At 41.8% G+C, this 87,665-nt stretch carries 72 protein-coding genes, 1 tRNA gene and 4 pseudogenes; 35 read left to right on the top strand and 42 right to left on the bottom strand.

Going from position 1 to position 87,665, the window contains the following annotated elements:
* Positions 1-514: 514 nt before the first annotated feature.
* Positions 515-4,654 carry a PAS domain S-box protein gene (locus RMY64_RS22335; RefSeq protein ID WP_322701129.1) on the bottom strand — a complete coding sequence of 1,380 codons (4,140 nt, stop codon included), beginning with the start codon at positions 4,652-4,654 and terminating at the stop codon, positions 515-517.
* Position 4,655: 1 nt separating this feature from the next.
* A complete protein-coding gene (locus RMY64_RS22330) occupies positions 4,656-4,910 on the bottom strand; it encodes a helix-turn-helix transcriptional regulator (protein ID WP_322675281.1) in 255 nt (84 codons plus the stop codon).
* A gap of 620 nt (positions 4,911-5,530) precedes the next feature.
* On the opposite strand from RMY64_RS22330, the gene RMY64_RS22325 reads away from it, so the two are divergent.
* Complete coding sequence (locus tag RMY64_RS22325; protein WP_322701128.1) at positions 5,531-6,562, top strand: 1-acyl-sn-glycerol-3-phosphate acyltransferase; 1,032 nt, start codon at positions 5,531-5,533, stop codon at positions 6,560-6,562.
* A gap of 288 nt (positions 6,563-6,850) precedes the next feature.
* On the opposite strand, the gene rppA is transcribed toward RMY64_RS22325, so the two are convergent.
* Positions 6,851-7,555, bottom strand: a complete 705-nt coding sequence (gene rppA / locus RMY64_RS22320) for a two-component system response regulator RppA (RefSeq protein ID WP_322701132.1) — start codon at positions 7,553-7,555, stop codon at positions 6,851-6,853.
* A 76-nt stretch (positions 7,556-7,631) separates the two neighbouring features.
* Between rppA and hisG the strand changes: the two genes are divergently transcribed.
* The 3 genes from hisG to RMY64_RS22305 all read left to right on the top strand — a co-directional run bounded on the left by hisG (position 7,632) and on the right by RMY64_RS22305 (position 11,279).
* Positions 7,632-8,276: an ATP phosphoribosyltransferase gene (gene hisG / locus RMY64_RS22315; protein WP_322675283.1), complete on the top strand. Its 645-nt coding sequence runs from the start codon at positions 7,632-7,634 to the stop codon at positions 8,274-8,276.
* 517 nt (positions 8,277-8,793) lie between these two features.
* Positions 8,794-10,248 carry a HAMP domain-containing sensor histidine kinase gene (locus RMY64_RS22310; RefSeq protein ID WP_322701127.1) on the top strand — a complete coding sequence of 485 codons (1,455 nt, stop codon included), beginning with the start codon at positions 8,794-8,796 and terminating at the stop codon, positions 10,246-10,248.
* Positions 10,249-10,583: 335 nt separating this feature from the next.
* Complete coding sequence (locus tag RMY64_RS22305; protein WP_322675285.1) at positions 10,584-11,279, top strand: hypothetical protein; 696 nt, start codon at positions 10,584-10,586, stop codon at positions 11,277-11,279.
* Between the two features lie 97 nt (positions 11,280-11,376).
* Here the strand turns inward: RMY64_RS22305 and RMY64_RS22300 are convergent, their stop codons facing one another.
* Entirely contained in the window at positions 11,377-12,456 is a 1,080-nt protein-coding gene (locus tag RMY64_RS22300; protein WP_322701126.1) for a tetratricopeptide repeat protein, read from the bottom strand.
* Between the two features lie 89 nt (positions 12,457-12,545).
* Positions 12,546-13,184 (bottom strand): sigma-70 family RNA polymerase sigma factor, encoded by a 639-nt coding sequence (locus tag RMY64_RS22295; RefSeq protein ID WP_322701125.1) that lies wholly within the window; start codon positions 13,182-13,184, stop codon positions 12,546-12,548.
* 196 nt (positions 13,185-13,380) lie between these two features.
* Between RMY64_RS22295 and RMY64_RS22290 the strand changes: the two genes are divergently transcribed.
* Both RMY64_RS22290 and RMY64_RS22285 read left to right on the top strand, forming a co-directional pair.
* On the top strand, positions 13,381-13,977 hold the full coding sequence (locus RMY64_RS22290; protein ID WP_322666999.1) for a glyoxalase-like domain protein: 597 nt from the start codon (positions 13,381-13,383) through the stop codon (positions 13,975-13,977).
* A 148-nt stretch (positions 13,978-14,125) separates the two neighbouring features.
* Complete coding sequence (locus RMY64_RS22285) at positions 14,126-14,692, top strand: Uma2 family endonuclease (RefSeq protein ID WP_322701124.1); 567 nt, start codon at positions 14,126-14,128, stop codon at positions 14,690-14,692.
* A gap of 18 nt (positions 14,693-14,710) precedes the next feature.
* On the opposite strand, the gene RMY64_RS22280 is transcribed toward RMY64_RS22285, so the two are convergent.
* The 5 genes from RMY64_RS22280 to pstS all read right to left on the bottom strand — a co-directional run bounded on the left by RMY64_RS22280 (position 14,711) and on the right by pstS (position 19,161).
* Positions 14,711-14,992, bottom strand: coding sequence for a hypothetical protein (locus RMY64_RS22280; RefSeq protein WP_094351110.1), 282 nt, complete (start codon positions 14,990-14,992; stop codon positions 14,711-14,713).
* A 125-nt stretch (positions 14,993-15,117) separates the two neighbouring features.
* The gene (gene pstB, locus RMY64_RS22275; protein ID WP_322675290.1) at positions 15,118-15,924 is read right to left on the bottom strand and encodes a phosphate ABC transporter ATP-binding protein PstB; all 807 of its coding nucleotides are present in this window, start codon (positions 15,922-15,924) and stop codon (positions 15,118-15,120) included.
* A gap of 54 nt (positions 15,925-15,978) precedes the next feature.
* On the bottom strand, positions 15,979-16,860 hold the full coding sequence (gene pstA, locus RMY64_RS22270; protein WP_322675291.1) for a phosphate ABC transporter permease PstA: 882 nt from the start codon (positions 16,858-16,860) through the stop codon (positions 15,979-15,981).
* 19 nt (positions 16,861-16,879) lie between these two features.
* Positions 16,880-17,830, bottom strand: a complete 951-nt coding sequence (gene pstC / locus RMY64_RS22265; RefSeq protein WP_322675292.1) for a phosphate ABC transporter permease subunit PstC — start codon at positions 17,828-17,830, stop codon at positions 16,880-16,882.
* 149 nt (positions 17,831-17,979) lie between these two features.
* Positions 17,980-19,161, bottom strand: a complete 1,182-nt coding sequence (pstS, locus tag RMY64_RS22260) for a phosphate ABC transporter substrate-binding protein PstS (RefSeq protein WP_322683958.1) — start codon at positions 19,159-19,161, stop codon at positions 17,980-17,982.
* Between the two features lie 719 nt (positions 19,162-19,880).
* Between pstS and RMY64_RS22255 the strand changes: the two genes are divergently transcribed.
* The 4 genes from RMY64_RS22255 (at position 19,881) to RMY64_RS22240 (ending at position 24,705) form a co-directional block, all read left to right on the top strand.
* Entirely contained in the window at positions 19,881-20,468 is a 588-nt protein-coding gene (locus RMY64_RS22255) for a biotin transporter BioY (RefSeq protein WP_322675294.1), read from the top strand.
* A gap of 94 nt (positions 20,469-20,562) precedes the next feature.
* Entirely contained in the window at positions 20,563-21,039 is a 477-nt protein-coding gene (gene lspA, locus RMY64_RS22250; protein WP_322675295.1) for a signal peptidase II, read from the top strand.
* A gap of 219 nt (positions 21,040-21,258) precedes the next feature.
* Positions 21,259-22,035 (top strand): hypothetical protein, encoded by a 777-nt coding sequence (locus RMY64_RS22245; protein WP_322701123.1) that lies wholly within the window; start codon positions 21,259-21,261, stop codon positions 22,033-22,035.
* Between the two features lie 399 nt (positions 22,036-22,434).
* Positions 22,435-24,705, top strand: a complete 2,271-nt coding sequence (locus RMY64_RS22240; protein WP_322701122.1) for a transglycosylase domain-containing protein — start codon at positions 22,435-22,437, stop codon at positions 24,703-24,705.
* A gap of 35 nt (positions 24,706-24,740) precedes the next feature.
* On the opposite strand, the gene RMY64_RS22235 is transcribed toward RMY64_RS22240, so the two are convergent.
* Positions 24,741-26,171 (bottom strand): DUF4335 domain-containing protein, encoded by a 1,431-nt coding sequence (locus tag RMY64_RS22235; protein ID WP_322701121.1) that lies wholly within the window; start codon positions 26,169-26,171, stop codon positions 24,741-24,743.
* Entirely contained in the window at positions 26,168-26,794 is a 627-nt protein-coding gene (locus RMY64_RS22230; protein ID WP_322675299.1) for a DUF3038 domain-containing protein, read from the bottom strand. Before RMY64_RS22230 ends, RMY64_RS22235 begins: the two co-directional genes overlap by 4 nt.
* A 604-nt stretch (positions 26,795-27,398) precedes the next feature.
* Between RMY64_RS22230 and RMY64_RS22225 the strand changes: the two genes are divergently transcribed.
* Both RMY64_RS22225 and RMY64_RS22220 read left to right on the top strand, forming a co-directional pair.
* Positions 27,399-27,917 carry an adenine phosphoribosyltransferase gene (locus RMY64_RS22225; protein ID WP_322691342.1) on the top strand — a complete coding sequence of 173 codons (519 nt, stop codon included), beginning with the start codon at positions 27,399-27,401 and terminating at the stop codon, positions 27,915-27,917.
* 106 nt (positions 27,918-28,023) lie between these two features.
* Complete coding sequence (locus RMY64_RS22220) at positions 28,024-29,070, top strand: ABC transporter permease (RefSeq protein WP_322675301.1); 1,047 nt, start codon at positions 28,024-28,026, stop codon at positions 29,068-29,070.
* A 258-nt stretch (positions 29,071-29,328) separates the two neighbouring features.
* On the opposite strand, the gene RMY64_RS22215 is transcribed toward RMY64_RS22220, so the two are convergent.
* The 3 genes from RMY64_RS22215 to RMY64_RS22205 all read right to left on the bottom strand — a co-directional run bounded on the left by RMY64_RS22215 (position 29,329) and on the right by RMY64_RS22205 (position 34,263).
* Positions 29,329-29,399 (bottom strand) — tRNA-Gly (locus tag RMY64_RS22215).
* Positions 29,400-29,449: 50 nt separating this feature from the next.
* Positions 29,450-30,664, bottom strand: a complete 1,215-nt coding sequence (locus RMY64_RS22210) for a hypothetical protein (protein ID WP_322675302.1) — start codon at positions 30,662-30,664, stop codon at positions 29,450-29,452.
* A 68-nt stretch (positions 30,665-30,732) separates the two neighbouring features.
* Positions 30,733-34,263: a response regulator gene (locus RMY64_RS22205; protein ID WP_322701120.1), complete on the bottom strand. Its 3,531-nt coding sequence runs from the start codon at positions 34,261-34,263 to the stop codon at positions 30,733-30,735.
* 1,345 nt (positions 34,264-35,608) lie between these two features.
* Between RMY64_RS22205 and RMY64_RS22200 the strand changes: the two genes are divergently transcribed.
* Both RMY64_RS22200 and RMY64_RS22195 read left to right on the top strand, forming a co-directional pair.
* Positions 35,609-36,247 (top strand): GNAT family N-acetyltransferase, encoded by a 639-nt coding sequence (locus tag RMY64_RS22200; RefSeq protein WP_322701119.1) that lies wholly within the window; start codon positions 35,609-35,611, stop codon positions 36,245-36,247.
* Between the two features lie 894 nt (positions 36,248-37,141).
* Positions 37,142-37,696 (top strand): hypothetical protein, encoded by a 555-nt coding sequence (locus RMY64_RS22195; RefSeq protein WP_322683964.1) that lies wholly within the window; start codon positions 37,142-37,144, stop codon positions 37,694-37,696.
* Positions 37,697-37,704: 8 nt separating this feature from the next.
* Here RMY64_RS22195 and RMY64_RS22190 read toward each other — a convergent pair whose 3' ends face one another.
* The 4 genes from RMY64_RS22190 to RMY64_RS22175 all read right to left on the bottom strand — a co-directional run bounded on the left by RMY64_RS22190 (position 37,705) and on the right by RMY64_RS22175 (position 42,891).
* Positions 37,705-38,853 carry a histidinol-phosphate transaminase gene (locus RMY64_RS22190; protein WP_322701131.1) on the bottom strand — a complete coding sequence of 383 codons (1,149 nt, stop codon included), beginning with the start codon at positions 38,851-38,853 and terminating at the stop codon, positions 37,705-37,707.
* Positions 38,854-38,958: 105 nt separating this feature from the next.
* Positions 38,959-39,594, bottom strand: a complete 636-nt coding sequence (locus tag RMY64_RS22185) for a YqiA/YcfP family alpha/beta fold hydrolase (RefSeq protein ID WP_322701118.1) — start codon at positions 39,592-39,594, stop codon at positions 38,959-38,961.
* A 94-nt stretch (positions 39,595-39,688) separates the two neighbouring features.
* On the bottom strand, positions 39,689-41,065 hold the full coding sequence (gene gor / locus RMY64_RS22180; protein ID WP_322701117.1) for a glutathione-disulfide reductase: 1,377 nt from the start codon (positions 41,063-41,065) through the stop codon (positions 39,689-39,691).
* A gap of 332 nt (positions 41,066-41,397) precedes the next feature.
* The gene (locus RMY64_RS22175; protein WP_322701116.1) at positions 41,398-42,891 is read right to left on the bottom strand and encodes a FecR domain-containing protein; all 1,494 of its coding nucleotides are present in this window, start codon (positions 42,889-42,891) and stop codon (positions 41,398-41,400) included.
* Positions 42,892-43,567: 676 nt separating this feature from the next.
* On the opposite strand from RMY64_RS22175, the gene RMY64_RS22170 reads away from it, so the two are divergent.
* Positions 43,568-44,899: a hypothetical protein gene (locus tag RMY64_RS22170; RefSeq protein WP_416211848.1), complete on the top strand. Its 1,332-nt coding sequence runs from the start codon at positions 43,568-43,570 to the stop codon at positions 44,897-44,899.
* A 104-nt stretch (positions 44,900-45,003) separates the two neighbouring features.
* On the opposite strand, the gene RMY64_RS22165 is transcribed toward RMY64_RS22170, so the two are convergent.
* Positions 45,004-45,825, bottom strand: coding sequence for a sulfurtransferase (locus tag RMY64_RS22165; RefSeq protein WP_322701115.1), 822 nt, complete (start codon positions 45,823-45,825; stop codon positions 45,004-45,006).
* A 397-nt stretch (positions 45,826-46,222) separates the two neighbouring features.
* Positions 46,223-46,639 carry a hypothetical protein gene (locus tag RMY64_RS22160; protein WP_322701114.1) on the bottom strand — a complete coding sequence of 139 codons (417 nt, stop codon included), beginning with the start codon at positions 46,637-46,639 and terminating at the stop codon, positions 46,223-46,225.
* Positions 46,640-46,838: 199 nt separating this feature from the next.
* On the opposite strand from RMY64_RS22160, the gene RMY64_RS22155 reads away from it, so the two are divergent.
* The 4 genes from RMY64_RS22155 to RMY64_RS22140 all read left to right on the top strand — a co-directional run bounded on the left by RMY64_RS22155 (position 46,839) and on the right by RMY64_RS22140 (position 51,627).
* A complete protein-coding gene (locus tag RMY64_RS22155) occupies positions 46,839-47,762 on the top strand; it encodes a tRNA (5-methylaminomethyl-2-thiouridine)(34)-methyltransferase MnmD (protein WP_322701113.1) in 924 nt (307 codons plus the stop codon).
* Between the two features lie 498 nt (positions 47,763-48,260).
* Positions 48,261-49,505, top strand: coding sequence for a two-component system response regulator (locus RMY64_RS22150; RefSeq protein WP_322683970.1), 1,245 nt, complete (start codon positions 48,261-48,263; stop codon positions 49,503-49,505).
* A gap of 204 nt (positions 49,506-49,709) precedes the next feature.
* On the top strand, positions 49,710-51,089 hold the full coding sequence (gene glmU, locus RMY64_RS22145) for a bifunctional UDP-N-acetylglucosamine diphosphorylase/glucosamine-1-phosphate N-acetyltransferase GlmU (RefSeq protein WP_322701112.1): 1,380 nt from the start codon (positions 49,710-49,712) through the stop codon (positions 51,087-51,089).
* 115 nt (positions 51,090-51,204) lie between these two features.
* Complete coding sequence (locus tag RMY64_RS22140; RefSeq protein ID WP_322683972.1) at positions 51,205-51,627, top strand: DUF29 family protein; 423 nt, start codon at positions 51,205-51,207, stop codon at positions 51,625-51,627.
* On the opposite strand, the gene RMY64_RS22135 is transcribed toward RMY64_RS22140, so the two are convergent.
* Together RMY64_RS22135 and RMY64_RS22130 are read right to left on the bottom strand one after the other, a co-directional pair.
* On the bottom strand, positions 51,618-52,571 hold the full coding sequence (locus RMY64_RS22135; protein WP_322691372.1) for an isoaspartyl peptidase/L-asparaginase: 954 nt from the start codon (positions 52,569-52,571) through the stop codon (positions 51,618-51,620). The two genes, RMY64_RS22140 and RMY64_RS22135, sit on opposite strands and share 10 nt — an antisense overlap.
* Positions 52,571-52,765, bottom strand: coding sequence for a DUF2256 domain-containing protein (locus tag RMY64_RS22130; protein WP_289799005.1), 195 nt, complete (start codon positions 52,763-52,765; stop codon positions 52,571-52,573). Before RMY64_RS22130 ends, RMY64_RS22135 begins: the two co-directional genes overlap by 1 nt.
* A 1,022-nt stretch (positions 52,766-53,787) precedes the next feature.
* On the opposite strand from RMY64_RS22130, the gene RMY64_RS22125 reads away from it, so the two are divergent.
* Complete coding sequence (locus tag RMY64_RS22125; protein ID WP_322675266.1) at positions 53,788-53,994, top strand: hypothetical protein; 207 nt, start codon at positions 53,788-53,790, stop codon at positions 53,992-53,994.
* A 107-nt stretch (positions 53,995-54,101) separates the two neighbouring features.
* Positions 54,102-54,350: a hypothetical protein gene (locus tag RMY64_RS22120; protein WP_322701111.1), complete on the top strand. Its 249-nt coding sequence runs from the start codon at positions 54,102-54,104 to the stop codon at positions 54,348-54,350.
* Positions 54,351-54,881: 531 nt separating this feature from the next.
* Here RMY64_RS22120 and RMY64_RS22115 read toward each other — a convergent pair.
* From RMY64_RS22115 to surE, 8 genes and pseudogenes are all read right to left on the bottom strand, one after another.
* Complete coding sequence (locus tag RMY64_RS22115; protein WP_322701110.1) at positions 54,882-55,022, bottom strand: hypothetical protein; 141 nt, start codon at positions 55,020-55,022, stop codon at positions 54,882-54,884.
* A 143-nt stretch (positions 55,023-55,165) separates the two neighbouring features.
* Positions 55,166-57,958: a preprotein translocase subunit SecA gene (gene secA / locus RMY64_RS22110; protein ID WP_322701109.1), complete on the bottom strand. Its 2,793-nt coding sequence runs from the start codon at positions 57,956-57,958 to the stop codon at positions 55,166-55,168.
* A 321-nt stretch (positions 57,959-58,279) separates the two neighbouring features.
* Positions 58,280-58,867, bottom strand: a complete 588-nt coding sequence (locus tag RMY64_RS22105) for a cytochrome C (RefSeq protein ID WP_322701108.1) — start codon at positions 58,865-58,867, stop codon at positions 58,280-58,282.
* A 185-nt stretch (positions 58,868-59,052) separates the two neighbouring features.
* A pseudogene (locus RMY64_RS22100) lies at positions 59,053-59,361 on the bottom strand (type II toxin-antitoxin system RelE/ParE family toxin).
* 259 nt (positions 59,362-59,620) lie between these two features.
* Positions 59,621-60,529, bottom strand: a complete 909-nt coding sequence (locus tag RMY64_RS22095) for a MoxR family ATPase (RefSeq protein WP_322675261.1) — start codon at positions 60,527-60,529, stop codon at positions 59,621-59,623.
* Positions 60,530-60,764: 235 nt separating this feature from the next.
* Complete coding sequence (locus RMY64_RS22090; protein WP_322691375.1) at positions 60,765-61,841, bottom strand: bifunctional riboflavin kinase/FAD synthetase; 1,077 nt, start codon at positions 61,839-61,841, stop codon at positions 60,765-60,767.
* Positions 61,842-61,973: 132 nt separating this feature from the next.
* Positions 61,974-62,870 (bottom strand): MBL fold metallo-hydrolase, encoded by an 897-nt coding sequence (locus RMY64_RS22085; RefSeq protein WP_322675259.1) that lies wholly within the window; start codon positions 62,868-62,870, stop codon positions 61,974-61,976.
* Positions 62,871-63,146: 276 nt separating this feature from the next.
* Positions 63,147-63,953, bottom strand: coding sequence for a 5'/3'-nucleotidase SurE (surE, locus tag RMY64_RS22080; protein ID WP_322675278.1), 807 nt, complete (start codon positions 63,951-63,953; stop codon positions 63,147-63,149).
* A gap of 371 nt (positions 63,954-64,324) precedes the next feature.
* Between surE and pheS the strand changes: the two genes are divergently transcribed.
* The 6 genes and pseudogenes from pheS to RMY64_RS22050 all read left to right on the top strand — a co-directional run bounded on the left by pheS (position 64,325) and on the right by RMY64_RS22050 (position 68,060).
* A complete protein-coding gene (gene pheS, locus RMY64_RS22075; protein WP_229490194.1) occupies positions 64,325-65,317 on the top strand; it encodes a phenylalanine--tRNA ligase subunit alpha in 993 nt (330 codons plus the stop codon).
* 44 nt (positions 65,318-65,361) lie between these two features.
* Positions 65,362-65,577 carry a hypothetical protein gene (locus RMY64_RS22070; RefSeq protein WP_322701107.1) on the top strand — a complete coding sequence of 72 codons (216 nt, stop codon included), beginning with the start codon at positions 65,362-65,364 and terminating at the stop codon, positions 65,575-65,577.
* On the top strand, positions 65,574-65,858 hold the full coding sequence (locus tag RMY64_RS22065) for a type II toxin-antitoxin system YafQ family toxin (protein ID WP_190730806.1): 285 nt from the start codon (positions 65,574-65,576) through the stop codon (positions 65,856-65,858). Before RMY64_RS22070 ends, RMY64_RS22065 begins: the two co-directional genes overlap by 4 nt.
* A gap of 63 nt (positions 65,859-65,921) precedes the next feature.
* Positions 65,922-66,523: pseudogene (locus tag RMY64_RS22060) on the top strand (Uma2 family endonuclease).
* Between the two features lie 99 nt (positions 66,524-66,622).
* Positions 66,623-67,624 (top strand): hypothetical protein, encoded by a 1,002-nt coding sequence (locus RMY64_RS22055; RefSeq protein ID WP_322701106.1) that lies wholly within the window; start codon positions 66,623-66,625, stop codon positions 67,622-67,624.
* A gap of 130 nt (positions 67,625-67,754) precedes the next feature.
* A complete protein-coding gene (locus RMY64_RS22050) occupies positions 67,755-68,060 on the top strand; it encodes a DUF433 domain-containing protein (protein WP_322701105.1) in 306 nt (101 codons plus the stop codon).
* A gap of 119 nt (positions 68,061-68,179) precedes the next feature.
* On the opposite strand, the gene RMY64_RS22045 is transcribed toward RMY64_RS22050, so the two are convergent.
* Together RMY64_RS22045 and RMY64_RS22040 are read right to left on the bottom strand one after the other, a co-directional pair.
* On the bottom strand, positions 68,180-69,622 hold the full coding sequence (locus RMY64_RS22045; RefSeq protein ID WP_322701104.1) for an ATP-dependent DNA helicase RecQ: 1,443 nt from the start codon (positions 69,620-69,622) through the stop codon (positions 68,180-68,182).
* Positions 69,623-69,761: 139 nt separating this feature from the next.
* Complete coding sequence (locus tag RMY64_RS22040; RefSeq protein WP_322701103.1) at positions 69,762-70,415, bottom strand: metallophosphoesterase; 654 nt, start codon at positions 70,413-70,415, stop codon at positions 69,762-69,764.
* A 14-nt stretch (positions 70,416-70,429) separates the two neighbouring features.
* Between RMY64_RS22040 and RMY64_RS22035 the strand changes: the two are divergent.
* A pseudogene (locus tag RMY64_RS22035) lies at positions 70,430-71,306 on the top strand (IS630 family transposase).
* Between the two features lie 15 nt (positions 71,307-71,321).
* Here RMY64_RS22035 and RMY64_RS22030 read toward each other — a convergent pair.
* The 6 genes and pseudogenes from RMY64_RS22030 to RMY64_RS22005 form a co-directional block, all read right to left on the bottom strand.
* The gene (locus RMY64_RS22030; protein ID WP_322685983.1) at positions 71,322-71,480 is read right to left on the bottom strand and encodes a hypothetical protein; all 159 of its coding nucleotides are present in this window, start codon (positions 71,478-71,480) and stop codon (positions 71,322-71,324) included.
* Between the two features lie 106 nt (positions 71,481-71,586).
* A pseudogene (locus RMY64_RS22025) lies at positions 71,587-71,754 on the bottom strand (IS630 transposase-related protein); the annotation flags it as partial.
* Positions 71,755-71,873: 119 nt separating this feature from the next.
* Entirely contained in the window at positions 71,874-73,115 is a 1,242-nt protein-coding gene (gene coaBC / locus RMY64_RS22020) for a bifunctional phosphopantothenoylcysteine decarboxylase/phosphopantothenate--cysteine ligase CoaBC (protein ID WP_322685984.1), read from the bottom strand.
* A 101-nt stretch (positions 73,116-73,216) separates the two neighbouring features.
* On the bottom strand, positions 73,217-73,429 hold the full coding sequence (locus tag RMY64_RS22015; RefSeq protein WP_094351471.1) for a DUF2555 domain-containing protein: 213 nt from the start codon (positions 73,427-73,429) through the stop codon (positions 73,217-73,219).
* A 155-nt stretch (positions 73,430-73,584) separates the two neighbouring features.
* Entirely contained in the window at positions 73,585-74,190 is a 606-nt protein-coding gene (locus RMY64_RS22010) for an alpha/beta hydrolase (protein WP_416211849.1), read from the bottom strand.
* Between the two features lie 211 nt (positions 74,191-74,401).
* Positions 74,402-74,980: a Uma2 family endonuclease gene (locus RMY64_RS22005; protein ID WP_322701102.1), complete on the bottom strand. Its 579-nt coding sequence runs from the start codon at positions 74,978-74,980 to the stop codon at positions 74,402-74,404.
* Positions 74,981-75,207: 227 nt separating this feature from the next.
* Between RMY64_RS22005 and purH the strand changes: the two genes are divergently transcribed.
* The gene (purH, locus tag RMY64_RS22000; protein WP_322701101.1) at positions 75,208-76,728 is read left to right on the top strand and encodes a bifunctional phosphoribosylaminoimidazolecarboxamide formyltransferase/IMP cyclohydrolase; all 1,521 of its coding nucleotides are present in this window, start codon (positions 75,208-75,210) and stop codon (positions 76,726-76,728) included.
* A 392-nt stretch (positions 76,729-77,120) separates the two neighbouring features.
* Here the strand turns inward: purH and RMY64_RS21995 are convergent, their stop codons facing one another.
* The 3 genes from RMY64_RS21995 to RMY64_RS21985 all read right to left on the bottom strand — a co-directional run bounded on the left by RMY64_RS21995 (position 77,121) and on the right by RMY64_RS21985 (position 78,619).
* Entirely contained in the window at positions 77,121-77,621 is a 501-nt protein-coding gene (locus RMY64_RS21995) for a PIN domain-containing protein (protein WP_322685988.1), read from the bottom strand.
* A gap of 5 nt (positions 77,622-77,626) precedes the next feature.
* A complete protein-coding gene (locus RMY64_RS21990) occupies positions 77,627-77,926 on the bottom strand; it encodes a hypothetical protein (RefSeq protein WP_322675481.1) in 300 nt (99 codons plus the stop codon).
* Positions 77,927-78,106: 180 nt separating this feature from the next.
* Positions 78,107-78,619 (bottom strand): DNA topology modulation protein, encoded by a 513-nt coding sequence (locus RMY64_RS21985; protein WP_322701100.1) that lies wholly within the window; start codon positions 78,617-78,619, stop codon positions 78,107-78,109.
* A gap of 129 nt (positions 78,620-78,748) precedes the next feature.
* Here RMY64_RS21985 and gatB point away from each other — a divergent pair, with 129 nt between their 5' ends.
* The 6 genes from gatB to RMY64_RS21955 form a co-directional block, all read left to right on the top strand.
* Positions 78,749-80,224: an Asp-tRNA(Asn)/Glu-tRNA(Gln) amidotransferase subunit GatB gene (gene gatB / locus RMY64_RS21980; protein WP_322701099.1), complete on the top strand. Its 1,476-nt coding sequence runs from the start codon at positions 78,749-78,751 to the stop codon at positions 80,222-80,224.
* A gap of 676 nt (positions 80,225-80,900) precedes the next feature.
* On the top strand, positions 80,901-82,142 hold the full coding sequence (gene argJ / locus RMY64_RS21975; RefSeq protein ID WP_322675482.1) for a bifunctional ornithine acetyltransferase/N-acetylglutamate synthase: 1,242 nt from the start codon (positions 80,901-80,903) through the stop codon (positions 82,140-82,142).
* A gap of 774 nt (positions 82,143-82,916) precedes the next feature.
* Positions 82,917-84,299, top strand: a complete 1,383-nt coding sequence (locus RMY64_RS21970) for a CmpA/NrtA family ABC transporter substrate-binding protein (RefSeq protein ID WP_322701098.1) — start codon at positions 82,917-82,919, stop codon at positions 84,297-84,299.
* Between the two features lie 106 nt (positions 84,300-84,405).
* Positions 84,406-85,245, top strand: a complete 840-nt coding sequence (gene ntrB / locus RMY64_RS21965; protein WP_322675476.1) for a nitrate ABC transporter permease — start codon at positions 84,406-84,408, stop codon at positions 85,243-85,245.
* A gap of 122 nt (positions 85,246-85,367) precedes the next feature.
* Positions 85,368-87,374, top strand: coding sequence for a nitrate ABC transporter ATP-binding protein (locus RMY64_RS21960; RefSeq protein ID WP_322701130.1), 2,007 nt, complete (start codon positions 85,368-85,370; stop codon positions 87,372-87,374).
* An 84-nt stretch (positions 87,375-87,458) separates the two neighbouring features.
* Positions 87,459-87,665, top strand: a 207-nt coding sequence (locus RMY64_RS21955; RefSeq protein WP_322701097.1) for a hypothetical protein, incomplete at its 3' end; no start/stop codon positions are given.

Here is an 87,665-nt window from a genome sequence, read left to right as displayed (position 1 = left end):
GTTGCCCTACGCAAAAATAGCTCGATGCCAGGAACCATAATTTAATAAAAACCCCTAAGCTCAGATCAGAGCTTGGGGGTTTTTATTTCTCCCAGAAATGCCACATTAGATAGGTTAATTTAATGTGAGTTCGATGCATAAAAAACGGCAAAAAGCTTGCTAGATATAAAATATGAGAAATTGGGCAAGTGCATTGTGAGAGGTTAAGGTCAAATACCATTTGTCAACAAGCAATAGTACTTAAAATATTGCTAAAAATCGGCTCGGAAAGATAATTTTTGAGCAGACGATGCCTTACGGCGGGCTACGCCTACGCCTCATCTTGATACGCATGATTCATTCTTGCCCAATAAGTTTAGTACAAGAGTTAATTTAATTTCTTCGTTTTTCCTCAATTTTCAGCATAATTTCTAATTGAAAAAAGTAAGCTTATCTTAAACTCTCACGATGGGGCAGGTGTAATGTTGCTTTCTGGTTTGAAAGCTTATAAATACAAAATTATGAAGTCTCTCAATTAACAATTTCTACAACTATAAATTAGGTTAGCGATCGCACGAAGTAATTTAGCTGGCTCCACTGGTTTGGTGATATGCTGCCCAAATCCGGCGGCAATTGCCTGTTGATAATCAACCTCACCAGCATAAGCTGTAAGGGCGATCGCGGGAATTTTTCCTCCAAGTTCTGGTGACATAGCTCTAATCTGACGAATCAGCATATAGCCGTCTACTTCTGGCATTCCAATGTCGCTTAACAGCAAATTTGGCTGGAACTGAGGCATAATTCGTAGTGCTTCCATCGCAGATGCCGCCTGGATTACTACCGCGCCAGATTGCTCCAAAATGAAAGCAATTAACTCTCGTGTATCCCGCTCATCATCCACAAGCAGAACTTTCAACCCCTTGAAATCGGGCAAATTATCAGCTTGAGAGGCTATTTGATGGCTATTTAGATCGATCTGGATGAGCGGTAGCATGACTGTAAAGGTTGCTCCCTGTTCTTCACCCAAACTTTCTGCCTTAACTGTGCCACCGTGTAGCTCAATAATGTGACGAACAATAGCTAATCCTAAGCCCAGTCCGCCGAATTTTCTAGTAGTTGCGCCATCAGCTTGTCGAAAGTAGTCAAAAACGAATGGTAAAAAGTCAGGGCTAATTCCCTTACCTGTATCACTGACTCGCAATTGAACTTGAGAACCAACAGACTCTAAACTGATTTCTATTTCTCCACCTTGGGGTGTAAACTTAATAGCATTGGAAACTAGATTCCAGATAACTTGCTGCAAGCGATTAGAATCACCTGTAACTAAAAATTTAGAATTTGAAGTTTGGCATTTTAAAGTGTTAGGTTGCTGATTAAAATCGATAGAGTTTAAATTTCTTTGAGAATTTTCTAATCCAAAATCCTTCGATGGTTCCTGAGTCTTGTCCTTCGCGTAGCGTCCCGCAGGTAAGGACTGAGTGCTTGCGTCGAAGTCTAAAATTGTAAATTGCAAATCGATCGATTTGGCTTCAGCGGCTAGACGTACAGTTTCCATTGCTGCGGCGATCGCAGTTTCTAAATTCACATGAGCAATATTCAGACTCAGCTTACCTTGGAGAATGCGAGAGACATCCAGTAAATCTTCGATTAATTGGGTTTGCAGCTTGGCATTGCGCTCAATGGTTTCGAGAGCGCGAGTAGTGGTTTCTTCATCATACTTTTTCGTTTGTAGTAATTTCGACCATCCCAAAATCGGGTTTAGCGGCGTGCGAAGTTCGTGGGAAAGCACTGCCAAAAACTCATCTTTGATTCGATTAGCTTGGATTAATTCTTCTTTCCGTCGCTGTAACGAAGCCATTAACTGAGCGCGTTCCAGAGCAACCGCCACCTGATCGGAAGTTGCTTGTAATAAAGCTATTTCCCCAGAAGTTAAATTGGTACGGGTGCGACTGGCAAAGCAGAGGACACCAAGCAGCTTTCCTTGAGCAATTAACGGTTGACCTGCATAGGCTGTAATTCCTAAAGCATGGAGGATGTTGGCATGGGGATGGGTAGAGTGCGGCACATTATTGACGACGATTTGACGGCGTTCTTGCACCACTAGTCCGCATATCCCTTGATTAAATTCCAGGTATTCAATTGCTTGAAATACTTCATCAGTAATGCCGTTCCAAGCTACTAACCGAAGTTTCTGCTTATTTTCGTGTGTATCGATTAAATAGTGAAAGTAACAGTGCAAATCCATTTGCGCCGAGAGTTTGTTAAACAAGCTGTTCATTAGATCCAAAGGGCGCTCGGTTGAAAGCAAATCACTGGTCGTTTCCGAAAGCAGTTTAAGTCTTTCACTGCGTTCTTGTAAGGCTTGTTCTGCAAGCTGACGTTCGCGAAGGGCGCGTTCGCGTTCGGTAATGTCAATTGCAACCCCTCCTACCAAACGTTGACCAGAGGCATCGGCAATGGGAAACTTATAAACAAAAAATTCGCCAAGGGTGCCATCTGTGCGTGGGGCAGACTCAATCGTTTGAACAACCTGATTCCTTTCGGCAACTATTCTAATGTTATCGAGGAGGGGTTGAGCAATTTGGACTGGGTATAGGTCAAAAATGTTTTTATCGATCGCCTTATTTGTTGCTACATTGAACGTGCTTAAATAAGTTGGACTGAGATAAAGTACGCGTCCGTATGCATTCGTAATCCATGCGGCGGCAGGAATATTATCCATAAAAGCTTGAAATTGCTCTTGGCTCTGACTCAGTGCTTTTTTAGCTTGTTTGAGATCGCTAATATCCAGAATGAATGCGATTGATTTATGCCGAGATTCTCCTAAAAGGGAGTAGCCAACTACAACTGGGACGCTGGAACCATCTTTGCGAATAAATTCCTTCTCATAAGGAGTACAGGTTCCCTTCGCTATTGCTTCGGCAATAGCCAATTCGTCTAAATATTGATACTCAGGTGGCGTGATATCAGTCCAGCTTAATCTACCTGCTTGGATATCCTCTTGGGTATAGCCGACAATTCGCAAAAACTCGTCATTGGCTTCAGTGATGCTACCATTCACATCACCGAAGAGAATGCCAACTATATTTGCTTTCACAAAACTCCTGAGCCGTTCCTCACTTGCTTGGATTGCTGCTTCTACCTGTTTGCGTTTGCTGATATCTGTAGTGCTACCAACTAAACGTACTGGCTTTCCATTAGCATCCCGTTGCACTACTATTCCTCGATCTAATACATAGATATACTGATTGTTTTTGTTACGAATTCGGTATTCGGCAGCATAGCGATCGCTATTTCCCAAAGCAAGTATCGCCTCTTGTACGCTTGGCAAATCTTCTGGATGAACAAGCTCACACCACCAATTACCAGTTGCTTCAGCTTCTGCGAGGGAATAGCCCAAAATTCGAGTTAACCCATCAGTTCTTTCAACGCTATCTTGTTCTATATTCCAGTCATAAATCAGACAGTTGACCGCAGATGCGGCTAACTCAAACCGCTCGTTCGCTAATCTCAGACGCTCCTCTTTCTGTCGCAAAGTTCGTTCTACTTGTTTGCGTTCAGTGATGTCTCGGAAGAAAATGTCAAGACCATCTTCACTGGGATAGGCGTGAATCTCTAGCCACAAGTCATATTTGGATGGTAAGTAGTAGTGATACTCGAAATGGACGGGAATTTGCTTTGCCATCGCCCGTCGGTAATTTAGCTCTAAATTTGTGCCTAACGATATCGGCCACTCCTCCCAGTGCGACTTACCAATAACCTCTGTCCGGGGTCTACCGTTAATTCGCTCTGCTTGGGCATTTTGGTAGATGATTCGCCAATCTCGGTCTAGAGTAATAAATGCATCACTCATGTTTTCTAGAGTGCGTGTGTTCCGCTGATTGGCTTGTTGTAAAGCCGCTTCTACTTGTTTGCGTTCGCGTAGCGCAGCTTGCTGTTCGCTCAAATCAACAACAAAGGCAATGACCGTTTCTTGAGTGTCTCCCAGCATTACAGAACCGAGCAGAACCGGAATGCGATCGCCATCTTTACGAATGTATTCTTTCTCAAAAGGCTTACATATTCCAGTAGTTCTCACTTCTTCCATCGAACGTTCGCTCAAAAGAAGATACTCCGGTGGGGTAATCTCGCGCCAGTTTATTTGGTTAGCAGAGAAATCTTCTCGCGTATAGCCGATCATCTTCAGAAAAGCATCATTGGCTTCGACGATGAAACCGTTGTTTATATTAGTTACGATTACCCCAATGATGTTGGATTCTGCCAATCGGCTAAACCGCATTTCGCTATTTTGCAACAATTTGAGGCTTGTCTCTGCTTTGCGTCTAGCAGTTCGCAACTCTGAAGAGAGCGCAGTAATTAAGAAGGATACTAGTGAGAATGTGGTTAATCGTACCAGGACTTTCAGGCTGAGAAAATCGAAGGAGTAGACTGGCTCGATCAAAAAATAGAGCGCAGTTGTCACAGATAAAGCGATCGCTAGCACTCCTAGTCTCATACCACCATACCAGGCGCTAACTGCCACAACAGCATAAAATAATGTAAATACGCTCGGATCGAAAACTGGCAGTAACACTTTTGTCAACAGCATTGCCGTCATGACTGCCAGAATCATCACACTAAAAGCTATGAACCGAGAACGCATCATCAAAATTTTTTCAGGTACTTTCACCATCATCTTAAGAGTCCTCCCGTTGCTCCAATTTTGGGAGATACTCATTCGCTAATCTTTTGTCTGCTTTGCCCATCTTCTCTAACATTTCTTCAATCAGCTTTAGTGCCATCTGTGAAGGCACTGTAGCTCCGTTCTCCCAACGATTGATTGTTCGTAGGGAAACTCCTAACTTAGCTGCAAACTTTTCTTGAGAGAGATCGAGTTGCTGCCGAAGTTGACGGATAAAATCTGAAATTTTGAGTGGCTTTTCTAGTTCCATAGTAGGAAGAGTAAGACAGATGTCTCGCCATTCGTCTCCAACTTGAGGAAGAATTTAAATAATCATTAGTCGTTATCAATTTCATCTTTTGGCGAAACATCAAAATTCAGTTATCGTCTTCACGGCTTAGTGTTTAGTGTAGAAGGTATATATAAAATAAACATTAAGTTTTGCTTGATATGGGATAGCAAGATAGTATTATCTAAGGCAATTTGACTCAATAATTATTAGCGATCGCACACAGCCAAACAATTGCTAGTGCGCCACACTTTCATGATTCATATTTAAATTAATTTGTTATATATAAAGTTAATTTTGTACTTGATAAAAGCTTTTTTATCTCGCTAGTTTAGTAACTACAGCAGCTGACAACTTCTCTACGAACGCGAACAGCATGTCGCAGACAGAGGCTACACCAAGGTGAGTACAGATAATTGTATGGTAAAACATGTTGTTATCTCTACTTTTGTACTGCATTCAACCGAACTAAGTTGTCAATCTAAAATAGATTCTAAAATATGTAGTTAGTTTTACTTCTATGGTCAGATGCCAGTCAAAAAATTATAAAGTTACGATCCACTATTGATAAAACTTTTGCCTAATCCTCATCTTTAACTGTTTTGATTAATCAACACTCCGAAAACTTATTAAACAGTCAACAGGAAAATTCACCAGATGAAGGCTATATATTTAACTGGTTTGATTGGTTTTGTCTTTGGTATCCTCCAGGGTGGTTAATTTTATTCAACCGCCATTGGCAGCACTATCACACAGATCCAGATGGTTGGAATTGGCTAGAATATGGATTATTTTTAATTCCTGGCGGATTTTATCTAGCATTGCTGAGTCGCTGGTTGCGTCTGGGTTTTCGTTCGCCTCGAAAAGAAGTTGGTGAATTCGATCCTAAATATCAACAAGCTTTTCGTCAAGAACTTTTGGTTCCTATAGTTAAATACTATTTTCAGGGAGAGTTGCAACAAGTTGAAAACTTGCCGCCAACAGGGCCATTGATTGTGGCGATGAATCATGCCGGGATGTGTTTTCCTTGGGACTTTTTAACCTTGGGTTATTTATTAAGTGAAGCCAAAGGATGGGTAGTACAACCCATAGCAAATCCAGTATTATTTGAGCATCCTTGGATGATTTGGTGGCTACCAACTCAATGGTCGCAGGTTTTAGGTGGTGTGCGAGCCGAATTAGATGATTTTGAGGGGGCGCTTGCTCAAGGTAAAATTCTTTTATATGCACCCGAAGGTGTTCGCGGGCCTTTGAAAGGTTGGAGAAGACGCTATCAACTAGAAAAGTTTGATGTGAGCTTTATTCAGTTGAGCGATCGCTATCATATTCCCATTCTGCCAGTAGTTTGCATCGGCAGTGAATCTCTGCATCCTTGGGCCGTTAATTTCACCAAGTTACAACGACTAGTCAAACTACCATTCTTACCTTTGTCGCCTTTAATGTTTGCCTTACTTCTGTTTCCCTCAATGGGAGTTTGGGCAATGAGAACTCGTTTGCGTTACTTTATTAGCCCTTTGCAACCAGTAGAATTGGACAACCACTCAAAGAAATGGCGTGCAGCAGCTTATCAACAAGCGCAACAATTAAGAGACAAACTGCAACTTCAAATTAATCATTTTTTGGGCATATCTTAAGCATATTGTTATAGTAGGACAATAAACGAAACGAAACTAAGAAACTTAGCAATTAATTTCTTAGCAAGGATTGCCACAATCCCTGTATAGCAAAGAATTTGAAAGCCAGTATTGTGCAACTTGGTTTCTGTCCCAAACGTCTTGACTTTTTTGTTACGAATGCTTATCTGTTAGTAACGACAACTTATGTATTCTTACCAATACAACCTGTTTTGTTACCAACACTTATTCGTTAGTAACGACAGCTTGTCCGTTTGTTACTAAGATAACCTGTTTCGTTGCCAATGCTTATCCGTTAGTAACTGACTCCATTGAAGAAGCACCAAAACGATAGCCTTTGCCGTAGACTGTGTGAATCAGCGCAGTTTCTTTACCTACCTCAATCTTACGGCGCAGCAAACGAATTAATGCCGCGATCACATTACTACTAGGTTCTTCTTCTTGCCACAAATTTTGCATAATCTGGCCATGAGTTAAAAGTTGTCCAGTGTGTTCCATAAAGTATTGCAACAACTGGCTTTCCTTTTGCGATAGCTCAATTATTCGTCCTTGGCGATAGGCTACTTGATTTTCACAATCGAGTTCTAAATCAGCGACAGTAAGTCTTCCGGTGGTAGTCTCATAAGTTTGAGTACCGGAACGACGCAACAAAGCACGGACTCTTGCTAATAACTCTCGCAGTTCAAAAGGTTTAACCAAATAATCATCCGCACCAGCATCTAAACCTTGTACGCGGTCATCAAGAGTATCTTTAGCCGTCAGGAACAATACGGGAGTGGTTTTGCTTTGGCGGCGCAATTCCTGACAAATCTCTAACCCCGTTTTTCCTGGCAGCATCCAATCTAAAATAAGTAGGTCATAACTGCCTGCCCGTGCAAGTTCGCTGCCAGATGTCCCATCATAAACTGCATCTACGGCATAACCTTCACGAGTTAACAAGCGGCTCAAAGGTTGAGTTAGTTCAACTTCATCATCAACTAATAAAATTCTCATGCTGCTTGTGGTAAGCATATAGAGATATTCTCAATATTATTCAACTACCAAGACGCTAAGGATACCAATAACAAAAATGCTGACTGTTGCATTGCCAAAAGGGGAACTACTTAAAAATAGCATCCGCTTGCTACAAGCTGTCGGATTAGATTTTAGTGCTTTTTTAGATTCAGGAACTCGCCAACTTCAAATTCCTGATACTAAGGGAGTGGCAAAAGCTTTACTGGTGCGGGCGCAAGATGTGCCCGTTTATGTGGAATATGGTCAAGCACAACTAGGGGTTGTTGGTTATGATGTGCTGCGGGAGAAGCAGCCGCAAGTTGCTCACTTGGTAGATTTGCAGTTTGGTCATTGTCGGATGTCAGTGGCGGTAAAAGAATCAAGTGCTTACCGATCGCCTTTAGATTTACCACCGCATGGTAGAGTTGCTTCAAAATATGTCAATTGCGCTCGTGAATATTTCCATAGTCTGGATTTACCTGTGGAAATAGTGCCATTGTATGGTTCAGTAGAGCTAGGCCCGATTACTGGAATGTCAGAAGCGATCGTAGATTTGGTTTCTACAGGGCGGACTTTACGCGAAAATGGTTTGATTGAAATTGCTAGTCTGTATGAAAGCACGGCGCGATTGATTGCTCATCCTCTGAGTTACCGTCTGAATACAGGTAATCTGAGTGATGTGATTGACAAGCTGCGCGAGGCCGTTTTGGTAGAGGTTTAATAAGCTAAAAATCTTTTAATTTGCATCTTCCAAAAAAATAAATCTCTTGTGAGGTGGGCATCTTGCCCGCCCTAGTTGTGCAAATTAAAGCAAGGGCAGCTTATCATTTGTAATTGGTAATAACGCTTCTTTAGATGCTCGTTCTTAACATTTTTGGGTAAAGACGCGATTCATTGCGTCTCTACAAATGGTCTATTTGTCGTATTCTTTTTTAAAATTGGTATAACTTCTGGCTAGAGACTAGGTTTTAAAAGCCCTTATCTTTTGTTGCATAAAACGCGTAGAAACTCATCACATACAAAGATTAAATTTTTTATTTAACCCCTCAGCTAATGTAATCAAAGTTATATTGATATTATTTTTGCAGACAAAGTAATATTTTTTTGAGCGTTAAAATTGGATGCGATCGCCAAGAATTTAACCAGTATTCTTTTGAAAGAATGTTGATAATTAAAAGTAATTTAAAATTATTAAGACGTAATCTGATGATATTCAGTCAAAAAAAGTAGGTGAAAAGATGTTTCAAGCTACTCGCCGCCGTCTTGCAATTTGGTACACTGCGGTCACTGCTGTATTACTGCTACTGTTTGCCAGTGGCGTTTATTTATACTTTCGTACTACACTGATTGAGCGGATTGATGACACCCTTAACCATGTAGTGGAAATAGTAGAGCGTTGTCTCACAAGCAGTGGTTGTGCATCTACACTAATATTTGAGCCAATTAATACTGATGCAGATAAATTTCGCATTAATGTAGAAGCCAGTTTTGGTAATAATACCGATGCTGTAGAAGATGACCACATTGACCTAGAATGGTTTAGTCCAACTGGTAAATTACTTTGGTCAACGCTATCTGAACCCCTAAATATTCCCATTCGTGTCAATCGCACTGGTGAAACTGTACGCGTAGTCAAAGCAGAGAGTGAAAATTCAAAATTCAAAATTCCTAACTCCCCACTCTTATTACGACAAGTAACCCAACGCGTAGAAGTGAAACGACAAGTATTAGGATATCTGCGCGTTAGTCATCCTTGGTTTGAAGTTACTAAACCTAGTCGCCAGTTAATTTTTGATTTGGCATTAGGTATTGGGTTAATGTTGCTTTCTGTAGGTGCAAGTGGTTGGTTTCTTTCGGGTAAAGCGATGGAACCGGTGGGTGAATCTTATCAACGTCTTAAACAATTCACTGCTGATGCTTCCCACGAACTGAGAAGCCCGATCACTTTGATTCAAACTAATGTGCAAGTTGCGCTTGCTGACTTGGATTTAGCAGAGACAGAAACGACTACTTCTTTACAATATCGACAACAGTTAAAAGTGGTGGAACGGTTAACGCAGCGTTTGGGTAAGTTAGTCAATGACTTACTCTTCCTAGCACGACAGGATAGTGGTATTAGCAAAGATACTTTTTCACCTTGTCCGTTGGACGCTTTGCTAATAGAGGTGGTTGAAGAACAACAATTGTTAATCCCTGAGAAAGAAATCGCCCTTTCTCTAGACTTAGTTGACCCTCCTATCTCTGAAACTAGCCCCGAATTACTGGAAAATTGGTTTACTCTTGTAGGTAATTGGGATCAATTGGTGCGACTATTCACAAATTTAATTGCTAACGCTTTGCATTACACTCCAACAGGTGGACGAGTGAAAGTGGAATTGGCGCGGATAGAAGGAATAAATCGTGTTTCTGGACTACGTAACACCAGTGCCCAGTTGCAAGTTAAGGTGAGTGATACCGGAGTTGGAATTCCAGCCGAAGCGCTACCACGCTTATTTGACCGCTTTTATCGAGTAGATCCGGCACGTACTCATAGGACGGGGAATACAGCTACAGCCAGCGCTACAGGTTCAGGATTGGGATTAGCGATCGCTCAAGCTATTGTCGAACATCATCACGGTTATATTCAAGTTGAAAGTACCCAAGGCATTGGCACTACCTTTACTATCACTTTGCCAATAACTTTTGAGTATTAATTTGCTAATAAATTTTTATTTCTTGTGATAGATGTAAAATTTTAATTTATTCAAATTGACCTTAGTTATTAGCGCGAAAATTTATTTTTTAGCAGTATATTGAATTAGATTATTACACAAAGTGCTTAATGACAATGATTAAGACTTGAAATCTTGAGAATGAAATATTTTCATTTTTTTTAGATAATTTTCGTATCCTTAGCTAGATGCGATAAATCGAGTAGTTTGTTAAAAACTTAAATATACTCAACGACCGATAAAACCTAATTTAATTTCCGGTTGGAGAAATTCTTTGTAACAAAAATTGAACTTTTTTTTAGGAGTTAAGAACAAATATGAAGTCTCAAAATTTCCGCAAGTCTGGCAAGTTATTTGGCGCTCTTTGTGGGGGGTTGCTAATTAGTCTGCCAGCAATTCCTCAAGCATTAGCACAAGAATCTACTGTTAAGGTTAACCCAAGTCCTAGCATTTTTAGCGAACCACCCTACAACCGCTCTCAAGCTCCCGGATCGCCGGAATCAGGTGTCACACCACCTCGCCCAGTTCCTCCGGCTGAGGGGCAAGTGTCTCCCGTACCACCACGCCCAATTCCTCCGGCTGAAGGGCAAGTGTCTCCCGTACCACCACGCCCAATTCCTGGCGATCGAACTCAACAGCCTTCACCACCTGCGGTTTCCAATGACCAACAACCACTGGTAGAACCACGCCAAACCCCCAGTGCGACGATCGCACTCACTAATGGTATGGTTAATATCAGGTTGGTGAATAATACTGCGGCTAAGATAACTTTCCAAGTGATTGGTGATACGGCACCGCGATCGCTAGAAGGTAAGTCAGATGTAACCCTGCAAGCTTTAAAAGCACCAGTAACAGTAACATTTGAACGACAAGATGGCGGACAGTTAATAGTGACTCCACAAGGTTCTTCAGAGCCAGGAAGCTTGGAAGTTACATTTAAGGAAGCCACTAATGCAACACAGGGCAGAAGTGCTATGAGAATTGAACGAAACGGTTCAGTGTTCTTGAATTAGTAAGGCTAAGGCGTGGATTAACTTATACAAAACTGTAGGGGCAATTCATGAATTACCCCTACTTTGAATAATGCAAAAGATTTTCGGTGTCTTACTGCTACTTTCGCTGAAGCATTTTAGTTAATTGATCCCGCAATTGCACTTCTTGCCTGCTATCTTGCAATGTCTGCGCCAGTATAATTGCCCTTTCGTAAAAATTGCGGGCAGTTAGGTAGTTACCTTGTTGCTTATATAACTGGGCATAAGATTCAAAAGATTTTAATTCTTCGCGTAAATTTTGCAATTCTTTCGCGAGTCCTAAACGCTGCTCTAGTAAGTCAAAGGCGCGTTCGTAACGTCCTACAGCAGTGTGAGCCGTAACTAAACCGTCAATTGCCCGTAATTGATTAGGGCGATCGCGGTTGGTTTTAGCTGTCCGCATTGCTTCACCATAAGTAGCAATGGTATCTTGATAATTTCCAGATGCTAAATAAGCATCTCCTAAATTATTCAAGGTATTTGCTTCACCGATGGCATCGCCAGTCTGACGGCGGAAAATTAAAGCATTTTCATATAGTTTAATCGCCTTGTTATAATCTCCCAACCTGGCACTTACCAAGCCCAAATTACTCAAAGACAGTCCTTCACCTTCAATATTTTTGACACCGTGAGCAATTGTGAGTGCATCTTCAACTGTTTTACCAGCAGCAGCAAATTCGCCTTTTTGCAGCAGAAATGTACCAATATTATTCAGCACAAAAATCTGAGATTGAAAGTCTTTAGTATCACGAGCGATCGCTAATCCTCTTCTGAAAGCATCTTCTGCCTCTTTTGAACTACCAAGCTGCACATAAGCCTTGGCAAGCAAATTGTATGTCAGACCTTGTGCTTTCAGGTCGCCAATGGAATGATATAGTTCTAATGCTCGCAAACAAGACGCAATTGTTTTGTCGGCATGTCCTGAAGCGTATTCTTGTTGACCAATACGCAGCAAACCGTCTGCTTCATCTCTTGATTGTCGCCCAACGGAATCATTTAAAGGGCGATGGAGTTGTTCGGAAATATCAACCGCACCCGCTACAGGACTCAGCAAAAAAGCAAACAGTAAAAAGCTGTGTAAAAGTACCTGGGGAGAAGAAATCGCACCTACACAAATTAAGCCTACCTTTTGGCAGGGAAATACAAGCCGTTGTTTCATAAAAATTACCCGTAAAGTTGCGGGTTTAAGTAGAAGGTCTAAGAAAAAGTTTTAAGTTTTAAAATTGAAGACAAATAATATACGCATTTCTACTTAAGTTCTGATTGAGCTAAATCTTCTCCAAAGTATATAGCGCGGATATCTGTGGGCAATTTGTCCTCTAGCATACGATAGCCTTCTTGGAGAAAATTGGCTACTTCGTTAGGAGCGATCGCTTCTCCTTCAGCTTGTAGATAAGCAGCGATTCTAGTTTCACTCCAGTGGAAAGTTTGAGCCATTAATACAATTAATCGTAAAACAGGCGGTAGTTGGTCTAACGCCTGTTGTACATAGCACCATAGCGGCGGTGAAGTTGCTTGCAGAGAATAATGAATTGCTTCTGTGGGTGGTAGTTTAATCTCATTTATACAGAAAGCTGTCATATTAATTAACCAATTCTGCATGGTCAAAGCTTCCTCACCTGATTCAGAATCAGTTAACTTGAGTCCACCGAGTTCGTAATAAATATGTCGCCAAGTAAGGGCAAACAGATAATCTGCCTGCACAGGCGATCGCGCCGAATGCCGAATTAAGGTGTAGACTATGGGGCTATAACGGCAAAAAATCACCGTAAAGTACTTTCCAGCATCTGGATAGCGCTGAAACAGAGTCAGTAGTTCATGGTCACTGTGATGGAAGAGCGATTTCACCAGTGGGTGATTGGCTTCGGGAAAATGAGGAATTTGCACAAGTCTTGGAGTTGATAATTGTTAAAATAGTTTTGGGAATTGCACTCCCCTAGTTAATCGCATAATATCTTGGTGTTGCTCAGTTTGTAGATAAGACTCAGACTAGTTGAGTATTGATAAACTAAAAACAAGGACTTAATTTTAGTCTTAATCGACAATCATAAAATCAACTCTCTTAAAGAATCCTTATTTGTTCATGGTTATAGAAGTTAGTGTGGTATCGTTCCTGCTCAGTCCGCTTACTTTAGGCTCCTTTCTGCCTTCCCTGCCCTTAGATAGCCTGTTTTCCACCCAAGGCATTATGGTGATGCTGCTAGCAGCTTACGCTGGTGCCATGTGGATGTTTCTCACCAGTGCTCCAAAAGTACACACTGTAATGGTGTCAGATTTGGAGATTGCCCGACAGTTGTATGAAGGACTGCTAGATTTGCCAGCAGCTGAGGTGCCATTGCACTACTACTACAACTACGAACAAACTATAGGGGCAACTGGCATCGATCCGTTATATATGTCTACTGGGCCGAGCTTGTCTAGCAAAATGATGAATAATGCTAACGATGGGCTGTGGTATCAATTGAAGAAAAACACCCAGCTACACGTCATTACTGGTGCGAGTTTAGGTAGCAAAAATCAGCAACGCCACGTTTGTTTTGACCATGACTGCCTGGAAATGATTTTAATGCGAGTCGAAATGCGCGGTTTGAAATTGAAGATTCGTAACCACAAACCTCTGAACTTTTTAGTCAAGGACTACGAAGGGCGAGTTATTGAGGTGGCTGAGGTAGCGAATTAGTAGTTAATGATTAGATTATTTTAGGTTGGGTGGGGCGAGTGCTCCACCCAATATTTTTGGAATTTAGATTAACTCCCGGCTTGGCTCCTAATTAATGTCCCATTTCCACCCAGGCTAAAATAAGTAAATCCCCTAACTTAGATGATTTATGAACCAGCCAATATCTGAGAGAGTGCGCTGGACTACCGCCGATTTAGAGTTGTTTCCAGATAACGGGAATCGCTATGAAATTATTGACGGAGAATTATTTGTGACCAGAGCGCCTCACTGGAATCATCAAAAAACGTGTGTCAGAATTATTACTCCATTGCATATTTGGTCACAAGCTACTTCTTTGGGACAGGTCGTACCTGCTCCAGGAATAATTTTTGGCGATAATGATAATGTTATTCCCGATGTTGTCTGGGCTAGCAACGAGAGATTACCCCTACTTTTAGACGAGGCTGGGCATTTGACTGGTGCGCCAGAACTGGTTGTAGAAGTACTATCTGCTGGTAGTGAAAATGAAAAGCGGGACAGAGAACTAAAACTTAAGCTCTACTCATCACGAGGTGTCAGAGAATATTGGATTGTAGATTGGCGTAAACAACAGGTGGAAGTATATCGACGCGAACAAGCGAGTTTAAAGTTAGTTGCTACGTTATTCAATGGTGATGAATTGAGTTCACCCATATTACCTAATTTTACTTGTGCGATCGCACAACTATTTAATTAATATAAAATTACGAATTAGTTAACTGTGCTGTAAAAATTCAACTTTGGGCAATAACGGGTCAGTTACAATGCCCACACCGCTAAAACCCCAGCGTTTAAGCAAGTTCCCCAACTGTGTACGCGCAATAGATTCCACCGCAAAGCGATTTGCCACTTCTGCTGCGTGGGTGTTGAGATAGCTAAGGGCGTCAAAGTTTTCTTGAAACAGCAATAAATAACCCGATGTTTCAGCATCAGGACGAGCTATCAGATAATTCCCGTCAGTTTTTGAGCGCACCAAGTAATAGACATCGGACAACATGGAAATGAAGTTTGTTAGGGAGAAAAAAGTCCTTCAAATAAAAAACATAGAGGAATATCGCACAACTTTAATTTCCGAATATCCCTCATTGCTTTAATATCTACAATGTAATGTGAAATAAATATTTATCCAAATTTGCCGCTGACGTAATCTCTGGTATCTTCCTGCTGAGGATTGTTGAAAATCACTTCTGTTGCATCATACTCTACCATATAGCCATTACGGGTTCCTGTTTCTGAAGTCCGAACATTAAAAAAGGCTGTCTTATCAGAAACACGCGCTGCTTGCTGCATGTTATGGGTGACAATGACAATAGTATATTGCTCTTTAAGTTCGTGAATCAGTTCTTCAACACGCAAGGTGGAAATGGGGTCAAGAGCGGAGCAAGGTTCATCCATCAGGATAATTTCAGGTTGTACTGCGATCGCACGAGCAATACATAATCGTTGTTGTTGTCCACCAGATAAAGACGAGCCACTTTGCTGTAGTTTATCTTTGACTTCATCCCACAAAGCTGCTTTTCTAAGACTGCTTTCTACTAGTTCATCTAAATTACCTTTATAGCCGTTGATTTTAGCTCCAAAAGTAATATTGTCATAAATTGATTTGGGAAATGGGTTTGGTCTTTGAAACACCATCCCAATTCTCCGACGCACTTCTACAGGATCGATGTCGGATGCATACAAATTTTTATCGTAAAAAAGTATTTTACCTTCTGCCCGAAATGATTCAATTAGGTCATTGAGACGGTTATAGCATCGCAACAACGTACTTTTACCACAACCAGAAGGGCCGATAAAAGCAGTCACCTGATTTTTCGGTATATCTAGCCAAATATTCTGTAAGGCTAAAAACTTGCCATAGTAAACGTTGAGATTTTCAGTGCGTAAAACGGTTTCAGTGTCATTCACTGTCCTAGTATTGGTAGGCATAAAATAAATTTAGTGTTAGTTTAAGCGATGGGATATGCACTGTGGATGGTTTTACTAAGCTTTTTTGCGAGTTGCCCAACGAGCGATGATACTTGTGATTAGAACCATCAATACCAAAATTAAAGATGCTGCCCAAGCTAGAGATTGCCAATTTTTAAACGGAGAAATGGCATATTTGTAAACCAAAACAGCCAGAGAAGCTGTTGGTTGGAATAAACCATCTGGCCAAAAGTTAGAAAATAGAGCAGTAAATAGCAAAGGTGCAGTTTCTCCAGATGCTCTGGCGATCGCTAGCGTTGCCCCAGTTACAATAGCTGGTAAAGCTGCTGGTAAGACTACTTGACTTACAGTTTGAAAGTTAGTCGCTCCCAACCCTACAGAAGCTTGTCGCAAATCTTGCGATACTAACTGTAACGCTTCATCAGTAGTTCGCAGAATAATTGGCAACATCAAAATTGCCAGTGCAAACCCTCCAGCCAGAGCTGAATACGATCCTAAATTCAACTTTACCATTGTCAAAACTACAATCCCATAGGCAAATACCCCAGCAATAATTGAAGGGACTCCACTAAGGACGTTAGCTGCAAAACGCACCCATCTAGCTACTCTTGCCGAACTAAATTCTGTGATGTAAATCGCCCCTAAAACTCCAAAGGGGATACTAATCAAAGCCGCAATTCCTACCATCAGCAGCGTACCTAAAATTGCATTACCAAAGCCTCCTCCTTTTTGGAGGGCTTTGGGTGGCAGTTCAACAAACACGGCTAAATTCAGACTGCTAAAGCCTTTAATAATCACGTAAGAAAGGACTGCTAGCAAAGGTAAAAGTGCCAATACTCCACAGGTAAATGCGACTACGGTCATCACTGTATTAAACAGTGTCCTTTGAGACATGGCGGAGCGAGTTAAACTGCGCTCTGGAAAATTAGAAGTCATAATTTAACCCAAAACTAAGCTATATTCGCTTGACTCTCAGAACGATCAACTCTGCCAGAATATTGACTACCAGTGTCAAAAAAAATAGAATTAAAGCCGCGTACATTAAAGCCGCAACTTGCAAACCACTTGCTTCTGAGAATTGATTTGCCAGTAGAGAAGAAATCGTATTGGCTGGTGCTAAAAGAGAAAGACTGATGTTGTTGGAATTGCCAATTAACATCGTTACAGCCATTGTTTCTCCCATTGCGCGGCCAAGTCCCAGCATCACAGCACTAACTATGCCCGAAAAGGCTGCTGGGATAAGAACTTGCAAAATCGTTTCCCAGCGGGTTGCTCCTAGTCCGATAGAGGCTTGGCGCAAGCTAGGGGGTACAGAAATCAAGGCATCGCGGGATAAAGCTGTGATGATGGGCAAAGTCATAATCGCTAAGATGACTCCCGCCGGTAACATTCCTGGCCCTGTAGGAGAAGTGCTAAAAAATGGCAGCCAGCTAAAGTAACCATTGAGCCATTTTCCCAAGCTGGTTAATATTGGCACCAAAACGAAAATACCCCACACGCCATAGACAACGCTGGGAATAGCTGCGAGCAGTTCTACCGCAAAAACCAGTACTAGCTTCACTTTTGCAGGTAAAAAATCCTCGCTCAGTACAATTGCAGTACCAACCCCAATTGGCACTGCTATCAGCAGACCAATAAAAGAACTCACGAGAGTTCCATAAATTTGGGGTAGCACCCCATAGCTATCATTAACCGGGTTCCAAGTGGTGTTGACTAGAAAGCCAGCACCAAACTTTTGGATAGCAGGCCAAGAGGCAATTGCAACCTGCGACCCAATCCATAATAAAGTACCAGCAACCCCAAAAGCGAAAATTTTAGTCAGCCAAATAAAACCCAAATCTAGGGATTTTTCGGCGTCAGAGCGATTTTTCATCGCTGATGACAGATTTTGAGAATTTGTAGTCATGAATACCGACTTTCAGAATAAAATCAGAGAAAAATATGGGAGGCAACCAGATTAGTAAAATTGCTGCCTCATCATCTATTTAAACTGACTTATACAATAGTAACTCCGTATCCAAAGTTACTACTGGATAGGCATGTTTTATTGCTTGCTTACTTGCTAGCGCTATTACCACTGGCAACAGAAATTTTGTACTCTGGACTGATTTGGTCAGCAGCAGCAGCTACCTTTGTAATCACATTTGAGGGTAAAGGAACATATCCTAATGCACTAGCTTGCTTCTGTCCATCAGTTAAAGCGTATTCGATCGCAGCTTCAATCGCCTTGGCTTTTGCTGCATTGGGATATTTCTTGTAAGCCAAAATCCAGGTGTAAGTGACGATAGGATAGGAATCAGCCCCGTCGGGATCGGAAATGAAGGAGCGGAGATTTGCCGGTAGAGCTACTGATTCGAGAGTTTTAGAAGCTGACTCTTCACTAGCTACAACAAACTTACCGCCTTTATTTTCCAAAGCAGCAAACTTGAGACTATTTTGTTTGGCATAGCCATACTCGACATAACCAATGGAACCTTGAGTTTGTTGGATTTGGGCAGTAACACCCTCGTTACCTTTAGCACCTACTCCCTTAGGCCAGTTGACGGTTTTGCCTTCACCAACTTTATTCTTCCACTCAGGGCTGATAGCGCTGAGGTGTTTTGTGAACACACCCGTAGTTCCGCTACCATCTGAACGATAAACAACTGTGATTGACTCTTTTGGAAGCTTTGCACCTGGGTTAGCCTTGGCAATTTGGGCATCATCCCAAGACGTGATTTTGCCTAGTAGAATATCGGCGTAAACGGCTCGTGGGAGCTTGAGTTCTGGAACATCAGGCAAGTTGTAAGCTAACACGATGCTACCAGCAGTCACAGGTAGTAAAATAACACCTCTATCTGCTGGTACTTTTTGGATTTCTTCATCCTTCATTGCGACATCGCTGGCACCAAAGTCTACAGTGCCTTTGATAAATTGTTCAACTCCAGAACCGCTACCAACTGATGCATAGTCAACTTGCAGATTGGGATATTTTTTGTTTAAATCTGTGAACCAGGTATCGTACAGTGGTGCCGGAAAAGACGCACCAGCCCCGCTTAACTTTACGGTTCCGCCAAGGTCTAATTTAGCTGGGCTAGAAGCAGTAGTATCTGTAGCAGTGCCAGAAGGCGTATCTTTGGTGGCTGTACCATCTGGTGTTTGCTGTCCGCCACAAGCTGCTAGGCTGATTGTCAGTGCTAACACTGAAATTGAACCTGTGAGGCGATGAGTTTTTATTGCACTAAGACGTGAGAGCATCGCTATCAATTTTTTAGTAACTTTTCAGGTGAGCGTTTCTAAGATACTCCTAAAGGACAGCAATAAAGATTAACAATAGGTTAATAGAACAAAAAATGCTTGTTTTTTTTTGATGAAGAACAAACCCTTATTTTTAGTTTTGCTTGATAATTTTTATACTCTTACTTAACTTCCAAGTTATATCTAGCACTGGATTAAGTAGCTCATACGCATTTACAAAACTTTATTATTAGAGTAAATTCTTTGGCTCAGTTGTGAAAAAATTTTAGTATGGAATAGCGCTTTTGCTTTGTATCCAATACACTTCTACCTCTCCTAAAAGGATAAAGGCTATGAATCTTATTTCACTTCCTTGGGAAGTGGCTGTTCTTGTTAGGTCTGTATTAGACTCAACTGATAAGCACTATAAATATTAAGCACTTTGTAGCTCAATTTAGGCAATTATCTGAAAAAATAGTATAAATACCAAGCTCAATAATGTAGATTTTACTGTATTTTCGGTCAAATACCAGAATTCAGAACAGGCCTCAGTTAATAAAATTAGACAATAGACATTTAAGCTGAAATTCGTAGAACTGAAAAATTACATACCAAAAAGGCAAAAGAAAATATGCTAGTTCTTAAGATGTCAGCACAAATTTCATTTCAATATTAATGAATATACTAGTTGCTGTTGATTTTCCCATTTTCCCTTTTGCTTTTCCTTGGTTGCCTGATAAATGTTTGCTGCTTCCAATCAATTACTATGGTCTATGATTGGCTTACTCCTGACAATGGGTGGTACCTTCTTAGAAGTTTATGGCATCACCTTTCCTTGGACTTGGAGTCAGCACGGAATTCAGACTTTTTCTTTAGGTGTCACTTTTCAAATTGGCGCAGTATTGTTGGTGGGTTGTTTAGGAGGCAAAAATGCGGGTGCGCTCTCGCAAATTGCCTATTTAGTCATGGGGTTAACCTTATTACCAGTATTTGCCGATGGTGGCGGTATTGGTTATGTCAAGCTGTCTCAGTTTGGCTATCTACTAGGTTTTATTCCTGGAGCTTGGATTTGTGGCTTAGTTGCTTTTAAAGCCAGACCTCGACTAGAAACTCTTGCCTTTAGTTGTGTCTGTGGCTTATTAACTCTCCACCTATGCGGTATTACTTATTTAATTATTAGCTATTTTTTTCAGTGGAAAGGCACAGAAAATCTAACCTTGATACAAGCAATCCTTAGATATTCCTGGTTTGCACTACCAGGTCAACTAACCGTGGTCTGTGCAGTTAGTGTAATAGCATATATATTGCGTCACTTAATGTTTTATTAGTTCATTGCCTTTCGTCCTTTGTCATTTGTCAAAAGCTCATGACCAATGACCAATGACTAATGACCAACGACCAACGACCAATGACTAATTCGCCATGCATTTAAAAAATCGTCTTTTCTGGATCGCTGCTTTCATTGCTTTTTTCTTAGACCAAATAACAAAGTACTGGGTAGTACAAAGCTTTAGCTTGGGACAGACACTACCACTCTTACCAGGTATCTTTCACTTTACGTATGTCACTAATACTGGTGCGGCTTTTAGTCTGTTGAGTGGGAAAGTAGAGTGGTTGCGCTGGCTATCTTTAGGAGTGAGTTTAGTGTTGATAGCATTGGCGTTAATTGGTCCAACATTAAATTTGTGGGATCAGTTAGGCTATGGCTTGATTTTAGGTGGAGCTATGGGCAACGGTATCGATCGTTTTGTTTTAGGCTACGTCGTTGATTTTCTTGATTTTCGCCTGATTAACTTTGCTGTATTTAATGTGGCAGATTCATTTATTAGTATCGGTATTGTTTTCCTGTTAATTGCTTCCTTCCAAAAAACACCGACTTCAACTGGCAGATCCCATTAAACTATTAAGCCTGGGATGATTAATCCCAGGCTATTGACTTAGTGAAACCCTTGCTCAGTCTTATATGCGAAGACTTTACTTATAAGGTTTTTATCAATTTTTATTTGTCACTTAACACCAGTTATCCAAACTGATGCAAGAGATCGCGAAAGATGCACCGACGATCGCTGATGGCAAACCATTATTTAGATTATGCCCTAGCTTTAAATTTAGTTACCTGTGGTAGGAGTTTTTGGTGAACTAGAGCCAGGAGTACTGGGAGAGCTACCGGGTTCGAGGCTGCTGCCAGGAGTGCCAGGAGTGCCAGGTTGTTCTGGTGTAGTTGAGCTACCTGGTTCGGTAGTGCTGCCAGGAGTAGTAGGTGCGCTTTCAGGAGTGGTTGGGCTTCCTGATGGTGGAGTTAAGTTGCTAGGTGCGCCTTCAGGAGTGGTTGAGCTTCCTGGTGGAGTTAAGTTGCTAGGTGCGCCTTCAGGAGTGGTTGAGCTTCCTGGTGGAGTTAAGTTGCTAGGTGCGCCTTCAGGAGTGGTTGGAGTAACGCTTCCTGGTGGTGGAGTTAAGTTGCTAGGTGCGCCAGGTGCCGATGGGGTTGTGCTTCCTGGTGCTGGAGTGGTTTCGGGAGTACCAGATCCAGAAGGAGTGCTTCCTGGTGCAGTTGTGCTGTCAGGAGTGGTGGTGCTATCAGGCGTTGTTGTTTCTGCTGGTGTTGTTTCTGCTGGTACTGTGGTACTACCAGGAGCGCTAGGGGTGAGTGCTGTGCCGCCGGGACAACGTGAATTAAGTGGAAAATTCTCGCACAGAATTTTCTTACCTTCTGGTGACAGCTTGATTTCCGCTGGTGCACTAGTGGAGTCGGTACTAGATTGGGCTATGGGGGATTTACTGGATTCGGCTACAGCAATATTAGTGGTAAGTGCCAAAGATAAAGCTGTACCAATCAAGCTCAGAGATTTTCCCATCATTCTGAAATTAACCTCAACAGAACACTCGCCCCATTAAAGCAGATAACCAAGATTTAGAAAATCCTCCTAAATGAAGATATTTAGGTTTGTTTCAGAATATGTGGATATGTAAAATTGGTAAAAATTAAATCAGTTATTTATTGACAACTAGTGTTTAAAAAGACAAAAGTAAAAAGTATATCTGTAGTTCTTGAACTATTGATACTAGCTTATATAAACTTTTGAAAATAATATACAAAAATATTTGTCTATAAAAAAAGTGATTAAAGTTACAACCTTATTTTAGCTTTAACATAAATTAAAGTATAAATTAGCTCAAAAAGTTACGTATAGCTAATTTATGCTTTGGCTTATGAGTAAAATGATGAAAGACTAACATCTAAAATTGATTGTAATTCGCCTGATTCTTCATTAAAAACTGTGATGTGAATAGCCGATGAGTTCTCCCCAACCCCCTCACAAGCCACAAACGTTACTAGGTCAACTGACTCAAGCAGTACATACGATTCAAGCTAGGGTCGATTTTTCAAAATTGGCGCTCAAGCCTAATGCCAAAGTACCAGAACTTTGGGTGCAGGATGCGGGGGCGGATAAAGCAGAAGTATATCCACTGTTGGGCGATCGCTATATTCTCGGTCGTAGCTCGAAATCCAGCGATATCGTTATCCGTAACCCTGTTGTCAGCCAAATTCACCTCTCATTATCGCGGAATTCTAGTCAGCGCACACCAGTTTTCACGATCAAAGACGAAAACTCCACCAATGGCATTTATCGTGGCAAACGTCGTGTTAGTTCTCTAGAACTGCGTCACGGCGATATTCTGACTCTGGGACCCCCAGAACTAGCCGCTTCTGTACGGTTGCAATATGTCGATCCACCAGAATGGTATGTCAAAGCTGCAAGTTGGACAGCTTATGGAGTTGGTGGTGTCAGTGCGCTGTTAACGTTAGTGATTGGCGTCGAATGGTTGAAATTTTCAGTCAAACCTCTACCGACAGCGACACGCGCCCCAGTAGTTGTTTACGCCCGTGATGGAGCCACTCCTCTAAGAGAACCTCGGACAATCTCTCATGTAGACATGAAGCGATTAGAGGAATTTGGCCCTTATTTGCCTGCTGCGGTAGTGGCTTCAGAAGATAGTCGTTATTACTGGCACTTTGGGGTCGATCCTCTGGGGATTTTACGAGCTGTGTTGATTAATAGCCGCACCGGAGATGTGCAACAAGGAGCCAGCACTGTCACCCAGCAAGTTGCCCGCAGTTTGTTCCGCGAGTATGTAGGCAGACAGGATACCCTTGGCCGGAAATTGCGGGAGGCAGTTGTCGCCCTAAAACTCGAAACATTTTACAGCAAAGATGATATTTTGCTGATGTACTTAAATCGGGTTTTTTTGGGAGGAGATACCTCTGGCTTTGAGGATGCAGCCCGATATTACTTTGAAAAGTCGGCTAAAGAATTAACTTTGGCAGAAGCAGCAACATTGGTAGGAATTTTACCAGCACCCAACGCCTTCGATTTTTGTGGGGATGGGCCAAATAAGCTAGAAGCAGCTGAATACCGAAATCGCGTAATTAAGCGGTTGCTGGAGATGGGCAAAATTAAAGCAGAGGATGCGAACCGAGCTAGACGCTCCACTGTCCAAATTAGTCCTAAAGTCTGCGAACAGCAAGCTAAAACGATCGCACCTTATTTTTACAGTTACGTCTTCTCTGAACTCGAATCAATCTTGGGAGAGGGAGCAGCAAGAGAAGGAAACTATATTATTGAAACCAAGCTCGATCCAGCGATACAGAGACAAGCAGAAGCAGCATTGAATAATTCAGTGAACAACTCTGGTAGAAATTTTAATTTTTCTCAAGGAGCAGTAGTCACTCTTGACTCTAGTACAGGCAGTATATTGGCAATGGTAGGCGGGACTGATTACAAAAAAAGTCAGTTCAATCGTGCTGTTCAAGCCAAAAGACAACCAGGTTCCACCTTCAAAATCTTTGCTTACACCGCCGCGATTCAACAGGGAATTTCACCATCCAACAGTTATTCCTGCGCGCCTTTAACTTGGCAAGGCTTTACTTATAAACCCTGTCGTGCAGGTGCTGACACTAGTTTAGATATTGCCACCGGACTGGCGCTTTCAGAAAATCCCATCGCCTTGCGAGTTGCCAGACAAGTTGGGCTGGATAAAGTTGTGGCAATGGCGCAGCGTTTGGGAATAAAATCAAACCTAGATCCAGTTCCCGGCTTGGTACTGGGTCAAAGTGTAGTTAATGTTTTGGAAATGACTGGTGCTTTTGGCGCTATTGGCAATCGCGGTGTGTCGAATCCTCCCCATGCCATCAGCCGAATTTTAGACAGTGGTGATTGCAGCGATCGCAATGATATCAAAACCTGTCGTGTAATCTACTCCTTCGACCAAGATCCAGGTGCCAACAAACGAGTGTTGACAACTAATGTCGCCGATGAAATGACTGGTTTGATGCGCGGTGTAATCGCCAGAGGTACTGGTCGTAGTGCTGCCATTGGACTAGGGGAAGCTGGTAAAACAGGCACGACTGATAAAAACGTTGACTTGTGGTTTATTGGTTTTATCCCCAGTCAGCGACTTGTAACTGGCGTTTGGCTGGGAAACGACAATAATTCCCCGACATCTGGTAGCAGCGCTCAAGCAGCTCAATTATGGGGAAATTATATGCGGAGAATTACAAGGTAATTGGGCATTGGGCATTGGGCATGCCCCATACCCAATTACTGATATCCCTTCCAAGGAGTGACTTCAAGCTTGCCGTTAGGCTTGAATATCACTTGAAAGTGGGCTAGAGGTTCTTTGTCATTGGGAGGAGCTACATTAGAACCATAGATGTCGTTAAACATCTTAGGAAGAGGTGTTTCTCGGAAATAATCAAATGCGACTTGATTAAGTGGTTCATAGTCAGCAATTACACCATCTTTGTTGACTGCTACTCGATATTTTAAATCTCGCGTAAAGGTGGGGGTGCCACTCCAGGTTTGACGAACTGTATTATAAAGCTTTTGATTTAAACCTTTAGTGATATTAGAGTCAGTAATTTTAGCACCGACTACCTCTGGTGTCTTAGCATATCCTCGCCAAGGGCTAACTTGCAGCACACCATTTGTAGTAAACACTATTCGGAATTGGGCGATTGGTTCATTAGAAATGGGAGCGCGGTTAGCAGGATTATAAAGTAGGTTAGGCAGAGGAGTTTGCCCGACTTCTTGATTGGCCTCTTTATTCACCGCTTTATAACCAACGATCGCTCCATCCGCAGCTACACCTAAACGATAGATTAAATCCTGTTGCAATCCTGAACGCTTAGTCCAAGCTGGATGAACTTGGTTATACACTTGACGATTCAATGCACGCAGCTGGGATGGATCGGTAATTTCTGGAACTGTATTTAAAAGTGCTTCTAAATCTTTAACTACTGGCTTTTGATCGGCTGTGGGTGGTGTCGTCGGTGTTGCAGCTGCGATGGGTGTTGCAGCTGCTGATGCTGGAGGATTAAGGTTGTTTGTTGTAGAGCTAGATTGTTCATCTGGTTTAGGCTGTGGTGGACGAATTTGGGGAGGTGGAATCAAGTTAAATGCGATCGCTGCTACTGCTAAACTTGATACTCCTATAGCCGCAGGAACAGCCTGCCTAATTACAGCCTGACTGGCACCGCCATAGCGTCTAGTAACTGGTTGTAGTTCTAGAGATAATTCTGGTAAAGTCTGAGTATCAGCAAAAAACTGATCTACTGCTTCTACTAAATCAAACAACTGTACCGTATTCAAATCTATTTCAATCGGCGGACGTTTAGAATTATTAGAGCGATCGAACCCCTCTGGAGCATTCTCTGAATATATGATTAACCTGTGGCGGTTGCCGTCAATTTTTTGAAACTCTACTAGCTCCGATTCCTGGTTGTGTGCTTGCGGATTGGGTACAGTACTCAGAAATTCTTGAGCATAACCACTAACAGCCCTCACCAAACTTTCAAAAAATTCTCGCCCTCCCGTTAAAGGTTGATTGTAACCAGATAAATAGCATTCTGCATTTACCAATATTGATAATTCTGGGCGCATTTCCTGAAACTGTGCAGCCCTAGTGACATCACTTAACCCTTCTAAAAGAAGAGTACAATTAGGTAGACTGTACTTACGTTGAATATTCATTCTACTTCACCGTCAAAAAGACTAATCCAGAACCGCTGCATTCCAGCAGTACCAGTACAAAATAGTAATTGTCCTAACAAATTTATTGCTAGCGCATCTAATTTTTCATCAGAAGTTAATGCGAGTACACCAGAACGTCGAGCATTCATCCGGCTTTTAAAATGCGCTCTAAACCGCTCTAAATAATTAGATAGCCGCAAATTCTGTTCTAATGGAATCTGTTTTTCTTCCATTTGTTGACATATCATTAATAACTGACGGATGACAACAGTTAAACGCCGTGCTATGTAGCAAGCAATGACCACCAAAGCTTTTGCTTCCATAATAGTTAAGGGACGGCGTATGTGCGCTCTTCGTAGCGGGTTAGAGCTACGCATCCGCCATAAATTCACCCTGTCTTTAACAATTCCTTTAAGATCCAACTCTTGAGCAAAAGCCAGGATTGCTTCCGAACCACCAAGTTCTAAAGCTTCAATTGCCAGTAAAATCAGGTCAATTTGCAGCCTGGTTCTCCGAGGACACGTTTTGGAAGCGATCGCAGGATCTGGTAAAGTGTCCAGAATCATCGGCAGTGAGTCTTGGGTTGGACTGTTGAACGGCGTTAAACTTGCTGAAACATTCATTCTATAAATACCTTGTGCGGTTCCAACAGACTAGATAAAACAAATTTAAGATCGGTAGCCAAGACTTAAGCCTTAGACTTGTGGCAGTAGCATGACTACCTGATATATACATTACCTAACTCTTTCTACTCAAAGTTTTCCCTATATTGAAATCAAAATTTTAAAACATAACTAAATTCACCTCATTTCTTAGTGAAATACCTTTTATAGCTTGGTTTAGATTCTAATTATCGTCAATGAAGAGCGAAGCTTCAGCCTTTATCCCCACTTGACCCCCAGCGTATGACATTATAGTGTACGATTTTTCAGGTATCTGAAATTGGGCATTGGGCATTGGGCAAAACAGTGTTGAGTGCTAAGTGCTGTTAGCGATAGCGGGGCGTTTAGCTCGTGCTGAGTGCTGAGTTAAAAGTTAAGAGTTATTCTCCCCTCCCCCCCACTCAGCACTCGAAACTCGGAACTCAGTATTCTTGAGGGGCATTGAACATTGGGCATTTGTCAATAATCAATAGTTCTTCTTCCCCTGCTTCCCTTGCTCCCTCACTTCCCCACTCTCCATGCCCTATGCCCCATGCCCCATGCCCCATTCCCTAATCCCTATTTTATGGATTTAAAGTCTCTCGTTCGTAACATTCCAGATTTCCCGAAACCCGGAATTTTATTTCGGGATATTACTACGTTACTGCGCGACCCAGAGGGACTGCGCTATACTATTGACTTTTTAGCACAAAAATGCAATGAAGCTGAAATAACAGCTGATTATGTCATTGGTATGGAGTCGAGAGGATTCATTTTTGGTTCGCCTCTAGCTTATAAATTAGGAGCTGGTTTTATTCCCATCCGCAAAAAAGGGAAGTTACCAGCAGCCGTTCACTCAATTGAATATCAACTAGAGTATGGTACAGATTGCCTAGAAGTGCATCAAGACGCTTTACACCAAGGTAGCCGAGTTTTGATTGTCGACGACTTGATTGCCACAGGTGGAACAGCGAGTGCCACAGCTAAATTGGTGCAGAAAATTGGCTGCGAACTAGTAGGATTTGGGTTTATTATCGAGCTACGGGATTTACAAGGACGTACACATTTACCGGACGTGCCGATTATCTCTTTAATTGAATATTAGTCATTGGTCATTAGTCATTAGTCATTGGTCAATAGCAAAACAACTGGCAAAGGACAAATGACAAAGGACGAATGACAAAGGACAAATGACAAAGGACAAAATATAAATGACATCTACGAAAATTTCCTTGGAGACAGGTCGGGATTGGCTAATCAGGCTAGTCACGAGCGAAACTTTTGTTTATGTGGCAAAGCGACTATTGCAGGCACTGCTAACTTTGTTGTTGGCGTCAGCGTTGTCGTTTTTCATCATTCAACTCGCACCCGGTGATTATGTAGATACGCTACGGCAAAATCCGAAAATATCTCCAGAAAGAATTGAGGAAATCAAACGGCAGTTTGGCTTGGATAAGTCTTGGCCTGAGCAATTTGGGCTGTGGCTATGGCGAATCTTGACCAAAGGGGATTTTGGCACGAGTTTTATTTATCAACGTTCAGTGGCATCGCTGTTGTGGGAACGAGTACCAGCGACTTTGCTATTAGCGATCGCATCTTTAATTGTCACATGGGCGATCGCCATCCCTTTAGGGATCTTTGCCGCTGTCAAACAAAATAGGCCAGCAGACCGGATTTTACAAGTGATTAGTTACGCAGGACAAGGCTTTCCTAGTTTCATCACTGCTTTAGCGCTGCTGGTTTTAGCCCAAATCACCTCACCATTTTTTCCAGTGGGTAGCATGACTAGCATCAATCACTCAGAACTGTCGTGGTTTGGCAGAATCTTAGATATCGGTTGGCACATGATTTTACCCACCATCGCACTCTCAATTACTAGTTTTGCGGGTTTGCAACGCATCACTCGCGGCGAATTATTAGATGTCCTGCGTCAAGATTACATCCAAACGGCTCGTGCCAAAGGTTTACCAGAAAACCGCGTCATCTATGTTCATGCACTGCGCAACGCTATAAATCCCTTAATTACTTTATTAGGTTTTGAATTAGCTGGTTTATTAAATGGTGCCTTCATCGCCGAATTTTTCTTCAACTGGCCTGGTTTAGGGAGATTGGCTTTACAGGCTTTACAAGCTCAAGATTTATATTTATTAATGGCAAGCTTGGTTATGGGCGCAGTATTGCTGATTGTTGGCAATTTAATCGCCGACTTGATGCTCAAAGCAGCCGATCCACGCATTCGCCTAGAAAATCTTAATTAGCAGCAATTCTAAAATTCAAAAAATCAAAACTTATTGGGCGTTTTCCAGAGTTCTGTCAACTATAAAACAACAAAAAGATAGCCAGAGTGCGGATGTTGTTGAAGAAAGTGTTGCTTATTCCTCATCCTAGAATTTGGCTACTCTCAGTTTCAAGCTATTTCTGTACGCTGCAAAAAATTGTGAATTGCTGTTTCACTAATTATTTTACTAAGATTTAGACTTAGGTTTTTGCACTCGTGTATTTAAAAGTTTTTTCTAAGCGGGCGGCGGGAATCGAACCCGCATTAATAGCTTGGAAGGCTATAGTTTTACCACTAAACTACGCCCGCAAATTTCCAACTTTATAAGTTTAACACAGTTTTTGTAAAAATTCAAGCATTTAGTTGGAATTTGCGGGTTGCATTTTGATCCTGACATACAAATTGCTCAATTCTGGTTTTGTGCCATCGTTATTGTGGGCAGCAAGAAAGTTTTCTGTTTTGAAAACTTCCCTCAAGACTTGCTCGTATGTACTTTTTTCACTTTGCAGTTTTGCTGGTTCTATTTCTAGAACTACAGCCTGTTGAAAGTTGCCATTCTGATCGATTATCAAGCTAGCCAAAAGTTGTGCTGGTTCAAGTTCCGAATTGGGGACAAGAAAACTTGGGTCTAATTGTTTTGTGTTGCTTCCCCTGTATAAAGCGATAACATCGGGTAAAGCATCTTGTCGGAATCCTTTTGATTGTATCAAGCTAATCACTTGATCTCTAGATAAGGGAGCTACTATTGCTACCGATGCTCCTCCAGTCGAAGTTGCTGGAGTTTCTCTAGTCGAAGGCGCTGGAGTTTCTCTAGTCGAAGGCGCTGGAGTTTCTCCAGTCGAAGGCGCTGGAGTTTCTCCAGTCGAAGGCGCTGGAGTTTCTCTATTTTCAGGTTCTAAAACTGGTCGATTTGATGGAATACCTGTTGGTAGTTGTGTTCCCTTTCCCAGTTTAATTTCTTGACGACGCTTCCAGGGTAAGTTACCGATTGGAACTGTAGGTGTCGGCGTGGCTTTAGCTATAGGTGTCGGTGTGGCTTTAGGTGTCGGTGTCGGTGTGGCTTTAGCTATAGGTTTCGGCGTGGCTTTAGGTGTAGGTTTCGGTGTGGCTTTAGCTATAGGTTTCGGTGTTGGCGTGGGGACTATCTGCTGTCTAGAAGGTTCGCTATTAGGTTGAGAGGCGTAAATTCGGCTCTTTCTCTGGAGATTTTCAGAAGCATTTATTGCGCCAATATCTTCATTTCTAGGCGTAGTTCGTGCTGTTTGTGATGAACGTGCTGGTACAGACTTTTGACTAGAGGATAGTGGCTTTGACGAAACTATTTTGGCTGTTGATTTTGATTTAATTGTTGATGTTGTTTTAGGAGCAATGTCTATCAATTCAACGGGAACAGCAGATTGATTTTGCTGGGGAAACCACAGACTAAATGCATTAGATGAGCGCATCAGCCAGAACACCAGCAAGTGCAGAGAGACTGAACTAACAACGACAAAAATCCACAAACCTGGTGGATCGGTGTGTCGTCTCCAGACCTTGGCTGGAATTGGAGTTTTGTCTGCAACCGATGGTGTCATATTATATAAACTGGATATGATTATGCACTTTTACTCATTGGTAATGCTTTAAAATACCAGTCTAAATTTTAGCGATTAACCATTACCTCTGGTGAAACAGCAAAAGTCAAAACTGTTTCATCTACTCCTTTAAGTTCTAGCGGACTCCCTTTAGTAATTTCTCCTTCCTGCAAATAATCTGCTACGGCAGCAGAAACTAGAATCGTACCGGGAACAGCGGCAGCTTGCAACCTTGCGGCAATATTGACACTTGGGCCAATAGCAGTATAATCGGCGCGTTCAGCGCTACCAAACATTCCCACAACAGCAGTACCTTGGTGAATACCACACCGGAACTGTACACTAGTAAGTTTGTCGCTATCGAATACACCTTGCTCTCGCCAGCGCTGGTTCAAGTCAGCCAGTGAGTGGTGCATTGCTCTTGCTGTATTAATGGCACGACGCACTTGTTCGTTAGGGGTTAGTTCTTCCGGCGCTCCATATAAAGCTAAGATAGCATCTCCCATAAATTTATCTACAGTGCCGCCATTGCTAAATACAACTTTGGTCATTGCTTCTAAATATTCATTTAGCAGCTCTGCAACTCGTCGGGATCTGAGAGTATTTGCTAGCTGTGTAAAACCCACAATGTCGCTAAACAAAACTGTAATTAAGCGTGGTTCTGGGCGCAAATCTAACGTTAAGTCTCCGGTTGCGGCTTTTTGCACCAATACAGCAGGCAAAAAGCGCTTTAGCACCGATTCTGTTAGATAAGTATTTAACTCGACAATTCGCCGTTCATTTTCTTTCAACGCTAAAAGATTGCGAACTTCCGCCAAAAGTTCCCGATCGTTGAATGGTTTTGCTAAATAAGCGTCCGCGCCATGTTCTGTACCTTCGATGCGGGTTTCTTCATCTACTTTCGCTGTCAGCAGAATGATTGGTGTTCCTTTCAACGTCTCCTCATTGCGGATCATCTGAATCATCTCAAGTCCGCTCACCAACGGCATCATTAAGTCAGTCACAATCAAGCTGGGTAGAATTTCCTTCGCTCTACTGTGCCCTTCATGACCGTTACGAGCTGTCTGTACATGATAGCCATTACGGCGGAAAATTTCAGATACATAGGTTCGCAAATCGGGGTTGTCATCTACAACTAAAATTGAGTGCTGAGTCTTATGTGCTGAATCTTGAGTATCAACACTGGGGGACAGGTTTATTGTAATATCTTCAATATTGTCTGTTGTTGACTCTACTAGTTCTAAATCAGCTAATTCTACGCTAGCGCGGTTTGTATTCAGTTCAGTAGGCGTTTCTAGTACTTGCTGTGCATGTAAATGAGCATTTCCAGTCACCAGCCATAAACTAAAAGTAGTACCTTCACCATAAACTGATTCCACAGTGACTTGACCACCATGTAATTCTACTAATTCTTTAACTAAAGCTAAACCCAAACCACTGCCTTCATAGGAGCGGTTTGCTGAACCTTCAGCTTGGCGAAAGCGCTCAAATAGGTGGGGAATTTGTTCTTTAACAATACCAATTCCAGTATCTTGCACTTGTAATATGCAGCGATCGCGCTCAGATTTTAGTCTGACACTGATGGTGCCACCTTCAGGAGTAAACTTCATGGCATTTGACAAGAGGTTATAAACCACCTTGTCAAATTTTTCCATGTCCAAGTACACCGTCGAACACTCATCTAACTGAGTAACGAGATGCAGTCTCTTTTTCTCACAATAAGGACGAAAAGATTCAACTATTTGGCTGACAAATTCGACTAGATCGCAGGGATGGAAGCTAGGCTGCATTCTCCCCGCATTCAGGCGTTGTAAATCCAGGAGTTGATTTACCAGTCGCAGCAGGCGGCGGGAGTTACGCAGGGCGATCGCACTTTGGGAGTAAGATAATCCCTCACCAGCCGCCACCGCCGACTCTAAAGGCCCTTGAATCAAGGTGATGGGTGTACGAAACTCATGGGAAATATTTTGGAAAAATTCAGTTTTTTGTTTGTCTAATTCTAGTAAGCGTTCAGCTTGTTGGCGAGTTTTTTGATACAAGTGTGACTGCTGCACAGCGATCGCGGCTTGCGCTGCCACTGCTTTCGCCAAATCGATATCAGATGGCAACCACTGGCGTACTTTTTTACCTTCATGCAAAGTAATACTACCGATACATTTACCATCAGCCAATAATGGCACAAACATTAGCGATCGCGCTGGCATTTTTAAAGGTAAATCAAAACCCCGCACATCTGAGGGAGAATGGCTTACATTACCAATTACCACAGGTTCATGTGTCTGTAGCATTTGTTGGAGGATGGGATTTTCCTGAATCGATGCTTGAGAATAGGGTAATCTCTGGTTTGATAAGTGATGATTGCTACTTGAATTATTATCTGGGGCTGGCGCTCTTAAATTTTCTAGATGTTGAAAACTGTCATACAAACCCACACACTCAACAAACTCATCTTCCTCTGTCCACAAAGACAAGACGCACCCATCAACTTGTAAAGCTTGTCCCAATTGTTGGGTAATAGCCGCAAAAATATCTTGAGGATCTAAGCTAGAGCGAATCGCGCTAGTAATTGTATTAATCAAGCTCTCTCGCTTGGCAAGGGCACGTACTTGTTCGTAAGCATAAGCTTGAGACAAAGCCAAGGCTGCCTGATCCGCTACCATCAACACTAACTGCACCTCATCCTCACCCCAGAAGCGAGGAACAGAACACTGGTGCAGTGCTAGCACTGCCATCAGTTCTTGTTGGCAGATCAATGGCACAACTAAACTAGAACAAATGTTAGCAGCAGCAAAAGCTTGCCCCCGTTCGCGCAGTTCGGGAGTGTTACCGTGAATGCGCTCATCATCGATCGCATCGTGAATCACCTGGACTTCGCGGGTTTCCCATACCGTCTGAGCCAAAAGAGGCAGAGGAGTTGCAGAGGATATAGCGGGCAGAGGGGAAAGACTTACTGCCACTTCCCCTTTGCTCTCCTGTACCTCTGTCTCTTCAGAAAGAGGCTTCTGATAAATAAACCCTTTATCCGCCAACTGCTCATCTTGGAAGGGACGTAGCAGACAAACATCCACTTCCAACATGTCACCCACTGTATCTACAATTGCTTGCAAAATTTGTCTGTAGTCTAAAGCACTGCGAATCGTATTGGTAACAGTATTCAGCAGCGATTCTTGACGGAGTGTGCGGGTAAGTTCGCGGGTTCTAGCTTTGAGGACATTGTGGGTATCCAAAGCTTGGCGTACCACTGCTTTGAGTTCCTCCGCTTCCCACGGTTTCGTGACATACTTAAATACCTTACCAGCGTTGATTGCTTCCACCAAGTCTTCGACATCGGTGTAGCCAGTTAAAATTATCCGAATAATATCTGGATATTGAGTTGCTGTTAGGCTCAAAAATTCTGTACCGCTCATCATTGGCATCCGCTGATCGGAGATGATCACCGCGATCTCTCCCTCTTGAGCCAGCAGATCGAGGGCCGCAGGGCCAGAGGTTGCCCTTAGCACCTTATAATCACGATAAAAAGTGCGGTAAAGCAAGTCAAGGTTGTCTGGTTCATCATCGACAACCAAAATTTTAGGCTTACTGTTTGCTTGGGATTTCATGCACCGCTTTCCTGCTGCAACGGCAGTCGGATAAAGAATAATCTGATCAGGTAAGGATTTTTCTGAGTCAGGTAAGAGCAGAGCATTTCGACCAATAGGGCTGTTTGGCTACATGACTGCTGAGTGTATGAGCGTTTACTCACAGTAATTCGTCTCAATTGCTTGTGCCGATTACCGTTTGCGTTGGTGCAGGGTAATTGCTTTCATTGTCAGTTTTAGTGTTATAGAGTCGACGCTTGCTTGCCAAATCTTTTTTCACCTCCTGTGAGCAATGTCTGATAATACATACAGCGCTCATAGCCAGCAGAAAAATCCAGATAAAGCTGCATATTAAGTTTTCCCTCCACAGTTGTTGTAATAACACTTGCAGGTAAATTTTATTTATGGTAGTCATGGTAGAGCCAGCAAAATTAAAACAATAAGATTTAAAGCCAAAGTATACTATTAGACAAATACCTCTTTCTAATTTAGCAATCAGAACTATCATTAAGACAAGTGGTAAGTGGTTGAGGAGTTAGAGATTAGGGATTAGGAAACCTTACAGATTCTTGTCACAGTAACTGTACAGCTTACTTCTAGGACTTAGTAGCAAAGTAGTATCAGTGTGCGGTAACTGCAAAAAACAAGTTCAGTACTGTAACCAAGGGTAGTTTGAAACCAGAGTTTGCCAATAGTGTACTTACTTAACAATTTTGGAGATGCTGCTTACAGATAAGTTATGCTATTCCTCTGCCCACTCGCTGAAAGCTCTATCACTTTAGAGATGTTTTTGTGGTAATCAGTTTGATATTCTGTCTACCTAAAAGAAGGTATGCAATGAATATACTGGGTTTAAATAGATTTATGAAGTTGTAACTCCTAAGAGGATGTTTGAAAAGTCGTAAAGTATACTATAAACCCCACTTCCATTCCTCTTTGCTTCGGGGAGAGGCTTTGAAACCCCCATTCCCTCGTAGGGAAGGCAGGGTGGTTTCATACAAGCAGAGAAAAACTAAAACTGTGTTTCAAAGCCTTTGCCCTCGTGGGGGAAAGGAATGGAAGTGAGGGAAAAACCTGGACACAAAACAAGAAATCAAGACTTATGTATTTTTCTTTTTTCGTATGAAACCACCCTGCCATTCCCTCGTAAGTGTTGGGGGCTAGGGGGGTTAGGTTTCCGAGGCTTTGATGTTATGAAAAATACTTGTTCATTCATCCTCTAATACTCTTTCAAAAATGCAGGTTATAAAACTCCAAACTAAAGTGTAAAATTTGTTTAATCTACATTGGTTCAGTTAAATCTCCTGGGCAACTCTATAAGTTCTGATTTAGTTTAAATCTTGTTTTAGGATATTTGAGAAAATTTTTGTTGAATAAAATCAATACTAAACTAGCCTTGAAATATCGGTTTTTTCACCCATACCACCAACAGCCAATCGATCCAGCTTGCTACCAATTCCAAATTCGTACAGCTACACCTGCTGATTTGATTGGTGTTGCCCAAATTATTACTGAAAGCTTTCACTCCCACAATGGTATATGGGGATGGGCTTTTCCGTTGCTACGTCTGGGTATTTACGAAGACTTAAGGCATCGGATGGCATCACCTGCGCCCCGTCATCTTTGCTTAGTTGCTCTTGAAGCTACTACTGGTGAGGCTACTAACTTAGTAGGAAGTGTGGAAATGGGTGTACGCTACAGTAGTGATTCATGGAGCGAGGTTGGTGTAGGTTTTCCTTACTTATCTAATTTAGCGGTTCACCCAAAATACCGTAGACATGGTGTGGCTTCAGGATTACTTACTAGCTGTGAAAAAGTCTCTCGCGAGTGGGGATTTCAAGACTTATATCTCCATGTTTTAGAAAATAACCATCAAGCACGACAGCTTTATTTCAAGCTGGGATATCGAGTGCATAAAGTCGAATCTAATTGGAATACATTTCTTCTAAGACGCTCAAGCCAGATGTTATTGCACAAGCGCCTGAGTCCTGATTCCATTCTCTGAGTTTTATTTTGGCAATTGTCAAGTTTTGTATTCCATTCCAATTAATTCAATAAAATCTGTAACTCATAGCGGTAATCAAACACAAACTAAGCTAAACCACGTCTACCTTTAGAACCATAATTATTTTGACTCCGAGAAAGCTCAAAACTCAAGCCAGGACTAGATAATATACTCTTTTTAATAACTCTAGGTTTTAAAATGAACGGGGTTTAATTAGAAATTTAGCTAATATTATCTAAATATCCAGATAAATCCGCTTTGATTTCCAGAATTTACTTGATTTAGCAAGCAAGAGCTAACGAGAAAGAAGGCTCTTTGAGTTATACTAAGTTTTTTCACGCAATCAAATAGGAGTCTTAATAAATCAAAACTTAAACGTGTTTGTTAATTTACGAAGCGAGTAAAAAGCTTTTGATAATTTTTTATCAGAAGAATATTTGATTTTAACTTTTTACGAAAAATGCCCTCGTCGCTATAAACAAATTATCTTTTTGGTAAATATTTTTAATATTAAAAAATGTTAAATTCCCTTTTGACATTTATGCTTAACAAATTTTTGAAAGCATTCGATATAGATGAAAATGGACTATAATGGGAACATAACGCAAAATCACGTTGAAAGAAATCTTACTTCCTCATAATAACTTTGTAATTCATATATTCATCTTTATAAAAACTTTAAGAAAACATTAGTAGAGTTTACAGACAAATCTAGTTATATCTCATAAAATATAATCACTCAATTACTGAAACAACGCCTATATATTGTTATTTTTAGTTAGATTGACCAGAAAGGTCTTGATAATAAAAGAATTCAAAAACTTGATTTGATATAACAGCTAGTTCCGTTTTGAAGTGCATACTACAACAACATTCATTAAAAGTTTAAAAAACATGGATAGCGAACAGCATCGACGCTATCAGACCTCTATGGTATCAACTTATTACCCTGAAACTACTTTCCTTGACTCTGTTGTCATGTCAGACGGAACTGAGCAATCGCAAGGCTCGGATATCCTTACACGTTTGCACAGTGGAGAAGTTTTCATCGTCAATAGTCGTAGGCGAAATGGATTAATACTCTTTAAACGCTACCATGCAGAGTTTGCTGGGCCTGGGGCTGCTGTGGGTGGGGATTACGATTGTGATTGCCAAAGGGCACTGCCCATAGGTAATCTTTCTTTATTAACTCCTGAATCTAATGAAGAACGCCAGAAGGCTTACTTGATTAGGCGACAGTGGATTCGATTGATCAAACAAATTACAGAAAATCCACTGCCTGGGCAGCGAGTGCAGAAGATTCTCGATCAATTTGAACAATACTTTCCACCAGAAATAGTGGCTCTTTTGCCGGATGTTGCTTTTGCTCTTTTAGTAGGTGTGCTGCCACAAACAGTGGGAGTAGTACGCCGTTTGGGCAGTGAGTTAAATAGCAGGTTTAATTACTGAGTAAATTGCTAAGATGATAAATTTGCCAAAGCAGTTTTTACTCGATTAACGGTGCGGGCGTTTTCTTCTATCGTTCCGACAGTAATTCGTAATCCTCCGCTAATGTGCCGTACAAGAGTGCCGAGTGTTTTAAGTTTCTGGTGGAAAGTTTTTAAAGCAGCTTCTTGTGAATTAAAGCCATTTGGTTTAAGACGCAGGTAAATAAAGTTCGCAGCACTTGGAGTAATTTGTAGTTCCGGTTGCTGGGATAAAATTTCGATGAGTTTAGCTCGTTCACTCAGGATCTGGGAAATTGATTCCAGCAAGAGTGTACGATTTTGTAAACCAACTAAGGCAGCTGCTATGGAAAAACTGGGGAGATTGTAGGGTAAGCGAACTTTTTCTAAAATGGCGATCGCTTCGGGATGGGCAACGCAATAACCAATACGGAGAGATGCCAATCGGAAAGCTTTAGAAAAAGTGCGTAATATCACCCAATTAGGATGCTGTACTAATTCACCTACTAAGGTAGTTTGGCTGAATTCAAAGTAAGCTTCATCAATTACTACTAAAATATGCTGTGGCAAGCTTCTTAACCACGCTAACTCAGCCTCAGTTAAGCTATTAGCAGTCGGCGAATTGGGATGGACTACGAAAACTACGCGAATCGGAGGATTTTGAGTTTGTTCGATCGCAGACTGTGCGGCGCTTATGTCAATTTCAAAATTTGTTTCATTTCTTCCTACCGCCACCACAGGAATGCCCAAAGTTTGCGCCAAAATCCCGTACATTGAGAAAGTGGGATTGGCGACAAGAATTGACCCTTCTCCTCCTAGACAGGTGGCGATTAATAAAGAGCGGATTAGTTCATCTGAACCATTACCAACAGAAATATTGGCAGCAGTAAAGAAGAATGATGAGAGGTCGGCTGACTGATTAACGTACTGTGCGATCGCATCTTTAAGTGTTTCATGCCCGCCATCAGGATAACGATTTGTTTCAATTACTTGCTGATAAGTCCACGCTAGCTTCTCTTTTAACTCAGGAGGTAAATCGTAGGGGCTTTCATTTGTATCTAACCGATCAAACTGTGTGGTGACAGAATCGGCTGTATCGCTGCTAGGATGAGGTTTATAGGCACTGAATTGGGCTAAATCTGACCGGATGAAGGGAAGCATAGTTTTAGTCATTAGTCATTGGTCATTAGTCATTGGTCATTGGTAACTAAGAAAGGACAAATGACTAAAGACATTATTTATGTGTGAGTCTAATATTTTACAACTTCAAGGTAATTGGCAAAAGAGGCGAATTGCCTGCCAAATTTCTTCTATAACATTACCCAAGGCGTGGTCACTGTCGAGTTCAACTAACTCTACCCAAGGACGCGAGCGCGCAAAGTCCCGACTAGCTTCGATCGGGATGACTTCATCCTTTTTTCCGTGCAAAATTAGCGTGGAAATAGGGCGTTGTAAAAACTTTTCTTGGTATTGGGCAGCATCTGTAACGAAATCGTAACTTAAGGAAAGCGATCGCTGCTCCCCATAGTGATAGACCATGATATATTTTTCTTGCTGCCAACGCTGTACTTCTTCATCTCCTAGCTTGGGCAACCAATGTGATAAAAACCCAAAAGCTGGTGCTAGCAAAACTAAGCGTTGCACTTGTAAATTTTGTTGTCCCAAGTGGGCAGCAGTCAAACCACCCAAACTTGAGCCAATAAGCGTTACTGGTGTAGAATCATTGCTGAATTCTGTGGCAACTTGAGCCAGCTGACGAGTAATTGTTAATTGGGAAAAATCGCCAGCATTGAGATCGGGAATTTTCAGCCTTGTCTGAATTTGGGTAAAGCGATCGCCTATATCCCGTGCTTTGGCAGATTTAGGGCTAGAAGCAAATCCGTGAAGATATATGTAGTCCAAGACTGTTAATAGTTAGGAGTTAGGAGTGAGAAGTTATAAATTTTAAGTTTTAAGTTATGAGTTTATTTTTTCAACTCATAACCCATAACTCTTATTACCGCAATGTGACAAATTCCTCTGCGGATGAGGGATGGATACCCACAGTAGCATCAAAGTCTTTTTTAGTTGCGCCCATCTTGACTGCGATCGCCACACCTTGGATAATCTCAGCGGCACTTTCACCTACCATGTGAGCGCCTAGAACTTTGTCGGTGTTGCCATCAACCACCAACTTCATCATTGTCTTCTCTTGCTTACCAGTCAAACTGTGGTACATGGGGCGAAAGCGAGTGCGAAATATTTTGACGGTATCACCGAGTTTTTCCCGTGCTTCGGCTTCTGTCCAGCCGACTGTTGCGGCTTCTGGGGTAGAAAATATGGCTGTGGGCACAGTTTCGTGGCTGAATTCGCGGCGATTATCCCCAAATTCACTATCGGCAAAGGCGCGACCTTCACCAATGGCCACGGGAGTTAAATTGATTCGGTCAGTGACATCGCCAACAGCAAAAATATTCGGTTGACTAGTTTGACTATATTCATTGACTGCGATCGCACTTGTGGTTGGGTATCCAGGGCCTTCGATAGAACTAGCGACAATATCAACCCCAGCGTTTTCTAAACCTAATCCATCTACATTGGGGGTTCGACCGGTCGCTACTAAAAACACATCGGCAATTAGTGATTCTTGGTCATCCCCTGATAAAGTCAGTTTCAACCCTTCTGGGACACGTTCAATTGCTTTCACCACATTATTCTTAATCAAGCGAATTCCGTGGTTCGTCATACCCTCTTCAATTTCTATGCGGACATCTTCATCAAAACCATTTAAAATCTTTTCACCTCTGGTAATTTGTGTCACCTCAGAACCCAAACCGCGCATAATACAAGCAAATTCCGTGCCGATATAACCAGCACCAATAATAACGATGTGTTTTGGTTGTTCTTTTAAATGAAAGATTTCGTCGGAAGTAATGCCATGTTCCATCCCTGGTAAATCTGGCTTGACGGGACGCCCACCAACAGCAATTAAAATTTTGTCTGCTGTAACTTTACGTCCATCAACTTCTATGGTGTGAGGATCTACCAATGTGGCGCGACCAGAAAATAGTTCTACTCCGGCTTTTTCCAAGAAGCTTATGTGCAGTTGCGATAGTCGCCGAACTTCCTTATCTATAGATGTAATGAAATATTCCCAGTCAAACTCAGCATTACCTACTTTCCAGCCATAGCCTGAAGCGTCACTGAACAGTTCGGGAAAGTGAGAGCCATAGACCATGAGTTTTTTGGGAACGCAACCGCGAATCACACAAGTGCCACCAACTAAATCATATTCAGCGATCGCCACTTTTGCGCCGTAGCTAGCCGCTCGTTTGGAAGCCGCCAAACCTCCAGAACCCGCACCAATTACAAACAGGTCGTAATCAAAAGTCATAAGTTTATGTTCTCTTTAGCAACAAGTGAGTTCCTGGGAACTTACACACAGAACGTGATTGAACTATATAAGAATATCCGTTGAACGCTGTGTAAGTCCTGTCCTTGATTTAATCTAGCGTTAGCAGATGCTATCTGGTCGTAGGGAATATCACTTTTTGCTTTGGCGGCAGTAAAGGCAGTAGTTAACAGTTGTATAGTTCTTCCCCTAATCGAGTATAAGTTTGTGCTACTGCATTGGAGCAGCTAAGTTCCACAGGAATTAGGCAAAATTATGACAAAACGTACTGTCTTGGGCTTTTGCGTAGCATTTTTTACCCCCATTAGCAATTTTTATGTACTTGGAGAGTCAGTTGGAATTACGGGTGTTACGGGTGTTACGGGTGTTGGAGTTACAGGTGTTACGGGTGTTGGAGTGACGGGTGTTGGAGTGACGGGTGTTGGAGTGACGGGTGTTGGAGTGACGGGTGTTACAGGTGTTGGAGTGACGGGTGTTACAGGTGTTGGAGTTACGGGTGTTACGGGTGTTGGTGTTACAGGTGTTACAGGTGTTGGAGTGACGGGTGTTACGGGTGTTGGTGTTACAGGTGTTGGAGTGACGGGTGTTACGGGTATTACGGGTGTTGGTGTTACAGGTGTTACAGGTGTTGGAGTTACTGGTGTTACTGGTGTTACTGGTGTTGGAGTTACTGGTGTTGGATCTGTTGGAGTTACGGGTGTTGGATCTGTTGAGGTTACAGGTGTTGGAGTTACGGGTATTACGGGCGTTGGATCTGTTGGAGTTACGGGTGTTGGATCTGTTGAGGTTACAGGTGTTGGAGTTACGGGTATTACGGGCGTTGGATCTGTTGGAGTTACGGGTGTTGGATCTGTTGAGGTTACAGGTGTTGTCTTAGCTGGAGTGTCAGGTGTTGTCTTAGCTGGGGTGTCGGGTGTTGGATCTGTTGAGGTTACAGGTGTTGTCTTAGCTGGGGTGTCGGGTGTTGTCTTAGCTGGGGTGTCGGGTGTTGTCTTAGCTGAAGTGTCGGGTGTTGTCTTAGCTGGGGCGTCGGATGTTGTCTCAGTTGGGGTGTTGCGTGTAGGAGGTAGATTCATTTCAAATACTCCCTCGCCTTTTATAGGTGACTGTGCTTTTAAAGCCGCAGCAGTTTCGGCTTGAACACTGGTGATTGCAGGATCGCGTGTAGGCACAGGACTCTGCCTGTTCAAATCAAGTTCCCGAACCATCTGGCTCGTTTCATAAAAATTTCTGAGATCAAAATCATATAATCTCTGAAATTCGCCTTTAATTATAATCACCATTTGTCCTGCTTCCAACACCTGAGTTTGAGAAGCTTTCTTGTTAGAAACTTCAATGCCGCTATTTGTTAGCGCACCTACAATTGTGGTGTCTGTTTGTTGGTCGTAGCGTACAAATAATGCTGAACCACGAATTGCTGCTGCTGCATTTGGTGTTTGTATACGTGTTTGCCCCTTTCCTGGTGGGATGAGCAACAACACAGTCCCATTTGTCAGTTTAAAGTCACGAGTCTTCGGCAAAAATTGAAATAACGCCTGTTCTCCAACTCGTGCTAAAGAGCCATCATTAAAACGCAAATCTGCGAGAGAAGCTCGACCAGTTGACAACCCGTCTCCAGGGGTCATTGCATCTAATTTGCGTGCAGGACGTTTCTTCAATTTATCTTTGGGTATCAGTTGTACGATGTTGCGGAGGTTCTGAATCTCTGCTCGCGTTAGAGGAGTTGTAGCGTTTACCCGATTTGGTAGAGGCAGTACTATAAGTCCCCATAAACCAATCACCAATAATGGAAACGATTTATAAAACATAGTTTGACAATTTTTGACCTTCAACTAATATCATAAAAATTAAATTTTAAGCTAATGCTAATTGTTGTAAGAGTTTTTTAGGTAAATTAATTTAAATTTTAATTTCGATTTAATGCATAAAATAGATAATAAGTGAAATAAATGACTCAAATTTAATTTTTGAAAACACTCAGTACACATTTATTGCTTTTTTTCCTGTCTACTGTTCCTTCTCTAAGTAAGCAACTTCATGAATAAAATTGGATTACTGATTACTATATGTACTTAATATGCATTTAGTTGATTTAACTTTTCCTGCTGAAGATGAAATTGTATCCAATAAAGTCTATAGCATATTTAAAACTTAGTATTTGATATAAATAATTAAATCAGAAGTACCTTACATATAATCCTTTATAATCAGTTCAGTTAGAGGATCGTTAATTATGAGGGACAATAACTTTCTAAAAATTTATTGTTAAATTACCCACTAGCTGTATTTCACTAAAATTTAAACAGCAATTTATCGGAACATCTCAGTTTGACAAAAAAATCTAGGGAAAAATCCGAAAAGCAGTAATTTTAGTTTGTAGTTTCAGTATATACCTACAAAGCTAAATATAGATACAATCAACTGTATCTTTGTAGTCGGAACTTCTGATACAGCTTGTGGGTCTACATTTGCCAAATGCAATCAATGCGATCTAACCAGATGCGACTCAAGAACTGGAAAAATTTGTTTTTTTGTATTTTGTTAACGTCCAGTGGTGGAAGCTGGTGTTGCATTAGAGTAGATGCGTCAGAATCTGCAATTACAGATGTTTTGCATTCTAATCATTTAGCAACTATACAGGTAACTCATGAGCAGTTATGTCATAAGTTGGAGCAAAAAGCAATTAACTCTTTGTGCAAGCTGTCGAGTGAGTCACATACTTTAGACTCTCAGATGCCGTTAAATCTAGCACAGCAAACACCAGAAACGACTCAAATCCCGGATCAAACCGAAGAACCTATAGATACTCAAAAGCAAAATGAACCGCCACAGCTAGAATCTCCGCCAAATAATTTGCCCATATCTCCTTCAGACTCAAAGGAGCAACTATTAAATTTACCTGAGGGAGAGTATTCTCAAAGGCGAGATAGGTTGATAGAACTGCTACGATCGCCAAAACAACCGTTTGAATCTAATAGCGATCGCGAATTGGGGTTACGGGTGCGGTTACGACCCCTAGAACAACAACCCTTAGAACAACAGCTACCACCACCAACAGAACAACCTGTACCTCAGTTTAAACCTATCGGTTATCTACAAGGACGTGTCGGCTACTTCCAAACGAATAACATATTTTCATCAAATGATAGTCCCATAGAAGATGGTTTAATTATTTCTGGACTGACATTAGCCTCTACATATTTTCCTTTAGGATCTAAGACTTTTTTAAATGGCTCAATCGATGGCAATCTGATTCGTTATATAAATCAGTCACAATATCATTACAATCAGGTGAGATTCAATCTCAGTCTTTACCAGCAGCTATCCCAACGAATGTTTGGAGAAATCCGTTGGAGCAATCAACAGTTATTTTATGCCAATAGCAGCGATCGCCCCGATAGCTTCAAAGCAGGCGATCGCTTTTTAAATGAAAATTCCCTACAGCTATCTTTGGGACGCCGAGATCCCCTAACTTCAAGATTAACCCTAGATAGCTTCTACGAGTTGAGTGTAAATTTTGCCGATCCCCAAAGTCGTAATCGGATAATCAATTCCTTTTGGGTATCTCTGAACTACTACTTGCAAAAGCCTCTCCAGGTTGGTGTTGACTACCAAATGAGTTTATCAGACTTTACACAGCGCGATCGAGAAGACGAATTTTATCGACTATTCGGACACTTAAATTACCAAATATCCGATACCATTTATATGAATGTCCAGGCTGGAGTAAGTTTAGGTAGTTCAACCGCCGAAAACATTGATTTTGATGGTTGGTTCTTCAGTATTAATTATGGTTTGCAATTAGGTCGGTTTTGAAATTTGTCATTTGTCCTTTGTCATTTGTCCTTTGTGATTTATCTTTTATTAAAAACTAATGACCAATGACCAATGACCAATGACCAATGACCAATGACTAATGACTATAAATAAGAAATCCAATCACTCCAGCTACCAGCATAAAGTTTACCCTTGCTAATACCAGCTAATTCTAAAGAAAGTAAATTCACACAAGCAGTAACGCCAGAACCGCAATATACCAATATTTCTTCGGCTGTTTTTAGCTTTTCCCAGCGACGGTGTTGTTCTTCTGGGGGGAGTAGGTAGCCGGAAGAGTCTGTAACTTCTTGCCAGGGATAGTTGACTGCACCGGGAATATGTCCAGCAATGCGATCGATTGGCTCTCGTTCGCCTTGGTAGCGATCGCTCTCTCTTGAATCTACCAATACTACCTCGTGGCTATCTTTCCGGCTTTTCACGGCTGTAATATCTACCACCTTTTCTGTTTGTACTTGAGCGACAAATCTACCCATCCGCGGGGGAGGAATAACATCTGTGACAGAATATCCAGCTTCTTGCCATCCAGCCAAACCGCCATCTAGTACTGCTACTTGCTCATGTCCTAGATAGCGCAACAGCCACCATAGACGAGCCGCAAAGGCAAAGCGCGAATCATCATAAGCTACAACTAAACTTTTTTGGTAATTTACCCCAATCGCTGCCAATTTGTTAGCTATATCATTAGGGTTAGGTAAAGGATGTCTCCCGCCATGCTTACCCACTGGACTGGAAAGATCCTGATTCAAATCTAAGTAATATGACCCCTCTATATGACTGGTTTGATACTGTTGTTGTCCTAGTTGTGGATCGGCTAAAGAAAAGCGACAATCCACAATAACGACTTGTGGATCTTCTAGATGTTCAAACAGCCAAGCTGGCGAAACAACAAATTGGGAATTGGGCATTGGGAATTGGGCATTATCTTAAAGGACTTACGCAACTGGCACAAATACGATTTATTACTACTGTTTGTGCTTGGTTGGTGGTGGCAATGTCATCAGTTGCGATCGTGCTAATCAGGTTTTTGTACTGTAGGATAACGTTACCAATGATGACTTTATCATCTTTTGTACCGAAGTCTAGCGATCGTTTATAGGTTGGGTTAAGGAACGAATACTAAGTTGCCAAACAGCTTGCTCTTTCTTTAGTTAACGAAATGCAGATATTTTTCCTTTGTATCGGGGATGGCAAAGACGAGTAGAATTGCTCTTAATTAGCCGCCATGCCGCAAAAAACCATCATCTGTAATGTTGGGTTTTGCTTTGTTCGACCCAAACTACAGAATCGATTCAATTAATTCTACTAAGGTGCATCTATTTCACTTCTGTGCTTAATATTATCAAAGCTGTATCCTAATTCCTCAATAAACTTTTCTAATTCATCTATATAAGAAAAGTAATAGTTATCTTTTTGCCTAATGTCCTCTCCTGTTTCATATTCTCCGCTTTCATGAACATCTCGCCGTAGTTCTTTGATAAGTACATGATATGGTGTTTTCTGTCTTTTTTCGGCTTCTCTGATTTTGATTAAATAGAGGGATTCTTCTAAGTAATCTTCTCTCTTCGGTGTAAATGTCAACTTCGGGAGTTTATTAATTAAAATCCAGCCTAAGTATTCATCATTATCAGTTTCTTTTTTATACCCCCATTGTTCTCCATGATTTAATTTTTTATCCAGTTCTATTTTATTCATATACCCTTTATTGAATTCATCTTTCATCAAATATTGTTTTCTTCTCGTACTCTAGTTTTATGGATTCGATAGTTGATTCATTTGGTTTCTTAATTATCCCAAATTTCCCCATTATTCGGTCAAGGCTCAAAGGTCAAAAAACTCTGGACTCTTGACTTTTTACTCTGGACAACCTATATCAAAAAAATATGACACTTACGTAAGTCCTAATTTAGTTTTTTGTTAAATGTCAGACATAGAGAATTTTACACCTAAGTTAACAGCAGATGGCTCCTTCACCTTTGTCTCTCAAGAGTTTGGTGAATCCTTTCACAGCCATTATGGAGCTACGCAGGAAAGTTTTTGCAAGTTTGTAGAACCTACTCAACTGGCTACAGCAGCGCAAAAACCTGTCTTGCGACTATTGGATGTTTGTTATGGTCTGGGATATAACACAGCTGCTGCTTTGCAAACAATTTGGAACGTGAATCCTAGTTGTTGTGTTGAAATAATCGGTTTAGAACTGAATCCAGCAGTGCCACAAGCGGCGATCGCCCATCAGTTGTTCGACAATTGGAACTGTAACTATATTGAAATTTTGAAAAAGCTAGCTTTTGAGCATCAAGTGCAGACACCTTGCCTGAAAGCGAAGCTACTAATTGGCGATGCTAGAACTACGATCGCGCTAGTACGTCAGTCGGGTTTCTGGGCAGATGCAATTTTCCTCGATCCCTTTTCACCACCACAGTGTCCTCAATTATGGACTGTTGAATTTATTCAACAACTCTCATTGTGTTTACATCCAGATGGTTTATTAGCCACCTATTCTTGTGCTGCTGCTGTACGCACAGCACTTTTGTCTGCTGGCTTGGTTATATCTTCTACCCCACCCGTAGGAAGGCGATCGCCTGGTACCGTGGCAACACATTCTCAAAATGCTGAGTCCAAAGACGACTCCCTATTCACTACCCTTTCAGAAGTTGAAAAAGAACACTTGCTAACTCGTGCTGCTATTCCCTATCGCGATCCTCAATTGAGCGATCCAACTGAAGTCATAGTCAGGCGGCGACAACAGGAGCAAGAAACCTCTTGCCTAGAACCTTCCTCTCATTGGCGAAAAAGGTGGTTATTGGGAACACAAGGTAGGGATTTTATGGGAACTAGTTTGTAGTTTGATTACAATATCATACAATATGCTACGTCTATGGACTGCAAGCCTAATTCAACGAGTTTTTACGAGTCAAATAGCTTAACTATATGTTAGTATTCAATATCACATCATATTTTACGGTACTAGATTATTCCTATAACTGAGTAAAAAAATTATATCTAAATGATTACTATAAAGACTTGAAACTCAAAATCCGATATTTTGATATAAATTGTTCAATTACAACGGTTTCTGACGCCACGAGGCTAAAAAATCTCCGTAAAAAACCTGATTTAACATTTGTGATAATTTATAATACTGGAATTAAAAGCAAAAAATTTGACAACAAGATACATCTTGTTCGTAACATAAAAGATACATGCTGCGAAAAATTCCATCCGCAGCTTGACATCATCCATAATCCATATCGAAATTCTGACTCAGATACAGTCAAATCTTAAATTTGTTTTTAAAATCTAACGCTGTTAACTAACTTGTGCAAAAACTTGGAGTGCCTTTGTGATTCAATGGAAATCCAACCATACAGGCTTTACAGAAAAAATTGTTAATGGGTCAAACCCCATTAGCACAGTGAAGAGTATCGGTTCAAATCATGCTGTAGAATCGCAAAATGCGGAGGGTTATTCTTTAGGCTTATCTCAAGGAGACCTTATGCTTGAAGATAGGCAAGCAATGTTTTCTTGGATAAAATCTGATGTTAATTGTGATGAAGATTCATTGGTCTCTAGAACACTACAAGCCAAAGGTTCTAAAGTGAATGGGTTTGATTTAGATCCGCCGAAGGTTTTAGTTGTTGACGATCATGCCGCCAGCCGGATGACTGCTGTTGCCCTCTTGGGGATGGAAGGATATGAGGTGATTGAGGCGGACACTGGGTCTATTGTTGTGGGATTGGTAACTCAAAAACAACCAGATTTGATTTTGCTGGATGTCATGATGCCAGGAATGGATGGATTTGAAGTGTGCCAATTGCTTAAACAAGATGAGCAGACTAGGCTAATCCCAGTAATTTTTATTACAGCGTTAAATGACAGGCGATCGCGCATTCGGGGAATTGAAGTTGGGGCAGATGATTTTCTCACCAAACCCTTCGATCGGGTGGAACTAGCGGCGCGTGTAAAGTCCTTGGTGCGGCAGAAGCGTCTGAACGAAGATTTAGACCATGCCGAACAAGTACTGTTTTCCATTGCCATGTCTATCGAAAGTCGCGATCCCAATACAGGCAACCATTGCGAACGTCTAGTAAAACTGGGACAAGTTTTTGGTGAATACCTCAACCTCACACGCTATCAAATTCGAGATTTGATGTGGGGTGGTTATCTCCACGATATTGGTAAAGTGGGTATTCCCGATGCTGTGCTGCTAAAAAAAGGCAAACTCACCCCCGAAGATTGGCAAATTATGCAGCAGCACGTTTTGATTGGAGAAAAAATCTGCCAACCACTACGCAGTATGCGCGGTGTAATTCCGATTATTCGTCATCACCACGAACGTTGGGATGGTTCAGGCTACCCGGATCGACTCAAGGGGGATGATATTCCTTATCTTGCGCAAGTATTTCAGTTAATTGATATTTATGATGCCCTGACTAGTGAACGACCTTACAAAAGAGCTTTTACTTCAACAGAAGCCCTTTTAGTGATGCAAGAAGAAGCTGATTCTGGTTGGCGTAACCCCAAACTAATGCAGCAGTTTGCAGAGTTTATTTGCTCTTTTCAGGAAAATGGGAAGACTGAGGAATAGGGAGTAATGATTTGTAGCTGCTGTAATGAACGCTAATTTGCATTATTATAATCTCTGCTTTTTATGAGTAAAAGTTATACCGACTCCTGAATTCTGAATTTTTTGATATTTTCAGTCTTCTATGATTAGCTGGTATGATTTGAGCCGAGATTTTAAAGTACTAACAGCACTAATCACAATTTCACTGATAGCTGATAGCTAATTATGGTAGTTGTAGCAATTCTAGCGGCGGGACGCGGCACACGGATGAAATCACGCTTACCCAAGGTTTTACATTCTTTGGGTGGGCGATCGCTAGTAGAGAGAGTTCTCGAAAGTGTAGAACCACTTTCGCCCTCACGGCGAATCGTGATTGTGGGATATCAATCTGAGGAAGTCCAAGCCGCCATGCATTCAATTCCCAGTTTGGAGTTTGTCGAACAGACTGTGCAATTGGGGACAGGTCATGCTATCCAGCAATTACTTCCTCACTTGGAAAATTACACAGGAGATTTACTGGTACTTAACGGCGATTTACCGTTAATACGCAGCGAAACTCTTAAGCAGATGTTACAAACTCACGTCCAAAATCAAAACTCTGCCACTATTCTCACCTCGCACCTACCCGACCCCACAGGCTACGGGCGCGTTTTTTGTAACGATGAAAATATTGTGCAGCAAATGGTCGAACACAAGGATTGTACGGCTGCTCAACGAGAAAATCAGCGGATTAACGCTGGAGTTTACTGCTTTCGCTGGCCAGATTTGGCAAAGGTGCTTCCCCACCTCCAGGCAAACAATGCCCAAAAAGAATACTATCTTACCGATGCCGTAACTCAGGTAGGACAAGTAATGGCAGTGGATGTGGAAGATTATCAAGAAATTCTTGGCATCAACGATCGCTTGCAACTGGCAGCAGCATCCGAAATTTTGCAAAAACGAGTCAAGGAAAAATGGATGCTGGCGGGTGTCACCCTCATCGACCCCACAAGCATCACCATTGATGAAACAGTGGAATTGCAGCCAGATGTAATTATTGAACCCCAAACTCACCTGCGGGGAAATACGGTAATCCAAACAGGAAGTCGGATTGGGCCGGGGAGTTTAATTGAAAATAGTCAGCTAAGTGAAAATGTCACGGTGCAATATTCAGTAGTTATAAATAGCACCGTGCAGGCCGGAAGCCGAATTGGCCCTTATACTCATTTGCGCGGTCAGGTACAGGTGGGTGCTGGTTGCCGTGTGGGAAATTTTGTGGAGTTGAAAAATACGCAATTAGGCGATCGCACCAATGCAGCCCATTTGTCATATATAGGTGATACTGTTGTCGGTAATCAGGTGAATATTGGTGCTGGTACAATTACTGCCAACTATGACGGCGTAAAGAAACATCGTACCAAAATAGGCGATCGGACAAAAACTGGCGCCAATAGCGTTTTAGTGGCTCCGCTCACGTTGGGAGATGATGTCTACATTGCAGCTGGTTCTACTGTGACAGAAGATGTGCCTGATGATTCTCTGGTAATTGCCCGTAGTCGTCAGGTGGTGAAACCCGCTTGGCAAAGGAAAAATGTTGAAAATGAAACCACAGATCGACATAAATAATTTATCGGTGTTAATCGCGTTTGATCTCTAGTCTTAGACTATAAACCACGATTTTTGCTAGATGTCTAATCTAGCTAGATTAGTAATATAGCCAAAATCTCAACATATAACATGCATGGAAGAACTGCTAGAACTTAGGCAATTTCTAGAACAAGGCAAAATCCATGAGGCGCTGCTGTTGGTGGATGAGTTAGAAGAAATGAGCCTCAATGACAAAATCAATAAAATTGATAGTTATGGTGTGATTCTGCTCATCCATTTAATTAAACAAAAGGCCGAAAAACGTTCTACTCGCTCTTGGGATGTTTCAATAGAAAATACAGTGCGGGAAATCAACAAAATAAACAAGCGCCGCAAATCCGGTGGCTTTTACTTGAATCAAGCAGAATTAATCGATATTCTGGAACAAGGATATCAAGTGGCACTGAAAAGAGCGGCGCTAGAAACTTTTGAAGGGCGTTATGAAGCCCAAGAATTGGCCGCAATGATTGACCAGCAAGAAACTTTAGCCGAAGCGCTGAAACTGATTCAACAATAGCCGATCAGTTCGTTGCCAGTCCATTCCAAAGTGTCACCAACTTTTTCGCCATCGTGGTAGGCGGCGAGTAAGATTTCGCTAGTTTTCCCCCAAGCGATCGCTCCACTAGCATCTAAGGCGATCGCTCCCAAATCGCGTTTGTTCTCGTGGGCTTCCCCAAAGGAACGCTGCATCGCTTCCTTCAGTGACATCCCATCAGTAACACGCACTACAATTCGTGCGGCTAAACACTCATCGATGATATCTTCACCAATGCCAGTACAGCTAACACCAGCATTACTAGTAGCATAATTACCTGCTGGCATCGCCGAATCACTTACCCTGCCAATCCGCTCAAATCCCTTACCACCAGTAGAAGTACCAGCAGCTAGCTTACCAGATGCATCTAAAGCTACTACACCGATGGTACCGCGTCCGCTATTGCTGGTTTCTAGCAGTTCGGGTTCTGCTACTACGCCAGCCATTGCGCTTTTAAAATTATCCTGGCGCTCTTGTATCCACTCTTGTAACCGCAAATCAGTTAAAGCGTTATAGCTGGGAATTTGCATTTCTCGCGCCAACTCAGCCGAACCGAAATCTGATAGCACTCGGTCTGGGGAGCTTTGTAAAAATTGCGCTAAATCAATCGGATTTTTCACCCGCGAGATATTAATCACACCACTAAACCGCCCTGATGCACCATCCATCAGGGAAGCACTCATACGGATTTGTCCATCAGATTGCAATACTGAACCAGTACCAGCATTAAAACGGGGGTTGTCTTCGAGCATTAGGCAACCCCGCACCACTGCCTCTGAGGCAGTTGCTCCTGACAATAGCAGAGAATAAACTTCTTCTATTACTGTATGGAGCGATCGGCGCACCGCCTCTAATCCGCCTTTACCGTGGAGAGAACTACCAGCCCCACCATGAATAATTAATTTAGGTTGCACCTGTAACTCCATTAATCTCTTGCGCTATTTGCGTCTGTATCGCGGTTGGTTTCATTTTGAGCTTCAGAACGGCGACGACGACAACGTTCTGAGCAGTATTTCACATCGTCCCAGCAATCTTGCCACTTTTTACGCCATGTGAAAGGACGTTGACATACCGGACAGATTTTTGTAGGTAGGTCAGATTTAGAACGAACACGTCCCATATAAATACTGTGTAAATGAGAATTTAATTTCTGAGGGAGATGGAAGATAATTATAACCAGTTTGCTATGAAGGCAGGATAAATTCGACGAACAAATATATTGTCAATCTATCCTTAGAGTTATTTGCAATATCTATTCTAAAAAGAGAGAGGCTTTAAATCTTACTATCCTTCTCTTTTAAGGACTTGCAAAAAATAAATTATCCCCAACTATTTTTAGATTTGTAGAGGTGCAAGGACTTACATTGGTGTCAACTTAAGGTTAAAGCTTTTAGCGGTTTATCTCATTGCCTGTCGGAGCAGGGGAATGTTTAATGGGAGGCAGTATTTCTAGCCTCTGACTGGAAACGAGATATTAAAGGAGTTTTAGCTTAAGTTTACTGATACCAATAAAGGACATGAAAGACCCCTGACGACGTTAGGGCAAGGAAAGCTGTTTCATGTCCTAAAAGGTGCTGATTTACAAGCGTTTCAAGCAAAAAATCAGGTGAATAAAAAATCTGATTGCACAAGAAAATAGTGATGCCCTCTCCTGTCGGAGACGCTTTGCGTAGCTTGCTTCCCCGTAGAGGTACGGCAAGGCTTCTCTACGAGAGGCTACGCCAACGCTAACGCACTGAAATTGACTCTTTGAGATAGTAATTTTTCGATTACTAACTTCCCCGCATTTACTGTCTATGTTGTTGACAATATCCTTAATAGATCGAATGAAATAGACTTGGAGGTTAGGGTAATTAAAAGTGCTTAAACTCATATCGAAACACATTTAAAACAACCTCTAAATACTAGACGTTGTAAATAACTTGATAGTACATAGCAAAGTACTTTTCAAACAATTTTTAAATACTATATAGGGTCAGTAACTTGATAGTAGAATGTTTTTTCCTTAATAAAAGAAAATTTACGTAAAACTACTGTTCATCGAATTCTAATAGTGCTATTCTTTGTATGCCACTAAAAAACAAGTTGTAGTGGCACGACAAAAAACCAGTTGACCTTACTAATTCTTAGGAAAGTAAAATCATGATTATCAACGATCTTTCTCATGTAGAAACCGTTCTTGAAAATGACAATGTTCAAGGTGGAATAGCTTTTGCAGATGCTAATTCAAAAGCATTCGCTTTTGGTAAAAACATCGCTATCACCAGCATTGCTACTAGCACCGTTGCTGTCTCCAAGAAATACAGCCTATCTGCTAGTGTCGGTTCATCTAGTTCTTCTGCCGGCTAAATATGCCTTAGTCCTACAGTGTACTACAGTGCATTTTAGATAGAAAAATTGCTGAAAGTTATCAAAAACTTTCAGCAATACATTCGTTTTTCAAAGAGAGCTTTTTTATGGAACGATTAAGAATTTCCGATCTCAGTTTTTGTGAAAATGAAACTTCCGATCTTAGTCAAGTACAAGGGGGAGTTGCATCTGCTTACGCACGTAGCTATTCTACTGCTAAGAAAAGCAGTTATAAAGTAGACAAATTCGGTATTTCCGCTGAGATTTCAGGTGCTCTTGCTGGTGCTCTTGCTGGCGCTATTACTGATGGTGATAAAGCTATTGCATCTGCCAATACATCTGCAACAGCTTCCTAAAGCTTGCATAACCACATTGTAGGTAACTTTTATGGGCAATGTCCATAAAAGCTTCTTATAAATATTTCTATACCTCTATCTTATACCACATAGTAGTATAAGACAGTAGGTAAAAGTGACACTTCAACGTCGCTCACTGACCATGCTTGTTTTTGAGTTCAAAGCTTATGAAAAGTCAGCCCAGATAACAGCAGTAGATAATGCAATTCTGACTGTAAAAATTCATTAAAAATAGCTGTATTTGGCTATAGATGAATGTTAAAAATACAGCTAAAAAAGATTTGCATAAATTCTTGAATTGATTGTGCTGTATTTGCAGCTAACTTTCCTTTTACTAATGAACTTAACCCAATGGTAAGACTTACCAGTGGAAAACAAGCATGGTCTTTCTTTTATCTCTTAATTTTATGACAACTGTAAAGAGGATACTCTGGGTTTCAAACCATTCATTTTTATAGCTATTTATTTGTATTTATTTAATACTTATCTGTCAGGGTGCAAAATCACAAAATCATTTGCATACCTAATGACTTAGGGTTCCCATAAATCAATTTTGTATCGATCTGAGTGGAATACGTAAGTAGGCGAGAAACCCAAAGAAATAAAACCTCGTTCTGCCAAAACTCGATCGATTTGATTTGTGATAGTAAGGGTAACTATTACTTGCCCCATTTGCTTACCCTAAAGACTTGGTAGTATCAGCTTACCCGTTTCAGCAAACTTCTGAAAACAAAATATTTTTGAGAGATGCCTTAAAACACAAAGACGCAAAAGCACTCCCTGCGCCTTTGCGTCTCTGCGTAATATATTCCCTACTACACCATCTCAGACGAAGCCTGGACTACCGGTTGCGGCTGTGGCTGGAACATGAACAACGAGTAAACAACGTCTCGGCGGATGTTTACCATCATATCCAAGAACAATTCATACCCCTCGCTCTTGTATTCAATTAGCGGGTCTTTTTGCCCATAACCACGTAATCCCACCGATTCGCGCAAGGCATCCATTTGTTGCAGGTGTTCGCGCCACAAGGTATCAATGCGTTGCAAGATAAAGAAGCGTTCCGCTTGGCGCATAAGTCCGGGTTGAACTTGGTCAATCTGCGCTTCTTTGAGGTCGTAAGCAATTCGTACCTGTTCGTGGAGGAAGGCTTTAATCTCGCTGACTGTAATATCTTCTAATTGACTAGCTTGTAAATCCGCTAGCAGATAGACGAATTCTTTGACTTTCTCAACCAACTTTTCTAACTCCCACTCTTCCGAGGGTAAGTCTATGTTGATGTAGAAGTCAACGATGTCATCCATCGTTTTTTCAGCGTATTTAATCACCTGTTCTTTCAAATCTTGACCTTCTAAAACTCGGCGGCGTTCAGCATAAATAGCACGACGTTGATTATTCATCACCTCGTCATACTCAAATACCTGCTTCCGAATGTCGTAGTAGTAAGTTTCAACTTTTTTCTGTGCACCTTCCAAACTCCGGGTAAGCATCCCAGATTCGATGGGCATATCTTCTTCCACTTGGAAGGCATTCATTAACCCAGCGACGCGATCGCCACCAAAAATCCGCAGTAGGTTATCCTCTAAACTGAGGAAGAATCTCGTGGTTCCAGGGTCGCCTTGTCTTCCTGCACGTCCGCGCAACTGGTTATCAATCCGGCGCGATTCGTGGCGTTCTGTACCAATTACGTGCAAACCGCCGATACCCACTACCTCTTCATGTTCGCGGGTAGTAAATTGTTCGTATTCCTGTTTGACGCGGTTGTAAGCTTCCCGCAATTTCTGAATTACAGGGTCATCAATGGGGGCTTTTTCTGCGGCTACAGCTACCTTTTCTTCAGCTTCCAATTCTGGTAAACTGCGATCGCCATACTCACGCACTGCAATTTCTACTGCATCTTTGAGTAGTTTTTCTGTTTCTTTTGTCAATTGAGTCGGGAAAATTTCTGGCGAAGCTCGCCAAGTTTTGACTTTTTTACCAGGGACAAAGCCTTGACCACCACCATGTCCTGTAGGCAATCCGGCTGCTCTTTGCACGCCAAAGGCGTCTTCATCTTCTGGCATGACAATTCGGGGCATAAAGTATTCCCGTAGCTTCAGACGTGCCATGTATTCGGAGTTACCACCCAAAATGATGTCTGTACCTCTACCAGCCATGTTCGTAGCAATGGTAACAGCACCCTTGCGTCCAGCTTGGGCGACAATTTCCGCCTCACGCTCGACGTTTTCCGGTCGGGCGTTGAGTAATTCGTGAGGAATCTTCAAATCCTTCAATAGGCGGCTGAGAAGTTCGGATTTTTCTACACTAGTGGTTCCTACTAAGACAGGTCTGCCGAGTTGGTGCATTTCGGCACATTCTCCGGCGATCGCTCCCCACTTACCTGATTCTGTCTTGAACACCATATCAGACAAATCTTCGCGTCTGCGATCGCGGTTAGTGGGAATTACCGCAACTTCAAGTTTGTAAATTTTTTCAAATTCTGGTTCTTCGGTTTTTGCCGTTCCTGTCATTCCACCGAGTTTTGGATACAGCAAGAACATATTTTGGTAAGTAATTGTCGCTAGAGTTTGAGTTTCTGGCTGAATCTCTACGCGTTCTTTTGCTTCAATCGCCTGGTGTAATCCATCACTCCAACGCCGTCCGGCTAGCACCCGACCAGTAAATTCATCCACAATTACTACTTCACCATTGCGGACGATGTAATTTACATCTTTGAGGAAAAGTTCCTTGGCTTTAATTGCATTGAAAATGAAGTGCGCCCAAGGATCTTCTGGGTCAAATAAATCTGTGACTCCCAAAAGATTTTCCGATTCGGCAAACCCTTCATCTGTCAATAGAACGTTGCGAGCTTTTTCATCCACATCGTAATGCTCGTCTTTTTTGAGTGTGAATGCTATTTCAGCGGCTTGGAGATATTTTTCTGTAGGTCTTTCCACCTGCCCAGAAATAATTAGTGGTGTCCGCGCCTCATCAACTAAAATCGAGTCCACCTCGTCAATTACGCAATAATTAAACGGGCGTTGTACCACATCTGCCATTGATGTCGCCATGTTATCCCGCAGATAGTCGAAGCCGACCTCGCTGTTGGTAACATAAGTGATATCGCAGTCGTAGTTTTTCTGACGTTCACTAGGAGTCATGCTTGACTGAATTAGCCCCACACTCAGCCCCAAGAAGCGATGCACCTGTCCCATCCATTCAGCGTCTCGACGAGCTAGGTAATCGTTTACGGTGATGACGTGTACACCTTTACCAGTAAGGGCGTTTAAGTAACTTGGCAAGGTAGCGACTAGTGTTTTACCTTCACCAGTTTTCATCTCGGCAATTTGCCCCACGTGCAAAATAATACCACCAAGGAGTTGGACATCAAAATGCCGCAAGCCTAATACTCGCCGTGCTGCTTCCCGAACAACGGCGTAAGCTTCTGGCAATATGTCATCTAGGGTTTCGCCTTTAGCGAGCCGTTGTTTAAATTCGACGGTTTTACCTTTTAACTCATCATCGGAAAGAACCTTAATTTCTTCCTCTAAAAGGTTAATTTCAGTAACAGAAGGTTGGTATTTTTTAAGCTTACGAGCGTTGGGGTCGCCCAACAAAAGTTTTAGCATGGCAGGTTATAGAACTGAATCAAGGGGGATGAGAATTAAAGGATCGGCATTGATTATAAACATTTAACCCAGCCCAAACGTCTTGGTCGTGGATGGGTGTGAAATGAGAATTACCTCAAAAGCGGGATAAAAACTAGCCAATCATTTAATAAACTGATTGGTTTTAACTCTTATCTTATATTTACTCTTTCTTCATAGTATCATTTTGCCCCCAGATGGGGCCAGAGAGGGTGTGGGGGAATAGAGTTAGGAGTTAAGAGTTAGGAGTTATGAGTTATAAGTTATGAATTTTTCAACTCCTCACTTCTCACTCCTCACTCCTCACTTCCACTCTGCTGTCAGGCGGCGGAAATTGTAATCATTAGCACTGGGATGACAGCTGACACAGCTGCCAATCTGGACGGGACGTGATAACTCAACTCCTGGATGCAAAGCTTTGAAATAACGCGAGTTGTTGAGGCGATATGGTGTTTCTTCGTCGTCTAGCTGCACGCGGGAGAAAGTCGAAAGATATTTCCACACCAAGATGCGTTGCGGATCGACTAAAGGCTGGAGTTGTGCGCCGTAGTGCTGCGAGTCTTGCAGGATATTTTTCCAAGTTTGGGTAGGTAAAACGGCTGGCGGTATGGCAATGTGACATTTGGAGCAGTTTTCTAAATAAAGTTCTTGCCCCAATTGGTATTGTGCAGGTACTACATCAACAGTGCCAATTTCAGCGGGAGGAGTTGCACTTTGGGCGTTAGTTGCCAAGGCTAGAAGCCAACCCATAGCTAAACTCCACGTTATAATTACCAGAAGTAAACCGAAAAATTGGCGTTTGAACTCACGTTCGGCGCTTGGCTGTAGCGCTTGGCGTTGGCGTAGCCCGCCGTAGGCATCGCGGATTTTCCGCTTAACAAAAATTGACATTCCTCACATTCCCAGATATTTAAAAGTGGCGCTTGTGCTAATCATAAGACTTACGCAGTATTGACAGTGTTTCAAATTTTGTGTAAGTAGTTTTGTCAGCAAGACATCGTTTTATATTGACAACAGTAATATAAATATCTATTCAGCACACCACTGACTATGCAAGGAAAAGTATTCTAGTAGTTTTAACCTGACTCACTATAAAAATCAGCCACAATATCTCGGATTTCATTTGCACCAATATCTTCTCGGTCAGATTTTGAATAAATCGTTAGTAGCAAAATACTTGTAGGTGACTCAACTTGATAAATCAATCGGTATCCAGCACTCTTACCTTTTTGGATACTACTGTTACGAACTCTCATTTTATAAACAACATACTCCTCACCAATGCCCGCAATTCTATCTCCTACAATATTTCCTTATTGTAATTGCTCAATAATTGGTTGAACATCAGAGCGAATATTGCGAAATTTTTTTGAAAGGTCACGCAAGTTTTATTTATATTCAGGAGTTAAATCGATGAATACCGATAGCTGTTCATTCGGCATCAATTCCCTCCCACATTTGAGATAATGGCAAGCGTTGCCCTGTTTTGGCTTGCTGCAAGGCTCTCCTCAAACTAGCTTTAATCTCCTCAACGGGCGTATCATCAGGGTCAAGCTCTTCTGCTTCTGCTTGTTCTGGAACGCAAGAAATGCAGTTACCGCTACCTTGGATAGCTGTTTTTTAGATCGTCGAAGTCACTTTGCATTAAGGAATAGAAACCGATCGCAATAATCGCTCAACAACAGTTCTTGAATTGCGCCCTCCTCTAGGAATAAGTCGATGGCACAGAACATAAGGGACAAGAAATTTCACATCATCGGGAATGGCATAATCACGCCCTAATAGAAAAGCTAAGGCTTGAGCAGCCCGTTGTAATGCTAATGTGCCACGGGGACTGACACCAAGGGCGATTTCCTCGTCTTGACGTGTTGCCCGTACCAATTCGAGAATGTATTGTTGCAAGGAAGTTGCTACTTTTACTTGAGAGCAGAGATAACGCAATTCCTGCACTTCTGCCAAGGTAATACAAGGCTGCAAATTAGCAACTTTGATACCATTTTGGAGATTTTGTAGCATCAGGAGTTCTTCTGCCTCAGAAGGATAGCCCAAACTCAGCGACAACATAAACCGATCCATTTGCGCTTCTGGCAGGGGAAAAGTACCTTGATACTCGATAGGGTTTTGAGTAGCAATTACAAAGAAGGGCTGAGGAACTGCACGAGAGACACCATCAACTGTTACCTGATGTTCCTCCATAACTTCCAATAAAGCTGACTGAGTGCGGGGTGTGGCGCGGTTAATTTCATCAGCTAATAACACATTGGTAAAGACTGGCCCAGGCAAAAAAGTAAATTCGCCGCTTTTTGGGTTCCAGATGTTAGTGCCGGTAATATCAGTTGGCAGTAAATCGGGAGTGCATTGTAGCCGTTGAAACTTGCCATCCAGCGAGCGAGCTAAGGATTTAGCGAGTAGGGTTTTACCAACACCAGGAACATCTTCTAAGAGAGCATGGCCACCACCTAGCAATGCTACTAGCACTAAGCGTATTGCCTCAGCTTTGCCAACGATGGTAAGAGCCAGATTTTGTGTTAAAGCGTCGATTTTTTCTCTCATGCGTTGTGGGGAGTGAGGAGTGTGTAATGGGGAGTTGGGAGTTAGGAGTCAGGAGTTATAAGAATTCTTCCCTAATGCCCAATGCTCAATTTTCCTAAATACATTGTTCCCACTTAGAACTCGTAACTCTGCCAATTTTAGATTTTGAATTTTGAATTTTGGATTGAAATAAAAATCTAAAATCTAAAATCCAAAATTGAATGACTCCAAACTCCTAACTCTTAACTCCTAACTTTTAACTTTCCGCTCCAGCACTCAAAACTTCTCTAGCAACAACGCAGTCAAGTTGAATTTGTGTTTTCAGGGCTTCGAGAGAAGGAAATTTTTGTTCGGGGCGCAAAAATTTAACTAGTTGCACAACCAGTTTTTTGCCATACAAATCGCCAGACCAATCGAATAAATGTACTTCCGCAGATGAATAAGTACCGTTTATAGTTGGACGATTACCGATATTCATGACACCCAAGTTCTCACTAGGAGCGGTATCTGTTGTTTCATTGAGAGTGAAAACACGGACAGCGTAGACTCCTTGGCGGGGCAAAAACTTTTCTTTTGGTAGTTGGAGGTTAGCGGTGGGAAAGCCAATTGTTCTGCCCAATTGTTGACCTTGAACGACATCACCAAGAAGGGCGTAAGGGCGTCCTAGTAACAGATTTGCGTTTTCGATGTCTCCCTGCTCAAGGGTTTGGCGGATCAATGAAGTGCTAATGCGAGCATCCTGAGTCGGAGTAGTACTGACGCAACTGGTTTGGGTGGACGAATCACCTGTATAAGTTTGTAAAGGAACGATGGTAACGGGAATATTGTGCTTGGCGGCGAGTAATTGCAAATCTTGAGCAGTACCACTGCGCTTTTCGCCAAAACAAAAATCCTGTCCAATGCTAATTCGTTCGCATCGTAGTTGTTGCACGAGAATTTTTTCGACAAATTCTTCGGGGGTCAACGCAGACAATTCTTTGTCAAAGGGTAGTAATACCAGTTGTTCTACCCCAAGCGATCGCAATTGTTGGACTTTTTCATCCAGTGGCGTTAACAAAGTTCGGGGTTGCCCTGTAAAGAACTCCTGTGGATGGGGGTCAAAGGTGACAACTGTTGAATAAGTATATTCTTGATTTGTCAGTTGATTTTCCTTTGAGTGCGGACTACTAGCTACTGATAAGTGACCACCAGCGTGCAAGACTGGTTGAATTACCCTTTGATGACCAAGATGAACGCCATCAAACTTGCCAAGGGCAACAGCAGTCGGCGTTAGTAGCCCAACGCTAGAAAAAGCAACCCGCACAGAACACCCATTTTTAGACAAATTTAGCACGTGGATTCTGAGATTTTAGGTTTATTTTAGCTCTCAGCAGGAAGCTACCCTATGGTAAACCGCCTTCAGGAGCGCTGAAAGCCTCTGATCACCAATCTAATCTAAAATCTCCAATTCCTCCGATCGCAATCTTTAAGTAGAAAACTTGCTAACAGGAAAAGATTCTGATAAGACAACTGAGGTCGGAACCTGAAGTACCAATCCTTCCCGTGCCATAATCGCACCAGGAAATTTTTCAGCGGCTTCTTTGCCGACACGATCCAAAAAGTCGTCATCGTGCGCCGGGTCGTGGTGGTAAATCACCAGAGTTTTGACGTTAGCGGCTTGTGCCACTTTTACAGCTTCTTGCCAAGTAGAATGCCCCCAGCCAATTTTCGGGGATTTTGGCGAGTGGTATTCCTCGTCTGTGTAGGTAGAATCGTAAACCAGAATGTCAGCATTACGAGCTAACCACAACACATTGTCATCGAGTCGATCGGGAAAATGTTCGGTATCAGTGATGTAAGTAGCTGCACCACCACGCCAGTTGACGCGGTATCCAACAGCTTCACCTGGATGGTTTAAAGGTGCTGTTTCTACGGTAAGGTCATCAATGTGGATTGGTTGCCCTGGCCGAATGTCGTAGAAATTTAAATTAGCTTGCATAATCTGCAAGGGTACGGGAAAGTTCGGGTGCAACATTTGATCGTTGAGGCGCTGTTCTATGGTAGAACCATCAGGTGCGATCGCGCCGTAAATATGAAAGTCATTCCCCTTTACAAACCCTGGCGTAAAGAAGGGAAAACCTTGCATGTGATCCCAGTGAGAGTGAGTAAAAAATATGTGAGCTTCTAACGGCATTTGGCGCAACAGAGATTGCCCCAAAACATGTAGTCCCGTGCCAGCATCGAAAACTAAGCGTTTATCGCCCGCTTGCATTGATATGCAAGGGGTATTACCGCCGTAACGAACAGTGTGTGGCCCAGGGCTGGGGATGCTGCCACGAACGCCCCAAAATTGTACGGTAAATTGATTCTCTATCCTAGACATGGGTGTTGCTTGCTGGACTGAGCGGGCGATAAATGAAAGAATTGTTACTTCTTTTGTTGAAGTTTATGCTGTCTCACTGATTTTGCTTGAGGAAGGATTTCTTGGTAAAACAGCATATCCTGTTTCTGGCTGATTGTGTAAATGTGAATGAAAGACGTCAGTTAGAACTTTTTAGGTTTTGGGGTGAATGTGTATCGCTTATTTCAAGAGTGCCCCTACGTTATAGCCTACATTTTTCGTGATGTATTTGAATAACCCCATTTTTGTCCTGATAAATCAAATGATTCCAGGAAAATTGAATTCCCAATCTGATAATTTATCTAATCCAGTTGCGTAAGTAAGATTGTATTGTAATGGAGTGATACTGATGTAGTTTTTACGTACAACTTCCACATCTGTAGGTACATTTTGAGGCAGATTTAATCCGCTTGGGAGTTCCACATCCTCAACTACCTCTCCGGTTAACCAGTAGTACGTTTTTCCACGAGGATCGACTCGTTTATTAAACACATCAATGTAATGCCGTAGGCCTTGACGGGTGAGAGCAACTCCGGCAATTTCTTCCCATTTGACCGCAGGAATATTGACGTTGAGCAACATTAAATCTGGCAGCGGTTTTTGGGCTAACTGGTCTACGAGAACTGTGGCAAACTTAGCAGCAGCTTGAAAATCTTTAGATGTGTGACTCATCAGACTCAGCGCTACGCTGGGTATGCCTTCAATTAGACCTTCCATTGCCGCAGAAACAGTGCCAGAATACAGAATTTCAGTTCCCAAATTCGCACCTTGATTAATACCAGAGAGAACTAAATCCGGGGGAGTTTCCAGCAAAGCCCACAGCGCCAATTTGACGCAATCTGAAGGCGTGCCATCACAAGCCCAAGCTTTGACAGTAGGATGAAAAATCTCTTCAACAATTTCGGCGCGAATCGGTTGGTGTAAAGTTAACCCGTGTCCAGTTGCCGATCGCTCCCGATCGGGACAAACTACACTCACATCATGACCAGCCTCTGCCAAATAGTTGGCTAGGGTACGAATCCCCAAGGCAGAAATGCCATCATCGTTGCTAATTAGTAATTTCATGGTCATTAGTCATTGGTCATTGGTCATTGGTCATTAGTCATCGATCATTAGTTATTAGTTATTTGTTATTAGCCATTTGTCAATGTCTGAGGTCACAATCAGCAAAAAAATATTTATACTCACTAGAGAGTGTGGCGGAATTTTGCCTACTTTTAAGACAAGTTGCTCAATCTCCAAGTCTGGTTAAGTGAGATGTTAGCTGGATTTACACGACCGCTGTACTAGCCCAATCGTCTATAACTGATAAACAGAGGTTTGGTTTCAACCCTCACCTTTAGCTGATGTTAATGGTATAACTGTAAGTTTATTTATCGACCAGTTCACAGCTTTTGACTATAGACTAATGACAAATGACCAATGACTAATAACTAATGACTAGCAATTTAGAAGCTCAACTTTTAGCACTGCGGCAAGAAGGAGAAAAAGCGATCGCAGCCGCCGACACCTTAGAACGTCTGGAGGAACTCAGAGTTAACTATCTGGGTAAAAAAGGGGAACTGGGGGCACTGTTGCGAAGTATGGGGCAAATGAGTGCAGAGGAACGACCAAAAATTGGAGCGATCGCCAATACAGTCAAAGAATCCCTGCAAACTAGTCTAGACCAGCAACGTGCTGCCTTAGAAGCCGCGCAAATTCAAGCTTTGCTAGAGGCGGAAACTCTGGATGTAACTATGCCGGGAATTTACAGCCCCCAAGGTCGGATTCATCCTCTCAACGGCATTATCGACCGGGCGCTGGATATCTTTGTCGGTATGGGCTACACCGTGGCTCAAGGGCCAGAGATGGAAACAGATTATTATAATTTCGAGGCTCTCAACACCCCGCCAGATCACCCCGCCCGTGATATGCAGGATACCTTCTACTTGCCAGATGGTAATCTTTTACGGACTCATACCTCATCAGTGCAAATTCGTTACATGGAAAGAGAAGAACCACCGATTCGGGTCGTGGCTCCAGGGCGAGTTTATCGGCGAGATAATGTAGACGCGACTCACTCAGCAGTTTTCCATCAAATAGAACTTTTAGCCATTGATGAGGGACTAACTTTTACAGACCTCAAAGGCACAATTAAGGTATTTTTGCAAGCAATATTTGGCGATTTACCAATTCGTTTCCGCGCCAGTTATTTCCCGTTTACCGAACCTTCGGCTGAAGTAGATTTGCAGTGGAATGGGCGCTGGCTGGAGGTGATGGGCTGCGGTATGGTCGATCCAAATGTACTTAAGTCTGTGGGTTATGACCCAGAAGTTTATACAGGGTTTGCTGCCGGTTTTGGTGTAGAACGCTTTGCAATGGTGTTACATCAAATCGATGATATTCGTCGCTTGTATGCTAGTGATTTGCGGTTTTTGCAGCAATTTTAGGCATACGTAATAGTTATGTACTGCAAACAAGGTAAGAATAAATAATGACTTCAGTTTCCAGGTTAGATCGAGTTTTAGAAAGCATCGAAGACTTATCAGTAGATGAACAAGAAACATTAATCGATCTGATAAGTCATCGGTTGGCAGAACGGCGGCGTTCTGAAATTGCTGCTAATATCGCTCAAGCACAAGCAGAATACCAGTCGGGTAAAGTGTTCCGTGGTACAGTTACTCAAATAATGGATGAGTTACGCAAGTGATAACTGTAGTTTTGGCATCATCGTTTAAACGAGCATTTAAGCGATTGGTACGACGACAGCCAGAATTACAAGAGCGGATTGGAGAGCGGTTAGCACTACTAACCGCCGATCCATTTGATCCATTGTTGCAGACTCATAAACTTAAAGGCAAACTGTCTGGAGCTTGGGCGTGTTCAGTGGACTATGATTGTCGCATTGTCTTTAACTTCGTGCAAAATATAGAATCTGGGGAAGAGGAAATTTTGCTAATTGATATTGGCACTCATGACGAAGTGTACTGAGTTTTAAATGCTGTTCTAGTATTTTCCTACTGACAAATTTTGGATTTAGGATTGAATAATTCAATGACTGCGATCGCTGGCAAACGCCTAACACTTGAGGAATATTTGAAGTATGATGATGGCACGGATAGCCAATATGAACTGGTGGCAGGTGAGTTAGTTGCAATGCCACCTGAAAGCCCGAAAAATGTCCAGATATCTCTCTTTTTGCTGATCAATTTCCTCAAGTTTGTCCCAGTTAATCGGTTAAGTAACAAAGTTGAAATTGTTGTTGCTGGTTCTCGCGCGACAACTCGCATTCCTGACTTAGTTGTGCTGACGGATGAACTTGCAACAGCCTTAGAAGGTGCAACGCGATCTACAATCACTTTGGATATGCCTCCTCCAGCATTAGTTGTCGAAGTTGTTTCTCCTGGCAAAGCTAATGAAGATCGAGACTATCGCTACAAACGTTCCGAGTATGCCGCAAGGGGAATTGCTGAATATTGGATTGTCGATCCACAAATAAATGTAGTTACCGTACTGATATTAGTTGACGGGTTTTATGAAGAAACCGATTTACAGGAAACAGTGCGATCGCTTCTACGATTCTCCCAGAATTACAGCTAACCGCAGATCAAGTACTCAAAGCTGGAGAAAGCAATACGGATGATGCCATTTCTTAGTTTAAATTTAAAATCAAGACAGGCAATCTGTAATTTATTTGCAATTTCCTAATTACTAATTAAATATTTCACTTAACTCTTATAGATGAAAAATTTGAAATGCATAAAAGTTATAACTATTTAAACTCTAAAACATCAGCCACAGCTATTACTAGTTTAATCTTTCTGGTTAGTTTCCCCTTTCTGATTTTATTAGTATTACCAAGTATTATTTTCAGAGATGATTTTGTTGGAGTTTGGTTAGATAACCCAGGCGATTTTCCTTTTAGTTTTTCTATGGCATTATTTGTCGCTCTATGTTGCAGTACAGCGTCTATTTTAACTTTTCGTGATAAGCGTGAGGATTTTTCTTTTCCCGCAATTATTATTGCTGCACTTCTAGGTTGCATTCTTAATTTAATAATTCTACCTATTAATATTAATAGCATTATTATATTTTTATATTTACTGACTGCTTTTCTGTTTATCTCTCCAATAATTTTAATTATAACTTTGACGATTGATAGTATTTTAAAAAAAGCAAATTCACCGAGGAACTCATTTAAAGTAACATCTAAATTGATATATACAGATATATTTATTATAATTAATCTACTTTGTAGTTTTTTACTAATATTACCTTTTGTTTGTATTTATATATCTTGTAAAATCCAAAATCAAAAAAAATATCGTAACCAGCATATTTTAAAAAATATACTTCCATTATTGATAGTAATTTTAATTCCTTACTGTATAGCTTGTACCACAAAATTAACTCCCGGATTAATTATACCAATTGAATATAGGAATTATCTAGGTTTTAGAGAGTATAACTCTTATTACAAACAAGCAATTACTCAATTGAATGAGTGCAAACAACTCAAAAATTATATCGGTCATATACAAACACAGGGGTTTGCAGAAGGTAGACACTATCAGCAAACTGATTTTTCTGCTGGAGGAGAAGCTGGTCGTTTTGTTCTTGAGTTAGTTGGAGATCGGGGGACTGCTTTTGTTAACGGATGTTATGGTGATTGTCTAGGACAACCAGAGGAATTAGCAGTAAGAGTTTATACAAAATCAGAGGTTAAAAACTTGACTTTTTCTCAAATTTGTCCATAATGTTAAGGTCAACCGAAGACAGAAGCAGTATTGGTTTAATCTGGCGCAATTGCGATCGCACCAGTCTCCTGCTGACCATAACTACTGGTAAACTAAAGGCAACGCCAGTTCTGCTTCCTTCATTTATTCTATGTTTGCTGAAACCTCCTCGCGCTACGTTACCCGCAACCCGGAAATTTTGAGTGGAGAGCCAATAATTATAGGTACTCGGACATCTGTTCGTGCAATTGTCGGTTTGTGGCGATTGGGGATTATGCCAGAAGAAATCCTGAACCATTTGCCACATTTGACGCTAGCACAAGTATTTGATGCCTTGAGTTTTTATCTCGATCATCAAGCAGAGATTAATGAATACATTGAGCAAAACCGAGTACCCGATGAATTAATACATCCGTCTGTAATTAAAAATATTAAGGTGGTCGGTGAATCACACTAACCACCATTTTGAGACTTTATTTAACTATTCCTGAATGACCTGGAATATCTGCCAAAGGTTCAAATCTTCCACCTAAGTATTTGCCGAGAAACTCTTCTGCGATCGCAAGCAAGGGTAGTTTAGCGGCAATTGTCGCAATGTCCGCAACGCAGGTTAGCTGCTTCTTTATCAAAACCAAAGGCATTTAACAAAAACTGCCAACGACACTGCTTAGTTGTTAGGTATTGCTGCATCTGTTTAGCAGCGTGTAATTGCGTCGGTGGCTGATTTCCGGCTTTTTGCCCAATGCTGTAATGGAAAGGATCGAGCCAGTTTAGCTGACCATTGCTATGGAGTAAAGCTAGCGCCGTTGCACCTTCGGGAAATTGTCGAGTTACTGCATTCACTTCTCCCTGTTTTGGTAATTTTTTCACAAGTTGCTGCGCTATTTGTTGTTGCGATCGCATTTGTTCTTGAAAAAACTCCTGTCTTTGCTTATCCCCTGAATCTAACCACCCTGTAGGTTCACTCACCAATGTCAACGCTTCTGCTGGTTTCCCATCCCTTCCAGCGCGGCCAATTTCTTGCACATATTCAGATAGCAGATGCGGCGCGTGAAAATGTGCTACCCAGCGAACATCGCTTTTATTTATCCCCATGCCAAACGCACAGGTACATACAACAAAGGGAATTTTGCCACTTAACCAGCTTGCTTCTACTTCACGGCGTTCTGTTGCACCCAATCCCGCATGATAACTAGCTGTAGCGTAACCCATCTCTGCTAACCATTGGGCTAAATCTTCGCTATCTCTCCGAGTGCGAACATAAACTAATCCCGATTGTTGCGGTCTATTTTGAATAAACTTTAATAATTGTTGTTTCCTACCTCGTGGTGTCCAAGCGATGCGAACGCTGGGATGCAAATTCGGACGGTAAGGATTCAAGCGGAAAATCTCTGGTTGCTGTAATTGTAAAACTGTTTGAATAGTTTTTTGGGCTGAGGGGTCAGCAGTAGCGGTAAAAGCGGCGATACTGATTTTTGTTCCTGGTGGTTTTGATTTGAGCAATGCCGGACGCACCGCCCCTAATCTGCGATAAGCTGGGCGAAAAGTATCACCCCACTGCACTAAACAATGAGCTTCATCTAAAATCAAACCATTAATTTGCAATTGCGGGTGGCATAATCTTTCCCACACTGGGACACTGAGCAAAGTTTCGGGCGATAAATAAAGTAATCTTAGCTGTTGACGTTCTAAAGCTTGCAGAGTTGCACGGCGTTGAGATGAAGACAATTCACTATGTAAAAGCGCTGCTTTTTGGTGGCTTTCTCGTAGTTCCTGAACTTGGTTTTCCATCAACGCCACCAAGGGCGAAACTACTAAAGTTAATCCTGTTTGTAGCAGTGCAGGAAGTTGAAAGCAAATTGACTTACCACCACCTGTAGGCATAATAATCAGTGCATCTTTTTGTGCCAATAAACTGCTGACAATTTCTCCTTGTGGTGGACGGAAATCTTCATAACCCCAAATTTGTTTGAAAGCAGCGCGAACTTCTTGCCAAGATTTTGTTGTAAGCTGATTCATAATCAATAACTAGATGCACCCATATCCTTGAATGCTGAATATAGCTTTTGTTATCCAGCTAATGGCTCAGTAATTTCATCATTTTAACTGAACTGTATTGAGGTAGAAAGCGGGTTTCTCCTGTCTTCTGAACTATTTATTAAATCTCCACTGATAATCCTGGATTAAAGTAATTATTTGGTTCATCTGGATAACCACGCGGATTACAAATAACGCGAGTCAAACCGATTTGATAATCTAATTGATTGTGAATGTGGCCATGAATCCATAATAATGCTCCAGACTCCTCAACGAAAGTATCAAGATTTGAAACATAAGCAGCACTTAAAATATCTTCTTTATATTGAAAAGGTATAGACTTTGCACTAGGAGCATGATGACTGATAATTACATTTTTACCAGACAAGCCAGATAATGTATTTTTTAACCAATTAACTGATTTTTTACAAATTAGGGCTGTGTCAATAGTTCTTAACTTTGAGTATTGAGGACTTAATCTAATTTTCTTGTAATCGTTCATGACTTGACTAGCTTCTACACCTGCCATACGTGGTTCACCAAACAGTTTAAAATCAGTCCATAAGGTACAACCTAAAAAATTTACATCCTCAATGGTAACTAAATCATTCTCTAGAACATGAACATTAGTTCCTAATGAATAATCTTTCAGTTTCTCAACAAGTCTTGGATAAGCACTTCCATAGTATTCATGATTACCTAATACATATATAGCAACCGCCAAGGCGGTTAAGCCATAAACTGGAAGTAGACCTTGATGAAAGCTCCAGTACAACCTCTGGGAAACTTATGCCCAAACCTTATAGTTATGACCTCCGGCAAAAAGTGATCCAAGCAATCTTGCTTGATGGCTTAAAAATTACTGAAGCAAGCCGTATATTTAACATTAGTCGTAACACTATTCGATTATGGCTCAAGCGGCAACGTGAAACAGGAGATTTTCAAGCATTGCCGAATCAACCACCTGGCAATGGGCATAAAATTACTGACTGGGAAAAATTTACTTCCTTTGTCGAGGCTAATGGGGATAAAACTCAAGTAGAGATGGCCAAACTCTGGTCGGAAGAAATTAGCGATCGCACTATATCACGAGCGTTAAATAAAATTGGGTTCACTCGAAAAAAAAAACTTATGGTTATCAACAAAGAGATGAAGTTAAACGATTTAAATTTATTGAAGAGATAACCACGTATAGACCAGAGAACATAGTGTATATAGATGAAGCTGGGATGGATAGTAGAGAAGATTATAGCTATGGCTGGAATCAAAGAGGGAAGCGCTTTTATGCTCTAAAAAGTGGCAGAAGACAAGGACGGATTAATATGATAGCCGCTCTATGTAATGGTCAGTTATTTGCTCCCTTTACGGTAGAAGGATCTTGTAATAGGAGTGTGTTTGAAACTTGGTTGCAAACTTGCTTAATCCCCCAATTAAAACCCGGTCAAATCGTGATTGCAGATAATGCCAGCTTCCATAAAGGTGGACAGATTATTCAATTAATTGAAGCTGCCGGGTGTCAGTTAAAATACTTGCCATCTTATTCCCCCGATCAAAACACAAAATTGAGCGATGTTGGTCATGGTTAAAAAGCCGAATTCGTAAGCAAATAATTCAATTTGGCTGTCTGAGAGATGCGATGGAAGCTGTGCTTCACACAGCGGCTTAACCGCCTTGGCGGTTGCTATATCACTGGTTTATTGGGAATATTTTGAATTGCCCATTTTATTCCTCTTTCTCTTAAATCAATATCTCCAGCTAAAACAACAATATCCGCATTTATATCAGGAGTATTAAAGGGTTTAAATTCAAGATGCAAATCACTTAATATGTGAATTTTCATGCTAATTCTATAATTGCATTGACAGAACGAAAGAAAATCATGATGCGTTTAAATCCCAATGCTATAGCAGCAGTCAGTAATTTTGCGACCATTACAAGAGTGGTTGATTTGGTAAGGCTTTATAATCTCCCGTGCTGACTTTTCGTTGAAGCCAAAGGTTGATTGTATTTCGACTGATTTGAAAAACTTGAGCCGCTTTACTCTTGTTCATCCCGTCTAACTCAATTGCCTGAATTACCTTCTGACGTAAGTCGTAACTGTAGGGTTTTGGCACGATCTGTTCTTGTACTGAATGTTTAGTCAGTATCCAATCGGACTTTAATCAGAGATTATACCGTTTGTCCTAACCATCTTGGCGGTTGCTATACCTCTACTTTCTGCAAAATTAAAAATCTAAAATTCGGTAATGACAAAATCAAATAATTGATGCGCCATTTCTAATTTAGAACAAGGTGCAATTTTTACCTGATTTCCTTGACTATCTAAAAATATCGCTTGATTATTATCGCTACCAAAACCACTATCAGCTCGATCGATAGGATTGGCAACAATAGCATCGAGTTTTTTATTGTGTAACTTTTCTAATGCAGGTTTGACAATATCGCCAGTTTGTGCAGCAAAACCAATTAATCTTTGATGCGGCTGTTTGAGTTGTGCTAACTGGGCAACTATATCCGGTACGGGTTCCAGGGGTAAGGCTTGGGGGAGCGATCGCTTGGGCAATTTCTCTGTACTATAATCTCGTGGCTTCACATCTGCCACGGCTGCTGACATCACAATTACATCAGCATTGGGTAAACATTCCACCATCACGTGCTGCATTTCGTCTGCACTAACAACGGGAATTGCTTGTACTCCCAATGGTACATCCCAATTAGCTGGGCCATGTACTAAGGTGACGTTTGCCCCTCGGTGAAATGCAGCTTGCGCTAAAGCCAATCCCATTTTACCTGTAGAAGGATTACCAATAAACCTCACCGGGTCAAGAAATTCTCGCGTTCCCCCAGCACTAATTAAGACTCGTTTACCTACTAAATCTCGTTTACCTTGAGTGTGTAACAGCGATTGGATGTGAGCCAAAATTTCTGGAGGTTCTGCTAATCTACCAGCACCGATGCGATCGCACGCTAACAATCCTGATGCTGTATTCATCCCATGATATCGGCTATCGATTAATAGCTGTTGCCAATTTCGCTGCACCGATCGCTGTTCCCACATATCAGTATTCATTGCGGGTGCTAACAGCACGGGACAAGTAGAAGCCAACACAGTATTTGTGAGTAAATTATCAGCCATCCCGTAGGCTAGCTTTGCTAATGTATTAGCTGTCAAAGGGGCAATTACCATAATATCTGCCCATTCACCCAACTCAATATGCAACGGACGAGAGTGAGTTGGTTGCCAAAAATCATCATCTGTGTAGGCGGGATGACGAGATAGGGTGGATATTGTCAGAGGCGTGATAAATTTTTGCGCCGAACGGGTGAGGATGACTCGGATTTCCACCCCAGTTTTAAACAGCGTCGAAACTAGTTCACAGATTTTGTAGGCGGCGATACCGCCACCTACACCAATGAGAACCCTGTTCAATTTTAGATTTTGGATTTTGGATTTTGGATTTAAAGGAGATTGCATTGGTACTTTCGGATTAAGCAAGTGAGACATTAACCCCTGATAATCTCTGATTGTAGCCAGTTGACCCCAATCTAAAATCTAAAATTTAAAATCAAAAATTGTTACGCTTCATCGTAGGGTTCCAAGTCTAAGAGGTAGATATAGGGTTCAACTAACTCTGGACGCTGAAATGCGATCGCTCGCAATAGATGCCAATCATTTAAACCCTCAAAAGCATTACTATAATTATCCAGTTCCAGACGTGTAGCTAGTTCTTCTACTTCTACTGCACTCATGGCAGCAATTTCTTTTTGGGAAATGCTTAGAGTTGTCATAATACTTGCCCCTCCCTTATGCAGCACTCGCCTTCAGCATGGGTTAAGTTGCGCTCTTTCGCAGCCACCCAATATATATTACTCATTAGAAGTCATTAAGTTCGTGAAAATTGTCAGAATTTGTACCAGAATTTATAAAAAATTCGTAATCCTGACTAAGCAATTGTATTTACAACGAAATTTCGTAGCACCTCTAACGTTTTTGGATCTATTTCATGCCCCATATCAAATTCGTGGTATTCTACCGCCACTCCAAGAGACTTGAGAGTTTCTCGTGCCTTCAAAGCAGCTTGCAGGGGCACAACTTCATCATATTTACCGTGAGTGATTAAAGTCGGCCCAATCCCACTTTTAGCTGCCGTTAGCGCGTCAGGATGTAAATACCCACTCATGACAACTAAACCTGCTAAGGGCAATTTTGAGCCGACATCTAAAGTCATTGCTCCGCCTTGAGAAAATCCACTCAAAATGGTACGTGACAAAGGTATGCCAGTGGTACTTTCTAAAGATTCCAAGAAATCTGTTAGCAGTTGCCGACTTTCTGCCAAACCTTGATACATATTTTCCCCCCGCAGCTCATACCATGCCCTCCCTATCGGGGAATAGGGATAAGGATAAGGTGCATTGGGCAATACAAACTGGTAATCGGGTAAGTTGAGCAATGGTAACAAAGATGCTACATCCTCAGCATTAGCACCCCAACCATGCAAAGTGACAATTAAGCCTGCTGCGGGTTGAGAAGTTGCTGTGGGAACGGTAATGGCTTGTAAAGACAGAGGTTTACTCCTAAAATTCTACTTTTATACATAGATCCTATCTCTTTAAGCAGACTTAGTATTTAGTGGCATTTGCTGCTTTACATTTACTATTTGTTCTCTGCTTCATCTTCAAGTAGGATCGTATTGAGAAGATTCAGTTCGCTAGATGCCATAAAGTAGCGATCGCTAAAAACTGTTGATTCCTAATCAAATTTTAGGGAATTAATCCAGCTTGTTGAAAGATTGCGTGAGGGGTAATTTCCAATTCTGGTAGTAAATCATCAGTAATTATTTGATGAAATCGATAAGTAATCGGCAAGGAAGATGCTGCAAATACAGTTATAGTTCTAGCTTTTGTATCAACCACCCAAACACAAGAAACATCAGCTTTCAGATAATCAGTCGCAATTTCTGCAATTTCACCAAAAGTTTGACCAGGTGAAATGATTTCGATGACTAATTCAGGTGCGACAGGACAAGCTTCGTCTAATAGCCAATCAGCAGGAAGACGGTTATAAGAAATATAGGTCAGATCGGCTACAGGCATCCAATCTTGTTGATTTCGCGTTAGTTTAATTGCCCATTCAATCACAACTCGACCTTTTGCTTGTGCCCATGCAGACAATAGTATAAATAAAGCACCAGTAGTCGAGCCATGAAAAAATTTTGGTGACATTCCATTATCTTTATATTTAGGTACAGCTTCACCATTAACAAACTCGTATGTAATATCTCCTTCGGGAAGTGCGAGAAATTCTTCTAGGGTGAGGCGTTGATTAGAAGACTGAACCATAAGTGTTACGTGGAAAAAGATGCTTACTTTTAGTTTAGGCGATCGCAAATATTAGAGACTAAGCCTACTTAGTCCTTATTTTCAGCATTTTCGACAGTGCTAACTGTGGGGGATGTAAGCATATAAATTACACGAATCAATATTATTCCTCATAGTCTTGAAGTGAACCAAGGCTTATGCAAAACTTGAGATCCTTCGCTTCTAGCCTACTTTTAAGGAATCGATCAATGGCGCGTCTAGCCCTGCTGAGTGTATCTAACAAAACTGGTTTAATTGACCTAGCCCGTAGCTTGGTTGAAGAATTCGACTTTGATTTAATCAGCAGTGGGGGAACAGCCCAAGCACTCAAAGATGCTGGACTCCCAGTTACTAAGGTTGCTGATTACACAGGTTCGCCAGAAATTTTAGGTGGTCGAGTTAAAACGCTACATCCCCGAATTCATGGCGGAATTTTGGCACGGCGGGATGTTCCTCAAGATATTACAGATTTGGAAAATAACCAAATTCGCCCGATTGATTTAGTGGTGGTGAATCTTTATCCTTTTGAGGAAACGATCGCTAAACCAGGGGTAACATTAGCTGAAGCTGTTGAACAAATTGATATCGGTGGCCCGGCTATGCTACGGGCATCATCGAAAAATTTCGCCCATTTGGCTGTATTATGCGATCCCGCACAGTATGACGAGTATTTAGAGGAATTGCGGCAAAATAACGGCGAAGCATCCCTAGAGTTTCGGCAAAAGGCGGCATTAAAAGGATTCTCGCACACTGCTAGCTACGATCGCGCGATTGCATCTTATCTCGCCCAAGCAGAGCAGTACACCCTTAGCGGCACACAATTGCAATCTCTGCGTTACGGCGAAAACCCTCATCAACCCGCCAGCTGGTATCAAACTGGTACTACCCCAACAGGATGGGCAGCTGCTACAAAATTGCAAGGCAAAGAACTTAGTTACAATAATTTAGTTGATTTAGAAGCTGCACGCCAAATTATTGCGGAATTCACTGATACCCCAGCAGCAACGATTATCAAACATACAAATCCCTGTGGTACGGCATTGGGAAATACTATTTCCGAAGCGTATCAAAAAGCTTTCAACGCCGATTCTACTTCTGCCTTTGGTGGAATTGTCGCACTCAACCGTCCGATTGATGCGGCTACAGCTAGCGAGTTAACTAAAACATTTTTAGAGTGTGTGGTTGCACCAAGTTGTGATGCAGAAGCTGAAGAAATCCTTGCCAAAAAGTCTAACGTGCGGGTTTTGACTCTAGCTGATTTGAGCAGTGGCCCTAAGGATACAGTGAAAGCGATCGCAGGTGGTTTTCTTGTCCAAACTAGCGATGATATAATTGCTGACACCAGTCAATGGCAAATAGTTACCGAACGTCAACCCACCGACAGCGAATTAGCGGAATTGCTGTTTGCGTGGAAAGTTTGCAAACACGTTAAATCGAATGCCATTGTTGTCACAAGCGATCGCACTACACTAGGAGTAGGTGCTGGTCAAATGAACCGCGTCGGCTCAGTTAAAATTGCTCTAGAACAAGCTGGAGAAAAAGCCAAAGGTGCGACTCTCGCCAGCGATGGATTTTTCCCCTTTGATGATTCAGTCAAAACAGCCGCAGCCGCAGGAATTACAGCCATTGTCCAACCTGGGGGAAGTTTGCGCGATAAAGATTCTATCATTGCTGCCAACGAACTGGGCTTACTGATGGTATTAACTGGTGTACGTCACTTTTTACACTAAATCATTGCTTATTAGGTGTGCAGTTTACAAAGTGTCACACTAAATACTTTCTTTATAATTGAAGCAATGATATTATCTAATCGTGTGTGAGGAGCAAGTTAAAAATAAAAAGCGCCTGGGGTGGAAACACGGCAACACTCCCAAGCGCTTTTTAATTTGTCAGAAATTGGATTGCTTATGCAGTTTTGAAAATGTCACTCAATATACTTGCCATTTGATAGAAGTAGTGATATTATCTATTTGTGTGTGAGGAGCAAGTTAAGAATAAAAAATGTCTGGGGTGGAAACACGGCAACACTCCCAGGCATTTTTTAATTTCTATATAAAAATTATAGAAATTAACGCTTCATAAAAATTATAGAAATTAACGCTTCCAAAATAATTTCATATTTTTACTTCCAGTTAAAGACACGAATATTGTTAAAGTTAATCACGTCGACTTCTACACTCGGAAGATAATTTGCTAGCTTGAAGTCATCAGTTAGGACAAGATACTTACCTTTAGATAAAGTTAGGATTCCACTGTCAGTAAGTCCAAATTTGATAAATTTTTCAGTATTAACAGCATCTAAACTCTTTATATAGTATTCATCCAACATATCAGCATTTTGAACAAATAGAGCAAATATTGTAAAGCACTGAGAACGTTCAGGTTCAACAAGTTTATCGACAAAGTTAGAGACTTCAGTCAAAATATTTGGGGTTGTTACAAGTTTCCGAAATTTGCTAATGATTCCTACCAGAAGATCGTAATCTTCTGGTAGGAATTGCTGCGTTCGATTAAATCGGGTTATTCTTTCTCGATTGACCGTCCCAACAAAGTAAAGAAGTAGGATATTTGTATCAATTAAAATTCCCTTTTGGTGATAACGACGAATTAGGGAATTAATCATATCTTTCATACTTGTCTAATTTTCATTGCTTCTACTTCGCCAGTTTGAGAATTCACTTTAAAAAGTTTATATTCTCGTTCATACAACACAGGGGTAGAAGCAAGAGAAGAAGGAATTAAGTCTTCCAATCGGCTTTTAGGAGCTTTTTTAGGAATATCAAACCCTAGAGTAATCAACCAGAAGCTTTTATCCTCAGAAAGTTCAACTTCTTCAAGTCTCAAATCTCCTAATGAAGAACCCATCATGTCTTGTATGGATTTTATGTATCCATAGGCAGCATTTACTGCTGTTTTGACATCAATCATAATTTTATTTGATCCCTGACATAAATTTGCCAATTTAATACCTTATTATAGTAATTTATCCTTGGGTACTGGTAATTGGTTAGCACATAAATAGCAAGATCCACTCTACCTATAGCGTTTCTTTGCTAGTAAATGCAATATTCTTTCAGATAATTTTAATAAAAATCAATTGAGTAAATTTTAATATTGAGAAATCTTTTGCAAAAACTCTCTGACTTCTAGTGGTTTGCAGAGAATAATAACTTGCTGGTTCGGTGTTACTTGACTAAGTTTTTCTAAAATTCCAGGGCGATGAGTAATTGGGTATGACCAGATATACTTGAGAAATTCCCAATTCAATCTTTCAAGACAATCTGATGCCATATCAAATCGAGATTGTCCTGCATATATAAAGCGACGTTTAATTACTCGCGATAAACATAAAAGCCGGGGAAAGTCCAAAAAAATTACCGTATCTGCAACCGACAAACGAAGGTCGAGAGTAGCGCCATAATTACCATCCATAATCCAAGATTCTCGTCGGGTTAGGTCTTGGATAATACTTTGCCATTCAGTTTTTGGAGTCTCAACCCAACCAGGATTCCAGTACCAAGCATCCAAGTGAATCACTTCTAAACTTAAGATGGTTCCCAATTCGCGGGCTAGGGTAGATTTACCAGCACCTCCAGAACCAATGATTAAGATTTTCTTCACTTTAGATGTGCATCTCCCTTTTCAAACCCAAAAGGTAAGCATTGCTCACCCAAATAACCGTCTTCAGAGCAACTCAATACGCCGCTACAATAGTACCACTACAAGGATTATGCCCAAATTATTGATATTATGACCACTGCTACGACTGTAAAAACTGAGTATGAAGCGATTATTGGTCTAGAAACCCATTGTCAACTGAGTACCAATACCAAGATTTTCTCTAATAGCTCTACGGCATTCGGCTCTGACCCCAATACTAACATTGACCCGGTTTGTATGGGTTTACCTGGGGTTTTACCTGTACTCAATCAAAAAGTATTAGAATACGCCGTCAAAGCTGGTTTGGCACTAAATTGTCAAATCGCTAAATATAGCAAATTTGACCGTAAGCAGTATTTTTATCCAGATTTACCGAAAAATTACCAAATTTCTCAATACGATCTACCGATCGCAGAACACGGTTGGTTAGAAATTGAGTTGGTAGATGCTGAGGGTAATCCAATTCGCAAACGCATTGGCATTACGCGTCTGCACATGGAAGAAGATGCGGGAAAATTGGTACACGCAGGTAGCGATCGCCTCTCCGGTTCTTCCTATTCTCTGGTAGACTACAATCGCGCAGGTATCCCATTAGTAGAAATTGTTTCCGAACCCGATCTGCGTTCTGGACTAGAAGCGGCTGAATATGCCGAAGAATTGCGTCGGATTGTCCGGTATCTCGGCGTGAGTGACGGCAACATGGAACAAGGATCTCTGCGTTGCGATGTCAACATTTCTGTGCGTCCAGTGGGACGAAAGGAGTTTGGCACCAAGGTAGAAATTAAAAACATGAACTCCTTCAGCGCCATCCAACGGGCGATTGACTACGAAATTGAACGCCAAATCGCTGCCATCGAAGCAGGCGATCGCATTATCCAAGAAACTCGGCTGTGGCAAGAAGGCGCTCAATGCACAAGTAGTATGCGCGTGAAAGAAGGTTCTAGTGATTACCGCTACTTCCCCGAACCAGATTTAGCACCAATTGAGGTGTCAAATGCACAATTAGAGCAATGGCGTAGCGAACTACCAGAATTACCAGCCCAAAAACGCCATCATTATGAAAATGAGTTGGGGCTTTCCGCTTACGATGCGCGAGTGTTAACAGAAGATCGTTCAATAGCCGAATATTTTGAAACTGCGATCGCATCTGGAGCAAATCCCAAAGCTGCTGCCAACTGGATTACTCAAGATATTGCCGCACACCTCAATAAGCAAAAACTCACTATTAGTCAAATCGGGCTGACTCCCACCAATTTAGCAGATATTATCACTCGCATTGAAACGGGTAAAATTAGCAATGCTCAAGCTAAACAAAAGTTGCCAGATTTGCTTAGTGGTATTTCTCCTGAAAAAGCCTTTGCTGGTCTTGAGTTAATCACCGATCCTAGTGTACTGGAACCCATTGTCGATGAAGTCATAGCCGCCAATCCCAAAGAACTAGAAAAATATCGCAACGGTAACACCAACCTCAAAGGCTTCTTTGTCGGACAAGTTCTCAAAAAGACAGACAAACGTGCCGATCCTAAGCTGACTAACGAATTGGTCGAGAAAAAACTGAACGTTTAGAGTTTCGGTCAAGCTAGCTTTGCTGGGTGAGGAAGTAGGAGGAGCAGAGGGGCAGGGGAGCAGGGGAGCAGGGGAGAAGAGTTTTCCCCTCAGCAAGAGCAGCACCCCGCCCCTCTGCCTCTTATGCCCAATCCCCCATGCCCAATTCCCAATTTCCCGACTAAGTATTTTCCCGGTCTTGCTTCACACAATCTTCATATAAAAGCTGGTGACAACCCTCATACGTAAAATGATATGCTGTGGTAAGTAGATGCACCCTGATGATCTGGAGAGCTGCCTAAGTAGCTCTCTTTTTTATTTTATTTTCGTGGTATTTACGGATAAATTTCAAAATTTTTAGAAATCGCCTCAATAAATAAGTATTAACCCTTAAAAAGTAAATGAGAGAGATTAGTAAGTAGATGTATCCTAACGATCTACAGAGCAACCCAAGTAACTCTCTTTTTTTTGTTTTAGTTTTTCGTCATAAGAAAGGTAAAAACAATTATGCCAATCGCCAACTGGTGCATTATTATTGCCTTCAGCAAATAAACTCACAATAAAAAGGACTGGGGACTGGGGAAGTAGGGCAAAACTAATAACTCTTAACTCCTAACTCAGCACTGAGAACTTTTCCAAGGCACTTTTGTAAAGTACATATTGACCTATCTAACCTGATAGTTGTAAAGGAAGAATGATGGCAGATTGGCAAAAAATCACAGGTGGTATCACAGCACCAAGGGGGTATCAGGCGGCGGGAATTACCGCAGGATTGAAACCTTCGGGGTTGCCCGATTTAGCTTTGATATTCTCAGAGGTGGAAGCGATCGCAGCTGGTGTATTTACCACCAGCCAAGTGAAAGCTGCCTGCGTAGAATATTGTCGCCAACGCTTGCAAGCCAAACAAAGCGCTCGTGCCATCCTCTGCAATGCTGGACAAGCAAACGCCGCGACAGGAACTCAAGGCAACCTTGATACCCTAGAATCTGCTCTAGCAGTAGCCCAAGCCCTGAACATCTCGTCTGAATCTGTGTTATTGGCTTCCACTGGTGTGATTGGTCAAAGAATTAAGATGGATGCTTTGCGAAGTGGAATTCCTAAAGTAGTAGCAGCACTATCAGCAACAGGTTCAGATGCTGCTGCTGGGGCGATTATTACTACAGACTTGGTAACAAAATCCATTGCTCTACAGACAACTATAAGCGATCGCCCGGTAAGAATTGGCGGCATTGCCAAAGGTTCCGGCATGATTCACCCCAATATGGCAACCATGCTGGCGTTTGTGACTTGTGATGCTGTGGTTTCGCCTCACCTTTGGCAACAGATGTTAGCAAGGGCAGCTGATAGAAGCTTTAATTCCATCACTGTGGATGGTGACACCAGCACCAACGACAGCTTAATTGCCTTGGCAAACGGTCAATCTCGCACCCCAGCAATTACAGAATGGGGCGCAGAAGCAGAGAAATTAGAGGCGATGTTAACAGCAGTTTGTCAGCATTTAGCCAAAGCGATCGCTCGTGATGGTGAAGGTGCAACCTGTTTAATAGAAGTAGAAGTAACAGGGGCCCATGATGAAATTTCAGCCCGACAAATAGCCAAAACCATCGCCGGTTCATCCTTAGTTAAATCTGCAATCTTTGGACGCGATCCAAATTGGGGACGCATCGCCGCCGCCGCCGGACGTGCAGGTGTGCCATTTGAGCAAGAAAACCTGCAAATTAAGCTAGGGAATTTCTTAATGTTAGAAAATGGACAACCTCTGCAATTTGACCGTGCAGCAGCAAGTGCTTATTTGAAAAAAGCATCAATGGGTGCTTATCTTCAAGAAGATACAGTGTCAATCTCCGTTAACGTTGGCAATGGTTATGGTGTAGGTAAAGCTTGGGGTTGTGATTTGAGTTATGACTACGTGAAAATTAACGCCGAATACACTACCTGAACTACTCCAATTGTTTGCCTTGTAGAGACGCGATTCATCGCGTCTTTAGCCAAGGATGTGTTGCAATCATTAATTAAATTGGTATCAGAATAGTCTTACAGTTTCTTATGCTGTGGCTGGACGGGGAAAATGCCTAAGAAGCATATAGAACTTAGAAGGAAGAGATAGTTTCTTCGTGGTGTTTGAAAACGGCAGATAGTTGCGATCGCAAGATAATAAATACACCTATTTGAGGTATTTGCTTAGGTCTTCAACTTTCCCAGCCTTACCATCTCACTCTCACCGCAGTGCGCTCCTAAATTATAGGGATAACATAATGGTTGTGATAAATAAAAACTTATATATAACAAATAACTATTAAAATTAAGTTACAAAAGAAGTGAAGACAGGAAATCATAAGGTAAACATAATACTCATCATAAATAAGAGTTTATATATTAGAAATTCTTCCTATAGTTAACTAAAATAGATAAACTTTTCCTTATACATCCAATCTAATATTTATTTAATAATCTCGACTCCAAGTTAACAATTTCGGCTTCAAAGGCTGTAAACTGATTTCAACAAGGTGAATGATACCTCTGCATCACACTAGAAAAGCAGAGCCAATAATTTAACCGAGTTTTTATATAGCTAGCTATTTCATTAATGAGATGGCTGCGATCGCTTGGCAAAATATAGCTTGATTAATCATTAATAATGCAAGAAACCAAGATTTTTTGCCTAAATTGTCATAGCTATAAAAAATAACATTTACGTTTTCAGGAGATATTTATGACAGAATTTTTTAACCAAATTTCTCGCCGCAAATTCATCTTCACAGCCGGAGTATCTGCGAGTGCTGTATTGCTCAAAGGCTGTTTGGGTAATCCTCCTGAAAACCTGACTGGTGGAAGCTCTCAAGCACAGCCAACTGCTCAGTTGGTTGCTAATATTAGCCCCGAACAAACACCAGAAACTACTACAGTGAAGCTGGGATATATTCCCATTGTAGAAGCGGCTCCTTTAATTATTGCGAAAGAAAAAGGCTTTTTTGCCAAGTATGGGATGACTAATGTTGACCTTTCCAAACAAGCTTCTTGGGGTGCAGCCAGAGACAACGTAGAAATTGGTTCTGCTGGTGGTGGTATAGATGGCGGTCAATGGCAGATGCCAATGCCACATTTAATTACAGAAGGTTTAATTACTAAGGGGAATCAAAAAATTCCCATGTATGTATTATGTCAATTAATTACGCATGGAAATGGAATTGCGATCGCAAACAAGCACCAAGGCAAAGGTATTAGCTTACAACTCGCTAGCGCTAAGTCTTTATTCAAGGAATTAAAATCTTCAACTCCTTTCACAGCTGCATTTACCTTTCCCCATGTCAACCAAGATTTGTGGATTCGCTACTGGTTAGCAGCAGGCGGCTTAGACCCGGATGCAGATGTCAAATTGCTCACAGTACCAGCAGCGCAAACTGTGGCCAACATGAAAACAGGAACAATGGATGCCTTTAGTACAGGCGACCCCTGGCCTTATCGCTTGGTGCAAGACAAAATCGGCTATGTAGCAGCATTAACCGCAGAAATTTGGAAAAATCATCCTGAAGAATATCTTGCTATGAGAGGCGATTGGGTTGATAAAAATCCCAAGGCTACCAAAGCAATTTTAAAAGGAATTATGGAAGCCCAACAGTGGTTAGATAATTTTGATAATCGCAAAGAAGCGGCTCAAATTCTCGCTGGACGAAATTATTTCAATCTTTCGTCACCAGAAATTCTCGCAGATCCATACCAAGGCAAATATGACATGGGCGATGGTCGCAAAATTGATGATAAATCAATGGCTGCTTACTATTGGAAAGATGGAAAAGGTAATGTTTCTTATCCATATAAGAGTCACGATTTATGGTTCATCGCTGAAAACGTTCGTTGGGGATTCTTGCCAAAAGATTACGTAGACAATAATGCTGCTAAGGCTAGAGAACTTATCAACAAAGTCAACCGTGAAGATATTTGGAAAGAAGCTGCCAAAGAAGCTGGTATTGCTACTGCTGATATTCCTACAAATACATCCCGTGGTGTAGAAGAGTTTTTTGATGGCATCAAATTTGACCCTGAAAAGCCAGAAGAATATTTAAAGAGTTTGAAAATCAAAAAAGTCAGTGTTTAGTCATTGGTCATTGGTCATTGGTCATTGGTCATTAGTAACTGACAAAGGACAAATGACAAAGGACAAAGGACAAATAACAAATAAAATTTCAGGAGAATACAGCATCATGACACTCGCCCAAAAACGCCCTGCAAGCCCTAGATTGAATAATAGCTTTATCTCCAGCCTGAAAAAGCAATTTCCTGACCTGATACCACCAACGATCGCGATCGCCATCTTCCTCATTCTCTGGCAACTCTTCGCTTGGATTCCGGGAGCCACATTACCAGGGCCAATACAAGTTATCCAAGACACTTGGGTTCTAATTTTCTGGCCATTTTATGACCGAGGTGGCATTGATAAAGGTCTATTTTGGCAGATTCTCGCTAGTCTGCAACGAGTTGCCATCAGTTATACCCTAGCTGCGATCGTTGGTATTGCCTTGGGCATTTTGATTGGGGTTAATAAAACCATGTCCAAAGCTTTAGACCCCATCTTTCAACTACTGCGGACAGTACCACCTCTAGCTTGGGTTCCGATTTCTTTAGCAGCTTTACGACAAAACGAACCCGCCGCCTTATTCGTAATTTTCATCACCGCCATTTGGCCCATCTTAATTAACACTGCTGTCGGCGTTACCCAAATTCCCCAAGATTACAACAACGTCGCCAAAGTTCTCCAACTTAGCCGCAAAGAATATTTCACCAATATCTTGATTCCTGCGGCATTACCCTACATCTTTACTGGATTGAGAATTGCGATCGGTTTAGCTTGGTTAGCGATTATCGCCGCCGAAATCGTCATGTCCGGTATTGTCGGCATCGGCTTTTTTATCTGGGATGCCTATCAAAATAACAACGTCAGCGAAGTAATTTTAGCTCTAGTTTATATCGGCGTTGTTGGGTTGCTTCTAGATAAAGCGATGGGCTGGCTGCAAAACAAGATTTTACCAGCAGAGCAAAAATAGTCATTAGTCATTAGTCATTAGTCATTGGTCATTTGTAAAAAATTAAGGACTAATGACCACATACCAAGGATAAAAGACTAATGACGAAAGACAAATGACAAATGACAAATGACAAAGGACAAATGAGTATGTTCGTAGCTGTCGATCAAATTGAAAAAGTTTTTGAATTAACTGGTGGTGGCAAATATATTGCCCTCAAAGGAATCGACCTCCAAATTAAAAAAGGAGAATTCATTTCTTTGATTGGTCACTCCGGTTGCGGTAAATCCACACTGTTAAATATGATTGCGGGTTTGGATTTGCCAACTGAAGGTATTGTCACTCTCGAAGGACAAAGAATCACCAAACCCGGCCCAGACAGAATGGTGGTGTTCCAAAATTACTCGCTATTACCTTGGCGGACGGTAAGAGAAAATATTGCCCTCGCTGTGGACTCAGTAATGAAAGGTTCACCCGCAGCCGAACGCCAAGCCATTGTCGAAAAACATATAAATATGGTGGGTTTGCGTCCCCATGCTGATAAACAACCGGGAATGTTATCTGGCGGACAAAAGCAGCGAGTTGCGATCGCCCGCGCTTTAGCGATTCGTCCTAAATTACTCTTGCTAGATGAACCATTTGGTGCATTAGATGCACTCACACGCGGCAATTTGCAAGAACAACTCATGCAAATCTGCGAAGAAAATCAAGTTACCGCCGTGATGGTAACACATGATGTCGATGAAGCAGTGCTGTTATCTGACAGAATCGTGATGTTAACCAACGGCCCCGAATCTAAAATCGGCGACATTTTAGAAGTGGATATTCCCAGACCCCGGAAGCGGATGGAAGTAGTAGAACATCCCAGCTACTACAGCTTGCGGAGTGAGATGATTTACTTCCTCAATCAGCAGAAACGGATCAAGAAAATTCGGGCGCGGAAAACTGCCGACGTTGCCCGTCATGGATTAGAAAAAGTTAACCTAGAAATTGGCTTTTTACCTCTGACAGCTTGCGCCCCCTTAGCAGTTGCTAAAGAAAAAGGCTTCTTTGTCAAGCACGGTTTAGATGAAGTTAACCTGGTGCGCGAAAGTAGCTGGCGGGGTATAGAAGATGGCATCAGTGGCGGTTATTTGGATGCGGCTCAAATGCCTTCAGGGATGCCGATGTGGCTTTCTTTGGGAGGACATAATAACCAACCTCTACCCGTTGTCACCGCCCTCACCATGACTCGCAACGGTAACGCCATCACCTTGGCAAAACGCTTTTACGACCAAGGCGTGCAAACCTTATCAGACTTCAGAAATCATCTGATTCTCACCCACGAACAACGGCATACAATGGGGGTAGTGCATCCCGCTTCTATGCACAACTTGCTATTGCGTTACTGGCTAGCGGCTGGTGGAATTGACCCCGATAGCGATGTGGATATGAAGACCATTCCCCCAGCGCAGATGGTAGCTGACTTAAAAGCTGGAAGCATTGATGGTTACTGCGTCGGCGAACCTTGGAACTACCGCGCGGCTGTGGAAGGTGTCGGTTTTACCATCGCTACCGACTTAGAAGTTTGGCTGGGACACCCCGGTAAAGTTCTTGGTGTGCGGGAAGATTGGGCAGAAAATTATCCAAATACGCATATTGCTTTGACTAAAGCTTTGTTAGAAGCTTGTCAGTATTGTGCAAATCCCGAAAATACCGAAGAAATTCGGCAAATTTTAGCAGGGCGAGATTACGTCAGCACTGATTTAGAATATATTCAACTCGAAGATCCAGATAGTCTCAGTTGTGATTTAAACCATCCGTTGCGGGATTATGCCCATCACCAGTTTTATTCTGAGTCCGCCATTAACCGCCCCAGTCGCACCGAACAAATTTGGATTATGAGTCAATTGGCGCGTTGGGGTGATACTCCCTTCCCCAGAAATTGGGTAGAAGTTGTGGAACGGGTGTGTCGCGTGCGTGTTTTCAGTACCGCCGCACGAGAATTAGGTTTGGATATCAGCTATATTCGCCAACCGATCAAACTGTTCGATGGTACTCCCTTTAACGCCGACGATCCGATCGCTTATCTCAACAGCTTGAAAATTAAACGTGATTTTTCAGTCGCGGAAGTTGTTCTTGATGCACCCAGAAGGAGACTCGCCTCATAAAAAAATCGTGAGAGAAAGAGGGAGTGGAAGAAGTAGCACATCACGCGCGAACCTTTTTACTCCGTTAACGAGTGTTTGAGCTGGATGAATCCACCTTTTATCTCCGTTAACGAGTATTTGAACTGGATGAATCCACCTTTTATCTCCGTCAACGAGTATTTGAACTGGATGAATCCACCTTTTATCTCCGTTAACGAATGTTTGAACTGGATGAATCCACCTTTTTACTCCGTTAACGAGTATTTGAACCGGATGAATCCACCTTTTTACTCCGTTAACGAGTATTTGAAC

Origin of the sequence: Nostoc sp. DedQUE08 (assembly GCF_034530895.1) — a bacterium.
Lineage (GTDB): Bacteria > Cyanobacteriota > Cyanobacteriia > Cyanobacteriales > Nostocaceae > Nostoc.
The sequence above is the reverse complement of the archived record's forward strand: the minus strand, read 5'-3'. Positions and strand labels throughout refer to the sequence as shown.

Excerpts from the sequence above, each read along its gene's own strand:
- RMY64_RS22335 (WP_322701129.1), bottom strand. The coding sequence starts at position 4,654 with ATGATGGTGAAAGTACCTGAAAAAATTTTGATGATGCGTTCTCGGTTC.
- RMY64_RS22330 (WP_322675281.1), bottom strand. The coding sequence starts at position 4,910 with ATGGAACTAGAAAAGCCACTCAAAATTTCAGATTTTATCCGTCAACTT.
- rppA (WP_322701132.1), bottom strand. The coding sequence starts at position 7,555 with ATGAGAATTTTATTAGTTGATGATGAAGTTGAACTAACTCAACCTTTG.
- hisG (WP_322675283.1), top strand. The coding sequence starts at position 7,632 with ATGCTGACTGTTGCATTGCCAAAAGGGGAACTACTTAAAAATAGCATC.
- RMY64_RS22310 (WP_322701127.1), top strand. The coding sequence starts at position 8,794 with ATGTTTCAAGCTACTCGCCGCCGTCTTGCAATTTGGTACACTGCGGTC.
- RMY64_RS22305 (WP_322675285.1), top strand. The coding sequence starts at position 10,584 with ATGAAGTCTCAAAATTTCCGCAAGTCTGGCAAGTTATTTGGCGCTCTT.
- RMY64_RS22300 (WP_322701126.1), bottom strand. The coding sequence starts at position 12,456 with ATGAAACAACGGCTTGTATTTCCCTGCCAAAAGGTAGGCTTAATTTGT.
- RMY64_RS22290 (WP_322666999.1), top strand. The coding sequence starts at position 13,381 with ATGGTTATAGAAGTTAGTGTGGTATCGTTCCTGCTCAGTCCGCTTACT.
- RMY64_RS22285 (WP_322701124.1), top strand. The coding sequence starts at position 14,126 with ATGAACCAGCCAATATCTGAGAGAGTGCGCTGGACTACCGCCGATTTA.
- RMY64_RS22280 (WP_094351110.1), bottom strand. The coding sequence starts at position 14,992 with ATGTTGTCCGATGTCTATTACTTGGTGCGCTCAAAAACTGACGGGAAT.
- pstB (WP_322675290.1), bottom strand. The coding sequence starts at position 15,924 with ATGCCTACCAATACTAGGACAGTGAATGACACTGAAACCGTTTTACGC.
- pstA (WP_322675291.1), bottom strand. The coding sequence starts at position 16,860 with ATGACTTCTAATTTTCCAGAGCGCAGTTTAACTCGCTCCGCCATGTCT.
- pstC (WP_322675292.1), bottom strand. The coding sequence starts at position 17,830 with ATGACTACAAATTCTCAAAATCTGTCATCAGCGATGAAAAATCGCTCT.
- pstS (WP_322683958.1), bottom strand. The coding sequence starts at position 19,161 with ATGCTCTCACGTCTTAGTGCAATAAAAACTCATCGCCTCACAGGTTCA.
- RMY64_RS22255 (WP_322675294.1), top strand. The coding sequence starts at position 19,881 with ATGTTTGCTGCTTCCAATCAATTACTATGGTCTATGATTGGCTTACTC.
- lspA (WP_322675295.1), top strand. The coding sequence starts at position 20,563 with ATGCATTTAAAAAATCGTCTTTTCTGGATCGCTGCTTTCATTGCTTTT.
- RMY64_RS22240 (WP_322701122.1), top strand. The coding sequence starts at position 22,435 with ATGAGTTCTCCCCAACCCCCTCACAAGCCACAAACGTTACTAGGTCAA.
- RMY64_RS22235 (WP_322701121.1), bottom strand. The coding sequence starts at position 26,171 with ATGAATATTCAACGTAAGTACAGTCTACCTAATTGTACTCTTCTTTTA.
- RMY64_RS22230 (WP_322675299.1), bottom strand. The coding sequence starts at position 26,794 with ATGAATGTTTCAGCAAGTTTAACGCCGTTCAACAGTCCAACCCAAGAC.
- RMY64_RS22225 (WP_322691342.1), top strand. The coding sequence starts at position 27,399 with ATGGATTTAAAGTCTCTCGTTCGTAACATTCCAGATTTCCCGAAACCC.
- RMY64_RS22220 (WP_322675301.1), top strand. The coding sequence starts at position 28,024 with ATGACATCTACGAAAATTTCCTTGGAGACAGGTCGGGATTGGCTAATC.
- RMY64_RS22210 (WP_322675302.1), bottom strand. The coding sequence starts at position 30,664 with ATGACACCATCGGTTGCAGACAAAACTCCAATTCCAGCCAAGGTCTGG.
- RMY64_RS22205 (WP_322701120.1), bottom strand. The coding sequence starts at position 34,263 with ATGAAATCCCAAGCAAACAGTAAGCCTAAAATTTTGGTTGTCGATGAT.
- RMY64_RS22195 (WP_322683964.1), top strand. The coding sequence starts at position 37,142 with ATGGATAGCGAACAGCATCGACGCTATCAGACCTCTATGGTATCAACT.
- RMY64_RS22190 (WP_322701131.1), bottom strand. The coding sequence starts at position 38,853 with ATGCTTCCCTTCATCCGGTCAGATTTAGCCCAATTCAGTGCCTATAAA.
- gor (WP_322701117.1), bottom strand. The coding sequence starts at position 41,065 with ATGACTTTTGATTACGACCTGTTTGTAATTGGTGCGGGTTCTGGAGGT.
- RMY64_RS22175 (WP_322701116.1), bottom strand. The coding sequence starts at position 42,891 with ATGTTTTATAAATCGTTTCCATTATTGGTGATTGGTTTATGGGGACTT.
- RMY64_RS22170 (WP_416211848.1), top strand. The coding sequence starts at position 43,568 with ATGCGATCTAACCAGATGCGACTCAAGAACTGGAAAAATTTGTTTTTT.
- RMY64_RS22165 (WP_322701115.1), bottom strand. The coding sequence starts at position 45,825 with ATGCCCAATTCCCAATTTGTTGTTTCGCCAGCTTGGCTGTTTGAACAT.
- RMY64_RS22160 (WP_322701114.1), bottom strand. The coding sequence starts at position 46,639 with ATGAAAGATGAATTCAATAAAGGGTATATGAATAAAATAGAACTGGAT.
- RMY64_RS22155 (WP_322701113.1), top strand. The coding sequence starts at position 46,839 with ATGTCAGACATAGAGAATTTTACACCTAAGTTAACAGCAGATGGCTCC.
- glmU (WP_322701112.1), top strand. The coding sequence starts at position 49,710 with ATGGTAGTTGTAGCAATTCTAGCGGCGGGACGCGGCACACGGATGAAA.
- RMY64_RS22140 (WP_322683972.1), top strand. The coding sequence starts at position 51,205 with ATGGAAGAACTGCTAGAACTTAGGCAATTTCTAGAACAAGGCAAAATC.
- RMY64_RS22135 (WP_322691372.1), bottom strand. The coding sequence starts at position 52,571 with ATGGAGTTACAGGTGCAACCTAAATTAATTATTCATGGTGGGGCTGGT.
- RMY64_RS22130 (WP_289799005.1), bottom strand. The coding sequence starts at position 52,765 with ATGGGACGTGTTCGTTCTAAATCTGACCTACCTACAAAAATCTGTCCG.
- RMY64_RS22125 (WP_322675266.1), top strand. The coding sequence starts at position 53,788 with ATGATTATCAACGATCTTTCTCATGTAGAAACCGTTCTTGAAAATGAC.
- RMY64_RS22120 (WP_322701111.1), top strand. The coding sequence starts at position 54,102 with ATGGAACGATTAAGAATTTCCGATCTCAGTTTTTGTGAAAATGAAACT.
- RMY64_RS22115 (WP_322701110.1), bottom strand. The coding sequence starts at position 55,022 with ATGGGGCAAGTAATAGTTACCCTTACTATCACAAATCAAATCGATCGA.
- secA (WP_322701109.1), bottom strand. The coding sequence starts at position 57,958 with ATGCTAAAACTTTTGTTGGGCGACCCCAACGCTCGTAAGCTTAAAAAA.
- RMY64_RS22105 (WP_322701108.1), bottom strand. The coding sequence starts at position 58,867 with ATGTCAATTTTTGTTAAGCGGAAAATCCGCGATGCCTACGGCGGGCTA.
- RMY64_RS22095 (WP_322675261.1), bottom strand. The coding sequence starts at position 60,529 with ATGAGAGAAAAAATCGACGCTTTAACACAAAATCTGGCTCTTACCATC.
- RMY64_RS22085 (WP_322675259.1), bottom strand. The coding sequence starts at position 62,870 with ATGTCTAGGATAGAGAATCAATTTACCGTACAATTTTGGGGCGTTCGT.
- surE (WP_322675278.1), bottom strand. The coding sequence starts at position 63,953 with ATGAAATTACTAATTAGCAACGATGATGGCATTTCTGCCTTGGGGATT.
- pheS (WP_229490194.1), top strand. The coding sequence starts at position 64,325 with ATGACTAGCAATTTAGAAGCTCAACTTTTAGCACTGCGGCAAGAAGGA.
- RMY64_RS22070 (WP_322701107.1), top strand. The coding sequence starts at position 65,362 with ATGACTTCAGTTTCCAGGTTAGATCGAGTTTTAGAAAGCATCGAAGAC.
- RMY64_RS22055 (WP_322701106.1), top strand. The coding sequence starts at position 66,623 with ATGCATAAAAGTTATAACTATTTAAACTCTAAAACATCAGCCACAGCT.
- RMY64_RS22050 (WP_322701105.1), top strand. The coding sequence starts at position 67,755 with ATGTTTGCTGAAACCTCCTCGCGCTACGTTACCCGCAACCCGGAAATT.
- RMY64_RS22045 (WP_322701104.1), bottom strand. The coding sequence starts at position 69,622 with ATGAATCAGCTTACAACAAAATCTTGGCAAGAAGTTCGCGCTGCTTTC.
- RMY64_RS22030 (WP_322685983.1), bottom strand. The coding sequence starts at position 71,480 with ATGAAAATTCACATATTAAGTGATTTGCATCTTGAATTTAAACCCTTT.
- coaBC (WP_322685984.1), bottom strand. The coding sequence starts at position 73,115 with ATGCAATCTCCTTTAAATCCAAAATCCAAAATCCAAAATCTAAAATTG.
- RMY64_RS22015 (WP_094351471.1), bottom strand. The coding sequence starts at position 73,429 with ATGACAACTCTAAGCATTTCCCAAAAAGAAATTGCTGCCATGAGTGCA.
- RMY64_RS22005 (WP_322701102.1), bottom strand. The coding sequence starts at position 74,980 with ATGGTTCAGTCTTCTAATCAACGCCTCACCCTAGAAGAATTTCTCGCA.
- purH (WP_322701101.1), top strand. The coding sequence starts at position 75,208 with ATGGCGCGTCTAGCCCTGCTGAGTGTATCTAACAAAACTGGTTTAATT.
- RMY64_RS21995 (WP_322685988.1), bottom strand. The coding sequence starts at position 77,621 with ATGATTAATTCCCTAATTCGTCGTTATCACCAAAAGGGAATTTTAATT.
- RMY64_RS21990 (WP_322675481.1), bottom strand. The coding sequence starts at position 77,926 with ATGATTGATGTCAAAACAGCAGTAAATGCTGCCTATGGATACATAAAA.
- gatB (WP_322701099.1), top strand. The coding sequence starts at position 78,749 with ATGACCACTGCTACGACTGTAAAAACTGAGTATGAAGCGATTATTGGT.
- argJ (WP_322675482.1), top strand. The coding sequence starts at position 80,901 with ATGGCAGATTGGCAAAAAATCACAGGTGGTATCACAGCACCAAGGGGG.
- RMY64_RS21970 (WP_322701098.1), top strand. The coding sequence starts at position 82,917 with ATGACAGAATTTTTTAACCAAATTTCTCGCCGCAAATTCATCTTCACA.
- ntrB (WP_322675476.1), top strand. The coding sequence starts at position 84,406 with ATGACACTCGCCCAAAAACGCCCTGCAAGCCCTAGATTGAATAATAGC.
- RMY64_RS21960 (WP_322701130.1), top strand. The coding sequence starts at position 85,368 with ATGAGTATGTTCGTAGCTGTCGATCAAATTGAAAAAGTTTTTGAATTA.